At 49.3% G+C, this 115,343-nt stretch carries 96 protein-coding genes, 2 tRNA genes and 1 pseudogene; 31 read left to right on the top strand and 68 right to left on the bottom strand.

The window, feature by feature from the left end; translation table 11 throughout:
- Window positions 1-30: 30 nt before the first annotated feature.
- The 9 genes from Q0418_RS02305 to Q0418_RS02265 all read right to left on the bottom strand — a co-directional run bounded on the left by Q0418_RS02305 (window position 31) and on the right by Q0418_RS02265 (window position 7,120).
- Window positions 31-1,122 (bottom strand): DUF3810 domain-containing protein, encoded by a 1,092-nt coding sequence (locus Q0418_RS02305; protein WP_298481929.1) that lies wholly within the window; start codon window positions 1,120-1,122, stop codon window positions 31-33.
- Between the two features lie 92 nt (window positions 1,123-1,214).
- Window positions 1,215-1,592, bottom strand: coding sequence for an EF-Tu/IF-2/RF-3 family GTPase (locus Q0418_RS02300; protein ID WP_298481928.1), 378 nt, complete (start codon window positions 1,590-1,592; stop codon window positions 1,215-1,217).
- Between the two features lie 11 nt (window positions 1,593-1,603).
- On the bottom strand, window positions 1,604-2,377 hold the full coding sequence (locus tag Q0418_RS02295; RefSeq protein ID WP_298481927.1) for a hypothetical protein: 774 nt from the start codon (window positions 2,375-2,377) through the stop codon (window positions 1,604-1,606).
- An 8-nt stretch (window positions 2,378-2,385) separates the two neighbouring features.
- The gene (locus tag Q0418_RS02290) at window positions 2,386-2,595 is read right to left on the bottom strand and encodes a hypothetical protein (RefSeq protein ID WP_298481926.1); all 210 of its coding nucleotides are present in this window, start codon (window positions 2,593-2,595) and stop codon (window positions 2,386-2,388) included.
- A gap of 86 nt (window positions 2,596-2,681) precedes the next feature.
- Window positions 2,682-4,085, bottom strand: a complete 1,404-nt coding sequence (locus Q0418_RS02285) for an aminopeptidase (RefSeq protein WP_298481925.1) — start codon at window positions 4,083-4,085, stop codon at window positions 2,682-2,684.
- Between the two features lie 49 nt (window positions 4,086-4,134).
- Entirely contained in the window at window positions 4,135-4,776 is a 642-nt protein-coding gene (gene coaE / locus Q0418_RS02280; protein ID WP_298481924.1) for a dephospho-CoA kinase, read from the bottom strand.
- Window positions 4,773-5,786: an L-threonylcarbamoyladenylate synthase gene (locus Q0418_RS02275; protein WP_298481923.1), complete on the bottom strand. Its 1,014-nt coding sequence runs from the start codon at window positions 5,784-5,786 to the stop codon at window positions 4,773-4,775. The genes coaE and Q0418_RS02275 overlap by 4 nt, the downstream gene beginning before the upstream one ends.
- Before the next feature lie 4 nt (window positions 5,787-5,790).
- Window positions 5,791-6,867 (bottom strand): peptide chain release factor 1, encoded by a 1,077-nt coding sequence (prfA, locus tag Q0418_RS02270; protein ID WP_298481922.1) that lies wholly within the window; start codon window positions 6,865-6,867, stop codon window positions 5,791-5,793.
- Between the two features lie 61 nt (window positions 6,868-6,928).
- The gene (locus tag Q0418_RS02265) at window positions 6,929-7,120 is read right to left on the bottom strand and encodes a DUF951 domain-containing protein (protein ID WP_298481921.1); all 192 of its coding nucleotides are present in this window, start codon (window positions 7,118-7,120) and stop codon (window positions 6,929-6,931) included.
- A 354-nt stretch (window positions 7,121-7,474) separates the two neighbouring features.
- Between Q0418_RS02265 and Q0418_RS02260 the strand changes: the two genes are divergently transcribed.
- From Q0418_RS02260 to Q0418_RS02250, 3 genes are all read left to right on the top strand, one after another.
- Entirely contained in the window at window positions 7,475-8,404 is a 930-nt protein-coding gene (locus Q0418_RS02260; protein WP_298481920.1) for a S1 RNA-binding domain-containing protein, read from the top strand.
- Window positions 8,405-8,506: 102 nt separating this feature from the next.
- A complete protein-coding gene (locus Q0418_RS02255; protein ID WP_298481919.1) occupies window positions 8,507-9,244 on the top strand; it encodes an N-acetylmuramoyl-L-alanine amidase in 738 nt (245 codons plus the stop codon).
- Window positions 9,245-9,511: 267 nt separating this feature from the next.
- Window positions 9,512-11,455: an NAD(+) synthase gene (locus Q0418_RS02250; RefSeq protein WP_298481918.1), complete on the top strand. Its 1,944-nt coding sequence runs from the start codon at window positions 9,512-9,514 to the stop codon at window positions 11,453-11,455.
- Window positions 11,456-11,529: 74 nt separating this feature from the next.
- Here Q0418_RS02250 and Q0418_RS02245 read toward each other — a convergent pair whose 3' ends face one another.
- Window positions 11,530-12,135: a phosphatase PAP2 family protein gene (locus Q0418_RS02245; protein WP_298481917.1), complete on the bottom strand. Its 606-nt coding sequence runs from the start codon at window positions 12,133-12,135 to the stop codon at window positions 11,530-11,532.
- Between the two features lie 410 nt (window positions 12,136-12,545).
- Between Q0418_RS02245 and Q0418_RS02240 the strand changes: the two genes are divergently transcribed.
- Window positions 12,546-15,431: a glycosyl hydrolase gene (locus tag Q0418_RS02240; RefSeq protein ID WP_298481916.1), complete on the top strand. Its 2,886-nt coding sequence runs from the start codon at window positions 12,546-12,548 to the stop codon at window positions 15,429-15,431.
- A 125-nt stretch (window positions 15,432-15,556) separates the two neighbouring features.
- Here the strand turns inward: Q0418_RS02240 and Q0418_RS02235 are convergent, their stop codons facing one another.
- The 20 genes from Q0418_RS02235 to Q0418_RS02140 form a co-directional block, all read right to left on the bottom strand.
- Window positions 15,557-16,432 (bottom strand): AraC family transcriptional regulator, encoded by an 876-nt coding sequence (locus Q0418_RS02235; RefSeq protein WP_298481915.1) that lies wholly within the window; start codon window positions 16,430-16,432, stop codon window positions 15,557-15,559.
- A gap of 171 nt (window positions 16,433-16,603) precedes the next feature.
- Window positions 16,604-17,059, bottom strand: a complete 456-nt coding sequence (locus Q0418_RS02230; RefSeq protein WP_298481914.1) for a VanZ family protein — start codon at window positions 17,057-17,059, stop codon at window positions 16,604-16,606.
- A gap of 80 nt (window positions 17,060-17,139) precedes the next feature.
- Window positions 17,140-18,009, bottom strand: a complete 870-nt coding sequence (hslO, locus tag Q0418_RS02225; RefSeq protein ID WP_298481913.1) for an Hsp33 family molecular chaperone HslO — start codon at window positions 18,007-18,009, stop codon at window positions 17,140-17,142.
- A 1-nt stretch (window position 18,010) separates the two neighbouring features.
- Window positions 18,011-18,769, bottom strand: a complete 759-nt coding sequence (locus tag Q0418_RS02220; RefSeq protein WP_298481912.1) for a class I SAM-dependent methyltransferase — start codon at window positions 18,767-18,769, stop codon at window positions 18,011-18,013.
- 74 nt (window positions 18,770-18,843) lie between these two features.
- Window positions 18,844-21,528: a preprotein translocase subunit SecA gene (gene secA / locus Q0418_RS02215; protein ID WP_298481911.1), complete on the bottom strand. Its 2,685-nt coding sequence runs from the start codon at window positions 21,526-21,528 to the stop codon at window positions 18,844-18,846.
- A gap of 91 nt (window positions 21,529-21,619) precedes the next feature.
- The gene (nth, locus tag Q0418_RS02210) at window positions 21,620-22,255 is read right to left on the bottom strand and encodes an endonuclease III (protein WP_298481910.1); all 636 of its coding nucleotides are present in this window, start codon (window positions 22,253-22,255) and stop codon (window positions 21,620-21,622) included.
- A gap of 320 nt (window positions 22,256-22,575) precedes the next feature.
- Entirely contained in the window at window positions 22,576-24,063 is a 1,488-nt protein-coding gene (locus Q0418_RS02205; protein WP_298481909.1) for a glutamate synthase subunit beta, read from the bottom strand.
- Window positions 24,064-24,077: 14 nt separating this feature from the next.
- On the bottom strand, window positions 24,078-28,646 hold the full coding sequence (gene gltB, locus Q0418_RS02200) for a glutamate synthase large subunit (RefSeq protein WP_298481908.1): 4,569 nt from the start codon (window positions 28,644-28,646) through the stop codon (window positions 24,078-24,080).
- A 364-nt stretch (window positions 28,647-29,010) separates the two neighbouring features.
- On the bottom strand, window positions 29,011-29,571 hold the full coding sequence (locus Q0418_RS02195; RefSeq protein ID WP_298481907.1) for an RNA 2'-phosphotransferase: 561 nt from the start codon (window positions 29,569-29,571) through the stop codon (window positions 29,011-29,013).
- A gap of 217 nt (window positions 29,572-29,788) precedes the next feature.
- Window positions 29,789-29,880, bottom strand: a tRNA-Ser gene (locus Q0418_RS02190).
- 28 nt (window positions 29,881-29,908) lie between these two features.
- Window positions 29,909-29,991, bottom strand: a tRNA-Leu gene (locus tag Q0418_RS02185).
- A gap of 198 nt (window positions 29,992-30,189) precedes the next feature.
- On the bottom strand, window positions 30,190-31,605 hold the full coding sequence (locus tag Q0418_RS02180; protein WP_298481906.1) for a sodium:alanine symporter family protein: 1,416 nt from the start codon (window positions 31,603-31,605) through the stop codon (window positions 30,190-30,192).
- 217 nt (window positions 31,606-31,822) lie between these two features.
- Entirely contained in the window at window positions 31,823-32,320 is a 498-nt protein-coding gene (queF, locus tag Q0418_RS02175; RefSeq protein WP_298481905.1) for a preQ(1) synthase, read from the bottom strand.
- Complete coding sequence (queC, locus tag Q0418_RS02170; protein WP_298481904.1) at window positions 32,304-33,008, bottom strand: 7-cyano-7-deazaguanine synthase QueC; 705 nt, start codon at window positions 33,006-33,008, stop codon at window positions 32,304-32,306. The genes queF and queC overlap by 17 nt, the downstream gene beginning before the upstream one ends.
- Before the next feature lie 11 nt (window positions 33,009-33,019).
- Window positions 33,020-33,580 (bottom strand): GTP cyclohydrolase I FolE, encoded by a 561-nt coding sequence (gene folE / locus Q0418_RS02165; protein WP_298481903.1) that lies wholly within the window; start codon window positions 33,578-33,580, stop codon window positions 33,020-33,022.
- A 16-nt stretch (window positions 33,581-33,596) separates the two neighbouring features.
- Window positions 33,597-34,262, bottom strand: a complete 666-nt coding sequence (queE, locus tag Q0418_RS02160; protein WP_298481902.1) for a putative 7-carboxy-7-deazaguanine synthase QueE — start codon at window positions 34,260-34,262, stop codon at window positions 33,597-33,599.
- A gap of 2 nt (window positions 34,263-34,264) precedes the next feature.
- Window positions 34,265-34,684, bottom strand: a complete 420-nt coding sequence (queD, locus tag Q0418_RS02155; protein ID WP_298481901.1) for a 6-carboxytetrahydropterin synthase QueD — start codon at window positions 34,682-34,684, stop codon at window positions 34,265-34,267.
- A 559-nt stretch (window positions 34,685-35,243) separates the two neighbouring features.
- The gene (locus Q0418_RS02150) at window positions 35,244-35,756 is read right to left on the bottom strand and encodes a flavin reductase family protein (protein ID WP_298481900.1); all 513 of its coding nucleotides are present in this window, start codon (window positions 35,754-35,756) and stop codon (window positions 35,244-35,246) included.
- A gap of 17 nt (window positions 35,757-35,773) precedes the next feature.
- Complete coding sequence (locus Q0418_RS02145) at window positions 35,774-38,128, bottom strand: glycoside hydrolase family 9 protein (protein WP_298481899.1); 2,355 nt, start codon at window positions 38,126-38,128, stop codon at window positions 35,774-35,776.
- 196 nt (window positions 38,129-38,324) lie between these two features.
- The gene (locus Q0418_RS02140) at window positions 38,325-38,621 is read right to left on the bottom strand and encodes a DUF2325 domain-containing protein (protein WP_298481898.1); all 297 of its coding nucleotides are present in this window, start codon (window positions 38,619-38,621) and stop codon (window positions 38,325-38,327) included.
- A gap of 608 nt (window positions 38,622-39,229) precedes the next feature.
- Between Q0418_RS02140 and Q0418_RS02135 the strand changes: the two genes are divergently transcribed.
- The 3 genes from Q0418_RS02135 (at window position 39,230) to Q0418_RS02125 (ending at window position 43,361) form a co-directional block, all read left to right on the top strand.
- The gene (locus Q0418_RS02135) at window positions 39,230-40,819 is read left to right on the top strand and encodes a sodium:solute symporter (protein ID WP_298481897.1); all 1,590 of its coding nucleotides are present in this window, start codon (window positions 39,230-39,232) and stop codon (window positions 40,817-40,819) included.
- Window positions 40,820-41,015: 196 nt separating this feature from the next.
- On the top strand, window positions 41,016-42,422 hold the full coding sequence (locus Q0418_RS02130; protein WP_298481896.1) for an MBOAT family protein: 1,407 nt from the start codon (window positions 41,016-41,018) through the stop codon (window positions 42,420-42,422).
- A 21-nt stretch (window positions 42,423-42,443) separates the two neighbouring features.
- Entirely contained in the window at window positions 42,444-43,361 is a 918-nt protein-coding gene (locus Q0418_RS02125; RefSeq protein WP_298481895.1) for a GDSL-type esterase/lipase family protein, read from the top strand.
- Window positions 43,362-43,440: 79 nt separating this feature from the next.
- Here Q0418_RS02125 and Q0418_RS02120 read toward each other — a convergent pair whose 3' ends face one another.
- Window positions 43,441-44,301: an undecaprenyl-diphosphate phosphatase gene (locus Q0418_RS02120; RefSeq protein WP_298481894.1), complete on the bottom strand. Its 861-nt coding sequence runs from the start codon at window positions 44,299-44,301 to the stop codon at window positions 43,441-43,443.
- Window positions 44,302-44,550: 249 nt separating this feature from the next.
- Between Q0418_RS02120 and Q0418_RS02115 the strand changes: the two genes are divergently transcribed.
- A complete protein-coding gene (locus tag Q0418_RS02115) occupies window positions 44,551-44,841 on the top strand; it encodes a sporulation transcriptional regulator SpoIIID (RefSeq protein WP_298481893.1) in 291 nt (96 codons plus the stop codon).
- Between the two features lie 68 nt (window positions 44,842-44,909).
- On the opposite strand, the gene Q0418_RS02110 is transcribed toward Q0418_RS02115, so the two are convergent.
- Window positions 44,910-46,793: a glycosyl hydrolase gene (locus Q0418_RS02110; RefSeq protein WP_298481892.1), complete on the bottom strand. Its 1,884-nt coding sequence runs from the start codon at window positions 46,791-46,793 to the stop codon at window positions 44,910-44,912.
- Window positions 46,794-47,262: 469 nt separating this feature from the next.
- Here Q0418_RS02110 and hydG point away from each other — a divergent pair, with 469 nt between their 5' ends.
- From hydG to hydF, 3 genes are read left to right on the top strand one after another with little or no spacing between them, the layout of a single operon-like run.
- Window positions 47,263-48,681, top strand: coding sequence for a [FeFe] hydrogenase H-cluster radical SAM maturase HydG (gene hydG, locus Q0418_RS02105; RefSeq protein WP_298481891.1), 1,419 nt, complete (start codon window positions 47,263-47,265; stop codon window positions 48,679-48,681).
- A gap of 18 nt (window positions 48,682-48,699) precedes the next feature.
- On the top strand, window positions 48,700-49,485 hold the full coding sequence (locus Q0418_RS02100) for a PhzF family phenazine biosynthesis protein (RefSeq protein ID WP_298481890.1): 786 nt from the start codon (window positions 48,700-48,702) through the stop codon (window positions 49,483-49,485).
- A gap of 2 nt (window positions 49,486-49,487) precedes the next feature.
- On the top strand, window positions 49,488-50,690 hold the full coding sequence (gene hydF, locus Q0418_RS02095; protein WP_298481889.1) for a [FeFe] hydrogenase H-cluster maturation GTPase HydF: 1,203 nt from the start codon (window positions 49,488-49,490) through the stop codon (window positions 50,688-50,690).
- Window positions 50,691-50,921: 231 nt separating this feature from the next.
- On the opposite strand, the gene Q0418_RS02090 is transcribed toward hydF, so the two are convergent.
- Entirely contained in the window at window positions 50,922-53,531 is a 2,610-nt protein-coding gene (locus tag Q0418_RS02090; RefSeq protein ID WP_298481888.1) for a cation-translocating P-type ATPase, read from the bottom strand.
- Window positions 53,532-53,917: 386 nt separating this feature from the next.
- On the opposite strand from Q0418_RS02090, the gene Q0418_RS02085 reads away from it, so the two are divergent.
- On the top strand, window positions 53,918-55,597 hold the full coding sequence (locus Q0418_RS02085) for a glycosyltransferase family 39 protein (protein ID WP_298481887.1): 1,680 nt from the start codon (window positions 53,918-53,920) through the stop codon (window positions 55,595-55,597).
- A gap of 100 nt (window positions 55,598-55,697) precedes the next feature.
- Here the strand turns inward: Q0418_RS02085 and Q0418_RS02080 are convergent, their stop codons facing one another.
- From Q0418_RS02080 to fumC, 10 genes are read right to left on the bottom strand one after another with little or no spacing between them, the layout of a single operon-like run.
- On the bottom strand, window positions 55,698-57,296 hold the full coding sequence (locus tag Q0418_RS02080; RefSeq protein WP_298481886.1) for an FAD-dependent oxidoreductase: 1,599 nt from the start codon (window positions 57,294-57,296) through the stop codon (window positions 55,698-55,700).
- Between the two features lie 15 nt (window positions 57,297-57,311).
- A complete protein-coding gene (locus Q0418_RS02075) occupies window positions 57,312-57,986 on the bottom strand; it encodes a 4Fe-4S dicluster domain-containing protein (protein WP_298481885.1) in 675 nt (224 codons plus the stop codon).
- Window positions 57,987-58,004: 18 nt separating this feature from the next.
- Window positions 58,005-58,838, bottom strand: coding sequence for an FAD/NAD(P)-binding protein (locus tag Q0418_RS02070; RefSeq protein WP_298481884.1), 834 nt, complete (start codon window positions 58,836-58,838; stop codon window positions 58,005-58,007).
- Entirely contained in the window at window positions 58,835-59,869 is a 1,035-nt protein-coding gene (locus tag Q0418_RS02065; protein WP_298481883.1) for a 4Fe-4S dicluster domain-containing protein, read from the bottom strand. The genes Q0418_RS02070 and Q0418_RS02065 overlap by 4 nt, the downstream gene beginning before the upstream one ends.
- Window positions 59,869-60,843, bottom strand: a complete 975-nt coding sequence (locus tag Q0418_RS02060; protein ID WP_298481882.1) for a 4Fe-4S dicluster domain-containing protein — start codon at window positions 60,841-60,843, stop codon at window positions 59,869-59,871. The genes Q0418_RS02065 and Q0418_RS02060 overlap by 1 nt, the downstream gene beginning before the upstream one ends.
- Complete coding sequence (locus Q0418_RS02055) at window positions 60,828-61,268, bottom strand: hydrogenase iron-sulfur subunit (protein WP_298481881.1); 441 nt, start codon at window positions 61,266-61,268, stop codon at window positions 60,828-60,830. Before Q0418_RS02055 ends, Q0418_RS02060 begins: the two co-directional genes overlap by 16 nt.
- Window positions 61,259-63,259 carry a CoB--CoM heterodisulfide reductase iron-sulfur subunit A family protein gene (locus Q0418_RS02050; RefSeq protein WP_298481880.1) on the bottom strand — a complete coding sequence of 667 codons (2,001 nt, stop codon included), beginning with the start codon at window positions 63,257-63,259 and terminating at the stop codon, window positions 61,259-61,261. The genes Q0418_RS02055 and Q0418_RS02050 overlap by 10 nt, the downstream gene beginning before the upstream one ends.
- Before the next feature lie 12 nt (window positions 63,260-63,271).
- Window positions 63,272-63,652: a 4Fe-4S dicluster domain-containing protein gene (locus tag Q0418_RS02045; RefSeq protein WP_295215957.1), complete on the bottom strand. Its 381-nt coding sequence runs from the start codon at window positions 63,650-63,652 to the stop codon at window positions 63,272-63,274.
- Between the two features lie 12 nt (window positions 63,653-63,664).
- Entirely contained in the window at window positions 63,665-64,447 is a 783-nt protein-coding gene (locus Q0418_RS02040; RefSeq protein WP_298481879.1) for a CoB--CoM heterodisulfide reductase iron-sulfur subunit B family protein, read from the bottom strand.
- A 46-nt stretch (window positions 64,448-64,493) separates the two neighbouring features.
- Window positions 64,494-65,870, bottom strand: a complete 1,377-nt coding sequence (fumC, locus tag Q0418_RS02035) for a class II fumarate hydratase (protein ID WP_298481878.1) — start codon at window positions 65,868-65,870, stop codon at window positions 64,494-64,496.
- Window positions 65,871-66,430: 560 nt separating this feature from the next.
- On the opposite strand from fumC, the gene Q0418_RS02030 reads away from it, so the two are divergent.
- Window positions 66,431-67,069, top strand: coding sequence for a LexA family transcriptional regulator (locus Q0418_RS02030; protein WP_298481877.1), 639 nt, complete (start codon window positions 66,431-66,433; stop codon window positions 67,067-67,069).
- A gap of 82 nt (window positions 67,070-67,151) precedes the next feature.
- On the opposite strand, the gene cls is transcribed toward Q0418_RS02030, so the two are convergent.
- Window positions 67,152-68,681 (bottom strand): cardiolipin synthase, encoded by a 1,530-nt coding sequence (cls, locus tag Q0418_RS02025; RefSeq protein ID WP_298481876.1) that lies wholly within the window; start codon window positions 68,679-68,681, stop codon window positions 67,152-67,154.
- 413 nt (window positions 68,682-69,094) lie between these two features.
- Here cls and Q0418_RS02020 point away from each other — a divergent pair, with 413 nt between their 5' ends.
- Together Q0418_RS02020 and Q0418_RS02015 are read left to right on the top strand one after the other, a co-directional pair.
- Window positions 69,095-69,817 carry an ABC transporter ATP-binding protein gene (locus Q0418_RS02020; protein ID WP_298481875.1) on the top strand — a complete coding sequence of 241 codons (723 nt, stop codon included), beginning with the start codon at window positions 69,095-69,097 and terminating at the stop codon, window positions 69,815-69,817.
- The gene (locus Q0418_RS02015) at window positions 69,817-70,734 is read left to right on the top strand and encodes a SufD family Fe-S cluster assembly protein (RefSeq protein WP_298481874.1); all 918 of its coding nucleotides are present in this window, start codon (window positions 69,817-69,819) and stop codon (window positions 70,732-70,734) included. The genes Q0418_RS02020 and Q0418_RS02015 overlap by 1 nt, the downstream gene beginning before the upstream one ends.
- 234 nt (window positions 70,735-70,968) lie before the next feature.
- Here Q0418_RS02015 and Q0418_RS02010 read toward each other — a convergent pair whose 3' ends face one another.
- The 3 genes from Q0418_RS02010 to Q0418_RS02000 all read right to left on the bottom strand — a co-directional run bounded on the left by Q0418_RS02010 (window position 70,969) and on the right by Q0418_RS02000 (window position 74,240).
- Window positions 70,969-72,375: an MATE family efflux transporter gene (locus Q0418_RS02010; protein WP_298481873.1), complete on the bottom strand. Its 1,407-nt coding sequence runs from the start codon at window positions 72,373-72,375 to the stop codon at window positions 70,969-70,971.
- Window positions 72,376-72,545: 170 nt separating this feature from the next.
- Window positions 72,546-73,775, bottom strand: a complete 1,230-nt coding sequence (locus tag Q0418_RS02005) for a homoserine dehydrogenase (protein WP_298481872.1) — start codon at window positions 73,773-73,775, stop codon at window positions 72,546-72,548.
- A 21-nt stretch (window positions 73,776-73,796) separates the two neighbouring features.
- Complete coding sequence (locus tag Q0418_RS02000; RefSeq protein WP_298481871.1) at window positions 73,797-74,240, bottom strand: ACT domain-containing protein; 444 nt, start codon at window positions 74,238-74,240, stop codon at window positions 73,797-73,799.
- A gap of 563 nt (window positions 74,241-74,803) precedes the next feature.
- On the opposite strand from Q0418_RS02000, the gene Q0418_RS01995 reads away from it, so the two are divergent.
- The 5 genes from Q0418_RS01995 (at window position 74,804) to Q0418_RS01975 (ending at window position 80,992) form a co-directional block, all read left to right on the top strand.
- Window positions 74,804-76,897 (top strand): glutamine synthetase III, encoded by a 2,094-nt coding sequence (locus Q0418_RS01995; protein ID WP_298481870.1) that lies wholly within the window; start codon window positions 74,804-74,806, stop codon window positions 76,895-76,897.
- Between the two features lie 175 nt (window positions 76,898-77,072).
- Window positions 77,073-77,384, top strand: a complete 312-nt coding sequence (locus tag Q0418_RS01990; protein ID WP_298481869.1) for a hypothetical protein — start codon at window positions 77,073-77,075, stop codon at window positions 77,382-77,384.
- Window positions 77,385-77,393: 9 nt separating this feature from the next.
- Entirely contained in the window at window positions 77,394-77,828 is a 435-nt protein-coding gene (locus Q0418_RS01985) for a hypothetical protein (protein ID WP_298481868.1), read from the top strand.
- Window positions 77,812-80,469 carry a YfhO family protein gene (locus Q0418_RS01980; protein WP_298481867.1) on the top strand — a complete coding sequence of 886 codons (2,658 nt, stop codon included), beginning with the start codon at window positions 77,812-77,814 and terminating at the stop codon, window positions 80,467-80,469. Before Q0418_RS01985 ends, Q0418_RS01980 begins: the two co-directional genes overlap by 17 nt.
- 13 nt (window positions 80,470-80,482) lie before the next feature.
- Entirely contained in the window at window positions 80,483-80,992 is a 510-nt protein-coding gene (locus tag Q0418_RS01975) for a ferritin (RefSeq protein ID WP_298481866.1), read from the top strand.
- A gap of 62 nt (window positions 80,993-81,054) precedes the next feature.
- Here the strand turns inward: Q0418_RS01975 and Q0418_RS01970 are convergent, their stop codons facing one another.
- The gene (locus Q0418_RS01970) at window positions 81,055-81,270 is read right to left on the bottom strand and encodes a helix-turn-helix domain-containing protein (RefSeq protein WP_298481865.1); all 216 of its coding nucleotides are present in this window, start codon (window positions 81,268-81,270) and stop codon (window positions 81,055-81,057) included.
- Between the two features lie 114 nt (window positions 81,271-81,384).
- Between Q0418_RS01970 and Q0418_RS01965 the strand changes: the two genes are divergently transcribed.
- Window positions 81,385-81,819, top strand: coding sequence for a TM2 domain-containing protein (locus Q0418_RS01965; protein ID WP_298481864.1), 435 nt, complete (start codon window positions 81,385-81,387; stop codon window positions 81,817-81,819).
- Window positions 81,820-81,923: 104 nt separating this feature from the next.
- Here the strand turns inward: Q0418_RS01965 and Q0418_RS01960 are convergent, their stop codons facing one another.
- The 13 genes from Q0418_RS01960 to rpe form a co-directional block, all read right to left on the bottom strand.
- Entirely contained in the window at window positions 81,924-84,044 is a 2,121-nt protein-coding gene (locus Q0418_RS01960) for a polyribonucleotide nucleotidyltransferase (protein WP_298481863.1), read from the bottom strand.
- 214 nt (window positions 84,045-84,258) lie between these two features.
- Window positions 84,259-84,525 (bottom strand): 30S ribosomal protein S15, encoded by a 267-nt coding sequence (gene rpsO / locus Q0418_RS01955; RefSeq protein WP_298481862.1) that lies wholly within the window; start codon window positions 84,523-84,525, stop codon window positions 84,259-84,261.
- Between the two features lie 144 nt (window positions 84,526-84,669).
- On the bottom strand, window positions 84,670-85,641 hold the full coding sequence (locus Q0418_RS01950) for a hypothetical protein (RefSeq protein WP_298481861.1): 972 nt from the start codon (window positions 85,639-85,641) through the stop codon (window positions 84,670-84,672).
- Between the two features lie 66 nt (window positions 85,642-85,707).
- Entirely contained in the window at window positions 85,708-86,310 is a 603-nt protein-coding gene (locus Q0418_RS01945) for a hypothetical protein (RefSeq protein WP_298481860.1), read from the bottom strand.
- A 76-nt stretch (window positions 86,311-86,386) separates the two neighbouring features.
- Window positions 86,387-87,187 (bottom strand): pyrroline-5-carboxylate reductase, encoded by an 801-nt coding sequence (proC, locus tag Q0418_RS01940; RefSeq protein WP_298481859.1) that lies wholly within the window; start codon window positions 87,185-87,187, stop codon window positions 86,387-86,389.
- A 132-nt stretch (window positions 87,188-87,319) separates the two neighbouring features.
- The gene (pfkA, locus tag Q0418_RS01935) at window positions 87,320-88,282 is read right to left on the bottom strand and encodes a 6-phosphofructokinase (RefSeq protein ID WP_298481858.1); all 963 of its coding nucleotides are present in this window, start codon (window positions 88,280-88,282) and stop codon (window positions 87,320-87,322) included.
- A gap of 248 nt (window positions 88,283-88,530) precedes the next feature.
- Entirely contained in the window at window positions 88,531-92,001 is a 3,471-nt protein-coding gene (locus tag Q0418_RS01930) for a DNA polymerase III subunit alpha (protein WP_298481857.1), read from the bottom strand.
- The gene (gene whiA, locus Q0418_RS01925) at window positions 91,982-92,902 is read right to left on the bottom strand and encodes a DNA-binding protein WhiA (protein WP_298481856.1); all 921 of its coding nucleotides are present in this window, start codon (window positions 92,900-92,902) and stop codon (window positions 91,982-91,984) included. Before whiA ends, Q0418_RS01930 begins: the two co-directional genes overlap by 20 nt.
- A 14-nt stretch (window positions 92,903-92,916) precedes the next feature.
- On the bottom strand, window positions 92,917-93,804 hold the full coding sequence (gene rapZ / locus Q0418_RS01920; protein WP_298481855.1) for an RNase adapter RapZ: 888 nt from the start codon (window positions 93,802-93,804) through the stop codon (window positions 92,917-92,919).
- A 34-nt stretch (window positions 93,805-93,838) separates the two neighbouring features.
- Complete coding sequence (gene murB, locus Q0418_RS01915) at window positions 93,839-94,759, bottom strand: UDP-N-acetylmuramate dehydrogenase (RefSeq protein WP_298481854.1); 921 nt, start codon at window positions 94,757-94,759, stop codon at window positions 93,839-93,841.
- Between the two features lie 276 nt (window positions 94,760-95,035).
- Window positions 95,036-95,995, bottom strand: a complete 960-nt coding sequence (gene hprK / locus Q0418_RS01910; protein WP_298481853.1) for an HPr(Ser) kinase/phosphatase — start codon at window positions 95,993-95,995, stop codon at window positions 95,036-95,038.
- A gap of 19 nt (window positions 95,996-96,014) precedes the next feature.
- Window positions 96,015-97,166: a putative glycoside hydrolase gene (locus tag Q0418_RS01905; protein WP_298481852.1), complete on the bottom strand. Its 1,152-nt coding sequence runs from the start codon at window positions 97,164-97,166 to the stop codon at window positions 96,015-96,017.
- A 69-nt stretch (window positions 97,167-97,235) separates the two neighbouring features.
- Window positions 97,236-97,910 carry a ribulose-phosphate 3-epimerase gene (gene rpe, locus Q0418_RS01900; RefSeq protein ID WP_367276213.1) on the bottom strand — a complete coding sequence of 225 codons (675 nt, stop codon included), beginning with the start codon at window positions 97,908-97,910 and terminating at the stop codon, window positions 97,236-97,238.
- 457 nt (window positions 97,911-98,367) lie between these two features.
- On the opposite strand from rpe, the gene Q0418_RS01895 reads away from it, so the two are divergent.
- The 5 genes from Q0418_RS01895 to Q0418_RS01875 all read left to right on the top strand — a co-directional run bounded on the left by Q0418_RS01895 (window position 98,368) and on the right by Q0418_RS01875 (window position 104,027).
- Window positions 98,368-99,057: a class II aldolase/adducin family protein gene (locus Q0418_RS01895; RefSeq protein ID WP_298481850.1), complete on the top strand. Its 690-nt coding sequence runs from the start codon at window positions 98,368-98,370 to the stop codon at window positions 99,055-99,057.
- 14 nt (window positions 99,058-99,071) lie between these two features.
- The gene (gene fucU / locus Q0418_RS01890; RefSeq protein WP_298481849.1) at window positions 99,072-99,512 is read left to right on the top strand and encodes an L-fucose mutarotase; all 441 of its coding nucleotides are present in this window, start codon (window positions 99,072-99,074) and stop codon (window positions 99,510-99,512) included.
- Window positions 99,512-100,966 (top strand): rhamnulokinase family protein, encoded by a 1,455-nt coding sequence (locus Q0418_RS01885; protein ID WP_298481848.1) that lies wholly within the window; start codon window positions 99,512-99,514, stop codon window positions 100,964-100,966. The genes fucU and Q0418_RS01885 overlap by 1 nt, the downstream gene beginning before the upstream one ends.
- An 8-nt stretch (window positions 100,967-100,974) precedes the next feature.
- Window positions 100,975-102,780, top strand: a complete 1,806-nt coding sequence (locus Q0418_RS01880; protein WP_367276212.1) for an L-fucose isomerase — start codon at window positions 100,975-100,977, stop codon at window positions 102,778-102,780.
- A 557-nt stretch (window positions 102,781-103,337) separates the two neighbouring features.
- Entirely contained in the window at window positions 103,338-104,027 is a 690-nt protein-coding gene (locus Q0418_RS01875) for a polysaccharide deacetylase family protein (RefSeq protein ID WP_298481847.1), read from the top strand.
- 31 nt (window positions 104,028-104,058) lie between these two features.
- Here Q0418_RS01875 and Q0418_RS01870 read toward each other — a convergent pair whose 3' ends face one another.
- A complete protein-coding gene (locus Q0418_RS01870) occupies window positions 104,059-104,931 on the bottom strand; it encodes a patatin family protein (RefSeq protein WP_298481846.1) in 873 nt (290 codons plus the stop codon).
- A 331-nt stretch (window positions 104,932-105,262) separates the two neighbouring features.
- Here Q0418_RS01870 and Q0418_RS01865 point away from each other — a divergent pair, with 331 nt between their 5' ends.
- A complete protein-coding gene (locus tag Q0418_RS01865; RefSeq protein WP_298481845.1) occupies window positions 105,263-106,066 on the top strand; it encodes an SDR family NAD(P)-dependent oxidoreductase in 804 nt (267 codons plus the stop codon).
- 96 nt (window positions 106,067-106,162) lie between these two features.
- On the opposite strand, the gene Q0418_RS01860 is transcribed toward Q0418_RS01865, so the two are convergent.
- The 5 genes from Q0418_RS01860 to Q0418_RS01840 form a co-directional block, all read right to left on the bottom strand.
- On the bottom strand, window positions 106,163-108,817 hold the full coding sequence (locus Q0418_RS01860) for a glycoside hydrolase family 9 protein (RefSeq protein ID WP_298481844.1): 2,655 nt from the start codon (window positions 108,815-108,817) through the stop codon (window positions 106,163-106,165).
- A 39-nt stretch (window positions 108,818-108,856) separates the two neighbouring features.
- A complete protein-coding gene (locus Q0418_RS01855) occupies window positions 108,857-109,288 on the bottom strand; it encodes a GNAT family N-acetyltransferase (RefSeq protein WP_298481843.1) in 432 nt (143 codons plus the stop codon).
- 1 nt (window position 109,289) lies between these two features.
- Window positions 109,290-110,015, bottom strand: coding sequence for an amino acid ABC transporter ATP-binding protein (locus Q0418_RS01850; RefSeq protein WP_298481842.1), 726 nt, complete (start codon window positions 110,013-110,015; stop codon window positions 109,290-109,292).
- Window positions 110,002-110,703: an amino acid ABC transporter permease gene (locus Q0418_RS01845; RefSeq protein ID WP_298481841.1), complete on the bottom strand. Its 702-nt coding sequence runs from the start codon at window positions 110,701-110,703 to the stop codon at window positions 110,002-110,004. Before Q0418_RS01845 ends, Q0418_RS01850 begins: the two co-directional genes overlap by 14 nt.
- A 78-nt stretch (window positions 110,704-110,781) precedes the next feature.
- A complete protein-coding gene (locus Q0418_RS01840) occupies window positions 110,782-111,573 on the bottom strand; it encodes a transporter substrate-binding domain-containing protein (RefSeq protein WP_367276209.1) in 792 nt (263 codons plus the stop codon).
- A 423-nt stretch (window positions 111,574-111,996) separates the two neighbouring features.
- On the opposite strand from Q0418_RS01840, the gene Q0418_RS01835 reads away from it, so the two are divergent.
- From Q0418_RS01835 to Q0418_RS01825, 3 genes are read left to right on the top strand one after another with little or no spacing between them, the layout of a single operon-like run.
- Entirely contained in the window at window positions 111,997-112,743 is a 747-nt protein-coding gene (locus Q0418_RS01835) for an amino acid ABC transporter substrate-binding protein (RefSeq protein WP_367276211.1), read from the top strand.
- Window positions 112,744-112,764: 21 nt separating this feature from the next.
- A complete protein-coding gene (locus tag Q0418_RS01830; RefSeq protein ID WP_298481840.1) occupies window positions 112,765-113,418 on the top strand; it encodes an amino acid ABC transporter permease in 654 nt (217 codons plus the stop codon).
- A gap of 10 nt (window positions 113,419-113,428) precedes the next feature.
- Window positions 113,429-114,187 carry an amino acid ABC transporter ATP-binding protein gene (locus Q0418_RS01825; RefSeq protein ID WP_298481839.1) on the top strand — a complete coding sequence of 253 codons (759 nt, stop codon included), beginning with the start codon at window positions 113,429-113,431 and terminating at the stop codon, window positions 114,185-114,187.
- A 169-nt stretch (window positions 114,188-114,356) separates the two neighbouring features.
- On the opposite strand, the gene Q0418_RS01820 is transcribed toward Q0418_RS01825, so the two are convergent.
- Window positions 114,357-114,875, bottom strand: coding sequence for a hypothetical protein (locus tag Q0418_RS01820; RefSeq protein WP_298481838.1), 519 nt, complete (start codon window positions 114,873-114,875; stop codon window positions 114,357-114,359).
- A gap of 215 nt (window positions 114,876-115,090) precedes the next feature.
- Between Q0418_RS01820 and Q0418_RS01815 the strand changes: the two are divergent.
- Window positions 115,091-115,343 (top strand): annotated as a pseudogene (locus Q0418_RS01815) (IS1380 family transposase); the annotation flags it as partial.

Genomic DNA, 115,343 nt, shown 5'->3' with positions numbered 1-115,343 from the left:
CCACAAAAATGGAGATAAGTCAAGGATATCTCAGGAAAGTTTCCCCTGACTATCCCAGTACGCCAGCAGTAGCGTTACCATACGGGAATAGCTCTGTTTGCCGTCGTCCACACCATTGAGTTTCAAGGAAGTATCCATGGCTGCGGAAGAGGTTTCCCGGACAGTCTGGGTCGCCACCACTGCTGGTAAGGTTTCCTGCTTTGTCTCCCAGTAGTCCTCCGGCAGAAAGACAAACATATCCTGCTGTACCTCATCACAAAGGGTATCCAGCACCGCATCTTTCCCGGTGATATCCCTGGAAACCACTGCATTCTGGACATATTCCAGTGCAGCAATGGTGCCGCTGTACTGAAAATCAATGCTGTCGCTGCCAGTACATGCAAGGTATGCCAGAAAACCGGCTTCGTCCTCCTGGATTCTGCCGCGCAGATGGGACAGTTCATGACAAACAGTATTGGGCTTGTTGATATCCAGCATATCGCCGTTATAATTTGCTTCCAGTGTAAATGGAAAATAAATCCCAGCCAGATTCATCTGACTCATGATATAGGATGCGCCGATCTCCTTTGGTTGCGGATAATTTCCCTGAAACTGAGAATAAGTCTCCCCTAGCTTCTGCATGGCGGCATTGGCTGTCTCATAGAGATCGTCCTGCAACACAAAGCTGCCGTTTTCATTCCGCTGCACCTGAGGTGCCAGTTCGTTCGCCGTTTCCACCAGGTCGCTGTACAATATCAGCAATTCCTGCCCGGTATAGTCACGCATCTGGAAATATTGTTCTCCGAAAGGCGTGGCGTGGTACAGAATAAAGCAATTGCATGTTTCTGTGACCAGTATGTACGTCAAAATCCAACCCACCGCACGCCCGAAGCCGCAACTGATCTTCCAGCGTTTTCCTCTGGCAAAAATCATGCACAGTACAAACGCCAGCGGCAGGGCAATAACCAGAAACAGGGCAATGGCGATCAGCACTTCTCCCACGGAAAAAGGAATCCAGCCGCAGAACCTTGAGAAAATACGGCTCAGCTGTGGGAAAACAGTTTCAGCATACCAGTTAGAAAAAGATGTGCTGCACCATGCCAGCAGATTCAATAATACCATGAGCACAATGACAGCGATCATGCAGCATGTGCTTTTTCGTAGGGAAGGATGTTTCCGTGTTTTGCATTTTGCACTGTCTTTCGAAGGTGAAGTTATCACAAGTCAAACACTCCTCACTTTATCAGAATATCCTTTTCCCCGACTTGATTTTTCCTGATTTCACCTAGGAGAATCCCCACGTTGTCCCCGGCAGAGGCTGTGTTTACCATTTTGCGAAAAAATGCAATCCCCATTACAGAAACCTCCCGGCTGGTTCCGTCGATGCGCTGTAATGTTAGGATATCGCCTACTTTAACAGTACCGCATTCCACATTTCCAGTAACGACAGTTCCCCTGCCGGAAATGGAGAAAACATCCTGAACAGTGAAACGAAAAGTTACGTTTTCCCCGAAATTGCAAAACAAGGATGCAGTCTTTTCCTGCTTCTCTCGTTCTTCATAGTATAATTCAACGTCAGTTTTCGGCTTTTTCAAGAAATCAAAAAATCCCATTCCGTTCACCTCTAAAGATCCATTTCTAAGGAAGTTCCATACAGTTCTGCCAGACGCAGTGCACAGTCCAGAACAGGTGCCTGAACACCGGATCGTTCCACGATCACCCGGCACTGTTCCAGATGTTCTGCCGGGATAGATTCTGATTCAAACTCGTCAATTTGCAGATGACAAAATCGATTCCACTTTGGAAAAACGTTTTCCCACAACTGTAGGAACTCCTCTTCCGGAAGAATAGCTGTCAAACAATTGGGTTTTTCTTCAGTATCAAAACTGTACTCTTGCACACCTTGAGCATTTTTCGGAATAGTCAAAAAGTGCTGATGATGCCCGGACTTCATATCTGTCGGAAATGATTTTGCCGCGGGATAATGCCGCTTCTGCTTTGTGAAAATATACCGTGTGGGAACGAAATATGTTTTCAACACTTCAAAATATTGCCTGCCATATTTTTTTCGAAACCAGCAGAGATAGATTTTCCAGAACTCTCTCCGGTTCCATTCCGGATGTTGCAGCATTTCCGGCACATTATGTACTGCATCGAAGAAATCTGCAATCTTCTGCCCGATATTTTCCTGAAAAAGCTGTTCCAGTGTCAAAAGGCAGTACAAAAGGATCACCTGATGCTCTGACAAAGGCTGATGTTCCAGATATGCCCGAAGTTCTGAGATACGCTGCTGTCGCTGTTCCGATTCTTCGGTGACAGTTCCTGAAAACCCACCCCAGGACAAGCATCGAAAAAACACAAAATGCTCCTGTAATTCCTGATAAAGAAACGTTTTCATACATTCTCTCACTGCCGTTCCAGCCCATACTTCGCATAAAATGCATCCACATCATCTTCATTGCGCACCAATTCCGCAAAACACAGCCGTTTTTCCGCCGTACTGTAAAAGCCGATGGTGGTTTCGCCTGTGCAGGTACTGGATTCCATGCGAATGGATTCCGGCGTAAAGCCGTCCGGAATGGGAAGCGGTTTTGATTTTTTGTGGAAAAGACTCATAGTAATCCCCCTTATTCCAGATAATCGTTTGAAAAACAAAGAGTGCCGGCAAACCAAACTCCACCGACACCCCATATTTTCTCTGATTACGAAGCAATAAATGCGCTGAACGCACGATAAGTCATATACACATCCAGCTTGGAGACCACCTCAAAAGGTGCGTGCATAGACAGCACCGGCACGCCAACATCAATGGTGTCGATGTCCAGATTTGCAATATATGCCGCAACGGTTCCGCCGCCGCCTGCATCGACCTTGCCAAGCTCTCCTGTCTGCCATACAACACCATCGGCATCCAGTACCCGGCGGATCGTACCCACAAATTCCGCCGAAGCATCTGACGTGCCGGACTTACCACGTGCGCCGGTGAACTTTGTCACGCAGACACCGTGATTCAGATAAGCGCAGTTCTTCTGCTCCATGACATCTGGGAAGGTCGGGTCAAATGCCGCATTGACATCTGCCGACAGACACTGGGATGCATGCATGACATGGCGTCCCTTTTCGCCGAAGCAATCCGCCAGATCTTCCAGGAAGTAAGGGAGATAGGAGGAACACAAACCTGTATTACCGTCGCTGCCCGTTTCCTCCTTGTCTGTCAGAATCGTCACAGCTGTGTGCACCGGTATTTTGCAGTCCAGCAGTGCACGCAGTGCCGGATAAGCGCAAACACGGTCATCGTGTCCATATCCGCCGATCATGCTGCGGTCAAATCCCAGTTCCCGCACCGGAAACGCCGGAACTGCTTCCAGCTCTGCCGACAGGAAATCGGTCTCAGTCATGCCGTACTTTTCATTTAAAATGCTGAGAATGTTCAGCTTCACCTGTTCGCTCTCCTCGTCCTGATTAAAGGGCATAGAGCCAACGAGAATGTTCAGTTCCTCGCCCCGGACGATCTCATTTGCCGGGCGTTTCATCTGCTGAGGTGCCAGATGAGGCAGAAGATCTGTAACACAGAATACCGGATCGCCGGCATCCTCGCCGATATTTACTTCAACCGAAGTGCCATCTGCCTTTACCACAACGCCGTGCAGAGACAGCGGAATGGTCGTCCACTGGTATTTCTTAATACCGCCGTAATAGTGGGTCTTGAACATTGCCAGCTCGTGATCTTCGTACAGTGGGTTCTGCTTCAGATCCAAGCGGGGTGAATCAATGTGCGCTGCGCAAAGACGCACACCCTCACGGATGGGGGCAGTACCGATAACGGCGGCAATCACAGCCTTGCCCCGGTTGTTTACATAGATCTTGTCGCCGGCTTTCAAGGACATACCCGGTGCAAAAGGCTTGAACCCGTCCTGTTCCAGCAGTGTCACAGCATTCTTGACTGCCTCACGCTCTGTCTTGGATGCATTCAGAAAAGCCATGTAATCCGCTGCAAACGCCATGCTTGCTGCAAGCTCTTCCCCGGAGATCCGGTTTGCGCCGTGTTTCGCCGCTGCAAACAGCTGTTCTTTCTTTTCCTTTGCTGCTGATGTTTTTTCTTCCATCTGAAATTCCTCCATTCTCAATGCTTTTTGGTACTCTTATGAAGAAAAGTCATACGAGTACGCCGAACTTGGTCTCATAATACCGGATGAGCTTTGCAGACAATTCCTGCGCTGCTTCTTCCAGTTCTGAAAAGGTTGTATTATTTTCAAGCACAGTGTCCGAATGCTCCCGGAAAAAGGATTCGCTGTGCTGCATCTGCATCCGCTTCTGTGCCGCTTCTTCAGAAATGTGATCCCGGTTCATGATCCGATGTTTCCGCAGTTCCGGCTCTGCCACCACGGAAATAATGAGATCGCAGAAATCATCTGCCCGGCTTTCGAACAGTGTAGGCGCATCCAGCAGGATCAGCTTGTGATTCTGCTGGGAAAAGCGGTGAATCATCCGCAGGATCTCTCCCATGATATAGGGATACATAATGGTATTGAGCATTTCGAGTTTATGATGATCTGAAAAAGCAATGGCAGCCATTGCCTTGCGATCCAGTTCGCCGTCTGCTGTCAGAATCACATCCGAGAAGCACTCCCGGAGATCCGCCAGACAATGGGAACCACGCTTTACCACCAGACGGGAAATCGCATCTGCATCAATGAGCCGGAAGCCGTTCTGCACAAATACTTTGGACACTGTGCTTTTTCCGGCACCCGTCTGCCCGGTCAGACCGATTACCATAACTCCGTCGAGACTGTTCATACCTGTATCACCTCAAATCCTGCCGCACGAATGAGACGATTATAGACGGCCAGACCGATCCCTTCCGGCTTCGGCGCACGGACATAGACCTTCTGTGCACCCATATCGTCAAATTCACGCAATTTTGAAAAAATCTGCTGTGCCTGCTCCTGTCCGTCTGAACCATATGTCAGGCACGGCACGGAAAGCTCCTTCCCTTCGCCGTCAAACACAAGGGCGCAGATACCTGTCTCCGACTGCTGCTGAACCAGATCTGCAAATGCATTCCATGTACCTTCCACAAGAACCACATGGGCATTTGGTGAATAATGCTGATACTTCATCCCCGGCGACCGCACAGTCTGCCCTTCCTGCAGCTGATGCAGAATGGCAGGATCCAACGTCACGTGGGGAACGACTGCTTCCAGCATTTCCGCAGTCACAAATCCAGGCCGCAGAATCCGCACAGTATCCGCATTTTCCAGCGCAATGACCGTGGATTCAACGCCCACGGAACAGGCACCGCCGTCCACTACCGCTGCGATTTTCCCCTGCATATCCCGCATCACATGCTCTGCTGTGGTAGGACTGGGATAGCCGGAAATATTGGCAGAAGGCGCCGCAATGGGTACGCCGGACAGCAAAATCAGCGCACGTGCCACCGGATGAGAGGGCATACGAATCCCCACAGTATCCAGACCGCCGGAGGTGATTTCCGGAATCTGCGCCTGCTTCGGCAAAATCATCGTCAGAGGCCCCGGCCAGAACCGCTCTGCCAGCTTTTCTGCCAGAGGCGGCACTTCCGCAGCAATCTCCCCCAGCTGACGCATATCCGCAAGATGAACGATCAGGGGATTGTCTGCCGGTCTGCCCTTTGCAGCGAAAATCTGCCGCACTGCCTGAGGATTTCTGGCATCTGCGGCAAGACCATATACCGTTTCTGTAGGAATGCCCACAACCTGGCCATTTTTGAGTAACTCGGCAGCCTCCAGCAAATCAGAAGCACAATCCGAAAGTCGTTTCGTTTCCACGTTATTACGCCTCTTCCTGCTGCCCTGCCAGCCGTTCCAGTTCGTCTGCTGTGGCGAGAGCGTCAAATACTTCGTCTAAATTTCCATTCATGATATCCTCCAGCCGGTACAATGTCAGACCGATCCGATGATCTGTCATGCGTCCCTGGGGGAAATTATAGGTACGGATCCGCTCGGAACGATCTCCAGTACCCACCTGCATTTTACGTTCCGATGCAATTTTGTCATTCTGTTCCCGGAGCATTTGCTCATACAGACGGGAACGAAGGATCTTCATTGCCTTATCCTTATTTTTATACTGACTTCTCTCGTCCTGGCATTCCACCACAAGCCCTGTGGGCAGATGGGTGATCCGCACTGCCGATTCCGTCTTATTGATATGCTGTCCGCCGGCACCGCTGGCACGGAACACATCGATCCGCAGATCGGTGGGCTGGATCTCTACAGCCACCTCATCTGCCTCAACCAGGACAGCAACTGTTACCGTGGAAGTATGGATACGTCCCTGGGATTCCGTCTCAGGTACACGCTGTACCCGATGGACACCGCTCTCGTATTTTAGCCGGGAATAGGCCCCCTCTCCCTCAATGGAAAAACTGATCTCCTTATAGCCTCCCAGTTCTGTCTCATTGGCATTCAGCACTTCCTGTTTCCAGCCCTGTGTTTCGGCATACATGGTATACATCCGGTACAAGGATGCTGCAAACAGGGATGCTTCGTCACCTCCGGCGCCGCCCCGGATCTCAATGACTACATTCCGGTCATCATCAGGATCTTTCGGCAAAAGAAGCCGCTTCAGTTCTTCCTGAAGCGTATCCATTTCCGCCTTGCTGCTCTCCAGTTCTGCCTGTGCCATTTCTCGAAGCTCTGCATCGGTCTCGGCATCCAGCAGTTCCTTTGCCTCATTATAATTATTCTGCGCACACAGATAAGCATGATACTTTTCCATAATGGACTGCATATGTTTATATTCCCGCATTAGCTGCGCATACTGCTGATTGTCCGACATCACATCCGGATCCATCATTTTTTCCTGCATGAGATGATAGTTTTCTTCCATCTGCCGAAGCTTTTCAAGCATGCCGCTTTCCTGCCTTTCTTCTGTTTTCTGCGTACACATTTTTTCGTGAATGATTATATTGTCAGTTCCCTGATGTCTCACGCTGAATCTGCTTGATCCGGCGTTCGATCTTATTTCTCGGCACCATGAATTCTCTGCCGCATCCGGTACAGCGAAGCTTGAAATCCATTCCTGCACGGATCACATACATGGTATTACTGCCGCAGGGATGCGGTTTTTTCATCACCAGAATATCCGCCGGCCGCACGTCCACTGCCGATCCCTCCTTGCCTGCACTGCGTTCGAATCACATAAGTACTCTCTATTATACCCCATTTCTTCAAATAAGGCAATATCTTCGGAAGATATTTTTTTGTCTTTGTATAAAAATAATAAAAGCGCACGTGAAAATCCGGTGAAGTTTCATAAAATCAAAGAGTGTTTTTCCACAATTTACAAGTATTATTCTTGTTTTGCACTACAGTTTTTCTTTCCTGCGACATTTCTGCCCCATTGCATAATCTGTGTTGTCTGAACATACACTAAACCAATCCGACTATCGCCGGAAGTTCCGCCGACAGTCACAACTTCACAAATTTGTTGACAATATATTTTCAGGGAGGTCAAAATGAACAACTATTTACCGGAAGGAAGCCGGCTCCACACAGCCGAAAATCAGGCTGCATTACATAGCGTTGCAGCTATGGAACACGCCATGTATGCCGGAACCATCTTAGAAGCCAGAGCCATTCTCTGCGACAATTCCCACGATCTGACTGTACAGCTGCCCTGTATGAAAGGGCGCATTCCCCGGGAAGAAGGCGCTATGGGCATTGCTGAGGGAACCACAAGGGATATCGCACTCATTGCCCGTGCCGGAAAGCCGGTCTGTTTCCGCATCCTGCGTATGGAGACGGACGAAACCGGCGAACCCATTGCCATACTCTCCCGCCGTTCGGTACAGGAAGAATGCTGGGCGAAGTATTTATCCCAGTGCAGACCGGGAGACATTATTCCGGCGAGGGTGACTCATCTGGAACGCTTTGGCGCATTTGTGGATATCGGCTGCGGTATTCCGTCCCTCCTTCCCATTGATACGATCTCTGTGTCCCGTATCGCACATCCAAGAGATCGGTTTACCGTGGGACAATCCATTCGTGCTATTGTACGCCAGGTAGAACCCAACCGTATTCACCTGACCCACCGGGAACTGCTGGGCACATGGGAAGAAAATGCCGCACAGTTTTCCGCCGGGCAGACAGTCGCAGGCATCATTCGTTCCGTAGAATCCTACGGTATTTTTGTGGAACTGACACCCAATCTCGCCGGACTGGCAGAGCCGCACGAAGGTGTTTCCACCGGACAGTGCGCCAGCGTCTATATCAAAGCCATTCTGCCAGAAAAAATGAAGGTGAAGCTGATCCTCATCGACGCCTTTGAGCATACGGATCCCCCGGCGCCTATGCAATATTTCATCCAGGATGACCATATCGACCGTTGGCAGTACACCCCGGAGAAGTCCGGCAGGCTCATTGAAACTGTTTTTACAGAACAATAAAAGTAATTCTGCAACACTATCACACCATTTTCCATTGCATTGCATAAATTGAAAGAGAAGCAGAATGCTTCCCAATCTTTCCATGGAAAAGAGGTCAATGAAATGCCAAAGGTTTTTTTGAGTCCATCCACACAGGAGTGGAATGAATACGTAGGCGGCGGAAACGAAGAACAATATATGAATCTCATTGCAGACCGCATGGAGCCATATCTGCGTTCCAGCGGTATTGCATTTGTCCGGAACGACCCTGACCGGAATGTCGCTGGTGCCATTGCTGATTCCAATGCCGGCTATTTCGATGTGCATCTGGCACTTCACAGCAATGCGGCACCGGAAAGTCTCGCCGGAAAGCTCCGGGGCATTGACATTTACTATTCTCCCTATGACAAATATAGCGAAACGCTGGCAGTCATTACGGCAAACAATTTCATGAGTATCTATCCCCTGCCGGATAAGGTCACATCACGTCCTACCACAACTCTGGGCGAAGTGACTCAGACAAAAGCGCCGGCAATTCTCTGCGAGATCGGCTATCATGACAACGAAGAGGATGCCAACTGGATTCGCAACAATCTGACTACCATTGCCATCAATCTGGTGCAGTCTCTGTGCGACTATTTCGGCATCCCTCTCATTGAAGCCGGCCCCGTTTTCCGGGGAACAGTCGTCACAGACGGCAGCGGTCTGAATATCCGCAGCTTTCCGTCCGTGCAAGGACAGATCATCGGTTCCATTCCCAACGGCGGTATCGTGACAGTATACAGCCGCACCAACGGATGGGATGTTGTCTCCTATCAGGGCATTATCGGTTATGCCAGCAGTGAATTTATTGTTATCTGAGCAACGTATCAGATACTTGTTTCTATCCGGCAATTTGCGTAAGACGGTCTGCTCCCACTTATAGAGTTATGGGCATCTCTAAAAACCCCGAATCCGTCAGATGTGGCGTAAAGATGCACCACAGATGACGGGTGTGCGGATTTTTAGAGGTGCCTTTATGCTATGACATGAAAACCAATCTGTAAAAACATGATGCGCTCAGCCTTGCATTTTTCTCCTGTTTCGGGTATAATAAAAGAAAACCATTGAACGGGAGTGTGTATGTCCATGAAAGACGGATTCATTAAAATCGCCTGTGTCACGCCGCCGCTTCGGGTGGCGGATTGTACCTATAACGTGCAACAGATCATTGCCCACGCCAAGGAAGCCGCTTCTGCCGGCGCAAAACTCATTGTATTTCCGGAGCTTTGCATTACCGGATACACCTGCGGTGACCTGTTCCTGCAAAATACCCTCATCCAGGGGGCACTGGATGCACTGCTGACAATTTTGCAAGAGACGAAAGATCTGCCTGCCATTGTCATCGTAGGACTGCCCTATGCCCACGGCAACGGACTGTATAACTGCGCCGCTGTCTGCTATGAGGGCGATATTCTGGGCATGGTGCCCAAGCAGAATATTCCCAATTACAGCGAATTCTATGAAATACGGCATTTTGCATCCGGGCCGGATGCATCCTGGAACTGTCCCCAGTCCTATCTTCGCATTCGGGATGCCCATGGACTCGGTACGGTGAAATTCGGCGCAAAACAGCTTTTCACCTGTACGGAACTGCCGGATTTTGTATTCGGCGTGGAGATATGCGAGGATGTCTGGGTCGGCGATACCCCTTCCGTCTATATGGCAAAGGCTGGAGCAACTATTATTGTCAACCTCTCATGCAGCGATGAAATCATCGGCAAGGAGGACTATCGCCGCACCATACTCAAAGCAAAATCCGGCAGTCTCCTGTGCGCCTATGCCTATGCAGATGCCGGCTTCGGGGAATCTACCCAGGATATGGTCTTTGCCGGGCACAACCTGATCCTGGAAAACGGCTCACTTCTGGCGGAATCCCAGCTGTTTACCCTGGGGATCCTCTATGCCGATGTGGATGTCCAGCGGCTTGCCGGAGAACGCCGCCGTTCCAACACATTCCAGCAGCTGGTAAATGAAAATATCGTTGCCACCGCTTTTTCTATGGCTCTAGAGGAAACCAAGCTGACACGCTGGATCGACCCGTCTCCTTTTGTACCCAAGGTTGACAAAGAGCTTTCCCAGCGCTGCGAAAAAATCCTTACCCTACAGGCAACGGGACTTGCCACACGTCTGAAGCACATCGGCTGCAAAACCGCTGTGGTTGGTTTGTCCGGCGGACTGGACTCCACCCTGGCATTGATCGTTATGGTACACGCCTTCCGCATCTGCGGACTGGATCCCTCCGGCATGATTGCCGTGACCATGCCCTGCTTTGGTACGACTGACCGCACCTATCAGAACGCCTGCCGTCTGGCAAAGGCATATGGCGCAACGCTGCGGGAAATCCCCATCCAGGACAGTGTCCGGCAGCACTTTGCAGATATCGGACATGACGAAGTTGTCCACGATGTGACCTATGAAAATTCCCAGGCACGGGAACGTACCCAGGTGCTCATGGATCTGGCAAACCAGACTGGCGGTATCGTTATCGGTACAGGCGATCTGTCCGAGCTGGCACTGGGCTGGGCAACGTACAACGGCGATCATATGAGCATGTATGCGGTGAATGCCTCTATCCCCAAAACCCTGGTGCGGTATCTGGTAGCATATGAGGCATCCCAGACAGAGGATACCCTTTCTGCCGTGCTGCGGGATGTACTGGACACCCCGGTCAGCCCGGAACTTCTGCCGCCGGAACAGGATGGCACCATTGCCCAGAAGACCGAAGATATTGTGGGACCATATGCACTCCATGACTTTTTCCTGTATTATGTCCTGCGTCTGGGCTTTGCGCCCCACAAAATCTACCGGCTGGCGCAAATTGCATTCAAAGGCACCTACGATGATACCACCATCCTGAAATGGCTGAAAAAATTCTACTGGCGGTTCTTCTCCCAGCAGTTCAAACGGAGTTGTCTCCCGGACGGTCCCAAAGTGGGCAGCGTGACCCTGTCTCCCAGAGGCGACTGGCGTATGCCCAGCGATGCTTGCGTAACATTGTGGCAGAAGGATCTGGAATCTCTGGAAGCATAAAAAAAGCGCATAGAACGGATCAACATCACCGTCTATGCGCTTTCTTTTTATCGTGAAAAAACGAAATTCAATTTTCAACTGTAAAATCGTGCCATTTTCAAGACATCCAGATCAAACCAGGTGCGCACCGAGTCCGGCAACCACGAGCTTTTCAGCAGCAGCGGCGTGAGATACAATGCAGCAAGCCCGAAAAGCACGCCCAGAACAGCACCGCATACCACGTCGGAGGGATAATGTGCACCCAGATACAGTCTGGAAAAGGCGATCAGCACCGCCAGGGTCATTGCCGTCAGACCAATCCAGAGAGGCAACATACTCAGAAATACAGTCGCCACCGCAAAGGAACTGGAAGTATGTCCGGACGGAAAGGAAAAATCCCTTGGTCTCCGGATCAGCACGATCAGATTCTGGATCCTGTCATGAGGACGTGCACGCGCCACCAGATGTTTCAGCATAGCATTGTTGATCAAAATGGAAAACAGCAGTGACAGCAGTGCGGTCACAGATGCACGCCGGGTCTCAGGACGAAGCAGCAGACAGGCGCATGCTGTCAGCCAGATAATGCCGCCGTTCCCCAGAAATGTCGCAATTTTCATAGTCAGCGTCAGCCCGGCACGCCGAAAATGCTCCTGGAGCCATAAGAGCGCCCGGCGATCCCAGTTTCGTAGATTTTGCAGCATACTGTCCACCTTCTTTCTGTTCCGATCCGTACAGACCATGCAAATACGCTTGTATCTATTTTTTATTAGTATACCACAGCTATGATGAAAATGCAAGGCTGGAGCCAAATTATTCTTAGACTTTATGATTTTTTAACGTATGTTTCCTATGCATTTAAAAATAGTAAAATTTAGATATTACGATCTATAGCCAATCCAGCAAAGGCAATACCATACGAAGTCGCCAGGCGCTCTTTGTGCGGTGTTGCCTTATAAGTTATGCAGTATCCCACGAAATTCCAAGATACATTAAAGTTGCAAATACCCAGCAAAAAATTGTACATTTATACTGCGCATGTAAAAAAGTATTGACATAGCAAAAAAAATATGGTACAATAAGTACAAAATTTAAATCCTTGGAGGAGGATATCATGAGAAGAATTGCGAAAAAATTGCTGACAGTCCTGACTGCCGGCGCAATGACCGTAAACGGCATAATGATGAGCTCATTGACATCTCTTGCTGCTGACGGCACGAAATACGAACTGGAATCCGGTACAGTTACCGGCACCGTCAAGGATGACGCGAGTGCTTCCGGCGGAAGCTATGTTTTCTTTGAAAACAGCGGCGAAAAAGCAACGGTTACTGTTCCTATTCAGACAACTGGTATGTATGACATCATTGTTGGTTATTCCTCACCCTATGGTGATAAAATCGAATTTGTCACAGTGAACGGTGTGAATTCCGGCTCTTTCAGCTGTTCTAGCACCGATGAAGGCGAATGGGTAGAAGCAAATACAGGTACTGTTAAGCTGACTGCCGGTGACAATGAAATCGGTGTGGAATGCAGCTGGGGATGGGTCAACATCGACTATATCCGTGTGGAGGCAGCAACTCTGCCGGAAGTGGTCGCAACAGACACTGCTTGCTGCGATCCGGAAGCAACTGCGGAAACCCAGAAGCTCATGGAATACCTTTCTACTGTATACGGCAAAAATGTTCTCTCTGGTCAGCAGGAATTTTACGGCGAATCCAGAGATGACGAATTCAATTATATCCAGGAAATGACCGGTGAGCTTCCGGTAATCCGTGGTTTCGACTTTGGTGAGACCTGCCCGCTGTATGCATGGGATGCCGGCACATCCGGTCGTATCATCAGCTGGGTCAAGGATTCCGGCGGTATCGCAACGGCAAGCTGGCACATCAATGTTCCTACCAGCATGAGCGACTACACAGTAGGCAGTACGTTGGCTTTTGATAAGACAACCTATTCTGAAAAGACTGATTTTGTCACTGCAAACTGCATGGTTGAAGGTACAAAAGAATATGAGTATTTCCTCCTTGCTGTAGATAATCTTGCAACACAACTGAAAAAAGTAGCAGATGCAGACGTTCCGCTTCTGTTCCGCCCGTTCCACGAAGCAGAGGGTAACGGCGGTGCTGACGGCAGCGGCGCATGGTTCTGGTGGTCGAAGGAAGGCGCAGATGTCTATGTTCAGTTGTATCAATACCTGTACGACATACTGACAAAGGAATATGGTCTGCACAACCTCATCTGGGAATTCAACAGCTACACCTACAGCGATGATTCTGCACTGTTCTATCCGGGTGCTGACTATGTTGATATCATCGGCTACGACAAGTACAATGCTAAGAACTGGACTACTGGTGTGACCACACCGAATGAAAGTGCAATTTCTTCCACCTTCTATGGTCTGATCAAGATGTATAACAATACAAAAATGATCGCTATGATGGAGAATGACACAATTCCGTCTGTTGAGAACATGATCTCCGAGAGCGCATACTGGCTGTACTTTATGCCCTGGTATGGCGAGCATCTGATGGATTCCAATTACAACAATCCTACTACATTGACAGAAGTTTATCAGAGCGATCTGGTAATCACACTGGACGAATTCAAAGAAGCATATGCAGCATTCAAGCCGTCGGGTACGACCGTCAGCCGTGAGACAACTGCAAGCACCTCCAGAACAACAACTACAACTAAAACAACACCCGCACCGGATCCCAGCAAGGGTGACCCGGGCAGCATTGCTGTTAAGGCTGGCAACTATAATGTTACTTTCGACAGAGCGATTGGTGATACTGTGATCCTGGACTTCACCTGCCCGGATTCTGTCACCTATGCAAACGGCTGTGTTGGCATTTCTGTCAATGTAGACGGCACAGACTATTGGGTATCCTATAAATGGGAAATTGACGGTGCAGGCGACATCGCATTCAAGCTGGATGAACCCTTTGAGATTTCCTACAATGCAGGCGCTGACAAGGTCGAGGATGCAGACCAGATTGCAAAGATCAGTGCAGTTGCACAGGAACAGAACACCGCACAGGTTCAGGTATGGTGGGCGAATGATGGCGATGAGAATTCTGTAAAGACCTCTGAAATCGTTCTGATCGGCGCATATCTGCCGAAATCCGACACATCGGATACAACCGCATCTTCCGGCAGCGAAACCACAACTACAACTACAACAACAACAACAACAACAACTAGTGCAAATCCGGCAGCTACCGTTCCGGCTGACGTAACAGAAAACAACGGTAACTATGACATCACATTTGACAGAGCCATCGGCGATACGGTGATTCTGGACTTTATCATAGCACCTGGAGGCTCCGTTTCTTATGCAAACGGCTGTGTTGGTATTTCTGTAACGGTAGACGGCACAGAATACTGGGTATCCTACAAGTGGGAAATGGATCAGGTCGGCGAGATCACTGTAACATTGGATAAGCCCTTTGAAGTTTCCTACAATGACGGCGCAGATAAGGTAAAAGATGCAGACAAGATCGCTGCCATCAGCGCTGCTGCACAGAAGCAGAACACCGCACAGGTTCAGGTATGGTGGGCAAATAACACCGGCGGCGACTCTGTTCCCACTGATCAGATTGCTCTGAACGGTGCTTATCTCCCGCTTTCCAACAGCGACAGCTCAGATACCACAACAGAGTCCGCTGCTACTACCACCACTACGACAGAAACTACCACTGTTTCTTCCGGTGATACAACCCTGGCTTCTGAATCTGAAACAACTACAACAACTACCCAGTCAAGCAGCAACAACGGTGATGTAGAGCCTACACTGTACGGTGACATCAATGTAGACGGCAGAGTTGACATTACAGACGCTGTCCTGCTGAACAAGGCTGTTGCTGGTCAGGTGAAGCTGTCCGATCAGGCTGCTGCAAATGCAGACTGCTTTAAAAACAACGAAGTGAACGGTGATGACAGCATCACCCTGCTGAAATTCCTGGTTCACCTGGTAGACTCTATTCCTGTAAACGGATAACAAGCATACCGCATAAATACAATCTATACTTATTCAAAAAAGACTGTTCCGTACTGGAGCAGTCTTTTTTCTATGGCAATACCGCATAAAAAAGAGCCATTGCAAGAACGGCTCTTTCTGTGTAATTAATTTCTCCATTGCTTCCGATAGGAACCGGCAGAGATTCCTTCTGTTGTACGGAAAATCCGATTAAAATAGCTGGAATCGTGAATGCCGCACCTTTCAGCAATTTCATCCACTTGCAAATCCGTAAAGCGCAGCAGCTTTTTCGCATAATTCATGCGGCACTGATTGATAAACTGAACAATGGTTACACCATATTTTTTCTTAAATCCACGAAGCATATAAAATTTGCTGATCTCAAATTTCTGGCTCAATTCTTCCAGCGTAATTTTATCTGCAAAATGTTCCTCCAGATATCGGTGAATCTGTCCCCACTTTTCTGACATTTCACCGACAGAACGGCGAAATTCACCTGTATTTGCCGTCACCAGCTGCGTTACGATCTGAGTAAGATACTGAGATACAAACAATTCAAAATCCGGCGGCTGTTTCAGAACAGATTCTTTGATCTGTTCAAACTTTGGCAGAAAATGTGCGGCTGCCCTGGGAATCACAATTGAAGAATGTCGCTGGCGAAACATTTCGTACAGCGCTGGCATGGCATAGCCGTTCCAGTGAACCCAAGAAAATTGCCATGGATCGGATTCGCTGCTGCAATGGGAATACGGCTGATGACAATCGAGGAAAACAATATCACCCTGCCGTACAGTATAGGATTCATTGCCTACTGTAAACACACCACTGCCTTTTTGTATCAGCACCAGAAGATAGGAATCCAGCGAATCACGAGCATTCCGGTGAGACTGCTTGCATGTTAAGGTGCCGATTTCCTGCACATAGAATAACGCTTTTCGCGCAAGTCCGGAAGGCGTGCAAAGAATTCGTTCTGATCTTGTCCACGCATTCTCCACAGTCTCTATGTATTCCTGCGTATCCATTTAGCAATCACATCTCCCCAAAATGTTATACTATCATATTACCAAATTTTTGAGAAAAAGTCAAGTACATTATGAGAACTTTCACAATGCAATTAGAAATCTCTTTATTAGAATTGTCAGATATGTACAAAAAGCATCACAGGCTTCTGTTTCCTGTGATGCTCAGATGCATTATAATGAAGTTTCCTGTTTTCGATCATTTTTGGTGCAGATCCAGACGCAAAAATAAAAAATCAGGATTACTGCCAGGGCACTTCCTGCGTTCAGAAAAGATTCCGAACAGGAGAAATGTCTCCCTGCGATCGGAATTTTTTGCAGTTCGTCCAAAAATGCCACTGCTATACAACACAATATCGGTGGCAGCATCCGTTTCCACATGGCATATCGTTCCAGAAGCAGCTGCCAAAGCATTGCAAAAATGCAGCCGAGGACGGCATAGAGAAACACATGCGCCATTTTTCGCAGAAACAGATTCAGATGGTTCAACTGTTCCGCCGTCGGTGTATCGTAGATCCAGCCGCCAATTTTCCGGGCAAAGACCATGCTGTCACGCAGAGTCTCCGTGCCATTTGCAGTGGAAAGCTTCCACATGAGCAACAGCCAGGCAGCCATCACAATAAGTAGCATAAAAACTTTTTTCTGATTGCGCACCCATTCTCACATCCTTTGCATTGCATTTTTCACTTTGTTGAAAACAATTTTTATAGTCAGCTGCGCAGTGCAAGCAGTTCTTCCGGTGTAAAGGTATACTGTTTTTTACAGAAATGGCAGTTGACATCCACTGATTTGCCTTCTGCCGCAAGCTTTGTCAGTTCCTCATTGCCCAGAGCAGTCAGCACACGCTCTGTCCGTTCCCGGCTGCAATCGCAGTGATAGTGCACCTCTGCCTCATCCAACAGGTTGGGCTCCAGACCATCCAGCAGACGGAGTGCAATCTGTTCTGTGGTCATGCCCTGTTCCATCATAACTGTCACCGGCGGCAGGGTTTTCAGATTCTGTTCAATGGTGTCAATGCAGGCGTCACTGGCAAAAGGCAGCACCTGGATCAGAAATCCTCCTGCAACTTTCACTGTCAGATCCGGATTCACCAGCACACCCAATCCGCAGACCGTAGGTGTCTGCTCACTGGTGGCAAAATACTGCGCTATATCCTCGGCAATTTCCCCGGAAACCAGGGGTACCATACCTACATACGGCTCTTTCAGCCCCAGATCTTTCACCACAGAAAGAGTACCATCTGTACCGACTGCACCGCCTACATCCAGTTTCCCCTGGGCATTCAGCGGCAGTTCCACGATAGGCTGATCCACATCTGCTTTGACATTGCCGTGACTATCTGCCACAGCAACCAGCATTCCTGCCGGACCGCCACCCTTGACACGAAGTGTCACGCTGTCGCTTTCACTTTTCAGACCATAGCCCATCATACTCGCTGCAATGGACAGCCGTCCCAATGCCGCTGTCATCACCGCAGACGTCTCGTGGATCTGCTCCATTTCTGAGATCATATCTGTTGCATCCACTGCACATGCCACAACAGAGGCATCCTTTGCAATAACACGTTTCAAAATTCCCATATTATGCTTCCTTTCTTGCAACCACTACCATGCGTTCGCTGTCATCCCGCAGAGGTTCCTTGGTGTCCGCATGATATACACCAACAACAGAAAAACCAACCTCCAACAAAGCCGCTGTCACCTGTTCCGGCGCATAGGCACGCTCTGTCAGCGTTTCCTCCTGGCGACAATAGCGTCCATCCTCGCACAACTGGAACAATTCCAGTGTAATCTCGACAGTACAGCCATCCTCTTGCAGGGCATTTTCCCAGACACAGTATACCTCGTCTGTCTCATAGATATACACCTGATTCCCCAGCAATTCCCGGTGTTTGTACAGCGTATTCATATCGAATACGAACAAACCGCCCGGTTCCGTAACATCAGCCACACGCTGGAACACCTTCTGCACATCAGAAAGATCCGGCAGATGGTTTAAGCTATCCAGGGTGCAGATGGTCACATCTACTGTACCGTACAGTTCCAACTCACGCATATCCTGCTGCACATACTGGATAGGCAGTCCGTGAGTGATTTTCTTCTCCATTGCCTGGCTCAGCATTCCAGCAGAATAATCCACGCCAATCATGTCATAGCCACGCTTTGCCATTTCCTCCGTCATGGTACCCGTGCCGCACGCCAAATCCAGCATAACATTTCCCTCTGAGCGAAGATTTTCCCGGATCAGAGCGTCCAGATATGCCGCACGTGCCGGATAGTCTACGTTTTCCGTCAGAGTGTCATAGTAAAAGGAAAACGTCTCATAACCTGTTTCCGCCATAAGTCCTCCATCCAAAACAGGGGAGCACAGCGAAAGCCGTGTCCCCTGTTTTTTCTTCATACAGTTTTGGTCACTCAGCGCTTTTTATTCGGATTGCGGCGCTGACCGCCGAAGCTGCCATCATCTGCACCTGCATTAGGTGCATCCGGCTTGGAAACCTGTTCCCGCTCCGGTGCCTGATTCTTCTGGAGCTTCACTGTCAGAAGCATACGAATAGTATCCTCACGGATGGAGTCTACCATTGCATCGAACATTTCGAAGCCCTCATAACGATACTCGACAACCGGATTCTGCTGACCATATGCACGCAGACCGATACCCTTCTTCAGTTCGTTCATATCGTCGATGTGCGCCATCCACTTGGTATCAACAACCTTCAGCAGAACCACACGCTCCAGTTCACGCATGATCTCATCGCCGTATTCGTCTTCCTTTGTCTGATAGATTTCCTTCGCCTTTTCTGTCAGTGCTTCGATAATGTCCGTAGTGGAAAGGCCGGCAAGGTCTGTCTCGTTGTAGCTCAGATCGTCCTCTTCGGTGATCCAGCCCAGGAAGTGATCCCGAAGTCCAACAAGATTCCACTGATTGTGATCTGTTTCCTCTTCGTTGATATACTGCTTTACAGTACCTTCTACCAGTTCCTCCATCATCTTGATGATGCTGTCGTGAATATCCTCACCATCCAGAACCTGTGCACGCTGTTTGTAGATGATCTCACGCTGGGTATTCATAACATCATCGTAGTTCAGGACGTTCTTACGGATATTGAAGTTCCGTCCCTCTACCTTGCGTTGAGAGGATTCAATGATCTTTGTGAGCGCCTTGCTCTCAATGGGCGTATCTTCGTCCACGTTCAGTGTACGCATCATATTTTCCAGACGATCGCCGGCAAAGATGCGCATCAAATCATCTTCCACAGACAGGAAGAAGCGGCTTTCACCCTCGTCACCCTGACGGCCGGAACGACCACGCAGCTGGTTATCAATACGGCGGGATTCGTGACGTTCTGTACCCAGAATATACAGACCGCCGGCTTCCTTTACGGCAACTGCCTTTTCCTTGACTTCCTCGCCGAACTTCTTGTACAGTTCCTGATATACGGCTCTGGCATCCAGGATCTCCTGGTCATCTGTATCGGCAAATCCAATGGCTTCAGTGATGATCTCTTCCGGATAGTCACGCTTACGCATTTCTGCCTTTGCCAGGAATTCCGCATTACCGCCCAGCATAATATCGGTACCACGACCTGCCATATTGGTGGCAATGGTAACTGCACCCAGCTTACCTGCCTGTGCAACGATTTCTGCTTCCTTTGCGTGATACTTCGCATTGAGGACCTCGTGCTTGATGCCCTTGCGTTTCAGCATAGAAGAGAGCAATTCCGACTTTTCGATGGAAATGGTACCCACCAAAACCGGCTGTCCCTTTTCGTGGCACTCTGCGATCTGTTCGATAATTGCCTTATATTTACCCTTTTCAGTACGGTAGATCAGGTCTGTATGGTCAATACGCTGTACCGGACGGTTTGTCGGCACGGCGATAACATCCAGCTTATAGATCTCACGGAATTCATCTTCCTCTGTCATTGCAGTACCGGTCATACCGGACAGCTTGTTGTACAGACGGAAATAATTCTGGAATGTAATGGTTGCCAGAGTCTTGGATTCCTGAGCGACCTTGACATCTTCCTTGGCTTCGATTGCCTGGTGGAGACCGTCATTGAAACGGCGTCCCAGCATCTTACGACCGGTGAATTCATCAATGATGATAACCTCGCCGTCTTCCACGATATAGTCGATATCCTTGCGCATAACACCATTTGCTTTCAGCGCCTGGTTGATGTGATGCAGCAATGTCATATTGTCCGGATCCATGAGGTTCTCTACAGCAAAATATTCCTCTGCCTTCTTGACGCCGCGGCGTGTGATGGTAGCGGTCTTTGCCTTTTCGTCCACGATGTAATCGGCGTTTTCGTTTACCTCTTCCTGATCCTGCTTATCGTCCATTTCTACGACAGTTGCGGGAACCAAGGTCTTGGCAAACTTGTCCACAACGCCGTACAATGCAGTGGACTTATCGCCTTTACCGGAGATGATCAGCGGCGTTCTCGCTTCGTCGATGAGGATGGAGTCCACCTCGTCCACGATGGCGAAGTTATGTTCCCGCTGTACCTTGTCCTTCTTATAGATAACCATGTTATCACGCAGATAGTCAAAGCCCAGCTCGTTATTGGTACCGTATGTAACATCGCAGTTATAGGCGGCACGGCGCTGGTCGTTATTCAGACCGTGGAGAATACAGCCAACTGTCAGACCCAGGAATCGCAGTACCTTGCCCATTTCGTCAGACTGTGTCTTTGCCAGATAGTCATTGACGGTGACAACGTGTACGCCCTTGCCCGGCAGTGCATTCAGATAAGCAGCCACGCAGGCAACGAGAGTCTTACCTTCACCAGTCTTCATCTCGGCAATACGGCCCTGATGCAGTACGATCGCACCGATGATCTGTACCGGGAACGGGCGCTTGCCCAGAACACGGTCAGCCGCTTCACGCACAGTTGCCAGAGCTTCTGCCTCCATGCTCTCCAGAGACTCGCCGTCCTCCAGACGATCCCGGAATTCGTTGGTCTTTTCTTTCAGTTCTGCATCCGAAAGTGCCTTATATTCTTCTTCCAGGTCCAATACTTTGTTCTTTAACGGTTCAATACGTGCAAGCTCACGGGTGCTGTAGGAACCGAATACTTTACTAAAAATGCCCATGGATTTACCGCCTTTTATTCAAATTATACAGTTACTAGTATATCACGATCGTGACAGTTTGTCAATAGGATTTGATGGGTTCTGCACAAATTTACACTTTTTCTTCGCAGGAAGGACAAAATTCTGCCATAGGGCATCCCTTGCACTGAGGTTTCCGGGCACGGCAGGTATCCCGTCCGAACCAGACGATACGGTGACAGAAGTCCGAGGATCGTTCTGGCGGCACGAGAGGTCTCAAGTCACGTTCCACCTGTACCGGATCCTTGCTCTTGGTCAATCCCAGTCTGCCAGTAATGCGGATAAAATGGGTATCCGCCACAATTGCCGGCTTTCCGTAGACATCTCCCAGGATGAGATTTGCCGTCTTACGTCCCACGCCGGACAGGGTGAGCAATTCCTCCATGGTATCCGGGACAACGCCGTTGTAGTTTTCCAGCAGCTGCCCTGCCATTTCCTTGATGCTTTTGGCTTTCATGTGGTAAAATCCACAGGGACGCACAATTTCCTCCAGATCGGCAATGTCCGCTGCCGCAAAGTCTTCCAGGGTGGGATATGCTGCAAATAGCTTCGGCGTCACGAGATTCACCCGGGCATCGGTGCATTGGGCAGACAGCCGCACAGCAATGAGCAGCTCGTATGGTTTTTCGTATTTCAAAGCGCAGGTTGCCTCGGGATAGACCTGTTCCAGCGTCTCGCAGGCACGGAGGGCACGTTCTTTTTTGGTCATGTTGAATTCTTTCCTTTCTGAATAGATTCTATTTTTCAAAAATTGTTACTCCAGTTTAATCTGTCTAAGACGGATTCACAATAACCTACTAAATGGTGCGGAGCCTGGGAGTCGAACCCGTGTGCCTCTGTTAACAAATAAGGGCACTCCATCCGATGAGCCATCTCCGCTTTCTTATTGTAAATCCTGGTTTTTGGTTTTTCGCATTTTCCTGATACACCTTCATTATACCACACTTTCCGCCAAATTGCAAAGGAAAAGCAGACCGCATTTTTTGTGCAGTCTGCCTGTCTTCTGTTATATATGTTTCTGTTCCGCAATCAGTGCAGATTGGTATAGCCCATGAGGAACTCATCCACTTCCCGTGCGGCTTCTCTGCCCTCACGAATCGCCCATACCACCAGGGACTGCCCACGGTGCATATCGCCGGCTGTGAATACCTTTTCCACATTGGTCTTGTAATGACCAGCTTCTGTTGCAACATTGGTGCGGGGCGTCAGTTCTACGCCGAAAGCGTCTGTAACATATGCCTGTGATCCCAGGAATCCAGCTGCGATCAGTACCAGATCTGCATCCAGGATCTGCTCACTGCCTGCGATCTCTTCCATGCGCATCCGTCCGGTTTTCGGATCGTGCATCGACTGGAGCTTAATGGTCTCCACCGCACGGACATGGTTCTTGTCATCCTTGATGAAACGCTTTACTGTGGTCTGATAGATCCGGGGATCATGACCAAAGACAGCGATTGCTTCTTCCTGACCATAGTCTGTCTTGCAGACACGTGGCCACTCCGGCCAGGGATTGTTTTCTGCACGGCTGTCCGGCAGCTTCGGCATCATTTCCAGCTGTACCACGGATTTGCAGCCGTGACGGATGGCTGTGCCGACGCAGTCATTACCCGTATCACCGCCACCGATGACAATGACATTCTTATACTTAGCGCTGATATAGTAACCGTCTGACAGGTTGGAATTGATCAGGCTCTTTGTAGTCGCTTTCAGGAAATCTACTGCATAGTAGATACCATCTGCATCCCGTCCCTCTGCTGTGATATTCCGGGGATTGGAAGAACCGCACGCCAGGACAACTGCATCATATTCTTTCAGCAGCTGCGCAGCGGTGATATCCTTTCCCACATCCACACCTGTGCGGAACTCCACGCCTTCGGCTTCCATCATATCCACACGGCGCTGTACCACTGTCTTTTCCAGCTTCATATTGGGGATACCGTACATCAGCAGGCCGCCCACACGGTCTTCCCGCTCAAATACGGTGACATGATGTCCACGCTTATTCAGCTGCAATGCAGCCGCCAGACCTGACGGACCAGAGCCGACAATTGCAACACGCTTTCCTGTGCGTACCTTGGGCGGATTGGGCTTGATGTGTCCACTGGCAAATGCCTTTTCAATAATGGCATATTCATTTTCCTTGACTGTCACCGGATCGTCATAGAGACCGCAGGTACATGCTTTTTCGCAAAGTGCCGGGCAGACACGGGAGGTGAATTCCGGGAAACAGTTTGTCAGCAGCAGACGATCTGCTGCTTCATCCCAGAAGCCCTTGTATACCAAATCATTCCACTCCGGGCACAGATTGTTCAGCGGACATCCAGAAACCATGCCAAAAATCGGCTTTCCTGCCTGACAGAACGGAACGCCGCATTCCATACAACGTGCACCCTGCTTCTGACGCTCTTCGTCCGAAAGGGGCGTGTGGAATTCACGATAGGTCTTGATTCGTTCCAGCGGCTCCTGTCCCGCATTTTCGACTCTCTCATATTCGAGAAATCCAGTTGATTTTCCCATGATCGTTCCTCCTGTTAATTTCTCGTATTGGCATAGAATGCCTCGATCTGTGCTTCTTCCCGGCTCATGCCCTCCGCCTGGAACACTGCAATGCTGTCCAACATCTTTGCATAATCATGCGGTACAATCTTCTTGAACTGGGGCAGATAACCCTCGAAGTCCGCCAGAATCTCCTTGCCAAGTGCCGAATCTGTCCATGCCACATGCTCTTCAATGAGACCACGAAGCTGTGCGATATCCTCCGGTCTTGTGACGCTGCTGAAACCAACGAGTGACTTGTTCAGCTTGGTGTACAGATCATTTTCCCGATCCAGCACGTAGGCAATACCGCCGCTCATACCAGCTGCAAAGTTCTTGCCCACTTCGCCCAGGATCACTGCACAGCCGCCGGTCATATATTCGCAGCCATGCTCGCCCACTCCTTCTACAACAACGGATGCACCGGAATTTCTGACGCAGAAGCGCTCACCGGCAACGCCGTTGATGAACGCCTTACCGCTGGTTGCACCGAAGAGTGCCACGTTACCAATAATAATATTTTCATCTTCCTTGAACTGGGAACCCTTGGGCGGGAACACTGCCAGCTTACCGCCGGAAAGTCCCTTTCCGAAGTAGTCATTGCTGTCACCTTCCAGTGCAAGAGTCAGACCCTTCGGAATAAATGCACCGAAGCTCTGTCCGCCTGCACCGGTACAATGTACCACATAGGTATCATCGTCCAGGGTGTTATAATATTTCCGGGTGATCTCTGCACCAAACAGCGTACCCAGTGCACGGTTCAGGTTGCTGACATTGATGCTGATCTCCTTGTGCTTTTTCTTTGCCAGTGCTTCCTTCATCTCCGGAATGATCACGGTTTCATCAATGGTCTCGCCCAACTTGAAATCGAATACATCTTCCGGTACAAAGTGCATCTTGACATCGCTCTCCGGCTTTGCATAGGGATTGGTCAGGATGCGGGACATGTCGATCTTGCTCTCACGGCTGCCTGCCGGGTACTGCTTCTGTACCAGCAGATCAGAACGACCGATGAGTTCATCTACGGTATGAATGCCCAACTTTGCCATGTATTCCCGCATTTCCTGGGCAATGAACCGCATGAAGTTGATAACATACTCCGGCTTTCCGCGGAAACGCTTCCGCAGCTCCGGATTCTGTGTGGCAACACCTGCCGGACAGGTATCCAGATTGCAGACACGCATCATAACGCAGCCCATGGTTACCAGGGGTGCTGTGGCAAAGCCGTATTCCTCTGCACCCAGCAGTGCGGCAATAACAACGTCACGTCCGGTCATCATCTTACCGTCTGTTTCGATTACAACCTTTGAACGTAGATTGTTCTGGATCAGTGTCTGGTGTGTCTCTGCCAATCCCAGTTCCCAGGGAAGACCTGCATTGTGAATGGAACTGCTGGGCGCTGCACCGGTACCGCCGTCATAACCGGAGATCAGGATGACGCCTGCGCCTGCCTTTGCAACACCGGCAGCAATGGTGCCGACACCTGCTTCAGATACCAGCTTTACGGAAATTCTCGCCTTTTTATTGGCATTTTTCAAATCATAGATCAGCTGCGCCAGATCCTCGATGGAGTAGATATCATGGTGCGGCGGCGGAGAGATCAGGGCAACACCCGGTGTGGAATGTCTTGTCTTTGCGATCCAGGGATAAACCTTCTTTGCCGGCAGATGGCCGCCCTCGCCGGGCTTTGCACCCTGTGCCATCTTGATCTGAATCTCCTTTGCAGAGGTCAGATACTTGGACGTTACGCCGAACCGTCCGGATGCCACCTGCTTGATGGCAGAGCACTTATCGACTGCGCTGCCGGAAGTGACGATACGTTCCAGATCTTCGCCGCCCTCACCGCTGTTGGACTTGCCGCCGATACGGTTCATGGCAATCGCCATACACTCGTGTGCCTCCTGAGAAATGGAGCCGTAGGACATAGCACCTGTCTTGAAGCGACGCATAATAGACTCGACACTCTCTACCTCTTCCATAGGGATACCGCCGTCCTCTGCAAACCGGAAGTCCAGGGTGCTGCGGAGCGTCACATGCCGATCCTCTGCGTTGACACATGCAGAATACTGTTTGAACAGATTATAATCATCTCGCCAGGTTGCCTGCTGGAGCAGATGGATGGTCTCCGGATTGTACAGGTGATCCTCCTGGTTGCTGCGCGCTTTATGCCAGCCCACACTGCGCAATCCCTCATCCATACCCAGATCGTTGGGATCAAATGCGTTCTCGTGCATTTCCATACTGCGCTTTGCAATATCATCCAGATCAATACCGCCGACACGGCTGACAGTATCCGGGAAGAATTCATGCATTACGCTTTCGCTGATACCCAGTGCCTCAAAGATCTTGGAACCCTGATAGGACTGGATGGTGGAAATACCCATTTTCGAAGCGATCTTGACAATACCGGAAACAACTGCGTCGATATACGCCTTGCTTGCCTGAGAATAGTCCTTATCCACCAGACCACGGTTGATCATATCGTACAAGGAATCCAGTGCCAAATAGGGATTGACCGCGCTTGCACCGAAACCAAGAAGTGTTGCAAAATGGTGTACTTCGCAGGGCTCTGCTGTTTCGATAATAAGGGAGATCGCTGTATTCTTTCTGGTCTTTACCAGATAGGTCTCCAGTGCTGCAACTGCCAGCAAAGACGGAATTGCCAGGTGATCACGGTCTACGCCACGGTCTGTGAGGATCAGGATCGTTGCACCGTCTGCATGGGCTGCTTCTGCCTGCTCATACAGATGCTCAATGGCATCGTGCAGAGGTACATCCTTAGTATACAGCATGGAGATATCAGCGGTTTTCAGACCTTCGATCTTCATATCACGAATCTTCATGAGATCCAGATTGGTCAGAATTGGATTGTTCACCTTCAGAACACGGCAGTTGCGCTCATCCTCTTCCAGGATATTGCCAGCAACACCCAGATATACTGTCGTGTCCGTGATAACCGATTCCCGGATGGAATCGATGGGCGGATTGGTTACCTGTGCGAACAGCTGCTTGAAATAATCGAACAGAGGCGGATTCTTTCTGGACATTGCTGGAATGGGCGTATCGGTACCCATTGCGGAAGTCGGTTCGCCGCCGTTCAGTGCCATAGGCACCATGACATGATACAGGGAGTCATAATCATAGCCGAACGCACGCTGGAGGCACAGCAGTTCCTTGCCGCCATGACGGAAGGGACGCTTGTTGGGGATGGTCAGCTCCCGCAGTTCAAACAGATTATGATCAAGCCATTCGCCGTAGGGTTGACGCTTTGCGTAGTAATTTTTCAGAGTATCATCATCAATAAGCTTGCCCTGCACGGTATCTACCAGGAGCATTTTACCCGGATGGAGACGTTCTTTCTTGATGATCTTCTCTGCCGGGATATCATCCAGTGCACCGACCTCAGAGGAGAGGATCAGATAGCCATCGTCTGTGACATAATACCGGGACGGACGCAGACCATTCCGGTCGAGGACTGCACCCATAACATCACCGTCTGTAAAGATAATGGAAGCAGGACCGTCCCAAGGTTCCATCATAGTTGCGTAATACTGATAAAATGCACGCTTTTCACGGCTCATAGTGGGAATATGCTGCCACGGCTCAGGAATGGTCATCATGACCGCCAGAGGCAAATCCATACCGGACATGGTCATGAATTCCAGAGTATTATCCAGACGTGCCGAGTCGGAACCAGTTACGTCCAGCATGGGCAGAATATCCTTCATGCGTTCGTCCAGGGCTTTGCAGTGGAGAATGGATTCTCGGCTGAGCATCTTATCCACGTTACCGGTAATGGTATTGATCTCACCGTTGTGTACCATCATGCGGTTCGGATGAGAACGCTGCCAGCTGGGATTGGTATTGGTGCTGAAACGGGAGTGAACAATACCGATAGCAGAATGATAATCCGGGCTGTTCAGATCATCATAGAACAGACGGAGCTGATTTACCAGGAACATACCTTTATATACAATGGTACGGCTGGAGCAGGAAACCACATAGGTCTCCTTATTCCGCTTTTCAAAGACCATCCGGGCAATATAGAGCTTCCGGTCGAATTCCAGACCCTTGGCGCAATCCTCCGGCTTTTTGATGAATGCCTGCATAATATGGGGCATACTATCCAGTGCCTTTGTGCCTAGTACGTCCGGATTTACCGGTACTTCACGCCAGCCGAGGAATTCCAGCTTTTCTTCTTTCAATACATCCTCAAAGGTCTGCATTGCATTCTGATATTTTTCCTCCGACTGGGGGAAGAAAAACATACCGATACCATATTCCCGCTTATCGCCGATGGGAATACCAGCCTCTTTTGCAACCTTTGAAAAATAGGTGTGCGAGATCTGGAGCAGAATACCGACGCCATCACCGGTCTTACCCTCGGCATCCTTACCGGCTCTGTGCTCCAGCGTTTCGACAATGCGCAGTGCGCTGTCAACTACCTTGCGGTCAGTCTCGCCACTCATGTTGACAACGGCACCGATACCGCAGTTTTCATGTTCAAAACGTGGATCATACAGACCATTCTTTGCAAATGGCTCCTGTGTTCTGTAATTATCCATGGTCACTTCTCCCTTGCTTTGATTTCGTGCATCCTGCAGTCGGCAGGATATCACAGCCGCAAAAAAACAAAAAAGTGCTTACAGAACAGAAACTGAACAGTTCCATTCTGTAAGCACCATTGCTTCCTTCTATGACAGGCTCACATTATGAACCCTTTGATTATTTTTATTATAGCGCATCCTGACGGGTTTGTCAATAGGAAAATCTGATTTTTGCCGAAAAAAATAAGATTATCTGCAATTTTATTTTTTATAAAAAAGAATTTGACGTGGATTTTTTTGATAATGTCAGTATAGGGATGCTTTTGAAAGTTTCCGTGCGAGAAACTGAAGATAAATAAGGCGTGTGTTTTTATCATGGCTTTCAATCTTGCAATCTGTTCTTTCCCTGTAATTGGATAAACTCCACTGGCACAGATTTTGTCAGCCATACCCCATTCACGGACAAGTAGAAACGATATCCTTTTCGATGCATTTTCCCTGATGCAACGGTGAAAACAACTGGTTTTCCATGTCTGCTCCCAACATTCGCCGCTGTTTCGATATCCTTGGACAAATGTACATACAGTCTGCTTTTCGGCTGCAATCCTTCTGCACAAATGGAACAAACAGATTTCTCCCCAGTGCCATGATACAATATTTCAGGCGGAATGGCTTCTTGCAGTTCCACATCCACATTGATCGAATGACCCTGATTGGCTCTGATTTTTGTTTTATCCGAATTGAAGCTATACCGCTGCTTATTATCGTTCATTACAATTTCTTCCAGCATAGGCATGTCTATATGGTATTTGCCTGTATCATTGATTCCAGTAATCAGCTCACCAACTTTTGCCCAGCCATGATGGTCAAGAGAAATTCCGATCGTCTCCGGATGATGGCGTAGAATCAGACTGATAAACCTACTTATTTTCTTGTAATCCAAACGACACGCCTCATTTCTCATTTTCTTTGATTTCTTTCTATGCTGGCAACAGTCATGTCATTTATACTTTTGCAGTTATTATCCAAAACATGGGCATCTCTAAAAACCTCGAATCCGTCAGATGTGGTGCAGATGACGGGTGAGCGGTTTTTTAGAAGTAACCACATGTTTATATTGCAGAAAAAACTCCCGAAACCTAAATTGTTTCGGGAGTTTTTGGCGGACAGGGAGGGATTCGAACCCTCGATACGCTATTAACGTATACACGAGTTCCAGTCGTGCGCCTTAGACCAGCTCAGCCACCTGTCCATCATATAAAGCTTCCAGCGTTAGGAAGTGGTGCGAGTGACGGGACTTGAACCCGTACGCCGAAGCACACGCCCCTCAAACGTGCCTGTCTGCCAATTCCAGCACACTCGCATTCATTTGTCGCATTCAGCTTTATTATTATATCAAAAAAAGCGGTGCTTGTCAACACTCATTTGTAAGTTATTGTGTTTATTTTTTGTAAACATAAATCGTTTATCAGACAATTTGTGTTAATTTCAGTTTAAAGCGTCTATTAAACGCAAAAAAGAGCACCTCCCACCGGGAAGTGCTCCACATTCCTTCGATCAATTATCTCAGGTGCCGTTTTTCTGAAAAATACTGTTTGGTATCCATTGCTACGATTCCCGACAGTGCCAACAATGCAATGACATTCGGGAACGCCATCAGTCCGTTAAAGATATCTGCGATATCCCAGACAGCCTCAACTGTCAGATACGGTCCGATGAATACAGCTGCAATATACAGCCAGCGGAATGCCAGGGTCAATGTATGACTTGCCCTGCCGCGCAGGTAGGTCAGGCATCGCTCCGAGTAATAACTCCAACCCAGAATCGTAGTAAACGCAAAGAAGATCAGGCATACCATCAGCAGGAAAGAAGAAACCTGACTGGGAAATGGAAGACCATGCTGGAATGCTGCGTCTGTAATCTCCACGCCTTCCAGATCCGGATTGCTCCATGCACCGGAAATAACAATGGACAGACCGGTCATAGTGCAGATCACGATGGTATCAATAAAGGTGCCTGTCATCGTTACCAGACCCTGGCGCACCGGCTCCTTGGTACGTGCTGCGGCGGCTGCAATCGGTGCAGAGCCCAAACCAGCTTCATTGGAGAAAATACCGCGTGCAACACCCTTCTGCATTGCAACGATCATAGCGCCCAGTGCACCACCGGCAACTGCATCTATGCCAAAGGCACTGCGGACTATTTCAACAACAGCGCTGGGAATTGCAGTAACATTGCAAACCATAATAATCAGGCAGCAAACTACATAGGCAATCGCCATAAACGGTACAACCACCTGTGAGATCTGGGAAATACGCTTGATACCGCCGATAATCACCAGCGCCACACAAATTGTCACGATCAGACCTACGATCACGGTTGTCCAGGTATATTCATTGCCAAACAGAGTGAAAGCCACGCAGGATTTGTCTGGGTCAAAGAAATTATTTGATGCCGATGTGATACCATTGATCTGTGTAATGGTACCGATTCCCATCAGACCAGCCAGAGTACCGAACAAAGCGAACAGTTTTGCCAGCCACTTCCAGCGGGAACCCATTCCTTTTTCAATGTAATAAAACGGGCCGCCCAGATAGTGTCCATCCTTGTCCACTGTCCGGTATTTGATTGCCAAAAAACCCTCAGAATATTTCGTCGCCATACCAAACAGCGCTGCAATCTCCATCCAGAACAATGCACCGGGACCGCCAGCAGCGATAGCAGTTGCAACACCTACGATATTACCAGTACCGATGGTAGCAGACAGTGCAGTACAAAGAGCACCGAAGCTGGTAACTTCACCGTCTCCGTTATCTTCATTTTTTACCATAAATTTGAGCGCTTTGCCCAGATGGCGGATCTGAAGTCCACGAACGCGGAGCGTCAGCCAGATGCCGCACAGCAGGATCAGTACGATCAGCGGAATACCCCAGACCCAGCTGTCGATTTGTTTGATGACGGATGTAAATGTTTCCATACAGAATACACTCCTTTTGATATTTTCCTATTTCCGACAAAATCAGAAAAAATACGCTTTATTATATCACATTTTTCCGTTTTTTTCAAGCAAAATGCTTTGATATTATCTAAAAAGTTACAATTTTTTTCGTATTTTTACGAAAATAAAAAATGTCCGACCAGACTGAATGAAACTTCCATTCAGCCTGACCGGACGCCTTTGTCCACATTTTGTTTTAACGGTTATTCACCGATTCCGGATACAGATCGTGATGAGTTAAACGCTCCCACGCCACCTGTTCCCATTTTGTCCCTGGTTTTCCATAATTGCAATAGGGATCAATGGAAATACCGCCCCGGGGCAAAAATTTTCCCCAGACTTCAATATACGCCGGATCCATAAGCCGGATCAAGTCATTCATGATGATATTGACGCAGTCCTCATGAAAATCACCGTGATTACGGAAGCTGAAGAGATACAGCTTCAAGGATTTGCTCTCCACCATGCGCTCTCTCGGCACATAGGAGATATACAGTGTTGCGAAATCCGGCTGTCCCGTAATGGGACAGAGACTGGTAAATTCCGGACAATTGAACTTGACAAAATAGTCTCGTCCCGGATGCTTATTCGGAAAGGTCTCCAGCACTTCCGGTGCATAATCACTTGCATACTGGGTATTCTGGTTGCCCAGCAGCGTGATATTGCCCTTTTCTTCCTCACTTCGTCCTGCCAAATGATTCACCTCCCAATGCCGGATCTGCCACACCGTTTGCCGCAAAAGCTGCTGCACGATCACGACAGGTACCGCAAGTGCCGCAAGGGGTCTCACCACCCTCATAGCAGCTCCAGGTCAGCCCATAGGGCACACCAAGCTCCAGTCCTTTTTTCACCACCTGTGCCTTTGTCCAGTTGACAAAGGGTGCCTCAATGTGCAATTGGTTTCCGCTGCCCAGATAAATTGCCTGGTTCATGGCATCATTGAATGCACTGCTGCAATCCGGATAGGCATTCCCGGCTGCATCATCGCTGTGTGCACCATAATAGATCACTTCGCAGCCGTGAGACAATGCAATACTTGCCGCCGACGAAAGGAACAGACCATTCCGGAAAGGCACATAGGTAGAAACAGGACTGCCGCCTGTATGCTCCAGCTGCTGCGCATAGCTTTCCTTAGGAATTTCCTCCGTAGAGCCGGACAGCAGAGAGCAATTGGAATCCGCAAAGATCAGTGCCAGATCCAGCTGCTTCCAGAGGACGCCGTAATGCTTTGCAATCTTCTCCGCCGCTTCCATTTCTTTCTTGTGCTTCTGTCCATAATACACCGACAGTGCCAATACCTGATCTGCGCCGTATTTTTCCACCGCCAGACCCAGACAAGTGGTACTATCCACACCGCCGCTGAAAAGAACCAATGCTTTCATGCCCTTGCCTCCTATAGCAATTCCTGCAATGTACGCTCCGTCTGGAACGCACCGCAGAAAGTATTTGTTGTTGTCCGGGAAGAAACATTCCGGATGCCCCGGGCTGTCATGCAGCTGTGAGAACCGGTAATGACCACGCCCACATCCGGCGTATCCGCCGCTTCCATGAGGATTTCCGCAATATCTCTCCCCAAACGCTCCTGCAATTGTAACCGTCTTGCTGCCATATCACAGATACGTGCGATCTTACTCAGCCCAATCACCCGTTCCCGGGGTACATATGCCACATTGACTTTCATATCGTACATCAATGCGAGATGATGCTCACAATAACTGAACACGCTGATATCCTTTACCACCACAGCCGTCTGGGACTGATTCGGGTCAGGCGCTTCAAAAGTCTTACCGAACATCTGCGCAATTTCATGATTGGAGTATGCAATGCCAGCAAAAATCTCCTCATACATCCGTGCCACACGCTGCGGCGTTTCCCGGAGACCTTCCCGATCCGGGTCTTCTCCAATTGCCTCCAAGATCCCACGAATATGCTGTTCAATTGCCTTGGTATCCACTGTATCACTTCCTTTTTCAGACACCGCGTGCCTGCGGATCCCAGATATATTTGTGCAGCTGCAACTGGAGCCGCACGCCATTCAGGGTATGTTCTTTCAAAAAATCCACGATTTCTGCCGGTTCGATAGAGCCGAATACCGGACTGAGAAAGACCGCACACCGTGCCGTTAGGGCATACTGCCGGATTACTTCTCTGGCACGTTCCAGATCATCCTTATCCCCTACCACGAATTTCACTGTATCCTTGTTGTTCAGCAGCGGGAAATTATCCATCAGCATATAGGACTCCATACCACTGCCCGGCAATTTATAGTCCATAGTGAAGCTGGGACGAAAAGAAAGGGACGCAAAAGGTTCCAGCGGAACACTGCCGTTTGTCTCAATCTCCACCCGATAACCCAGCGCACTCAGTGCCGTGATTAGTTCTTCGATTCCCGGCTGCAAAAGGGGTTCACCACCAGTCAGGGTCACCCGATGAATACCGGTACTCTGTACATATTGCACCAGCTGTTCTGCGGTCATGTTCTTCGCCGGCGTATCCTCCTGATTCGCCCACTTGGTATCACAGAAGCTGCAAGAAAGATTGCAGCCGCAGAACCGGATAAAAACTGCCAGTGCTCCGGCGTTGACGCCTTCTCCGTTGATGCTGACAAACGTTTCCGCAACAGTAAACTGATTCATACTCACACCCCATAAATCGCACAATTTTCCGGCGTTTCATAGACAGCCACACGCCGCACCGGCAGACCTTCTGCCTGGAATTTTTCAAAGAAACACCGCGCAAAATGTTCCGCAGTCGGACGAAATGGCACTGCGATCAGACGAAATCCCTCTGCAAGCAGCGCCTCAATGGTCGTGCTCTGCAAGGATCCCTCCTCATAGATCAGCGCATGGTCATAGCTGTCCGCCAGTGTGCGCACAGCTTTTTTCACATCGCCGAAATCCAGAACCATGCCTCGCTGTACGCCCTCTTCCTGCAAGGTCTCTGCGCCCACGGTCATCTCTATACACCAGTGATGTCCATGGAGATTGGAGCACTTTCCCTCATACCCTGCCAGGAAATGCGCACTGTCAAACGAAGCCGATGTTTTCAACTCATACATAGGAATGTCCTCCCATATTTAAGGCAATACCGCACAAAGATTGTGCGTCAGATGCGCCGTCAGATTTTTCGTCAGATGAAGCAAAAAGCGCAGTGAATACTTTGTGTATTCACGAGCATTTTTGTGAAATATGACAGAAAATATGCAAGCATATGACGTGCGAAGCCGTCAGGCGCTCTTTGTGCGGTGTTGCCTTAATACTAATCCCATATCAACCTGTTGAAGAATTTGCCGCTATCATTTCGTCACTCTGCGTTGCCCGCCCTTGCCAGGCGACAGCCTGGCTGCGGTTGGGCGCCATGACCCACAAAATGCTAACTGGCAACTTCTTCAACAGAACGATAAGTGATTAGAATAACTGCTGCACCTGCATCCTGCCATAAAAAATGCAGCCGTCCTTACAACGGCTGCATCCGGTTTCACATATACATCAAACGATGTTTCGGATGCCCTGGTTTTGTTTAACGACAGGATGGCGCAAACGAACTGTCGTATCTCATGAAAAGAATGTTTTCTTTTCATAGTATAACACAGGGACAAACGAATGTCAAGGCTTAATTTACGATTCCTCCGGCGGAACGTAAGTCGGCGCGTTCTTAGGACTGCTTCCCTTTATCACAGCGTGATAATAAGAATAGGTCATGGGAATAGCTTCTGCACGTACCAGTTCGCAATCTTTCACTTCGCCCAGGAAAATGGTATGGGTTCCGGCATCCATGGTCTGTACGACCTGACAGGTCATCCATGCCATTGCGCCGCCCGGCACAGGCATACCCTCCTGCATGGTATAGGACACCTCCGCAAACTTATCCGCATCCCGGCTGGAGCGATAGCCAAAACCGCCGATGAGGGACGGTTCCGTATCTGTAGCAAGAACAGAAAGGGCGAACTTTCCGCTTTCCACGATCTGGTCGTGAGTTGCGTTATCATGGTTGATGCTGACTGCGATCTGTGCCGGCGAAGAGGTGATCTGCATGGCACTGTTTGCTACACAGCCGTACAGTTTCTCTCCATTTGCCGTTGTCACAATGTATACGCCATAGGACAATTTCTGCAATGCTTTACGATTCATAATCAATTCCTCCTAAATTATTCTGCACCGACGCCGATAGAGGTGACAATGTGCACCAAGAACTTCAGCAGTAAAATAGCATCATCGCCGTTTACTTCATTATCCACGTTGCAGTCTGCATTTTTCATGGCTGCATCGTTCAGGGTCACAGCCCCGGAAACCTTTTTGTTCAGCAGAACAGCGTCCGTGATATCAATGCGTCCGTCCAGATTAACATCGCCGTAGAGAACAGAATCTCCGTGATTGCCGGAAGTCTCTGTGGTGGTTTCTGTCGTTGTTACCGTTGTTGTTGTCTGCTCTGTTGATTCTGTGGTCACTGTTCCGCCAGAAACCGTGATCATCAAAGATGCCATGCCTGCATATATCATGGCACTACCTTCACTCTTTGCCAAAATTTCTGCCGTATTACCATCAACGGAGATAATCTCAAGAATATTTGAATCAGAGGAAGACCATTCCGCACTGTGCTCAAAAACTGTATTAAACTGTAATTCCGCTGTTTCACCCACATTCATACTCGAAGGACCACTGATAGAATCTACCGGATCTACAAGGATATCTTGTGTAGTTTCAGTGGTATCCTCTGTCGTGGAAGTGGTGATTTCCTCGGTGGTGGTAGTTGTCTCTTCTTCTGTCGTCACACTGGTTTCTGTTGTAACAGTCCCGCCAGTCACCGTAATATCATGGCTAAGGATGTGTCCAGCACTGCAAGCTGCCGTAATAGTCACAGTTCCTTCCTTGTGTCCGACGATCACAGCAGTCTTTCCGCCGTCACTTGTGATCTCCAGTATTTCCGGATCAGAGGATCTCCATATGAAGCTGTTTGAGAAAGCCGATTCTACGCTGATCTCTACTCCTTCGCCCACTGCAATGGTATCCGGTACTTTGACCCATGCATCTACAGGTTCCACAATAATCTCTCCCTTTGCAGCTGCAACCTCAGACGGATACACTGTGACCTCATCACCGATCTCTGCGACAACCTCACCTGTGCCATATACAGCGTACAATCCAGCAGCAGCACCCACCAGACCGACCTGATAGTCCAGTGCAACTTCATTGGAAGTCGCATCCTTTGCAGAATGATTGTATGTGGTAAAGTCAGAACTTGTGGGACCGCCCACCAGTGCGCCATACAATGTATGACCGTCTGTGGACGCATAATTTCCATCCCAGGAATTCCACTCATGCCAGTCAGAGCTTACTGTCAGATTCGAAGCGGCACGATGGTGGGGAGAAGTTGCGGACAGAGAATTATAGCCCACAACCAAGCAGACATTGGCATTGTTGTCGCCCAGGATATAATTCATCTGCTTCTTACACCATTCGGAATAATCCTTTCCCGATTCTGCACTGTGCTTTGTGCAGACCATAGCGCAGAGCTGCATCAAGGTATTATGTCTTGCGCTGCCCCAACTATTCATCACATAGAACTGGTTCTGATTCGCATTTACCTTGGAATCGATATAGTTGACAGCATTGCTCCAGTTTCCGGTGATCTCCGCATTAATAATCGCAGCACCAAGCCATGCGTTGGCATAACAATAGTCATTCGTCCAATCGTTTTTACTGCTTGTATATTTGCTATTTTCTGTCAGATATGCATCTTCGCCCGTTGCAAGATACATCCAACCGGCAGCCCAGGAAATGTCATCCTGTACATCCTTGTCGGAATAGGTGCTTTCGTCATAGGTCATAGTGCGATACTTCGCAGCAAAATTATAGAGCGCTGTTGCATAGGTCAGATCCTCCTCATTGCCGGAGATCATATAATTCTGCGCCAGTGCAGCGGCATACTGTGCAGCAACGTTGCTGGCACCATTTGTAGTAGAATAGGTTTCGCTAGTGCCGCGATCCCACATGGTTTCCGGTGCACACCATGTAGAATGGTCTGAACCATCATTTCCCATTTCATAAACAAAAGAAGTTACTTCTCCGTTCGAGAGCGTTGTGGACGCCTTAAAGAAATCGCAGAAATAATCCATGATGACCTGATAGTGCTCTGCTGTACCTGTCTTTTCAAACTGATCCTGATACTCATAATAAGTCCATCCCAGTGAAGAAGCAGTAAATCCAGCAGTCAAACCGCACTTGATGGCATCTCCGGCATCATGAAAACCGCCTTCTACCGCATCACCAGTATGGCAGTCATCCCGCCAGGAGAAGGCATTTGTTTCCCCAACCTGGCTGCCGCACATGTTGGCATCAAAAAAGTACAGCGAATACTGAAGCAGCTTTGCATAGTTGTCCAGTCCCAGGTCCTCAGCAGTTGCTGTGAATCCCGTTGTGGCAGACATCGTCCCCGTCACCGCAAGTACACCTGCGGACAAAGCTGCCATTACTCGATTTTTCCATTTCGATCCAATCTTCATTTGTCATATCACTCCTATTTCAGCTTCGCAGCGCTGTGCAATTCACACAAGATACCGCAAAATATTGTGGATAGTTTTATCATACCATGATTTTTCAAATTTGTCAAGATAATCTAATGTTGTTTTTTTCAATTTTCCACATGAAAATGCAAAAAAATGACGCCGCAAACGCAGAATCAACCAAATCGTACAGAGTCTATTCCTCCATCGGTTCCATTCCATGTTCTCCCAACAGGGAGCGCAGTGCTGAAATGCTGCTGCTCTGTACCCTTGCAATGGGGATGTCATTCTTTTTCGCCGCCTTTACAGCACCCTGCACCATCTTGTGGGAAACTGTCCGGGTAAACAGAATCATCAGATCCGGCGATCCGATTTTCTTTTCGATGGGACCCGTCTCCTTTGGAAACACCTTCGCTGTACAGCCGTGGGCAGTGCAAACGTCAGCATACTGCCGGCTCATCCGTTCATTTCCGCCAATGATTACAACGCTCATACCTTCACATCTCAACCTTTCTCAAGGCAATACCGCGCAAAGCCGTCAGGCGCTCTTTGTGCGGTGTTGCCTCAAACAAATTTCTGGAAGCCAAGCTATCCTCTTTCACAGAAACTGCATGCACAGCCGGGGATCTCTGTTATTTTGGTTAGCTTAAGCTAACCAAAGATTATCATAGAATCCGGAATTTGTCAAGTACTTTTTTCAAGTTTTTTGCCCACAAGTTGAAAAATCATGCATTCTGCATAAGAAGTCTACCCATTTTATGACAATATATCCGAATTTCATCAAAAAGGGTTGACAAAGTTCGACAGTGCAATTATAATGAATAGCGTGCCTTCTAACGCAGCAAGCTTCGTCAGATCTGCATAAAGGCAACACCACACAAAAAGCGCCTGCCGGCTTTGCATGTCATATGCTTGCATGTTTTGCGTCATATTTCACAAAAATGCTCGTGAATACACAAAGTATTCACTGCGCTTTTTGTTTCATCTGACGAAAAATCTGACGGCGCATCTGACGCACAATCTTTGTGCAGTATTGCCTAAAATTTACCACATGCGTTCCGACAGATATTTTCCCTGTCCATACGCCGTAAGGAGAAGAATATGACAACCGCAATTACAATTGGAATGATCATCATCTATGTTGCAATCATGATGGGGATCGGCGTCTACACCGCCAAACAGACACGTTCTGTAAACGATTTCGTTCTGGGCGGCCGCAATGTCGGCTCATGGCTCACAGCATTTGCCTACGGCACATCGTATTTTTCCGCCGTGGTGTTCATCGGCTACGCCGGACAGTTCGGCTGGACATACGGCATTTCCGCCGCATGGATCGGCGTGGGCAATGCAATTCTGGGCAGTCTGCTGGCGTGGATCGTCCTGGGACGACGCACACGCATTATGACCCAGTCTCTGGGCGCAAAGACTATGCCGGAATATTTTGAGCGCCGCTGGAACTCCAAGGCACTGAAAATTGCCGCAGCCATCATCGTTTTTATTTTCCTGATCCCGTATACAGCCTCTGTATACAACGGACTTTCCCGTCTATTCAACATGGCATTTCAGATCGAATCCGAAAGTGCCTATAAGATCATTATCGTGGTAATGGCACTGCTAACCGCCATTTACGTTATTCTCGGCGGCTATGCAGCCACTGCAATCAACGACTTTATCCAGGGCATCGTTATGCTCATCGGCATTGCAGCCGTGGTCCTCTGCACTATCCAGAACCAGGGCGGAATGACAGAGGCACTGGCTTCTCTGGGTGAGATCGAAGTCAACGGCAAGACCAACATGCTCAATTCCGTCTTTGGACCAGATCCTCTGAACCTGTTGGGTGTCGTCATTCTGACATCTCTGGGCACCTGGGGACTGCCTCAGATGGTACACAAATTCTACGCCATCAAGAGCGAAAACGCCATCAAAAAAGGCGCTGTGATCTCCACGCTGTTTGCTCTGGTGGTTGCCGGCGGTTCTTATCTCCTGGGCGGATTCGACCGTCTGTTCTGCACTCTGGACAGCAATGAAAGCGGCAAGACCTTTATTTCCACACTTTCCAACGGTAAGCCCGAATTTGATGCCATGATCCCGGCGCTCCTGAACACAGCGCTGCCGGATTTCCTCATCGGACTTGTGGTCGTTCTGGTTTTGTCTGCATCCATGTCCACCCTTTCATCCCTTGTACTGACATCCAGTTCCACCCTCACCATTGACCTGATCCGCCCGAACATGAAAAAATGCTCGGAGAAAAAGGAAATGATCATCATGCGTTTCCTGATCGCCGTATTCCTGATCGTTTCGGTACTGATCGCATTCAACAAAAATGCTTCTATTTCCACCCTCATGTCTTATTCCTGGGGTGCACTTGCCGGCGCGTTCCTGGGACCGTTCATGTATGGTCTGTTCAGCAAAAAGGTCACAAAGCCGGCTGTCTGGACAAGCTTTATCACTGGCGTAGGACTGACACTGGTGCACATGTTCCTGTTCGGCTTCGGCTGGTTCCCGGAACTCTCCAAAGCAGCCGCAAGCTTCCCACTGAATCTGGCATCTCCCATTAACGCCGGTGCAGCTGCCATGATTCTCTCCCTGATCCTGGTGCCCTTGGTCAGCGTCTGCACAAAGGTAAAAGACACTTCCTATGTGGAAGAAGTGTTCCAGTGCTATGAGATGAAGCCGGAAAAGGCAGAGTAATACTACATTTATTATGCTGTCATTAAATTGTAACCTATTTGTTATGACAAAGTTCTTGAAAATTCGACCAGATTCTTTTATGATATAATGTGAGACACCCCGCTTGTCGGGGTGTTATTATTATGGCAACACCACACAAAGACCTCTTGACGGATTTATACGGTATTGCCTTATGATACAACGGGAGAGTCAGCCTATGGTTTTCAGTACGATCGAATTTTTATTTCAGTTCCTGCCCCTTTTTCTGCTGGGGTATTACCTCACGCCAACCAGATACCGCAATATCACCCTGATTATTGGCAGTCTAATTTTTTACGCCATCGGCAGCGGCTGGTATACCCTGCTGCTTTTGCTGTCGCTCTTTGTAAATTACGGACTATCTCGGTTTCTCAGCGGCTCCCACTCCAGAGATCCGCAGCAAGCCAAACGCTTTTTTATCATTGGTCTTGTATATAATTTTGGAATGCTGGTCTTTTTTAAATACACCAACTTCCTCATCGAAAACCTCAATGCGCTGCTCTCTGTTTTCCACGTGGTGATACCAGAAGTCAATCTGATAATGCCTCTGGGCATCAGCTTTTACACCTTCCAGATCACCTCGTATCTCATTGACGTCTATACCGGAAAAATCAAACCCGCACGGAATATTCTGGATCTGGGCACATATATGTGCATGTTCCCCCAGCTGATCTCCGGTCCCATCTGCTGCTACAATGAAATTTCTCCGCAGCTGCGAAACCGCCACGTGGATGTACGGCTTCTGGAAGAAGGTATGGAAACTTTCGTCCTGGGTCTTGGTGCAAAAACACTTCTCGCCAACCCGATGGGCGGACTTTGGAATAATTTAACCGTCATTGGCTTTGACAGTATTTCCACACCATATGCATGGCTGGGTGCATTTGCTTATAGTTTCCAGATCTACTTCGACTTTTCCGGCTATTCCATGATGGCAATCGGAGTTGGAAAAATGCTGGGCTTCGATCTGCCCCAGAACTTCAATCTGCCCTATATGTCCGGCTCTGCTTCGGAATTCTGGCGCAGATGGCATATTACACTGGGGCGCTGGTTCCGCAATTACATTTACATTCCCCTTGGCGGCAACCGGCAAGGCAAGTGGAAAACCATACGCAATATGCTGGCGGTCTGGGCATTTACGGGATTGTGGCACGGCGCAAGCTGGAACTACGTCCTCTGGGGATTGATTTTCTTCGTACTTCTGACCCTGGAAAAGAATGTCTACGGCAAGTTCCTGGAACGCACCTATGTCCTGAAACACCTCTACATTATCTTTCTGATTCCCCTCACCTGGATGGTCTTTGCCATTCCGGACATGCACCAGCTGGGCATCTATTTCACCCGGCTCTTCCCCTTCCTTTCCTCCGGGGAGATTCAGTCCAATACACGTGATGTCATGCTGGCGCTGAGCAGTTATTGGAAGATCCTGATTCCCTGTGTTTTGTTCTGCACACCGATTCCCCTGCACTATTATAAAAAATACCACAAAAGCGGCTTCTGCATCCTGGTTCTCCTTCTCATCTTTATTTTTGCCATCCGTGCCATGATGACGCAGACCAACAATCCGTTTTTGTATTTCCAGTTTTAACAAGAAGAAAGGAGCATTTTGATGAAGTATAAAATTGCATTGGCATCTTTTCTTGCAAATTTTCTGAAATTTCTCAAACAGTATCCTTTGATTCTTGCATTTGTCGTATCCATTGCCGTGGCAAATGTCTGGAAACTGGTACAAAGCACTAACAAGATTGAAAATCCCGCAGCAACCCCAGCAGTTACTACAACACTGCCACAGGAAACCGATGATGTCATTTCCCTGGCAACGTCGGCTGTCACCACAGAACCCACACCTGTTTTTCAGACAGTGGACACCTCTTATTTTGACGATGCCCTGTTCATCGGTGACTCCCGTTCAGAGGGACTGGCACTGTACGGCAATCTGAGCAATGCAGACTATTTCACAAGTGTGGGCATGTCCATTTTCAAAGTCACGGAAAAATCTGCGGGCAACCCGAACCTGGGTGAAAGCTGTACCCTGTCTCAAAAGCTGGCGCAAAAGCAGTATGGAAAAGTATATATCATGCTGGGTTTGAACGAACTGGGCACCGGCACCACCGAAAGCTGGGCACAAGCTTATGCCGATGTCATCTCACAGATCCGCCAGGCACAGCCAGATGCCATTATTTATCTGCAAAGTATTCTGGTGGTCTCTGCTTCTCAGGACAATCCTGGCGGTGCCATCAACAACAATGCAGTCAACACCCGAAACGCAGCATTGGAAGCCCTCGCCGATCCCCAGAACAACATCTACTACCTCAATGTCAACGAAGCCGTCATGGACGCCAACGGCTGTCTGGATGCTTCCTTGACATCAGACGGCATTCACTTGCTAGGCAATTCCCTCTCCCTCTGGGAGGATTATCTGAAACAGCACGCCATTGTCCCCGGCGGTACAACTGGAATGCTTCTCACGCCCACTTCACCCACAACCTATACAACAGCAGTCACCACTGCACTGCTTCCGGAATAAGCACACCTATAGTTACTACAAAAAGACGTGTATCCCCATGAACAGGATACACGTCTTTCATTTTGCTATCATTTCCGAATCAGCCGATCACACCAGTAATACCGCAGATCAGTACCAGAATACCAATGACGATCCGGTACCATCCGAACACCGTAAAGTCATGCTTCTTGATATAGGACATCAGGAATCGGATAACGATCACCGACACGAGAAAAGCGGAGACCATACCCACCAGCAAAATTGCCGTCTCCATACCTGTGGCAGGCAGTCCGCACTTCACCAGTTTCAGCAGGCTTGCGCCGAACATAACCGGTACCGCCAGGAAAAAGGTGAATTCCGCTGCTGCGGTTCGGGATACCCCCAGCAGTAATGCACCAACAATGGTCGCACCGGAACGGGATGTCCCCGGAAATACTGCTGCAATGACCTGAAATACACCGATCATCAGCACGGTACTGTATTTCAGCGAAGCAATGCTGTTTATTTTCGGCGTTTTCGTCTTGTTCCATCGTTCGATCCAGATAAACGCTACGCCAAATAAAATCAGCATGATCGCCACAGTCCATGCATTATACAAGTGCTCGTTGCACCAGTCATCCAAAAGCAAACCGATCACTGCTGCCGGCAGACAGGCTGTAATAACTTTACACCACATTTGTAGCACATCTTTTTTCACACATGCCCCAAAGCCGCTCTGCGCCATAGGCTTCGGATTCTTCTGTTTTCCAAAGGGCCACAGGCTCTTCCAGTAGATCACCACGACTGCCATAATGGCACCCAGCTGGATCACCACATCGAACATTTCTTTGAATTTATCTGAAGCATCCAGAGAGAGAAATTCGTCCAGCAGGATCAGGTGACCAGTACTGCTGATGGGCAGCCATTCCGTGATGCCTTCCACGATACCAAAAATCAGTGCTTTGATCAATTCCCAAATCATAAGTATTGTATCCTTTCATCAGTTCAGTCGTCATAAATATATGCCGCTGTTTTCTATTGTAACACAATTTCTCGCATCCGTCAATGATTTCCGAGGAATTTATCATGGGCACCTCTAAATGTAAGATGCGCTACAGATGATGGGAAACGGGTTTTTAGAGGTAACCTCATGCATTCCCCTTTCTGTCTGTTCTCATTTTCCCTCGCTCCGCATATGCTATATCAAATATTACAACTGGAGTGAGGTATCATGAAAGAGCAGCCCGAAACACGTGCCGTGATTCTCGGCGAATATATTGTCCGGCAGAAAGCCACCGTCCGAGCCGCAGCAGAATGGTTCGGCGTATCAAAGAGCACTGTACATAAGGATGTCAGCGAACGGCTGGAGCAGCTTCAGCCGGAATTATATACACAGGTCAAGGAAATTCTCGAACAGAACAAACAGGAACGGCACATTCGCGGCGGGCTTGCAACCAAACGGAAATACGAGCTGCGCCGGAAACAAGAGGAGGAATATCAGACAAAAAACCATGCCAGCTGATCTGAAAAGACCCTGTACCCGACTGCTGCCGGATACAGGGTCATTCGTTTTATTGATAATTCAAAGGTTTATTTTCCCAACAGGAAACGCAGCAATGCAACAATATCAGACAGGTTGTACTCCTCGTCACAATTGAAGTCACGTGTTTCCATTTCCGGAATGCTGTAGCTATCTGCCTCCACTAAAATATCCTGCCGTGCCAATGCCAGGTCAAAACCATTGACAACGCCATTCATATCAAAATCGCCCGGAATATTCGCTTCCCCGCCAATTTCTGTTGTCGTTGTTGTCGTTGTAACATCATCAGTTTCCTTGGTGGTCGTAGTTCCTGGCTGGATTCCGCCGGAATAGAGATCTGCCGGCAGTTCGTCCAGGGTAATGCAGTAATCGCTGTTGTAGGTTTCTTTCAGCTGTGCTGCATCGTTATACTGACTCGCCATCAGATGATCACCATACCACGGACAGAAGTATAGCCATCCGGCATTTTCGATCGTAAGGTTCTCAATGGATGGGATTGAGTCATTTTCTGCCATGGCAACCATCTTTCTGCCGTCTGTCAGTTCATACAAATAGTTATAAATTGCAGAGATAGCGCTCAGATTAGGCGTACCGCTGCTCAGACCGTCATCCCGATTAAAATCACAGTTATATTTGTCATATGCGACAATATCTACATATTCATCTCCAGGATACCAAGTCGGGGAATTTGAATAGTTATAGCTGTTATACTCCCAGATGAGGTTATGAAGTCCATATTTTTCCGTAAGCGTTGTATACAACAGTTTCCAAAGTTCTTTGTATACTTCCGGACCATCATCGCCCCACCAGAACCATGAGGTACCATCACTGTAATTGCCCTCATTGCCCTGCGCCTCATGCAGCGGACGGAAAATCAGCGGTACGCCGGCATCCTGCAAAATCAGCAGCTGTTCTGCGAGATCTTCCATTGCCGCCTGAAAATACTCATATTCTTTTGTACCCTCTATGACAGCATTTTTTGTGTCAAAGGTGCTATTAGAAGCCTGACTGTTTTTATAGGTACATTGTTTCCAGTCCACTTCATCCCCAAGCTGATAATTTTCAAAGTCAATGGGTACATTGATGTGCCAGCTGGCGGTTGCAATGCCAATACCGCTTTCTGAATAGGGATTGTTCTTTACCCATTGAATGACACGATCTGTTGTGCCGTCCTCCCATCCATAAAGGGGATTGTAGTTCATAAAATCAAATCCGCGGATCGCCGGATATTTTCCGGTTTTTTCCTTGATATACTCAAATTCCAGTTCCGAGTTGCCGTCATTGCCGCCGCCATAGATTTCTTGCTGTCCTGAAATAATATGAGAGCCATAAACACTCTTCAAATATTGCATCAGAGCCTGTGTTTCACTGGTTGCTTTGCTGTCAACCAGCGTATCTGTTGCCTTGGCATAGTCCGGCGGAGGCGTCTGTGTCAGAGACATGCTGTCATACAGACAATATCCCCAGCCGCCGCCAAATGTTACCGTATTTTCACCCTTTGTCAGCTTGATATCACCCCAATTAAAATCATTCCAGGTGTCAGTATGGGGAATTTTTACTGTCTTACTCCAGGTAGAACCGTCAGAACGTTCTACAGAGACCTGTCCTTCCCGGATTTCGCCGTCATTTCCCAGATACATCAGGCTTCTGGAGACAAGACGATACATGCCTGTTTCAGGAGCATCAACCGTAAATGACATAGTACCGGCGCTGGTGACCCAGACAAAACCTTCACCCGTATATCCCGGGTATTCGTCATTATACACCTTTGTTGCAACAGTCGCGTCATTGGCGAGTGTCAGATCTTCACATTCAGAAGTGAATGAAAAACCTTCTGCCGATACGCCTGTCATAGGCAGAGCCTGCATCATCAGTGCACACATAGATGCTGCAATGCCAGCACTTCCAACGCGTTTCCAAATTTTTCGCATCATGGAATCTTCCTTTCTTTTTGACACCACTACATATTGTATCCCGTTACAGATATGCAGTGTATATTTTGTATGATTTATAATTCTATTATACACCTGATAGATATTTTTGTCAATAGTTCCAAAGACTTTTTGCACAGCTTTTTGCATTCCACATATGTACATACATTTTTTCACTGGAAAACCTGCACATACTCCAAAAAAACGCGTTCTGAATTGACAAACATTCTGCTGCATGTTATAATCAACTTGAGGCAATACCGCACAAAGATTGTGCGTCAGATGTACTCTACGAGCATAAACTTTGTCAGATTTTTCGTCAGATGAAACAAAAAGCGCAGTGAATACTTTGTGTATTCACGAGCATTTTTGTGAAATATGACGGAAAAGATGCAAGCATATGACGTGCAAAGCCGGCAGGCGCTCTTTGTGCGGTGTTGCCTTGATATTATCAAGAACGAGGCGATCCATTGTGTATAATCCAAACTCTCTCCGTGCAGAGGAATTTATTGACCATGCCGAAGTCATGGACTCCCTGACATATGCTGCACAGCACAAAAACGACAAGACGCTGCTGGCTGAGATCCTGGCAAAGGCAGAACTGCGAAAGGGATTGAATCACCGGGAAGCGGCTGTGCTCCTGCTCTGTGAGGATGCCGCAGTCACCGAACAGATCAACCGACTGGCAAAACAGATCAAGCTGGATTATTACGGCAGCCGCATTGTGATATTCGCACCACTTTACCTATCCAATTACTGTGTAAACGGATGCGTTTACTGCCCGTATCACGCCAAAAATAAGCACATCGTCCGGAAAAAGCTGACCCAGGAGGACATTGTTCGGGAGGTCACTGCCTTACAGGATATGGGACACAAGCGCCTTGCCATTGAAGCCGGCGAGGATCCGGTGCACAATCCCATTTCCTATATTCTGGAGTGTATTGATACCATTTATCATATTCACCACAAAAATGGTGCCATCCGCCGGGTCAATGTGAACATTGCCGCAACCACCGAAGAGGAATACCACATGCTCAAAGAAGCAGGCATCGGCACCTATGTCTTATTCCAGGAAACATATCACAAGGAGAGTTATGAAAAGCTCCACCCCACCGGGCCGAAACACGATTATGCCTATCACACTGAAGCTATGGACCGTGCCATGGCGGGCGGTATTGATGATGTGGGACTGGGCGTTCTGTTTGGTCTGGAGAATTATCCCTACGAACTGGTAGCCTTGCTCATGCACGCAGAACATCTGGAGGCAGTACACGGCGTAGGACCGCACACCATCAGCGTGCCCAGAGTAAAGCGTGCAGAGGATATCGACCCGAACGATTTTGACAATGGCATTGACGATGATATCTTCGCAAAGATCTGCGCTCTGATTCGCATTTCCGTTCCGTACACTGGCATGATCATTTCCACACGGGAGAGCCAGGTTGTCCGGGAACGCGTCCTGCCCCTGGGCGTTTCCCAGATCAGCGGCGGTTCACGCACCAGTGTCGGCGGCTATGATATCCCGGAACCAAAGGAGGAAAACTCTGCCCAATTCGATGTCAGCGACCAGCGTTCCTTAGACGAAGTGGTGCACTGGCTCATGGAATTGGGTTATATCCCCAGCTTCTGCACTGCCTGCTACCGTGCCGGACGCACCGGTGACCGGTTTATGTCCCTGTGCAAAAGCGGACAGATCCAGAACTGCTGCCACCCCAACGCCCTGATCACCTTGCAGGAATATCTGGAGGACTATGCCTCACCGGAGACAAAACGGCTGGGACAGGCATTGATCCAGCAGCAGCTGGGGGATATTCCAAATGAAAAGACCCGTGCGAAAACAGAACAGTTCCTGCGTGAAATTGCAGCAGGAGCGAGAGATTTCCGGTTCTGATCAACAGGAGGTTATGCCATGAATTACTATGTTGTAGATGCTTTTGCAGACAAGCTCTTCCGGGGGAATCCAGCCGGCGTCTGCATTCTGGAGCATGAGATTCCTGATACGCTGATGCAGAAAATTGCAGCGGATAACAATCTCTCCGAGACTGCTTTTTTATACAAAAATCAGCAGCAGTACAATCTTCGCTGGTTCACGCCTACATTTGAAATTGACCTGTGCGGTCACGCCACATTGGCGACAGCATACGTCCTCTGTACTTGTCTGGAACCCCATTTGCAGGAAGTCTCCTTCCACACAGTCAGCGGCATTCTGCATGTTATCCGACATGGCGACCGCTTTGAAATGTCTTTTCCTCTGCGTACCCCTGAAAAAATCCCTGTCACCCAGGAAATGATCACTGCGCTTGGAACAAAGCCGCTGGAAGTATACGCTGCACGTGATCTCTATGTTCTCCTGGAGAACGAACAGGCAGTAAAGGACTTCGTGCCGGATTATCAGCGTTTGAGCAAGCTCAGCGACTGGATGGGAATCGCTGTGACAGCAAAGGGAACAGATACTGACTTTGTGTCCCGATTCTTCTGCCTGGAACTGAAGCTGGAAGACCCTGTCACGGATTCCTCCCACAGCAGTTTAGTCCCCCTCTGGCATGAAAAGCTGGGAAAAACCGATTTTCTGGCAAAACAATTGTCGGAACGAGGCGGCGTGTTATACTGTTCCATGGGAAAAGAGGACGTAAAAATATCTGGTAAAGCAAAACTGTATTTGCACGGGGAAATATTTGTACCGGAGGAAGCATGACCATGGAACAGGATCTCAACCAAACCCCGCGAGGAAACCGGATACACATCGGCTTTTTTGGGCGGCGCAACGCCGGAAAATCCAGCTTGGTGAATGCTGTCACCGGGCAGAATATCGCCATAGTTTCCGACATCCGTGGAACCACCACCGATCCGGTGGAAAAGGCAATGGAACTGCTTCCCATGGGTCCAGTTGTGGTGATTGACACCCCCGGGCTGGATGATGTGGGAGAATTGGGCGAAATGCGTATCGCACGAACCCGCCGCACACTGGAGCACACCGACCTGGCAGTGCTTGTCGTAGATGGTACTGTAGGCATGACCCCAGAGGATACGACACTGCTGGAACAACTGAAAGCCCGGCATATCCCCTATCTCATTGCTTGGAACAAGTCAGACACGGCGGTACTGCCGAAAATCCTGCCGCCTGATACAGTTCTAGTCAGCGCTGTCACCGGCGAGGGCATTCCAGCATTGAAAGAGCAGCTTGCCGCACGTTATCAAAGACAGGCTGTGCTTCGGGAAACACGTTCCATCTTCGGCAATTGGCTCAGCCCGGAAGATATTGTGGTACTTGTGACGCCCATCGACGAATCTGCACCCAAAGGGCGCATGATCCTGCCCCAGGTGCAGACGATCCGGGAGATACTGGACAAGACAGCAATCTGCCTTGTCACCCAGCCGGAACAGCTTGCCTTTTGCCTGAAAATGCTCCGGCATCCCCCGAAGCTGGTAGTCACAGACAGCCAGGCATTTGGTCAGGTCAAGGAAGTCGTCCCGGATTCAATACCGCTTACATCCTTTTCCATTATATTTGCCCACTACAAGGGTGTGCTAAAACCGGCTATGCAGGCGGCAAAAACATTGGAAACACTCCCGGAAAACAGCCGCATCCTGATCTCCGAGGGCTGTACGCATCACCGGCAGTGCAATGACATTGGTACCGTGAAGCTGCCGAAGTGGATTCAGGCGCATACAGGAAAGACCTTTCAGTTTGACTTCACTTCGGGAAATACCTTCCCGGAGGATTTGTCCGCCTATCAACTGGTGGTACACTGCGGCGGCTGTATGCTGAATCAGCGGGAAATGGAATCCCGTGCTGCACGAGCTACTGCCCAGGGCATGCCCTACACCAATTACGGAACACTGATTGCCTACCTCAATGGCATTCTGGAACGGAGTCTGACAGTTCTGGAACAATTATAATCCAAACACAAAAGAAAACCTTTCTGCCCATCCAAAAGCAGAAAGGTTTTTCTCATATCATACTAATCTCTGATCAGTTCCATGAAAAGATTCGCCGACAGGCATTCGCTGATCAAGGAAAACGTCCGCAGGCAGGCTGTCGCCTGGCAAGGGCGTTTGACGACGAGCAGCGAGTGGATGGCGGTGAAGATTTTCATGGGTTTGGTCAGAGATTAGTATCAAAACGAAAATTTATTTCGACTTCTTCACTGCCGCCACAATCGCTTTCACGATCTGCACCAGCACCATAGAACCAAAGCTGAATCCATACATTGCCGCAATGAGCACGCCCGGCAGGTCATTTTCGATCTGGAACAGACCGTGCAGACCCGGGATCCACAGTACTGCATTGATGAGGATCATACCCACTGCAAATGCCATGAGGGCAAACTTGTTGTTCCACAGACGCTTGGAGAAGATCACCGGTTCGTCTGCCTTACAGCTGAAGCCGTGGAACAGACGGGACATACACAGTGTTGCAAATGCCATCGTCATTGCTGCACTGGCATTGTGGGCACCATTGTAGAAATAGCCCAACAGGAATGCGCCAATGGTTGCCAGACTGATAATAACACCGGAATAGCCCACACGCATGAGGAAATCCTTTGTCAGAATGGACTCCCCTGCCGGTCTGGGTTTCTTCTTCATGACAGAATCTGTATGGGGTTCCAGTCCCAGAGCAATTGCCGGGAGCGAATCCGTCAGCAGATTGATGAACAGCAGGTGTATTGCCGCAAAAGGTACCGGCAGACCTGCCAACGAACAGAACAGCACGGCGATAATGCCGGCAAGATTGCCTGACAGCAGGAACAGAATGGCTTTTTTGATGTTCTCATAGATGTTTCGCCCATTCTTGACTGCCTTGACAATGGTAGCAAAATTGTCGTCTGTCAGGATCATAGCTGCCGCATCCTTGGAAACCTCCGTTCCCGTAATACCCATTGCCACGCCAACATCAGCCTGCTTCAATGCAGGTGCATCATTGACGCCGTCACCGGTCATAGCAACAATATTGCCCCGGGTCTGCCATGCACGGACGATACGGATCTTATGTTCCGGTGTCACACGGGCATAGACCGATTTGTCTGCCACAAAATCCACCAGCTGTTCGTCTGTGTATGCATCCAGAGCAGAACCCTCTACAGCCTCTTCCGGCTTCTCCAGAATGCCGATTTCCTTTGCAATGGCAGATGCCGTCACAATATGGTCGCCGGTGATCATAACCGGCTTAATGCCCGCAGACTTACACTCTGCAACCGCCTGCTTTGACTCCACACGAGGGGGATCCATCTCAGCAATCAGTCCCAGATAGGTCAGATCGTTTTCATCCTCAACCGACAGCGTATCGCCGGAAAATTCCTTCGCCGCAAAACACAGCACTCGCAGACCCTGTTCGGAAAGCTGTTCTACCTGATCCACAATCTCCTGCTTTTCCGCCTGAGAACATGTCATCCGATCCAGCAGAATATCTGTCGCACCCTTGGTGTACATTTTCCGCACACCGCCGCAATCGTTCAGAGTAGACATGAGCTTCCGGTCAGAATCAAAGGGAATTTCACTGATACGTACACATTCCTGACGCATGGTCTCATCTGAAAGTCCACGATCCTGGGCAAACCGCACCAGTGCCGTTTCCGTGGGATCGCCGATCTCCACGCCGTCCTTAAAGGTCGCATCATTACACAGTACCGAAGCCAGAATCAGCTCATGCTCTGCTTCATTTTCCGGATTCACATCGTCTGCGGTAATGATATGCTGCTGTGCCACGATCTTCCGGACAGTCATTTTATTCTGAGTCAGCGTTCCTGTCTTATCGGAACAAATGACCGATACCGAGCCTAAGCCCTCAACTGCCTGAAGCTTACGCATAATGGCATTTTCACGGGACATTTTCTGTGTACCGAAAGAGAGCACAATGGTAACAATGGAGCTGAGGGCTTCCGGAATCGCTGCAACTGCCAGCGCAATGGCGAACATCAGGGAGTCCATAATGGCATTAAAGTTGATACTGTCTGCACGCACCATGCTCAGCACAAATACTAGAGCGCAGATCACCAGAATTGCCATAGAAAGCCGCTTGCCAAACTGATCCAGCGTCTTTTGCAGGGGTGTTTTTCTTGCCTCCGCATTCTGGATCAGCGTTGCAATTTTGCCCACTTCCGTATTCATGCCAATGTCTGTTACCACACAAGTACCACGGCCGTAGGTAACGAATCCGCCGGAATACACCATGTTTTTCCGGTCAGCCAGCGGCACTTCATCAGTAATGGGGTCAAGGCTCTTTTCCACATTGGTACTCTCACCCGTGAGCGCACTCTCATTTGTTTGCAAGGATGCACAGTCAATGAGTCTGCCGTCCGCCGGGATCTGATCACCGGCTTCCAAAAGTACCACATCGCCCACAGTGATCTCCTCCGCCGGAAGCACCAGCTTTTCACCGCCGCGCAATACCTTTGCCGTCGGAGATGAAAGCTTTTTCAGATTGGACAAGGATTTCTCCGCCTTTACCGTCTGCACCGTTCCCAGAATGGCATTCATGGTGATTACTGCGATAATAACCAGAAAGCTCTCCAGATCTCCGGTAAATGCCGAGATCAGCGCAGCGATAATCAGGATAATGACCAGAAAATCCTTGAACTGCTCCAGGAAAATCAGCCAGGTAGGCTTCTTCTTTCCCTCCGCAATGGCATTTTTCCCGTACTGCTCCGCATGTCTGGCAGCCGTCTCCGGAGAAAGTCCCTCAGGAGTGGTTTCCAGTTCATGAAAAATCTCCTCTGGCTGCTGCCGATAGCGTTCGTTCATACACAACATTCCTTTCCTTTTTGTAGCATTTTTGCGGTTCGGTTGACAAGAGTGGACAAACAAAAACGGCAAGCCCTTACGGAACCGACACCTATCCTGTCTGCCATGCTCCGTAAAAGTCTCGCCGTTTAGATATGAAGCGGGCTGCTTTCACAGCCGTACTGACGCCGCATAAACAGGGTTCCCCCTGCCAGCTACTCTCTTTTACTCTATTATTATACCCAGATTCTTTCGTTTTGTCAAGAGTTTTTTTCATTTTTTTCAAAGAACAAAACAACTTTTTATAAAGAACATAATTTTTTTATGCTAATTGACATTTTTCTGCACTTATGCTATAATAATATGGAAATTATTTTTTAAGCAATTTCAGAAAGGAGATCTAACTTATGGTTCATCATCGTTTACCGATAATACCAGCGTTTTGTGACAAAATGAAAACACTGTCTTATTTTTGCCGCAAAGAAGCCGTTCCTTACTCTAAAAGGAAACAGCTTATCCTTTGGTACATTTTCGTCGCCATTCTATTCTGGGGATTATACCTCCGGTTCAAAGCATGTTACTGGGGTATGCCTTACCGTCTACATCCAGATGAAGGCACAATTGTAATACGTGCCATCGACATGCTTTCCCGTAATTCATGGGAGGCACATTCTTTTGAACGTCCAGATCAAATAGAAATCAAAATCTGCTCAATACTTTTTCAGATTGTATCCCATATCAGATATGGATGTGATGCGGAAGAAGCGTGGAATCAGGGTAATATTGATTTTTTCTATTTAACTGCCCGTCGTTTTACTGCGGTATGTGGCACACTTATGATTCCTCTTGGCTACTGCATTGTAGAAAAAGTGAAATCACACTCTGGTATCTTTGCAGCAGCAGGAATTGCATTTTTCCCAATCTTTGTAGAGCACTCCGCATATGCAACACCTGATATTCCTCTCACTCTTATCACTATGTTGATTAGTTATACTGCCATGCTGTATCTGGAACATCCTACACAAAAAAGATTCATATTTCTTTGTATAGAAATCGGTTGTGGCATTTTAATTAAATACACTTGTGCAATTTCATGCATCTTACTCGCTATTGTTTTTATTTATAACGAAGCTAAGCAGAAAAAGAAAAAGAAGATTATGCATATTGTTATCGCAGGATTATGTTCTGTTATCTGTATTTTAGCGACAATATTTTTCCTTGCGCCAAACCTCTTTACAAACTTTAATGAACTAATTTCTCACTTAAAAACAGAATCACGAAACAACCATCTAGGTGCCGACGGACTTGGCTTCTGGGGGAATTTATTGTTTTATTTGAAATGTTTTACAGAGCATGCCGGCTTTGAAACTTGGATATTTGTTATTTTAGGAATTATATGGCTTTTCTTCAAACGAACCAAGCATGTTATTCCTCTATCATTAGGTGGAATTTTCTGGATCTGTACAAGCATCCTTTCGCTTCATTGGGAACGCTGGGGCATGCCAATGTATGTCACACCTATTTTTTTCTTTGCAATTGGGATCTCTTTTATAATTGATGCTGTTTTCTCTCTGGTTTCTATAAAACAAAAGGTTTTATACGGAAGTATTCCAATTTCGCTTTGCCTCTTGATTTTTATGAACAATTTTATTACCGCTAATGTAGTCAGTCTTAGACAAAGCGGAAATCAAACCAGAATTGAGTCACTTTCTTATTGCAACGCCAATCAGATAACCAAGGAAAATTCACTTTCTGATGGATATACTCCACTTCGGCTATTTGAACCCGGAAGTATTGATATTCAACTTGATGAAAATGGAAAATTAATTATTCCAGAAAATATCGAATACCTTATTCTCAGCAGTGATATGTATGATCGATACTATGAAGAGACGAATATCTATCAGAATGTCATTGCAAAATATAATGCCATTCGTGAACAATGTGATCTGATTGCAGAATTTAACCCAGTCCCAGAAAAATCAAGTGTAATTAGTATCATTAATTTGCCTTATCAATGTCATGCATTGAAACAGCTTCTTGCAGGCGGAATAAATGGATGTACAATTGAAATTTATCATGTTTGATATCATCAAATAAATCAAAAAGCATCTGTGCAGAAATATTTCAGCACAGATGCTTTTTTATGATATAAATGAAAAATCAATTCTCACTTTTTATAAAAAGTCAATTGTTTACCTTGCGAGCATAATCCGGCAGGAGCATCGGAGAAACGGTATCTGCCTGAATGCCAGCGTCTGCCAGTTCCTTTTCGAACTTTGCAACGTGATCCAGCGTCAGCTTGCCCACAACAACATCCTTTGCCTTAGCAGCAGCGTACTTACCAGCGTTACGTCCGAATACGATAACATCCAGCAGAGAGTTACCCATCAGACGATTGCGACCGTGTACACCGCCAGCTGCCTCACCAGCAACGAACAGGTTTTCCACACAGGTCTGGCTGTCAGTGCCGACCTTTACGCCACCGTTCTGGTAGTGCAGTGTCGGATATACAATGATTGGCTGCTTGCGGATATCAATGCCATACTTGCCAAACATACGCAGCATAGCCGGAATGCGCTTTTCGATGGTACCCTCGCCATTTTTCAGTTCGATCATCGGTGTGTCGAGCCATACGCCCTGACCCTCCGGAGTCTTGACCTGATTGCCGCGCTTGCACTCACGAATGATAGACGCAGCAGCAACGTCACGAGTTTCCAGCGGATGCATGAATACTTCGCCGTTAACATTAACCAGCTTTGCGCCCAGAGAACGAACCTTTTCGGTAACCAGTGCGCCGAAGATCTGTTCCGGGAAAGCCGCACCAGTGGGGTGATACTGGAGAGTATCCTGATACAGCAACGGAGCGCCAACACGATATGCCAGTACCAGACCATCTGCGGTTGCGCCGTAGTGGTTGGAAGTCGGGAAACCCTGATAGTGCATTCTGCCTGCACCGCCGGTAGCGATGATAACAACCTTTGCCTTTGCAATCAGGATTTCGCCGGTTTCCATGTTCTGGAGAACAGCACCTGCGCAGTGACCCTTGTCGTCCATGATCAGTTCAATTGCAGAAGTGAAATCTACAACCGGAATCTCACGGTTCAGCACTTCGTCACGGAGTGTACGCATGATTTCTGCACCGGAATAGTCCTTTGCAGCGTGCATTCTCTTCCGGGAAGTACCGCCGCCGTGGGTGGTGATCATGTTGCCCTCAGCGTCCTTGTCGAACTCTACGCCCAGCTCGTTCAGCCACTGGATGCAGTCCGGAGCCTCAGTAACCAGCTTGTAAACCAGTTCCTTGTCAGCTGCGAAATGACCGCCACCGTAAGCGTCCAGGAAGTGCTGTGCCGGAGAATCGTTGGGCTTGTCCGCAGCCTGGATGCCGCCTTCTGCCATCATGGTGTTTGCATCACCGATACGCAGCTTGGTTACGATCATAACCTTAGCGCCTGCATTGTCAGCTTCGATTGCAGCAGAAGCACCTGCACCGCCGCCGCCGATGATCAGTACGTCAGTCTCATAGTCCGGGCAGGACAGATCCGGCAGATCGTCCTTGATACGGCTGTCTGCCTGAAGCAGGCGAACCAGTTCCTTCGGTGCCTTTTCACCCTTGTTCGGACCAACAGTAATGGTATCGAACTGGTCAGTACGATAGTCCGGGTGGTATGTTTTCAGCAGGGTGTCCTTTTCCTCCGCAGTCATTCTTCTCGGTTCCATTGCAGCATTTTCTGCTCTCGCAGCCTCTACCAGCTTAATGGATTCCAGCATTTCTTCAGTATACATTCTGCAGATCCTCCCTTACTTTTCGATTTCACGAGTGTTGTACATCTCACGGATAGCAGCGTCATCCAGTGCCATATTTGCACGGATTGCCTCTTCGCACTTGCCGCTTGCGATCTCTTCGACACGGTCAGCCAGATGCTGGCACTTCGGTGCAATGTACTTACCATTCAGGCGGCGAGCCAGCATTGCAACCTGGGGATGAGAGATACCAGCTGGGCAGCGGGAAGAGCAAACGCCGCACATAACGCAGTCAAAGGATTCCTCTGCGCACTTTGCATACTCTGCACGCTGTGCATATGCGATGTACTGCATCACATTCAGACCCTGCGTACATGCGTTGGTACATGCATTACAGCCGATACACGAATAAATTTCCGGATAGTTCTTCATCATAACTGTCTCATCCGGACGAACCTCGTTGATGTCGTAGATCTCCTTGATCAGCGGGAAGAACGGCAGCTGGGTGATGTACATGCCCTCTACCACCTGAGTGGAGCAAGCCAGGCAGGTGTGCAGTTCTCTGTCGCCCTTGATGCGGTAGATCGTAGCGCACGCACCGCAGAAGCCATTCCGGCAGCCGCAGCCGCGAACCAGTTTATAACCAGCATATTCCAAAGCCTTCATGATGGTCAGGCTGGCAGGTACCTCGTACTTCTTGCCCATCACGAACACATTAACCATCTGTTCCATGTGAATTCTCCTTTACCATTAATATTCATTCGGCAGTTCGGACAGCTCATCAAAGCGGAATACCGGACCGTCCTTGCAGACGTATTTGTCACCGATATTGCAGCGGCCGCACTTGCCGATACCGCACTTCATGCGCAGCTCCATTGTGGTATACACCTGTGTCTCCTGGAATCCCAGCTTTTTCAGACCATCCAGCGTGAACTTGATCATGATAGGCGGTCCGCAGATGAGAACTGTGCGGTTCAGATCCGGCTTCAGCTCTTCCACATAACTGGGGATGAAGCCAACGTGTCCATCCCAGCCTTCCTGAGGACGGTCGATGGTCAGATCCACTTTGCAGTCCTGCTTCCATTCGTCCAGAATTTCCTGATAGTCTACCAGATCATCTGCCGAACGGGAACCATAGATGATGTGCAACGAGCCATAAGCATTGGGATCTTCCTTCTTCTTGTCACGGCAATAGTTAATGACAGAGCGCAGCGGAGCCAGACCGATACCGCCGGCAATAAAGAGCAGATCCTTGCCCTTCAGATCCGTTTCTACAGGGAAATTCTTACCGTACGGTCCACGGATAGTCACCTGCTGACCCACTTCCATCATGTGCAGCCAGCTGGTCAGGCAACCGCACTTCTTGATGCTGAATTCCATAAATTCAGTATTTGTCGGCGAAGAGGTAATGGAGAACATACCCTCACCAACGCCCGGAATGGAGAGCATTGCGCACTGACCGGGCATATGTTCAAAGACTTTTTTTCCGTCAAGTCCAACCACACGGAAGGTCTTGACATCCGGAGTGTCCATACGAATGTCTGTGACAACGCCGACCTTCGGAATTAACGCTTCTTGTCTCATTCGTGATCCTCCCCCAGTGTCTTCATGACTTTTACGATGTTCATGGAAATCGGGCAGCTCTTCATGCAGCGGCCGCAGCCAACGCATCCAAAGGTACCCTCATTGTTTGCGGGATAGTAAACCAGCTTGTGCATGAATCGCTGACGGAAACGCTGCATCTGTGTAGTTCTGGTATTACCATGTGCACAGAGCGTAAAGTCAGAGTACATGCAGCTGTCCCAGCAGCGGAAGCGCTGGATGCCATGACCCGTGTCATAATCACGGATATCATAGCACTGGCAAGTCGGACAGACAAAAGTACAAGTACCGCATGCCAGACAGGACTGAGAAAGTCCTTCCCACTTGTCGGAATCAAACAATTCCATGAGCTTGTCTCCACCGAACTTGTCAGTAGACAAATTCTTCAGCGGCAGCTTATCCAGCACCTTGCGGATATCTTCCTTCGCCGCATCGGCAGCATTGTCGGCAGCATCCTCCAGCATAGGCAGAGATGCCAGCAGCGCCTCACCCTTTTCGGTGTTTGCCTGCATCAGGATCTCATCGCCGGATCTCCAGCAGCTGATATCCCCTGCCGGCTCTGCGGCATCGATGCCGAATACGGAGCAGAAGCAGGTCTCGCTGGGCTTTCCGCATGCCATGGTCATGATGACACCGTGCTCCCGGCGGTTCTGATAGAAGGTGTCTACCGGATCGGACAGATAAACGCTGTCCAGGATCTTGAAGCTTGCCGCATCGCAGGCACGTACACCAAAGATCACGAAATCTTCGCATTCCTCACGGATATCCTTGACCTCGATGGATTTTCCCTCCACCTTGAAGTTTGCCATGCGTTCTACCTGCGGGAAGAAGAAATCCTTCGCACTGCGGACGGTATTGACAGCATCTGCTGCATAGACCGTTTCCGGTGTCCAGGCAGCGTATTTTGCGCCGCGCTTTTCATCGGCACCGTCTGCTGTAGGCAGATAGAGCTTTTTTGCCTCTGCAATGGCAGCGAACAGCGCATCCAGATTCGAACATGAAACTTTTTTCATCACTTGCTGCCTCCTTTATATACAACATTCGGCTCGCAGTCCTCCTGGGTGAAGTTCACCAGCGGTGCACGGCTTCCCTCTTCTGCACCTGCCTGATATTCCCCATAATAGGTGTTGATATCCTTGATGAACTTGCGGTTCAGCAGGTGCAGCGGAATGTGCTGCGGACATACACGAGAGCACTCGCCGCAGTCTGTGCAGCGACCGGCAACGTGGAATGCACGGATGATGTGGAACATATTCTCTTCGAAAGAATCTGCCGCCGCCTTCTGGGATACGCCGGATGCCGGGTTGTCGAATACGCACTGCTCGCAGCTACATGCCGGGCACACATTGCGACAGGCATTGCAGCGGATGCAGCGGGAAAGCTCACCGCGCCAGAAAGCAAAACGCTCATCGGGTGTCATGGCTTCCAGCTTTGCCACTTCATCAAATCTGCCGCAATCCTCGTTTACACTGCCGTTTTCGCCCAGCATCTCGTCGAACACGACTACCTCGTGGCTCTTGCAGACCTTGCAGCGTTCCAGCAGACAGTCAGCCTTGTTCAAGGTCACATCACCGTACATGGTATCCACCTTTACGGTATCGCCCTCTGTGGAAACGCCCAGGATACCCTCTGCACCAGAAGCACGGACAGTGTCCGGATCCAGCTTTCCGTCACAGGGAATGCCGATGATATATACATTTTCACGCTTGATGCGGTGTTCTGTCAGCAGCTGGTTGAAGCTGTAGGAATCGCAGGGTTTCAGGAAAACCAGGGTTTTTCCCTCCAACTTGGACAGCTTGATCAGATACTTCGACAGGTTGCTGCCGCAAAAATCGTGATATACAAAATCCTGTTCCAGAGCTTCCGCAGAATCAAACACAGTCGGTGTGGGATCATATACGAATTCACCGTTTTTCCAGCCCAGAACACGTACCACTGTACCGTCTGCCAGAAGCGCGGAGGCTCTTTTCATCATTTCGCTTTGCATCTCAGATCCTCCAGTCTCTTGTTCTCGCCCAGTGCTGTTACAGTTGCCACGAATTCATTCATAGTAGCTGCAAACTTTGCACCTTCTGCGGCGGATACCCATTCTACACGGGTACGCTCTTTTTCGATACCCAGATAGTCGAGCATAGAGAAGAGCATGGTCATTCTGCGGCGTGCATAATAGTTACCGGTGGTGTAGTGACAGTCACCCGGATGGCATCCGCAGAGAATCACGCCGTCTGCGCCGCGCTGAAAGGCACGCAGAATAAAGAGCGGATTCACACGGCAGGAGCAAGGTACACGGATGATCTTGACATCTGCCGGATAGTTAGAGCGGTTGGTTCCCGCAAGGTCAGCACCTGCATACGAACACCAGTTACAGCAGAATGCGACGATTTTCGGTCTGAATTCCTGATTTACTTGCATATTGCATCTACCTCCGCCATAATCTGACTGGTTGCGAAGCCCTTCAGATCCATTGCACCGGACGGGCAGGCAACCGTACATGCACCGCATCCCTGACATACTGCCTCATTGACAGATGCCACGCGGCGAATCATTGTGCCATCCTTGCGGCGGCTGAAGTCCTTATCCATATAAGTGATCGCACCATAGGGACAAACGTTTGCACAAGACGAGCAGCCGTTACACTTGAGCTCGTCGGAATGTGCAACACAGGGATTGCAGGAGAGCTTATCCTTTGCCAGCAGACCAATTACCTTGGATGCGGCAGCGCCTGCCTGTGCAACAGTCTCCGGAATATCCTTCGGGCCCTGGCAGACACCGGACAGGAATACACCTGCTGTCGGGGATTCTACCGGACGCAGCTTTGCGTGTGCTTCGGTGAAGAAGTCATTGGTATCCATGCTGGCAGTGAGCATGGTTGCCAGAGGACGAGCTGTCTTGTCCGGCTCAATGGCTGCTGCCAGAACGACCATATCTGCCTTGATGTGCATCTGTTCATTGGAGATCAGGTCAGAAGCCTGGACATCCAGAGTACCATCTGCCTGCGGTGCGACCTTGCCCACCATACCTTTAATATAATGTACACCGTACTGTTCTACTGCACGGCGATAGAATTCGTCGTAATTCTTACCCGGTGTACGAACGTCAATGTAGAATACATAAACATCGGTATCCGGATATTTTTCACGGCAGAGCATGGCATGCTTTGCGGTATACATACAGCAGATCTTGGAGCAGTACTCCTTGCCGCAGCCATGGGTAGAACCGGATTCACGGCTGCCCACACACTGTACAAATACCAGTGTTTTCGGCTGCTTGCCGTCAGAAAGACGCTGCAGATGACCATCTGTAGGACCGTCTGCCTTGAGGATACGCTCGAACTCCAGAGAAGTCACAACATCCTTGCTCTGAGAATATGCGAATTCATCATAACCGTCGATGTTGATCGGATTATAACCTGTCGCAGCAACGATGGCACCGTACTTTTCCTCGACAATAGTTTCTTTCTGCTCATAGTCGATGGCTCCAGCAGAGCAAACTGTGGAGCAGAGACCGCACTTGCCCTTGGTGAGCTTGATGCAACGTTCGCTGTCCAGAACAGCCACATTCGGGATCGCCTGTGCAAAGGGAATGTAAGCTGCATGACGGTTGCTCAGACCCAGGTTATAGGCATCCGGTACATTCTTGACCGGGCACTTTTCGGTACATGCGCCGCATCCGGTACACTTGTCCTCGTCTACATAACGAGCCTTCCGGCGGATCTTCACGCTGAAATTGCCCACGAAACCAGTCACTGCCTCTACTTCACTGTAGGAGTAGATAGTGATGTTCTCATTCTGTGCACACTCTACCATTTTCGGGGTGAGGATACAGGACGAGCAGTCCAGTGTCGGGAATGTCTTGTCGATCTGTGTCATCTTGCCGCCGATGGTGGGTTCTTTTTCCACGATATCCACCGGATAGCCAGCCTCAGCAATATCCAGGGCTGTCTGGATACCGGCAATACCGCCGCCGATGACCAGTGCACGCTTCGTTACCGGGCTTTCGCCGGCAGTCAGCGGGGTGTTCAGCAGAACCTTTGCAATGGCTGCACGTCCCAGGACGATTGCCTTTGCAGTACCCTCTGCCATGTCCTTGTGGATCCATGAGCACTGCTCACGGATGTTTGCTACTTCCAGCAAATAAGGGTTCAGACCAGCAGCCTGAACTGCCTTCCGGAAGGTTGCCTCATGCATACGCGGCGAGCACGAACATACGACAACGCCTTCCAGCTTGTATTCCTTAATTGCATCCTTGATTATGTTTTGGCCTGCCTCTGAGCACATGTACGGATAATCTGTCGAGAAAACAACTGCCGGCTCTTTTCCAAGAGTTTCAGCAACGGTTTTTACATCGACAGTACCGGCAATGTTCGTACCGCAGTGGCATACAAAAACACCAATTCTCCGCATTTTTATGCCTCCTTACTTGCTGTATTTCCGGAATGCGCTGACGATCGCCTGCTGCGGCAGATCCTCATCTACCATTTCGGGGATCTGTTCCGATTTCAGGTGATTCTGTCCCTGCTGACGGATCACCGCCAGTCTGACTGCTTCCACCAGTTTTGCCGGCTCAACGTCACGAGGGCAGCGTTCTACGCAGGCAAAGCAGGAGAGACATGTATAGATGGACTTGGATGCCATGAGCTTTTCGATGTCACCTTTTTCCACCATATACACGAACTGATGCGGATGATATTCCATTGCATCATAAGACGGACAGGTACCGCTGCATTTGCCGCAGCGCATACACTTGAGCGGATTGACGCCGCTCGCTGTCAGAACGAGCTCTTTATAATCTGCCATTTCCGTTCCTCCTTATTTCAGACCGAGTGCTTCGGCGAGCAGTTCGGTAAAGTATACGACCGGCAGATCAGAAACGCCGGAATTTTTCTGGAGGTTGTACAGACAGAGCGGACATGCGGTGATAACCATCTCCGCACCGTTTTCCGCAGCGCTTGTCATCACCTTGTTGCTCCGGGACTCTGCCACAGACTTTTCATCCAGTGTCAGATAGCCGCCGCAGCACTCATTGCGCATCGGATAGAGCACCGGTGTCGCGCCGATGGCACGGATAAAATCCTCCAGGATCTTCGGGTTCTCCGGGTTGTCCATCTGCATGGTCTTTCCCGGACGAAGCAGGAGACATCCGTAATATGCCGCAATTTTCTTACCCTTCAGGGGATTGACGACCTTCTTTTTCAGCTCGTCAAAGCCCACCTTGTCACGCAGCACTTCCAGATAGTGAATTACTTCGGTTTCACCCTGGTACGGCTCATCCAGCTTCAGATAATTGTTTGCCTTCAGGACGATGTTGTCATCCGTCTGCATGTCATGGTTGACCTGCTTGATGACATTATGACAGGCGGAACAAAGGGTCACCAGCGGCTGTCCCAGTTCCTTTGCCTTTGCCAGTGCACGGATGGATGAGAGCTTTGTTGCGATCTCATTTTTCGCCATCGGATACACACCGCCGCAGCACTGCCAGTCCGGAAGTTCTTCCAGAGTAAATCCCAATGCTTCAGCAGAGATCCGGGCATAATGATCGAGGTCTTTCGCCTTGGTCTTTAAAGTACAGCCCGGAAAATAACTGTATGTCATAGCAAAACTACCTTTCTTTCTTATTTTTCAGCGCAGTGCGCAGGGTTCAGACCATCTGTTCCGGATGGAACACTTCGTCGAACCGTTCCGCTGTCAGGAATCCCAGCTCAACGCAGGCTTCCTTCAGGGAAATGTTGTCATGGAACGCCTTCTTTGCCGTCTTGGCAGCGTTCTCATAACCAATATAGGGGTTCAGTGCTGTTACCAGCATGAGAGAATTGTGCAGGTTGTGGTGCATCTTCTCACGGTTTGCGCAGATACCTACAGCACAGTTCTTGTTAAAGGAAACAATGGACTCTGCCAGCAGGCGTGCGGACTGGAGGAAGTTGTATGCACAAACCGGCATAAATACATTCAGCTCGAAGTTGCCCTGAGAAGCTGCCATGCCCACAGCCACATCGTTGCCCATTACCTGAACAGCAACCATAGTCACCTGTTCGCACTGGGTCGGATTTACCTTACCCGGCATAATGGAAGAGCCCGGCTCATTCTCAGGAATGGTGATCTCGCCGAGGCCGTCACGGGGACCGCTTGCCAGCCAGCGTACATCGTTTGCGATCTTCATCATATCCGCAGCCAGCGCCTTGAGGGCACCGTGTGCGAATACGATCTCATCCTTGCTGGTCAGTGCGTGGAACTTGTTCTCTGCGGTAACGAAGTCCTTGCCGGTCAGTTCAGAAACTGCCTTTGCAACTTCCACATCAAAACCCTTCGGCGCATTCAGACCAGTACCTACTGCGGTACCGCCCAGTGCCAGTGTTTTCAGATACGGCAGCGTAGAAACGAGCATCTCGCGATCACGCTCGAGCGAAGTACGCCATCCGCTGATTTCCTGGGAAAATTTGATGGGTGTTGCATCCTGAAGGTGCGTTCTTCCGCTCTTGACAATGCCTTCGTGCTCTTCTTCCAGGCGGCGGAAAGTTGCCACCAATTCGTCAATTGCCGGCAAAACCTTATCCTCCACTGCCAGAACAGCAGAAATGTGCATTGCAGTAGGGAATGTGTCGTTGGAGGACTGGCTCATATTCACATCATCATTGGGATGCAGGAGCTTCTTTCCAGCGATCTCGTTTCCACGGTTTGCAATGACCTCATTGGTGTTCATATTCGACTGTGTGCCGCTTCCTGTCTGCCATACCACAAGCGGAAAATGCTCGTTCAGGCTGCCGGAAATCACCTCATCACAAGCGGTAGAAATAGCAGCAAGCTTCTCATCCGTCATTTTTTCCGGACGGAGCTTGTGGTTAGCAATTGCGGCAGCCTTCTTGAGGATGCCGAAAGCATGTGTGATTTCCCGGGGCATCGTCTCAATGCCCACGCCGATCAGAAAGTTCTCGTGGCTGCGTTCTGTCTGTGCAGCCCAGTACTTGTCGGCAGGTACCTTGACCTCTCCCATCGAGTCATGCTCAATGCGATACTCCATGTTCATCTCTCCTATTTTGTAAATTTTCGGGGATCCGGTTTGCAGCCTGTCATTTCAGGGCAATACCGTACAAAACCGCTATGCGTTCTTTGTGAGGTGTTGCCTCAGGCAAAGAAATCCCCAATGTGTGTCCGGCAAAAAAGGCTGCATCGCCAGAGGCCGCAGTCCGCCGGTTCAGGCTGCTGTCCGCAGCCGGTTTTCGTTCCGACACGGATCACGGCACAGCAAAGCTGGAAAACACAGCCTTTCCTGCTGTCGACCCGTCCTGTCCGGACGCATTTCTTGACAGAAAAATCAATGCTTCAGCGCAAGATACCGTCGTATCTACGGCAGAATGACAACATGATATACTATCTTTTGTATTATAACATATTCCGACTCATTTTGCAAGATACATTCGCAAATTTTATATGAACAAGCGGCGGTGACTGCTGGAATTCTCTCCGGATGCTGCCGGATTTCATTGCAATAATTTCACATAGGCACTTGCCTTTTGACCTGTTCCATGGTATAATGCATTTGAGATTTTTATTCCAGCAGAATGCACCGGAGGTATCCATATGGAAGATTTCACCACACGTCTGATCCAGGCGATGCAGCAAAAGCAGATGACACAATCGGAATTGTGTGAAAAAACCGGCATATCCCGTTCTACTATGAGCCAATACTGCTCCGGCTCGTTCCGCCCCCGTGACAGCAAGCTGCGCCGTATTGCAAAGGTGCTGGGTGTAAAAGAGGCATGGCTCATGGGCTATGACAGTGAGGACGAACAGGAATTGTCTCTGGAGGATTATCCCAACCTGCGCCCTGTCCGTCTCAAGCGGTTCCCCCTGCTGGGAGAGATCGCCTGCGGCGAACCGATCTTTGCCCAGGAGGACCGGGAAAGCTTTATTATGGCAGACGCCGATATCCATGCAGATTTCTGTCTCCTGGCACGCGGCGACAGCATGATCGGTGCACGGATCTATGACGGCGACGCTGTTTTCATCCGCAGCCAGCCCATGGTGGACAATGGAGAAATTGCCGCTGTCATCATCGATGATGAAGCGACCCTGAAACGAGTTTATTACGACCGAAAACATGCAAGATTACAGCTGGTGGCAGAAAATCCGGCGTATTCTCCCCTGGTATATGTAGGAGAGGAACTGGAATATGTACGGATTCTGGGAAAAGCAGTGGGCTTTATGAGTCTGCTGTAAAAAAGCTCCCCTGACCATTCTATGTCCAAAAACAAATCGGCAGAACAGTGAGCGCTTCTGTTCTGCCGGTTCTCGTTTGTAATTATAAAAGCGGACTGATGGTCCGGAGGATCGCCTGCCACAGACGGCTTCTCCGGCGGTTTTTGCAGTCCTGCAAGGTCACACGGCGGCTTTTTTCCATGGTGACAATACAGTCCAGCTTCAGTTTCTCCAGGGCGCTGCACTCCACCATCAGAACGGCGCATTCCATATGCAGATACAGACTGCGATAGTCCATATTGATGGTTCCTACAATGCCAATGCGGTCATCTGCCAGATAGCTCTTTGCATGAATAAAGCCAGGCGTATACTCGTAGATCCGTACGCCTGCACGGATCAGCATCTCATAGTACGAACGTGTCAGGGAATAGACGATCCGCTTGTCCGGGATTCCCGGCGTCACGATCCGTACATCTACGCCGCGCTGCGCCGCCATACAAAGGGCGTGCTGCATTTCATCATCAATCGCCAGATATGGGGTGAAAATATAGACATAGCGTTCCGCCTGCGCCAGAAGATCCAGATAGACATCCTGCGCCAGAGTCTCGTTTTCAAAAGGCGAGTTATAATATGGCTGCACAAAGCCATCCGTGGGAAAAGATGACGAATGATAACGATAGGGCTTGTAATTTTTACAGGTATCCTCCGTATCGTGAAAGGCATTCCACAATTCCAGATGCATTAGTGTAAAACTATAAGCTGCCTCACCGCACAGGCGGATGCCTGTGTCCTTCCAATGACCGAATCGTTCGATTTCATTAATGTACTCATCTGCCAGATTAAATCCGCCGGTATATGCGATATATCCGTCAATAACTGTGATTTTCCGGTGGCTGCGGTTATTCATAACGGCAGACAGCGCCGGACGAAAGGGATTAAATGCCATGACATGGATCCCGGCTTCGGACAATTCCTTCCGGAAATGCTTCGGCAGACAGCCGATGCTGCCAAGATCATCGTATATGAACCGCACTTCTACTCCATTTGTTGCTTTTTCCTTCAGTACCTCCTTGATGGAATCCCACATGACGCCTTCCGTAATAATAAAATACTCCATAAAAATATAATGCTTCGCTTGTTTCAGATCTGCCAGGAGCTGTACATATGCCTCATCCGCAACGGAATAATAATCCACCTGTGTATTCTGGTACATGGGGAAACCGCAGCGTTCCAGATAAAATCCAATGGATGCCGTTCTGTCCGGCAGTTCTCCCAGAACGCTTTCTACAGGAACACGAGCGCCGATCACACGTTTTCCGTGATGAAGCTGTCTGCGCATCTTCCGGGACGGCCGCTTATCGCCGAACATCAGGTACATCAAGCCGCCCAATACCGGGAACGTGCCGATAAACAGCAGCCACAGAATCTTATAGGACGGATTGCCGGGCTTGCTGATAATATACAGTTCGATCAGAACGCTCAGCACAACAAATCCCACATTGATCCAGGAAGCGTATTGCGTCAGCCGCAAAAACAAAATCACAAACCATGCAAGCTGTATTGCAATCAAAAGACCAATGATAACCACCCGACTTGTGAGCAGACTGAACAGCTTTTTCAGCTTTCTTCTCATGGATGCGTACTCCTTTCCGCTTAATCGATTTGCAATTAACTTTTAGTATAACAGATATTTCAAAAAATAGCAAGCAGAAATTGAAAATTTTACGAAGGCAACACCGCACAAAGATTGTGCGTCAGATGCGCCGTCAGATTTTTCGTCAGATGAAACAAAAAGCGCAGTGAATACTTTGTGTATTCACGAGCATTTTTGTGAAATATGACGGAAAAGATGCAAGCATATGACGTGCAAAGCCGATAGGCGCTCTTTGTGCGGTGTTGCCCGAAGAGTAAAAGAATCACACACTGATTTCCTCGTACAAAAAGAATTCAAAAAAAATGTATACAATTCCTATCAAAATATGTTATACTATAAGAGCTTGTATAAAAAAAACACACTATTGAATTGATAGAACTGGAGGAGACACCATGCTGCAATTGGAACAAATCACATGGAATCTGCCGGACGGAACCTCTCTGATCCAGGGAATCGACCTTACCATTCCCGATGAAAAAATGGTGGTCATTACTGGTCCCAACGGCGGCGGAAAAACAACCCTTGCAAAACTGATCGCCGGCATTATCCCACCTACATCCGGGCGCATTTTGCTGAACGGCGAAGATATTACGAACTGCAGCGTCACAGAACGTGCCAGAAAAGGCATCTCTTATGCCTTTCAGCAGCCGGTACGGTTCAAGGGCATGACCGTACAGGATATGATGGAGCTTGCCGGCGGCGAGTCCATGTCCCCGGAGACCATGTGCACCCTGCTGGGCAAAGTCGGACTTTGCGCCGAGGAATATGCTGACCGTGAGATCAACACCGGACTTTCCGGCGGCGAAATGAAACGCATTGAGATCGCAAGCGTTCTGGCACACGGCGGCAGATTTATTATTTTTGACGAACCGGAAGCCGGCATCGACCTGTGGAGCTTCACCCGTCTGGTGGACACCTTCCGGGAAATGCAGAAACAGGAACAGACTCTGCTCATCATCTCCCACCAGGAACGCATTTTGTCCATCGCAGACGAAATCGTCGTTGTGGCAAACGGAAAAGTACGCACCAAGGGCTGCCGTGAGGAGATCCTGCCCACGCTGCTGGAGGACGAACGCACCGCACGCTGTCCTCTCGGAAAGGAGGAACGCCGATAATGGAATCGAAACTGAAAGAACTGCTGAAGCTTGTCTCCGATTACGAGGGCTCCTATGACGGCGCATACAACATCCGTTCCAACGGACAATGTGCCGAACGGAATTCCACGGAACATATCCAGATCGTCTCCAAAACAGACCAGCCGGGGCTGGATATCTTCATCCAGCCAGGCACCAAAGGTGAAAAGGTATTTATCCCCGCCTGCGTTACCCAGACCGGATTCCACGACCTGGTGTATAACGACTTCCACGTAGGCGAAGGCGCCGATGTCACCATTATCGCCGGCTGCGGCATCCATGCAGAGCACGGCGAAGAGACAGTGCACAACGGCATCCACCGCTTTTTCATGGGGAAGAATTCCCACGTGATCTATCAGGAAAAACACATCGGAACAGGCGCAGCAAAAGCCGACCGTGTTATCGACCCGGTAACAGAAGCATTTCTGGAGGAGGATGCTGTTCTGGAAATGGATACAGTCCAGCTGGGCGGCGTAGATCATTCCCGAAGAAAAACCAGAGCCGAACTGGAAGCACGTGCCAAGATCCTGATCCGGGAGCGTATTATGACAGACGGTGATGAAACGGCAGAGACAGATTTTTCTGTGGTGCTCCGGGGAGATGATTCCGGCGCAGACCTGATCTCCCGTTCTGTTGCACGAGGCAATTCCAAACAGCATTTCGTCTCCCAAATCCACGGCATGACACGCTGCACTGGTCACTCGGAATGCGATGCGATCCTGGCGGAAAACGGCTCTGTGACAGCAGCACCGGCGCTGGAAGCATCCTGCATTGACGCAGCACTGATTCATGAAGCTGCCATCGGCAAGATCGCCGGCGAACAGATTCTGAAGCTCTGCACCCTTGGACTGACAGAACAAGAGGCAGAGGAACGCATTATTGCCGGATTCCTGAAATAAACAGATATTGATATGAAGAAGTCCTTTCCTGTATGCGCAATCACACGCAGGAAAGGGTTTCTTGTTTATGGTCACCTCTAAAAACCCGCTCACTCTCCATCTGCGGCGCATCTTTGTGCCATCTTCACTTGCGGAAAAACTTGAAATACACCAAGTATTCCTGCATTTTTCCGCAAGTGAATCTGTCGCAAATCTGCACCACATCTGACGGATTCGGGGTATTTAAAGGTGCCCTTATGCTGCTTTCTCCGAGATCTGCCGCATTTTTTTCTGATACGTGCATTTCAGAACGATACAGGAAACAACAGCCGTCACAGTTTCTGCAATGCTGAACGACCACCAAACCAATTCAGAGGGATGCGAAGTTTGCAGAAACAAGAAGCTCAGCGGAATCGGCAGCAGAACCAATCGCAGCATTGCCAGTACCAGAGGCGAAAAGACACAGCGGAATGCCTGCAAAATACCCTGAATTGCCACTGTGATTCCCATAAACACATAACCGATGGTACAGATATGCATTGCACGGGTGCACAGCACCTGAATCTCCTTTCCGCCGTCGCTGTTGAACATGCTGGAAATGGGACTTGCAAACAACTGGAATAAAATCGTCACCACGACCATCAGTCCAATGGAATAGACCAAGCCATACTGCACGCACTGGCGGAGACGTACCCGTTCCTGCTTGCCGTAATTAAAGGCAACAACCGTGATGAGCGTATTGCTCAGACCGAATGCGGCAAACAATGCAAACTGCTGTATTTTATAGTAGATACCGTATGCAGCCTGCGACGCCCCTGCCTGGGCACCCTGCGTACCGAATACCAGATTCACCAGCAGCACCATGACAGACAACAGTCCCTGCATTACTGCCGCCGGAATACCCACTGTATAGATACCACGGATGAGCCCCCACTTGGGACGGATATGCTTCCAGTCGCCCCGGATCTCTTTGTCCCAGCGGTAGTGGAAAACCATAGCAGTTACCAGCGAAACGATCTGACCGACTACCGTTGCAAGTGCGGCACCTACAACACCCAGATCGAATCCAAAGATAAAAATAGGATCCAGGATAATGTTGAGCGCTGCACCGCTGATCTGCGCAATGGTGGAAAGATTGGTTCTGCCGGTTCCCTGCAAAAATCGCTCATACACAGTATAACCGATATTACCGAAAGAACCGATACAGCAGATAGTCAGATACTTTGTCCCCATTTCCTCCCGCAGGGCATTGCCGTTTGCCTGCATGGCAATAAAGCCGTGGGCACCAAATATGCCAAACAGCAAGAATATCACATAGATACAGATTCCAAGGAAAATACCATTTCCGGCAATTTCCGCCGCCTTTTCCCGGTTCTGCTCACCCAGGGTTTTGGAGAGCAACGCATTGATACCGATTCCCGTACCAACGCCGATGGCTACGATCAACAGTTGGATGGAATAGGAATCCGTCAGTGCCAGTACAGCTGCATCGCCGTTTTCCATATGGCTGACGAAAATGGTATCCACAATGTTATACACTGCCTGCAATACCATGGAAAGCGCCATGGGCATACCCATACTGAGGATCAGCGTCCGGATAGGCCAGTCCGCCAGCTTATTGCCCTTTCCTGCGGATGGATTCTGCGTTACACTTTTCTGCATGATTATGTCATACCTCCCGAAAAAAACGAAAAACGGCGCAAATCCAATCATAACAACTGGATTTACGCCGTTTTAGCTACACGTTATATCTTTATCATATCTGTTTTTTCATAGAAATGCAAGCACATTTTTCTGAAAAAAACATGAAAATTTTCCACCTGATGCTCTGATCAATCTGCCATAACCGGAATGCGGGACAGAATGGTAACGCCTTCCTGTGCCAGTTTCTGCTTGAATGCCTCAGCTGTTTTCTGGTCACAAGTGCTGATCATGCAGCCGTTTTCCACTGCACCCAGCAGCTTCACGCCGGTTTCTTCTGCAATTTTCGCAAAGACGCCGCTGCCGCAGGGAGATGTCCGATAGCACCGAGCCGCATAGAATGCATCGATAGGTGCCACAAAATCCGTATTTTCGTCTGCCGGTTCCCAGCTCTGGGACAGAACCGTATCTGTCTGCTTGACTTCGTCAATCAGGTCGCCCAGTACTGCACTTGCGGTAGGCAGCTTTCCGGCACCACGTCCATAGAACATGGTCTTATCCACGCCGTCACCCCATACCATGACAGCGTTGAATACACCGTTGACATGGGAGATCAGGCTGTCGTTCATAACAACCATAGGCATAACGGTGGGAAGGATTCTGCCGTCTTTCAGACGCTTCACTGCACCGATAAGCTTGACTGCGCCGCCAAATTCCTGTGCCAGCTGAACATCCTCCAGCTTGATGTCACGGATTCCCTTGGTATACACCTGATCGGGATACACATGCTTGCCGAATACCAGAGAGGACAGGATGCAGATCTTCCGGCATGCATCGCCGCCGTCGATATCCGCAGAGGGATCCCGTTCTGCATAGCCCAGTTTCTGTGCCAGTTCCAGAGCATCTGCAAAACGCATCTTATCACAGAACATTTTTTCCAAAATGAAGTTTGTAGTACCATTTAAGATACCAGCAACCGCAGAAATATCATTAGCTGCCAGACAGGTGTGCAGCGGACGGATGATAGGGATCGCACCGCCGACACTTGCTTCAAAGAAGAAGTTCACGTGGTGTGCCTTGGCTGTCTGAAGCAGGATATCACCTTTTTCTGCCACCAGCTGTTTATTGGAAGTGGCAACGCTCTTGCCTGCCTCCAGACAGCGGCGGACAAAGTCAAAGGCCGGATTCACACCGCCCATGCACTCTGCAACATAGCCTACCTCCGGGTCATCCAGAATGACCTGGATATCATGCACCACACGATCACCATAGGGATCATCTGGGAATTCCCGCAGATCCAGGATATAGCCGATTTCCAGCTCAGTACCGGTATTCTGCTCGATCTTCTTCTGATTCCGATAAAACAGCTCCACAACACCGGAGCCGACAACACCATAGCCCAAAACAGCAATCTTTTTCATATGACTCATATTCCTCCAAATTTATTCGCCGGAAAGCAGCCGGACCTCTACCACACCATTCAGTTCCGAGATCGCACGAGTGATCTCAATGGGATTCGCCGCACCTTCCCCCATCTTTAAAGAGAGAGAGACCAATGCAACGCCGTCTACCGGGATATTCTGATTCACCGTCAGGATATTGGCATGCATCCCATACAGCGTGGTCAGCACATTGGACAGAACCCCTGCCTGATCGCACAGAGTGACAGAAAAATTGACAATCTGCTGCGTCATTTTATCATCGTATGCGAATACACAGTCCCGGTACTTATAAAAAGCACTCCGTGAAATGCCCATCCGTTTGCACGCAGAGGAAAAACTGCGCTCAGTTCTGTCCGCAACAAGCTTTTTTACCTCCAGCACCTTTCCGAAGATCTCCGGCAGCACTGCGGTATCCACAACAATATATCGTGTTTCCTTGTCCATTTCTGTCTCACTCGCACCGAAAACAACATTCCGTATACGAGCCGTTCCTCCTTGTATGATCTCGGTGCAGTCACAGACTGCATTCTGCGATACGTCCGTGCACAAAAAACAATTGTACTTATCACAACTATATAACTATACCATGATTTCTGTCGTTTGTCAAGGGATTCCACCGCATTTTCTCCGGAGCCTGTGAATTTTTTCTTTTCTCAGCGGAACAGAGCAGAACAGAGGTACGTGTCCGCATCAAATGTGATTTTTTCAAAAATCGTCGTTTTTTTCTTTTTTTCATTAGAAAACATCACTTTTTCGTTTTAAAATCAAGGCAATTTGAAAAATAGCCGAAAACGACTTGACAAAACGGCAGAATTCCTGTATGATAATAATGTCAATTCAATCGGATCGCAGGTTTGGCCGTTCCCGTGGGACACTGCGTTCCTGGACAATTGTTGAGACGAGTGAGATTATACGTGAAACAAAGGCGTTTCCATGACTAAGCCGATACAGCAGTTTGTATTGTGTTAAACCATGAAAATGCTTTTTATTTTTAGGAGGTTATTATCATGTCCAAAAATGTTGCAGAATTCTTCGCATGCGACGTCTTCAATGACGAGGTCATGAAGGCAAGACTCCCGAAGCCGGTTTATAAGGCTATGACCAAGACCCGTAAAATGGGTACACCCCTGGATCCCACCTATGCGGATGTTGTGGCAAATGCCATTAAAGACTGGGCAATCGAGCACGGTGCAACACACTATACCCACTGGTTCCAGCCGATGACAGGTTCCACTGCGGAAAAGCATGATTCCTTCATCAGCCCCACAGACAACGGCATGGTAATTATGAACTTTTCCGGCAAAGAGCTGGTAAAAGGTGAACCGGATGCTTCATCTTTCCCGTCCGGCGGTCTGCGTGAGACCTGTTCCGCAAGAGGCTATACCGCATGGGATCCCACTTCCTACTGCTTTGTAAAGGAAGGTTCCCTGTATATTCCGACAGTATTCGTTTCCTACACCGGCGAAGCACTGGATAAGAAGACTCCCCTGCTGCGCTCCATGGATGCCCTGAGCACACAGGCAATCCGTATCCTGCGTCTGTTCGGCAACACCACCGCAACAAAGGTCACCTCTACCGTAGGTCCGGAACAGGAATACTTCCTCATCGACAAGAAGATGTACGATCAGCGTGAGGATCTGATCATGACCGGCAGAACCCTGTTCGGTGCAATGCCGCCGAAGGGGCAGGAACTGGAGGATCAGTATTTTGCAAACCTGAAGCCTCGTATTGCTGCTTTCATGGCTGATCTGGACGAAGCATTGTGGAGAGTCGGCGTATTCGCTACCACAAAGCACAACGAAGTTGCACCGGCACAGCACGAAATGGCACCGGTATTCTCCACAACCAATATTTCCACTGACCAGAACGAGCTGGCAATGGAAGTCATGGAAAAAATTGCCCTGAAGCATGGTCTGGTTTGCCTGCTGCACGAAAAGCCTTTCGATGGTGTAAACGGTTCCGGTAAGCACAACAACTGGTCTATGGGTACAAATGACGGTCAGAACCTGCTGGATCCCGGTTCCACACCTATGGAAAATATGCAGTTCCTGACATTCCTCTGTGCTGTCATCAAGGGCATTGATGAATATGCAGATCTGCTCCGTATCAGTGCTTCCTCCGCTGGTAATGACCATCGTCTGGGTGCCAACGAAGCACCGCCGGCAATTATCTCCATCTTTATGGGTGAAGAACTTCAGGGCGTTCTGGACGCACTGGAAGCTGGCACCTCTTATAAGAGTGAGTCCAAGGTATTCGAGATCGGCGTTGACTCCCTGCCGGCATTTCCGAAGGATTCCACTGACCGTAACCGTACTTCTCCGTTTGCCTTCACTGGTAACCGCTTTGAGTTCCGTATGGTTGGTTCTTCCGATAACATCGGCTGCCCGAATGCGCTGCTGAATGCCATTGTTGCCGGCGAACTGTGTGAGATTGCTGACAAGATGGAAGGCGTTTCGAAAGATCAGTTCGACGAAAAGCTGAAGGAACTGCTGGTTACTATCATCAAGGAACACAAGCGTGTTATCTTCAATGGCAACGGCTATTCTCAGGAATGGGTAGAAGAAGCTGAAAAGCGCGGTCTGCCGAACTATAAGTCCACTGTAGACTGCGTTCCGCACTATTCTGATTCGAAGAACGTGGCTCTGCTGGAGAAGTTCGGCGTACTCTCCAAGGCAGAAATTGATGCCCGTGTTGAGATCCTGCTGGAGAACTATGCAAAGACCATCAACATTGAAGCTCTGACCATGATCGATATGGCAAAGAAGAAATATGTTCCGACCTGTCTGGCATATTCCAAGGAACTGTGCGATATGATCAACGCCAAGAGCAGCCTGGATATCTGCGCCTGCGTAGAAAAGGATCTGGCTTCTAAGGTTAGCGAACTGACTAAGAAGGCTTATGATGCGACTGCAAAGCTGGAAGAAGTAACTGCTGCCGCTGCAGCAAAGGATTCTTGCATTCTGGATATGGCAAAGTCCTATCGCTATGACGTTATCCCGGTAATGGATGAACTTCGTGCTGCTGTAGATGCATTGGAAGTCATCACACCCTCTGAGAAGTGGCCTGTACCGGCATACAGCGATATTATCTTCAACGTATAACTCTGAGAAAGGTTTACCTCCAATCTCAAAGAAAGCATCACGGATTTTCTTATGGAATGTCCGGGATGCTTTTTTGCATTTTCTCTTGACAAACATCGGCTGCTATGCTATACTATTCCTAAACTGTTGTATGTATAATACAACAGATACCACAGCAAAGGAAGTATCGTTTTACATGAAGTGTCTCAGTCAGAATATCAAAAAATGGATTGCAGGCATTCTGGTTGTTTGCATGATCTTATGCAGCCTGTATGGTCTTTGGACAGGTATATGCAGTTGCCGTGCCTATTCCATCCCTCCTCTTACAGATACCGATCTTGCGGCACTGGATCTGTCTGATACAAAGCATCTGATGATCGTTGCCCACCCGGATGATGAAACCCTTTGGGGCGGTGCCCATTTGCTGGACAGCGGCTATCTGGTGGTCTGTATCACTAACGGCACTAATGAAACACGCGCCAAAGAATTCCAATCCGTCATGGCGTAAACCGGCAATGTGGGTCTGATCCTCTCCTACCCCGACAAAACTGCCGGGAAACGGGATAACTGGATGCATATCCGCACACAGCTGCAAGCGGATCTGGATAAAATCATTACCTATCAGCCATGGGATGATATTGTGACACACAACGCCGCCGGGGAATATGGACACATCCACCACAAAATGACCCATCAGCTGGTAACCGCTGTTTATGATGCCAACGGGCTGCAAATGCCGCTGTATGTCTTTGGGAAATACTATCGGGCCGCGGTTCTGCCGGATGTGCAGGATACGCTGACGCCCATTTCTGCGGAAGATTTACTGGGGAAAGAATCCCTTTTATCCCTCTACACATCCCAGACTGCAACAGCAGATGCACTTTCTCATATGAATCCCTATGAAATGTGGACAGAGATCCGAGGAGGCACAGAGCATGAATTTAAAACGTGAAAGAAAAGCCATTTTCGTGCACTGCGGCTGTCTGGCGTTGATTCTGTGTGCAGTCATAGGCTTGATTTTTCTGATACATCCGGACTGTGTTTACGGTGCGCAGACAGACTGGAGCAATCAACACTTTGCCATTCCGGAATATTTTCGCACTCGTTTCTATGCCACTGGGAATTGGTTTCCGAATTTTGCTATGCATCTGGGCGGCGGACAGAACATTTTCAATTTCGCCTATTATGGGCTGTACAGCCCTATTTTCCTGCTCTCCTATGCATTTCCGGGTATTTCCATGGCAGCATATATCCAAATCTCCAGCATCCTTCTGACGCTGCTCAGCAGCATTCTCTGTTATTTCTGGCTGAACAAATGGTTTCGCCGGAACACCGCCTTTCTGCTTGCAGTATTGTATCTTCTGGCTTCGCCTGTGATCTTCCACAGCCACCACCACATTATGTTTGTCATCTACTTTCCATTTCTCTTCTGGGGATTATTCGCCGTACACCGAGCGCTGGAAAAGCGATGCAGTCTCCAACTTGTCCTTGCGGCAGTCTGCATTCTGCTCACCAGTTTCTTTTTTAGCGTGGGTGCGTTTTTCACGCTGCTTCTCTACGCCCTGTTTCTGACCATTCATCAACACCAGGTACATGCCCTGCGGCAAGTATTGCGTACTTTTGGCATAATCACAGCACATCTGCTTCTGGCATCAGCCATTGCAGCTTTTTTTCTCCTACCGGTTGCCATGACCTTGCTCAGCGGACGAGATGCGGACAGCAGTACCTCCCTCTGGCAGATTCTTCTTCCGGGCATTCACCTGCGCTATCTGACCTACAGTCCCTTTTCCACCGGTATGACATCCATTTGCATTCTGGCAATAGCAGCCATACTCTGTTTTCCAAAAAGATCCTATCGCTTTCTTGCAGTTGCGTTTGCTGTTCTGCTTTGCCTTCCAATGATTCTCTATGTCATGAACGGTACCATGTACCTGGACCCCAAGGCATACATTCCCCTTCTTCCCCTGCTTCTGCTGCTGTGCGGATTCTTTTTCACAGAACTGCGTGCCCGGCAGATTGCCCGAAAACAAACGCTGATTCTCTTTGCATTGCTTTTGGGGCTGGGACTCCTGATGCATGACGGAACAGATTACGAGCGGATGGGAACCATGCTGGATGGCATGTGCATGCTTTTGGCATTCTTTTTGTATACCCGAAAACAGAAACAACTGTTAATCCTGATCCCCACCCTGGTTTTCAGCATCACCGCCTGTCTTACCGTAAATCTGGGAGATAGCTACATGAAAAAGCAAGATCTGGATGTGGTTTATTCGGAGGAAATGCAGGAACTGGTGGATACACTCACGAAAGACGACCCATCTTTTTACCGCATTTCCAACGAATATCACGCAGGCGATACCGTCAACCGCATCTGGGGTGCTGACTATTACCGCAGTTCTGTCTATTCCTCCATCCATAACAAGTCCTTTTCCGATTTTTACTTCAAGCAGACATGCAATGAAAACAGCATCCGGAACGCTGCGATGATTATCCAATCCAAAAATCCTGTATTTGGACTTCTCATGGGTGAAAAGTACATCATCACACAAAAACCCATCACCCGCTATGGCATGGAATTCCTTGCACAAAAAGGCGATTACCTTCTTTATAAAAACACGCTGGCATATTCTATCGGATTTGCCACGCCATACGTCATGACCCAAGAAACGCTGCGTTCCCTGGGATATCCCGACCAGCTGGAAGCTTTTCTGGAAAATGCGGTGGTCTCCGAGTCCGATCTATCCGATGCACCTCACTTAAATTCCAAACTGCCGGACGGAATCAAAAAAGTGTGTCCCACTTATGACGCGGAGGGCATTGACCCAGCGCAAATTACCGATGTGGGAGAAGGCTATTACATCCACAGCAAAGAGGCATTTACTATCACAGTCACACTGAAGAAACCCATGGACGCCATGCTTCTGCTCCAATTCCACGTCAACAACCACCTGGGAAACGGTTCTACCACCGGAGATGTCACAATTTCTGTCAACGGGATCCGCAACAAGCTGACCGATCCGTCATGGAAATATCAGAACCGGAACAACGATTTCCAGTACACACTATCTTCCGCCGATCCCATTCAGAAATTGACATTTGAATTTTCCGCAGGTGACTATGTGATCTCCGATTTCGCCATGTATGCCATGGACTATGATATTCTGGAACAGGCAGCAGAACGGACTGACCCGTGGGAACTAAAACATGATACCCTTGGGGACGACACCATGGAGGGAAATATACAGGTCAAAGAGGATGGCTGGTTCGTACTGTCCATGCCCTATGATACCGGCTTTCAGATCCTCGTTGACGGTACGAAAACAGCATATTATCCCACAGATACGGACTTCATCGGCTTTCCCATTTCTGCCGGCAGTCATCAGATCCGGCTCACTTATACTGCCCCTTGCTTTTCCATCGGAAAAAAAGTTTCTGCCGTTGGAATTGCCGTTACTCTGCTGTGGTTTCTGGGGAACTTGACAGTTTCCTGTCTGCACCGCCGGAATCGAAAAAAATTGCGGTATTGCCTTGACATTTCCGAAAAAAGTGCTATAATCAAAAATGGACAGATCCCCTGTCCGCAGAAAAAATAAAGGAGTGTTTCTTATGGATCAGAACGTATCTGCATTGATCAATGATCAGATCAACAAGGAATTTTATTCGGCATACCTCTACCTGGAGTTTGCAAATTATTATGCATCCGTTGGTCTGGACGGATTCGAAAATTGGTACAAAATCCAGGCACAGGAGGAACGGGATCACGCAATGCTGTTTTACCAGTACCTGCAAAACAATGGTGAAAAGGTCACACTGGAGGCAATTGCAAAACCGGACTGCGACCTGACGGACAATATGGCACCTCTGAAGGCAGGACTGAAGCACGAAAAGTATGTGACTTCCCTCATCAACAACATTTATGCAGCTGCCTTTGAGAAGAAGGATTTCCGCACCATGCAGCTGCTGGACTGGTTCGTCAAAGAACAGGGCGAAGAAGAGAAAAATGCCGCTGATCTGATCACAAAGATGGAACTGTTTGGCTCAGATGCCAAAGGTCTGTACATGCTGAACAGTGAACTCGGGGCACGTGTTTACTCTGCACCTTCATTGGTACTGTGATGGACATCCTACATTGATACTATTTTACCGCATCCGGTGAGACATTTCTCCCGGGTGCTTTTTTATCGGTTTACTGCCTTTTTATCCGTCCGCCCCAACAGATAATCCACGGAAACATCATAGAAATCCGCCAGCCGCACCAGAATTTCCGTGGGAATATCATGTCCCCCGGATTCATAATAGCTATAGGTGCGCTGGCTGATGAACAGCACCTTTGCCATGTCGGTCTGTGTCAAATCCATATCTTCCCTTAAATTTCGAATTCGTACATATTGCATAAAATACCACCCTTTCTATATGAGTATTATTTTATGCTAGCACGAATTATTCTATTGACATTTAGAACAAAACGTGCTATAATAAAGTATCATATGATAGAAAGGATGTTTTTCATGGAAGAAAACAACAATTCAACAAATACCGCTGTTTCGCAGCCTGCAACACAGCCGGAGCAAAAAATGAAGTTCTGCAAGCATTGCGGTGGAAAAATCCCGGAGGATGCTGTACTCTGCACACTATGCGGCAGACAGGTTGAGGACATCAGTAAAAACAACGCAGCTCAACCTCAAATTATTATCAATAACGATAATATCAACACAAATACAAACACTAATGTTAATAATAACGGCGGGCGCGGCGGCAAAGCAAAAAACAAGTGGGTTGCTTTGGCTCTTTGCTTTTTCCTCGGTGTGCTCGGAGGACACAAATTTTATGAGGGCAAAATCGGAATGGGCATCTTATACCTGTTCACAGCTGGTTTATTTGGCATTGGTGCACTGATCGATTTTATCGTCTTGCTGTTCAAACCAAACCCATATTATGTCTGATTCATTCTACATCTCTATATTTCTCCAAGCAAAAAGCGCTGTGCGAACTTCATCCGTTCACACAGCGCTTTTCTCAATGCATATTCTATTGGGGTTATATCTCTTTATTCCTGAGCCTGCTTCCGACGAGCCTCCAGCTCTTCCAGAGCATCCTTACGGGACAGGCTGATCTTTCCGTCCTTGATCTCCATGATCTTGACAATGATCTCATCGCCGACGGAAACAATATCCTCCACCTGTTCTACTCGTTCCTTGTCCAGCTTGGAAATATGTACCAAACCGTCACGGCCTGGCGCAATTTCTACAAACGCACCGAACGGCTTGATGGAAACCACCTTGCCCTTATAAATCGAGCCGACCTCCGGATCGATGGCAATCGTCTCAATGATCTGATATGCCTTCCGGCAGCCATCCTGGGAGATGCCGCTGATAAAGACATGTCCATCCTCGTTGACATCGATCTTGACATCACAGTCCGCAGAGATCTTCTGAATCACCTTGCCGCCCTGACCGATAACTTCCCGAATCTTATCCACAGGAATCTGAATCTGCATCATCTTCGGCGCATACTCACCAACAGATGCTCTCGGCTCCGGAATTGCCTTCAGCATGATCTCATCCAGAATGTACAGACGAGCCTTCCGTGTCTTTTCAAAGGCTTCCTGAATAATCGCCGGCGTCAGACCGTCTACCTTAATATCCACCTGAATGGCAGTGATACCCTTCTTGGTACCACCCACCTTGAAGTCCATGTCGCCGAAGAAATCTTCCAGTCCCTGGATATCCACCATGGTCATGAAATCATCGCTGTCGGGCAGTGTGATCAGTCCGCAGGAAATACCAGCAACCGGTGCCTTAATGGGCACGCCTGCGTCCATCAGTGCCAGCGTTGAGCCGCAGATGGATGCCTGAGACGTGGAACCGTTTGAGGAAAGCACCTCGGACACCAGACGCATGGCATAGGGGAATTCCTCGACTGACGGCAGAACCGGCACCAGAGCACGCTCTGCCAGAGCACCGTGACCGATCTCACGGCGTCCAGGTCCACGGCTGGGCTTTGTCTCGCCTACAGAATAGGACGGGAAATTATACTGGTGCATATACCGCTTGGATGTCTCTTCGTCCAGTCCGTCCAGCTTCTGGCTGTCGCTGACAGGACCCAGGGTTGCCACAGTGAGTACCTGCGTCTGACCACGGGTAAACAAACCTGTTCCGTGTACACGGGGCAGCAAGCCGACTTCTGCTGCCAGGGGACGGATCTCATCAATGCTGCGTCCGTCAACACGCTTGCCCTCATACAGCCATGCACGGACAATTTTCTTCTGGATCAGATACAGGCATTCATCGATCATGCCGATCTCTTCGCCGCATGCCTCGTCAAATGCTTCGTGTACAGCATCTTCAATGGGACGCAGACGAGCCTCACGGATATTCTTATCGTTGGTATCCAGCGCATATTCCACCTGTTCGTGCACCATAGCATCAATTTTCCCGAACAGCTCCGGATCAACCTCATGGGCTTCAAATGCAAACTTTTCCTTGCCGATCTTCGCCTGAATATCCGAAATAAAGGCAACGATCTTCTTGATCTCTTCATGGCCTGTGAGGATGGCATTCAGCATGGTATCCTCAGGTACTTCGTTGGCACCGGCTTCGATCATGACGATCTTGTCCTTGGTTCCCGCAACAGTCAGCTGCAAGTCATTGTGCTGGCGCTGTTCCAGAGTCGGGTTCAGAATGATCTCACCATCCACCAGACCTACGCTGATGCCGGCAATCGGACCGTTCCACGGAATATCTGAAATGGAAATGGCGATGGAAGTTGCAATCATACCGGTGATCTCCGGTGAGCAGTCCGGATCCACTGCCAGAACGGTCATAACAACGGAAACATCATTGCGCATGGACTTCGGAAACAGCGGACGGATGGGGCGATCCACCATACGAGAGGTCAGGATCGCCTTTTCCGAGGGCTTTCCCTCACGCTTGGTAAAAGAGCCAGGGATTCTGCCCACGGAGTACATCCGCTCTTCATAATCCACCGACAGCGGGAAGAAATCAATGCCTTCCCGGGGTTTTGCACTTGCAGTGACATTTGCCATCACAACAGTGTCGCCATACCGCACCCAGCACGAACCATTGGAGAGTTCGCAGGTCTTTCCGGTTTCTACCACAAGTGGTCTGCCGGCAAAGGTCGTTTCAAATTTCTGTACGTTTTCAAACATGATTTTCCAAATTCCTTTCCCGATTTCTGCATCTCAAAAGCTGCACCCAATGCCTAGAGATGCGCAGCAGCGTTAGCAAAAAGCCCTGAATTCCACAGCAATGAAAGCCACGGCTTCCTGCTAAAGCAACTGCTGCTGAAATCGATGTCATAACGATACACAGAAAGGCAGACAGAGGCCATCGCTCTGTACTGCCTTTTCCACTTTACAAATCTTACTTACGGATACCGAGCTTTTCGATGGTAGCACGATAACGGTTAACATCCTTCTTCTTCAGGTAGTTCAGAAGGTTTCTTCTGTGACCAACCATCTTCAGCAGACCTCTTCTGGAGTGATGGTCGTTCTTGTGTGTCTTCAGATGTGCAGTCAGGTCGTTGATTCTCTTGGTGAGAATGGCGATCTGCACTTCCGGAGAACCAGTGTCGTTCTCGTGGGTACGGTTATTTTCGATAATTTCGGTTTTTTCTTCCTTCAACAGCATGTTCTTTCACCTCATTAAATATTTCGTCATACACATAGAAAAAGGCAGGTGACTTCCCGTTCCGGGCTTACTCCAAAATCCAAGTACATGACAAAGAGTATTATACCACATTTTCAGCAGTTTGTAAAGTATTTTTTTTGTGAATTAGGAAATAATCTTCCCCTTATGTCCTCTGGACGAGCCTTTTCCACCGGATTTTCCACTCTTCGCCTTTTTTGCCGGTTCAATGGGCTTCTCCTTGCCGCCCATATCTTCGAAAACAGCCTCTTCCTCCGATGAAACAGACTGCATCAGTTCCGGATTCACTTCGCCGCGCTGCTCATAGTACGGATTGATGATGTACTTCTGGATCACCGGATAGCACTGCATCACAACGACCAATCCCAGCCAGGATGCCGGCATAAACGGCAGCAGGAACAGCAGGATCAGAGAATATTTGATATCGACAAAGACAAACACCAGCACGAAAACTGCCACAACAGCACCCACGATCAGCAGCGTGATCACATTCTTTTTCAGCGCTACCACTGCCAGGGCAAGAGAATTTTTCAGGACATTTTTCAATGACAGATTCGTGGAGATCATCATGAGAAAAATATAAAAATTCATCAGAAGTGCGATCAGACCGATGCTGAGGGTAATGGCAAAGAATACGTAATACACCTTGCTGCCTGTCTGTTCAATCAGCTGAGGGTATACATAAAATGCAGCGCTGATACAGCACACCAGCAGACAATCCAGCATCCCCACAACAACGGAATGCTTGAATTCCGAGCGCATGGTACGCAAAAAGTCATGCAGCAAAAATGTCGGCTTTTCCATAAAAAAGTTTTTCAATATTTTCGTATGCGCCGCTGTAGCCGGGCCGATGAGCACCACAAACGCCAACAAACAGATCACCGCCAACACCAATCCAAGTGTGGACCGCATGGTCAGATAGAGTGCAACAGCACCTAAAAGCGGCACAAAGCACAGAAAATAGATCACGTTCAGTTCGAGCAGTTTCCAGAACTTCTGCACGAAAATTTCCATAAAGCGAAAAAAGCCTTTTTTCTTCGGCGCATTTTTCGCAATTCCTGCGCCGGCACGCTCATAGTTCCCACCAAAAAGACCCATAGACAATAAATTCCTTTCCTTAAAAAGTCCTGCTGTAAACAAGCTATCCAACCTATCTACACATTTTTACTTCGTTTGTCCGGCAGTGGATATTCCATAGAACGCCAGACTATACAGTGCTGCGATCAGCAGCAGAAAAACCAGAAGCACAGTAAACCGTGCGCAATACATCCGGAACTGGTGGTACATCTGATCTGCCGGGTCATCCCGGAATCCGAATGCTGTGAACAATCCCGAAAACCGCAGGGATTCCCTGGTGGCGATGACCATCAGCACCGAAACCGGCACAAAATAGGGCAGCAGACATATACTGCGCAACACTGGATTCCCGGCGCTGCACTGGATGCTCAGAGCACCGCCCATGCAGAAGCCGTATGCCAGCAGAGTAATCATGGCGCCGGGCTGTCCAATGGCAGAAAAGCCCAGAAAGAACAGACACAGCAGGAAGATCACTGCACCGCCCACCGCTTGGGAACAAAGTGCAGGCACAGTCTGTTCCGCCTGAAAAAATGTCCCGGCAATGCGTGTCCAGCCGAAGGATGTCCCCTGCTGTTTCAGCAGCAGAAATAAAACGCCGCCGGCTGCTCCCAGCAAAATGACGCCGAAGAGCAATAAAAATAACCGCTGTTTCCTTTCGCTTGTGGTAAGTGTTGTCCGTTTTCGGATCATAGCAGACCGCTCCTTTGCTTTGCAGATTGGCTTGTATCTCTGCTAAAGCCTATGCGTTCTGCTATTGTATTAGAACTTATTTCGCCAGCTCGTAGGCACGCTTGGTGCAGTGTTCACAGGCATCCTCCACCACTTCCGTCAGCTTTCCGGCATAAAACCGATCCAGTCCAGCCAGTGTCGTACCACCCGGCGAGGACACCTGACGGATCAGCTCATCGATCGTGCTGCCAGACTCCGTGATCATTTTCGCCGAACCAATCAGGGACTGCACGAACAAATCCTTGGCTGATTCCTCGGGCAGACCGGCTTTTGCAGCATAGTCCAGAAACCCCTTTGCAAACAAATAGATAAACGCCGGGCTGCTGCCGTTAATGGCAATGATCTCCTTCATTTGTTCCGGTGCAACAACTGCCGTCATACCGCAGGAGTCAAAAATCTGACGCACGACGGCGAACTCCTCCTCCGTCACGGAATCGTCCTTCGCCAGGGCAGTCGCCCCGACGCCCAGCAAAAGCGGCGTGTTGGGCATTGCCAGAACCACCTTTGCAAAAGGCTTCGTCAACTTCCGGATATAGTCCGCCCCGATACCGGCAGCAATGGAGATGAGCACCGTTTTTTCCGTCACGGCATCTGCAATGCGAGGCAACACTTCTTCAAACTTCTGAGGTTTGATTGCCAGAAACAGGTATTGGCTAACCCCTGCGACCTCTGCTTCGTTGGTGCATTTTTTTACCCCATAAGCTGCCAGCGCATCCACCTTCGCCTCCGTAGGATTGTATGCAAAAAGCGTTGTTTCACCCCGGAGACTGCTCCCGGCAATGCCTTTTAAAATGGCACTGCCCATATTGCCAACGCCCAAAAAACCAATGGTTTTCATGGTATGTATCCTTCTTTCTTCAAAAAATATATAATATATTTATTATACTACAAATCCCCCAAAAAATCAAGCATCAAAAAAGGGCAGACTCACCTCAAGCGAGTCCACCCCTGGAATACATTATCGTATCAATCAGAATGCAACGTCTTCTGCGATATGGTGCAGCTTTTCGTCATAAGGCTTGGACATAGACAGTGCTTCCTGAATATCGAAGTCAACGACCTTGCCAGCCTGCATACCAACTACACGGTTGCCGATTCCCTGCTCCAGCAGTTCAACTGCATAGTAGGCCATTTCAGTTGCAGCCACACGGTCACGAACTGTAGGAGAACCGCCGCGCTGTACATGACCCAGAATGGTAGAACGTGATTCGATACCAGTCTTTTCCTGCAGCAGCTTTGCAATCTCATCTGCATGACCTACATTCTCCGCTACAACAATGATGAAGTTCTGCTTGCCTCTTGCCTTGAATTCCAGCATCTTCTTTGCGATCTTATCCAGATCATAAGGCATTTCCTTTGTAATGATCTCCAAAGCGCCGGAAGCAACACCAGTATTCACTGCAATATAGCCTGCGCCGCGACCCATAACTTCTACAACGGAGCAGCGATAATGCGACTGGCTGGTATCAGACAGCTTGTCCATCAGTTCCATTGCAGTATTCATTGCTGTATCATAGCCAATGGTATATTCTGTGCAGGCAATGTCGTTGTCAATGGTACCCGGCAGACCCACGCACGGAATACCATGTGCCGACAGATCCGCTGCACCGCGGAACGAACCGTCGCCGCCGATGACTACCAGACCCTCCAGACCATGCTTTTCACAAGTTTCCTTTGCCTTTAATACGCCCTCTTCTGTCCGGAATTCTGCGCTTCTTGCTGTATAGAGCATTGTACCGCCCTGTTTGATAATGCCTGCAACGCTCAGCTCGTCCATCTGCTCCAGATCATCATCGATCAGACCGCAGTAGCCGCGCTTTACGCCGTAAACTGTCATACCCTTCTTCAATGCAGTACGAACAACGGCACGCACTGCTGCATTCATGCCCGGCGCATCGCCGCCGCTTGTTAATACACCAATCGTTTTAATCATAACGTATACTCCATTCCGCCGCACGGCAAAAAATTGAAACGGCTGACCTACATTTCGCCGAAAACAGCTATTTTTCACGCAAGCCGGAAGCCATTCCATTCCTATTTCATTATACTGATATTTCTTCTTTTGTCAAGTGGTTTTCGAAAAAATTAACAAGTATTCTCCATCATCTCACAGAAAAAATCATGATTTTTCCCATATTTTGACGATCATCATATAAGATAAGCTTTCGATTCCCCATTTCATCAACACTTCTTCGACTGTGCCTGGATCATACCCACCTGCTCCGCCGAAAAAGTCTCACAAAAGCGTGCATACGAGGCTTCTGTGACAGCGACCGCCTGACCGCTGCGCGGAGAGATCATGCGCTTCTGATCCAGCAGATAAAAGCAAAGCGGGGTTTCCCCGGGAAATTCCGCCGCCAGTGCCAGAGCACGCTGCATCTGTTCCGGCTGCCGGGAATCCAGCTTGATGCACAGCCGTCCCTGGGGCAGCGTCCGCAGCAATTCCTCCTCCGTAAGAATACTGTCACAGAGGACACTGACAGTATCTTCCTTTTGGGCAATTTTTCCTCGGACACAGAGCACTGCATCCCGTTCCAGCTTGGCACGCACAGCCGGATACAAAGATGGGAATACCACGCAATCCGCCGTCCCGGTGCGGTCCTCACAGGTGAGAAAACACATAGTATCTCCCTGCTTTGTTACATGCCGTTTGACATTCTGCAAGGTCACGAACAGGATCACACGCATGCCGTCCTTTTGCTCGGACAAGGAAAAAGCATTCTGAGCATGAAACAGCCGGCTGAGCCATTGCACATGATCCAGAGGATGCCCTGACAGATAAAATCCCATGCTGTCATGCTCCATCCGCAGCAGATCCTCCGGCGAATATTCCGGCGCAGGTGCGATCACTCTCTCCTGCACCGGCGTCTGTTCTGCACCGCCGAAGAGATTCAGCTGACCGGTAACAATGCTGTTCCGTTCCTCCCGGCATTCCGCCAGAATTTGCTCCCGATTTTCAAACATCTGTCGGCGGTTCAGTCCCAGCCCATCCAGCGCACCGCAGAGAATCAGACTTTCCAGTGCCTGTTTGTTCAGTCCGAAAGGCAGTACCCGGCGGCAGAAGTCCGAAATGCCGGTAAAGTTTCCCTCTTTCTGCCGCTGCGCCACAATGGCATCAATGAGACCTCGTCCCAGATTTTTCACCGCCAGCAGCCCGAAACGGATATGCTCCCCATAGCGTGCAAACACCGCTGTGCTTTCATTGACATGGGGCGGCAGCACACGCACGCCGGCACTCTGGCACGCTGTCAGATATTCCATAAGCTTTCCCGTTTCGCCCATGACGCTGGTGAGAAGCGCCGCCATATCATCTGCAAAATAGTGATATTTCAGATATGCCGTCTGATATGCCAGCAGCGCATAGGCAACCGCATGGGACTTGTTAAATGCATAGGATGCAAATCCGGCAATCTCATCAAAAATGGCATTTGCCGTTTCTGCCGGAACGCCGTTTGCCACAGCGCCGCAGCAGGGCGTGCTGCCATCAGAGCCATCACTGCCATAGAGGAATACCTGCCGTTCCTGCTCCATGGCAGCTTGTTTTTTCTTTGCCATGGCACGCCGCACAATGTCTGCCCGTCCATAGGAATATCCCGAAAGCGTCCGGCATATCTCCATGACCTGTTCCTGATAGATCATACAGCCATAGGTAGGTTTCAGGATCGGTTCCAGCAACGGATGGACATAGGTGATCTTCTCCGGATGGCGGCGGTTTTCCAGATATTTGTCAATGGACATGCGGGGTCCCGGACGATACAGGGACAGAGCAACCGTCAGATCTTCCAGACAAGTGGGACGAAGCCGCATGAGCACATGGCGCATCCCGGCGCTTTCAAACTGGAACACGCCTGTGGTATCCCCACGAGACATCATGGCATACACATCCGGGTCGTCCAGCGGAATTTTGTCAATCTCAAATGCCGGTTCATACTGGTGGACTGTCCGGATGCAGTCCCGGATAATCGTCAGGTTTCGCAGACCGAGAAAATCGAACTTCAGAAGTCCCATGGATTCCAGCACCTGCATGGGATACTGGGTCACCACAGTCTCATCATTTTTCTGCAAAGGCACCAGATCTGTAATAGGCACTGCGGAAATGAGTACCCCTGCCGCATGGGTAGAGGCGTGACGAGGCATTCCCTCCAGACGCATTGCCATATCCATCAATTTTTTTGCATTGGCGTCTGATTCATACAGCTTTCGCAGTTCTTCCCCATCGCTGCCCTGCATTGCCTGGGCAATGGTACTTCTGGAATCAATGGACTTGGCAATCTTATCGCACAGACCATAGGATATCCCCATGGCACGGCCTGTATCCCGGACAGCACCACGTGCTTTCATCAGGTCGAACGTAATGATCTCCGACACATGGTCTGTCCCATATCGGGAAATGACGTATTCCTTGACCCTCTGTCTTCCCTCAACGCAAAAATCCACGTCAAAATCCGGCATACTCACACGTTCCGGATTGAGAAAGCGTTCAAACAGCAGATGATAGCGGATGGGGTCAACCTGGGTAATGCCCATACAATAGGCGCAGAGGCTCCCTGCACCGGAACCACGTCCGGGACCTACGGGGATCCCGGCATTTCTGGCATAATGGATATAATCCCACACAATGAGGAAATAATCCACATAGCCCATCTGGGTAATGACAGAGATCTCCATCCGCATCCGCTGGAGCACCTCCTGAGACGGATGATCGCCGTAATGCCGCCGCAGTCCGTCCCGGCAGAGCTGTACAAAAAACGCCTGACAATCCGTCACACCCTCCATGGTGAATTTCGGGAGATAAATATGCCCCGTTTTAAATTCCACCTGACAGCGTGCCGCAATGGCAGCCGTATTGGTCACCGCCTGCGGCACAGCAGAAAACAGCGATGCCATTTCCTCTGTGGATTTCAGATAGAACTCATCTGTCTCAAAATGCATACCATCGGGATCATCCACCGTTTTGCCGGTCTGGACACACAGCAACACATGCTGCATTTCCGCATCCTCTTTCCGGATATAATGAGCATCATTGGTTGCCGCCAGAGGAATTCCCGTTTCCCGGGAAAGACGCAGCAAAAGAGGCAGATTCCGGCGTTCTTCGGCAATATCGTGATCCTGTATCTCTAGATAGTAATTCCCTGCCCCGAACAGCTGCTGATAGCGCAGCGCTGTCGATTTCGCACCGTCATAATTCCCCTCTGACAGCATTCTTGGGATTTCCCCGGCAAGGCATCCGGACAGACAAATCAGACCCTCATGGTACCGGGACAGCAGTTCCCAGTCCACACGGGGTCTGTGATAAAAGCCTTCCAGACTGGCAAGCGACACCAGCTTCACCAGATTCTGATAACCCCGCAAGTTTTCGCAGAGCAAGATCAGGTGATAGCTTTTGCCGTCCAGACGATGTTCCCGGTCGTGCCGCGTCCGCTGTGCCACATAGACCTCACAGCCAATGACCGGATGAATCCCGGCAGCCTTTGCCGCATGGTAAAAGGGCATCACGCCGTACATGACGCCATGATCCGTCAGCGCCACTGCCGTCTGTCCAAGCGACTTCACATGTTCCACCAGCTGCTGGATACGGCAGGCACCGTCCAGCAGACTGTACTCACTGTGCACATGCAAATGCACAAATGCATCATTTGGTATGGACGGCACGGCTTCTCAACTCCTCTGCAATGGCGGCTATTTTCTGAAAACGATGGTTTACGCCGGATCTGCCGATGGGAACAGACAGCAGTTCCCCCAGTTCTTTCAGGCTCAGCTCCGGGTTTTCCAGGCGCAGCTCCGCCAGCTCCCGCAGTTCCGGAGAAAGGGTATCCATCTGACCGCATTTCACGATCCAACGGATATCCTCCGTCTGCCGCATGGCAGCGCTGACCACTTTATTGATATTGGCTTCGTCGCAGTTGCGGACACGATTCGCCTTGTTGCGCATATCCTTGCGGATCTTGATATTCATCAATTCAATGGTGCACTGCTGTGCACCCATATAGGTCAACGTATCCTCAATGTGCTCACTGTCCTTGATGTACAGCACATACATCTGTTTCCGCAGGATCCGGCCGCCACTGACACCGATGCTGCCCAGAAGCTTTTGCAGATCTGTGCAGAGCAATTCTGATGGCGTGTTGAATTCCAGATGGTATTCCTTATTGGGATCCATCACACTGCCGCAGCCAAAAAATACTCCGGCAAGAAAGGCACTGAGACTATTGTTGACCAGATTGGAAAGCCGTATCTCCCGTTTTTCCGGGTGAATATGATACGTTTCACAGATCTTGGCGATCTGCCTGGGCTCCGTGATTGTGAAGCTGACCATGGACTGTGCGCCGCCTCGTGCGACTGTGCGGACATCCGGCTGGAGCACCGTCCGGAACACAGAATGAAACAGCGTAGGCATCAGCCGTGCAAATACTGGACTTTCGCTTTGCAACACAATCTGTTTTTCCGTAAACGTCCGGCAATAGAGCAGTACACCGTAGAGACAGGCAAACTGCCGATCCCGGTCGGTAATACTTCTTGCAATTTCCTCCCGGACATCATTTGAAAACGACATGGGTGATTCCCTCCTCAGGGACGATCCTTTCCGATATCACGATGCTGCTTTACAACGTGCATTCCCTTGGAGATCAGATATTCCCCGATCAATTCTGTAAAGGTAATGGAGCGGTGCTTTCCTCCGGTACAACCGAAGGCAATGACAAGGCGGCTCTTTCCCTCCTGAATATAGAGCGGAATGAGAAAATCCAGCAGATCCTTGATCTTTGCCATAAGCGTCTGGGACTGTTCAAAGGACATGACATATTCCTGCACGCACTTTTCACAACCGGTATGAGCACGCAGTTCCTCGATATAATAGGGATTCGGGAGACAGCGCACGTCAAACACCAGGTCGGATTCCGTAGAAACACCGTATTTGAATCCAAAAGAAGTCACCTTGATGGACAGAGAATCTGTGGAATTGTCCAGAAAAATCTCCCGAATCTGTTTTTTCAACTGGGAAGCGGAAAAATAGGATGTCTCCAGATAGTAGTCAGCAAGCCCCTTCACACGCAGAAGCTGTTCCCGTTCATAGGCAATGGCATTGTGCAGACAGCCCCCGAAACGTTCGTCCAGGGGATGCTTCCGGCGTGTCTCCTTATAGCGCTTGATGATGACCTCATCTTCTGCCTCAATGTAGAGAATCTTCACATCCAGATCTGCCTGGCGTTCCAGTTCCAGCAGCACACGATAGGCATCCGTGAACATATCGCCGGAGCGCAGATCGGCCGCAATGGCAAGCTTCCGGAAATGATTCTCCGACTCCCGGCAGATCTCCACAAATTTTCCTATGAGCTGCGGCGGCAGATTGTCAATACAATAATACCCGATATCCTCTAAAACATCCATGACGACCGATTTCCCCGAGCCGGACATACCGGTCACTACCACCACATGCATCTTTGTATCTTCCTGCATTTTTCCACATCCCTTTCTATTTCAGAATTGATTTTCACCCTTTCGCCTGGTCGCCCAGCAGCACCGGTTCCAATTCCAACTGATATCCAGTCTTCTCCAACACAGTCTGCTTGACAAAATCGCACAGCTCCAGCACATCCTGACAGGTGGCTTTTCCGGTATTGACTACAAATCCGGCGTGCTTGACACTGACCTGTGCATCCCCCACGCTGGCACCCTTCAGACCGCACTGATCGATCAGAAAGGACGCATAGTTTCCCACCGGACGCTGAAATGTACTGCCGGCGCTAGGCAGCTCCAGAGGCTGCTTTGCACGGCGCTGTCCCATGAGGGAATCCATCTCGTCTTTGATCTCGCCGTATTTCCCCGGACGCAGTTCCAGTGTGACGCCCACGATAATGCCGTCATTGCCCCGGAAAACGCTCTTCCGGTAGCCCAGCTCCATTTCTTCTCGTGACATGACAACAACCGTTCCGTCCGGCTGCATATATTCTGCCGAAACGACCACATCTGCCATTTCGCCGCCATAGGCACCGGCGTTCATATACAGTGCGCCGCCTATGGTCCCCGGAATCCCTGCCAGGCATTCCATACCGGTGAGGGATTCCTCCAGGGCAAACTTTCCGATCTTTGCCAGAGTCGCACCTGCCTGGCAATGCAGCTGTGTGCCGTCCAGGGTGATCTCTGAGAAATCCTTTCCCAGATGGAGTACTACGCCTGCATAGCCGCTGTCCGCAGCCAGAATGTTGCTGCCGTTTCCCATGACGGTATAGGAATAGTTCCGGTCACGGCAGAGACCGAGCACCCGGCGCAGCGTTTCTGTACTGTTTACGTTCACAAACGCACCGCAGGCGCCGCCGATCCGAAATGTCGTGTGATTCCGGAGCGGTTCTGCATACTGAACACTGCAGCCGCAAGTCTCGCAAAGCGCAGTGAGTTCATGCCAATTATTCATGATTTTGTCTCCAACTCCTATAGACTCCCGCCGCATGTCCGCTGGCACAGAGTCTTTGGGTTTATCGTATGAAATCAGAGCATGTTCAGAGCTCTAAAATTTAAGGAATCACTGATTCAATCACGCCTTGCGGCTTGGCACGCATCTTGCTTGCATATTTTCCGTCATATTTCACAAAAATGCTCGTGAATACACAAAGTATTCACTGCGCTTTTTGTTTCATCCGACGAAAAATCTGACCGCGCAATCTGCGCACCAGATTCAATCAGTGTTTCCTTAAAATGCGTCATAGTCCTTAACGACTTCCTTGGACTCCATATCCAGTCCCAGCTGATCCAGCAGTTCCGTAGCGGCATTGTATCCCATCTTCTTCTGACGGTTATTCATGGCTGCAACTTCCAGGATCACGGCAAGGTTTCTGCCGGGCTTTACCGGAATGGTGAGCATTGGCACCTTAACACCCAGAATGGTGGCAAACTGGGTATCCACACCCATGCGGTCATAAATCTTCTCTGGATTCCACTGTTCCATTTCTACGATCAGTTCGATCTTTTCTGTATTTTTGACGGCACCGATACCGAACAGGCGGCGTGCATTGATGATGCCAATACCACGCAGTTCCAAAAAGTGACGGATATTATCCGGCGAGCTACCTACCAAACTGATATTGGATACCTTGCGGATCTCCACCGCATCGTCTGCCACCAGGCGGTGACCTCGCTTTACCAGCTCAATGGCAGTTTCGCTCTTACCTACGCCGCTTTCACCGGTAATAAACACGCCCTCGCCGTAGATCTCAATGAGTACTCCGTGCCGTGTAATTCTTGGCGCCAGATTCAGATTCAGGAATGCGATCAGACCGGAAATAAAGTTGGAAGTACTCTCCTTGCTCCGCAGCAGCGGCACGCTGTACTTTTCCGCCAGATCCAGCATTTCTGAGAAATACGGCAGTTCCCGGGCAATGATCAGTGCCGGGATGTGCCGGGACATCAGAGCATCCAGACGCTGGGTTCTGGTCTCTTCGTCAATGGTGGAAAGATATGCAAACTCCATCTTGCCGATGATCTGCATCCGTTCCGGGTTGAAATACTCATAAAACCCCATGAGCTGCAATCCCGGACGAGTGACATCGTTCTCATCGATCAGGATCTCTGCCGGGTCTTTCGGCATGTAAATGGTCTCCAAATGAAATTCCTTAATAATCTCGGCTAATGATACCGTAAATTTTCCGGCCATACCGATCACTCCTTTTCTGTTATTCAGTCATTTCTGCATAAAGTACACACCCGGAAAGGGAAAAATCCGAAACCAGCTGTTCCATTTCCCCGGAAACCCCCACCGCTTCTGCAGTAATCCACAGAGACATCTCCTGTGCAGCCCGGGTTACCTTTTGCAGAACATCCTCTCCCTGCTGTACATCTGTCCCCAGATCCAGCACAACCCCGGAAACCTCCAGAGCATCCGGGTCAAATACTTCTTCCGTTCCTGCCGCCGCACCGGCAGCATCCACTTCCACCAGTACCGGGACAGTACCAGCAGTATCCGCCAGCTGATTGACCAGCTGCACCAGGGCATCCTTCCGGTCGGCGCTCTGTACCGATTCCCCAATATAGTTCAGGTCTGACTGCCGGAACTGGGGAAAGATCACGTCAGTACACCAGATCTGTGCAAAGCCTGCTCCGGCAATTTCCTGTGTCAGTTCCTTCAGATAACCTAAAGTCACTTCGCTGAAAGGACTTGCCCAAGCCTTACCGCCGTTTTCCTTTTTGTTGTCCAGCCAGCGGCTGCCGTCTGTCACCAGATAGCCTGCCTGTGCATCTGCATCCGGCAATAAATTGTCATACAGCAGACTGCACTCCGCCACCGGTGTCCAGCCCTGTTCCTCTGCCGCAGCGACAATTTCCGACAACGTCAGCGCACCCTGCGCCGCACCGCATTGCTTTGCCAGTCCGGACTGTGTCTCGTACAGGACAGCGCCGCCCTGGAGCTTCAAGGGAATGACCAGAATCTTTCCCTCCGGCATTTCTTCCCTCGCCTGCTCCAATGCCTGTGTCAATGCTGCCTTGCTTTTTAGCGCAGATGCCGAAAGTCGAACGCCTTCGCCGCCCTGGACAGCTTGTGCCAACGTTTCTGCCGCCGTTGCAGACGTAGTTCCGGCAGCGGCAAATTCCGTCACAGAAGTCGTTGTATCGACAGCAGAAAGCGTTGTCTCCGCCGCACTCGTCTGGGACGTATCACCGCCGGCATACTGCAAAATAGGCTTTGCAATGCTGTACCCCACTACGCCCACTGCACCAGCAATGAGAAATGTAAACCCGATAGAAAGCAGAGTTCTGCCGGGGCCCGTTGCAGAGCGCCGGCGCTTTCTGGAATATTTATGCACCCTGGGCTGTTTTCTGGACTGCATATTTGTTCCCCCTCAAACCTTTGTACAGGTAAAATGTGAATTGGAATCAAAAATAATATGCAAAAATCCCTATGCATATGTCTCGTTATACAGCCGATCTGCCTCAGCACGGATATCCTCCATAGCAGCACGTGGGTCTGCCTGGCGGAACAAATAGCTGCCGATCACCAGAATTTCTGCGCCGGCACGCAGTACATGAGGTGCTGTCTCGGCGTTGATACCCCCATCCACCTCGATCTGATAGTTCAGCTGGTGCACACGAGCATAATTCCGCAGTGCTTCAACCTTTTTCACCATATCCCAGAGGAATGACTGTCCGCCGAAGCCCGGTTCAACTGTCATGACCAGAACGACTTCCACCATTTCCAGATACGGAATTGCCTCCTCCCAGGGCGTGCCGGGTTTCAGGACAATACCTGCCTTTGCACCAGCTTCATGAATGGCTTCAATGGTCAGTACCGGGTCGCTATCGCTCTCCAGGTGAAATGTCACCAGATCTGCGCCTGCTTTTACGAACTGTTCTGCATAGCGCAGCGGATCCTTAATCATCAGATGCACATCCATAAAAAGATTGGTGCACTGATCAATTGCCGCCAAAACCGGCATTCCAAAGGTAATATTCGGCACGAATTGTCCATCCATAACATCAAAATGCAGCATATCCAGTCCGGTGCGTTCCAGACCGACAGTTACTGCCGCCAAATTTGCCACATCTGCGCTCAGAATCGACGCAGAGATCTGCACATGTTTCAAAGTGCCGTATCGCTCCTCTCGTCAAAAGTGAATTTTTCCTGTAAAAACGTTGTCCCATTTTCTCAGCAAAATCGTTTCCTATGAACATTATATAATAAATCCGGTATTTCGTCAATAGCGTTTTTTCCGGAACAAAGGATTTTTTTCAGACTTCCAGCCGATTCTCTGTGATTCCGGCGCATTCTTTGTTTCTATCTCCTGGTAGATAAAAAAAGCTGATATTGTCCGTAAAACTGTGCATCTGAAGTAGTTATGTCCCTATTTTTCGGGACTTTTATGTCTGAAAGTTCATACTTTCCCCGTTCCATCAGATGAAATGTAAATTTCTGCTGAAAAAGCTGGACAATTCCATCAAAAAATTGTATAATAAATATGGCATGCCAAAACGCTGCGGCAATGCCCGAAATCTCAGAACCGGCTCACCGGTTCTTACGCCAGGAGGTTGTATATGAACGAACAGGAAATCAAAGAACAGCTTTGTGATATCTGCCATAAAATGTGGCAGCTTGGCTGGGTCGCCGCAAATGACGGCAACGTTTCTGTCAAGCTGGAGGACAGCACCTTTTTCGCCACTCCCACTGGCATGAGCAAAAGCTTCATTACCCCGGACAAGCTGGTCAGGATCAACGACAAGGGTGAGGTCCTGGAGGGTGCATCGGGTCTGCGTCCCTCTTCGGAAATCAAAATGCACCTGTGCTGCTATCGGGAGCGTCCCGATGTCGGCGCAGTGCTCCATGCCCATCCGCCGACTGCCACCGGATATGCCGTGGCTAACAAGGCGCTGGATGAATACACCATGATCGAATCCGTCATTGCCATCGGTTCTGTACCGGTGACGCCCTACGGCACACCTTCCACAGACGAAGTACCCGAGGCAATCAAGCCGTATTTGCAGGAACACGATGTCATGTTACTCCAAAATCACGGTGCACTGACTGTGGGCGCAGATCTGATCACGGCTTACTACCGCATGGAAACCCTGGAACTGTTTGCAAAGATTTCTCTGAACGCACACCTCCTGGGCGGTGCCCAGGAGATTTCCAGGGAAAATATCGACCGCCTGTGCAATATGCGTGCACAATACGGCGTCACCGGCAAGCATCCGGGTTATAAAAAATACCCCAACGGTCAAAACTGACAGGAGGATCTTTCATGCTGAAACATATTCCTGCCATTCTCACGCCGGATCTGCTGAAGATCCTCATGGAAATGGGGCATGGTGATGAGATCGTTATTGCAGACGGCAACTTCCCCGGCGCAGCCATTGCAAAACGGCTGGTGCGTCTGGACGGTCACGGCGTACCGGAAATCCTGCGCGCTGTCATGCAGTTTTTCCCGCTGGATGCCTACACCGAAAAGCCCGTGGGACTCATGGAAGTCGTTCCCGGTGACCCAGTGGTGCCTACCATCTGGGACACCTACAAGGATATCATTTCCGCTGAAGAACCGGAACGATGCAAGATCGAATACATCGAACGTTTCGCATTCTACGAGCGCGCCCGGAATGCTTATGCAGTCATTGCCACAGGAGAAACCGCAATTTATGCCAATATTCTTCTGAAAAAGGGCGTCGTGATACCGGAGGAAGCCTGATGAAACATTATGTACTGGCATTGGACTTCGGTGCTTCTTCCGGTCGTGCCATGCTGGCAGCCTATGATGGCAAAACCATACAGCTTCAGGAAGTTCACCGCTTTGTCAATGAGCCGATTTCCAAAGACGGAATGCTGTACTGGAATGTACCGCAGCTGATGCAAGAACTGGAAACAGGCCTTCAGAAAGCGTACCAGATCGCACCCTATGAAAGCATCGGCATCGACACCTGGGGCGTGGACTATGGGCTATTGAATAAAGATGGTAACCTCATAGACAATCCCCGGCACTACCGTGACAGCCGGAGCTGCGGTTATGCTGCAAAGCTGACGCAGGAACTGCCGCCGGAAGAACTCTACCGCCGCACTGGCACCCAGATCATGGACATCAACACCCTTTTTCAGCTCATGAGCCAGCGGGATATTGAGGGCTTTGACGGATGTGAAAAGCTGCTGCCTATGCCGGATCTGTTTGCCTATCTGCTGACAGGAACGATCTCCGCAGAGCGTTCCATCGCCAGCACCACCCAGATGCTTTCTGCACAGACAGGCACATGGGATACCGCATTGCTGGAACAGCTGCACATCCCTGTGACGCTTCTGCCGGATATCGCTGAAAGCGGCAGCAGCAAGTGCGTTCTCTCGGAAGAAATCCAGAACCGTCTGGGATTGCCGCCCATTCCGGTGACAGCCGTCTGCGGTCACGATACCCAATGCGCTGCCTTTGCCGCACCGGCTAAGACAGACAAACATATTTTTCTGAGCTGCGGCACATGGTCGCTCTTTGGTACGGAATGCGATACGCCAATTCTGACGGAACAGGCGGCAGCACTGGGACTGTCCAACGAAGTGGGCTACGGCAAAAAAGTGACATTTCTGAAAAATATCATCGGTTTGTGGATGATCCAGGAGGCACGCCGGGAATATGCACGACAAGGACAGAATTACAGCTTTGCAGACATTGAAAAAATGGCTGTGGAAGCTCACGGTTCGGCTTGTTTTGTCGATCCGGACGATCCGGTATTTACACCGCCGGGTGATATTCCCGTACGAGTGCAGGACTACTGCCGGAAAACCGGTCAGCCTGTCCCGGAAACACCGGGAGCCGTATTCCGCTGCATCTACGAAAGCCTTGCCATGAAATACCGCAAGGCACTGGATGAACTGGAAGAATGCACCGGCGAACACTACCCGGTGATCCATCTGGTGGGAGGCGGTACAAAAGATCGCCTGCTTTGTCAATTGACGGCAGATTTCTGCCAGCGTCCGGTGATCGCAGGGCCCATTGAAGCCACAGTCTACGGCAATGCTGCCATTCAGCTGCTTGCTATGGGTGCCATTGCATCCCCGGAGGATGCCCGGAACTGCATTGCAGCATCCGAACAAATGCAGACCTATGAGCAGGAACAGTTTCCGGATCAACTCTATTCAAAATTTCTGACAATGATAAAATAAAGTGAGGGATCATCGTGTATCCAAGAATTGGAATTCGCCCCGTCATTGACGGGAGACAGTTCGGCGTTCGTGAAGATCTGGAAGTCCAGACCATGAACATGGCAAACGCCGCAAAAAATCTCATTGAATCGAACCTCCGCTATCCGGACGGCACACCGGTAGAATGTGTCATTTCACCCACCACCATCGGCGGCGGCGCAGAAGCATATGAATGTGAGACCTTTTTCCAGACGCAGAATGTCTGCGCAACCCTGTCGGTAACACCATGCTGGTGCTACGGCAGTGAGACCATGGATCTCAATCCTCTGACCATCAAGGCTGTCTGGGGCTTTAACGGCACAGAGCGTCCGGGTGCAGTATATCTGGCCGCCTGCATGGCAGCACATGCCCAGCGTGGTCTGCCGGCATTCTCTATCTACGGCCACGATGTCCAGGATAAGGATGACACCAGTGTTCCGGCAGATGTTCAGGAAAAGATCCTGCGCTTTGCAAAATGTGCCATTGCTGTCGGCGTTATGCGCAACAAGGCATATGTAGGGCTGGGCGGCGTATCTATGGGTATCGCTGGCTCCTACTGCAACTCTGACTTTTTCCAGAATTATCTGGGCATCCGTGCAGAGTGGGTGGATCTGACGGAAATTCTCCGCCGTATCCACCTGGAGATCTATGACCATGACGAATACGAAAAGGCATTGGCATGGGTCAAGGAGAACTGCCCGGAGGGATATGATGTTAATACCGAAGTCCCGGAGGACAAGGAGATCGACCCCTTTGGTATCAAAACACCTCGCACACCAGAGGAAAAGGCAAAGGAATGGGAGTTCATCGTCAAGTTTACTCTCATTGTCCAGGACATCTTCTTCGGCAATCCGAAGCTGGCAGAAATGGGCTGGAAGGAAGAAAGCCGCGGACGCAATGCCATTCTGGGCGGTTTCCAGGGACAGCGCATGTGGACAGACTGGCTCCCCAACGGTGATTTTACCGAAGCCATTCTCAACTCCAGCTTTGACTGGAACGGCAAGAAAGAGCCGACCATTCTTGCAACCGAAAACGATGGTCTTAATGGCACAGCAATGCTCTTCGGCAAGCTGCTGACAGGTACGGCAACGATTTTTGCAGATGTGCGTACCTACTGGAGTCCGGACGCTGTAAAGCGTGTTACAGGTGTTACGCCCACAGGCAAGGCTGCAGATGGTTTTATCCACCTGATCAACAGCGGTGCAGCCGCACTGGACGGCACAGGTGCTTCCAAGGATGCGGCTGGAAACGGCGTAATGAAGCCTTGGTGGAATGTTACCGATGAAGATATTCAGGCAATGCTGAAGGCAACTGACTGGGAGCCGGCAAATCTGGGATACTTCCGGGGCGGCGGTTTCTCATCTCATTTCCGCACCCGTGCAGAAATGCCGGTAACGATGATCCGTCTGAATATCCTCAACGGCACACAGCCCCTGCTGCAAATCGCAGAGGGTTACACCGTAGACCTGCCGGACGAGATTCACAAACCGCTGGATACACGTACCGACAAGACCTGGCCTACCACCTGGTTTGTGCCAAATCTGACCGGAGAGGGTGCATTTGCAGATGTATACCACGTCATGGCAAACTGGGGTGCAAACCACGGCTGTCTGGCATATGGTCACATCGGTGCTGACCTGATCACACTTGCAAGTATGCTGCGCATCCCGGTTTCCATGCACAATGTACCGGAAGAGCGGATCTATCGTCCGCACACCTGGAGTGCCTACGGCACAAAAGATCTGGAGGCTGCGGACTACCGTGCCTGCACAGAATACGGCCCCATCTATAAATAATTTTTCTTATGCTGGACACTGTGTCTGATCCCTGCGGATCGGCGCAGATTCCATAAAATTCAGTTGCGTAGCGAAAACCGTCTTTGGGATGCACCCTGAGGACGGTTTTCTTTTTGCCGTGCATTTTGCCGAAAAAAATATTCTTTGAACAAGCTTTGTCGAACATATTGCCAAGTCAAACATAATATGCTATAATGAACTGGTGAAACAGAAAGGAGTCCTGCCATCTGCAAAAGCAACACCAACTAAGACTTGCCGCCGCTGCGCTGACCTGTGTCTCCCTGCGGCAGGAGTCAACGTCCTACTACGAATTGCCGGAGCAGCGATTGATCTCTTGCGAATCAGAACCGAAATCGCTCCCGGATCTGTCCCTGCATTTTCTGCACAAGACATTCCCCCACAAAACCATAATTACATCTGCCACTGTCTGACCTGAAAAACAGCCGTAATCGGAAATATATCTGGTTGCGGCTGTTTTTTATTCTTTCTTGAAATAAAGTATCCATTGACAGAAGCCCACGCCGATGCTATAATAAAACCAAAACGGAGGATGAAGCATGAACTGGAAAAAGCACTATCGAAAAGCAATCACCTTCAGCTACGACGACGGCAACGAACAGGACTTACCGCTGCTGGACATTCTGAACACCTATGGTATGAAAGCCACCTTTAATGTCAACACAGGACTGGATCACGATCACGGTACATGGAAATATCGTGACACACTCTGGGTACACCGTCTGAACCTGGCGGAATGTCCCCAGATCTACCAGGGACATGAGATCGCCGTACACGGCAGCCGCCACTTGAATCTGACGGAACTGACCCGAGAGGAAATCCGACATGAGCTGGATTCGGACATCGCTGCGATTAACGAGATCTATGGCACCCGTCCTGTGGGAATGGCGTATGCCTACGGCGTATACAACGAAACTGTTATAGAGGAGATTTCCCGGGAAAATCTGCAATATGCGCGAAACACTGTCAGTTCTCACCAATTTGAAGAGCAAGCTGATCTCCTGCAATTCCAGCCTACCTGCCATCACGACGATCCTCAGTTATTTTCGCTGGCAGAACAATTTTTACAGCTGGAATCGGATACGCCGCAGATCTTCTATATCTGGGGACACAGCTATGAATTTGAAGGGAACCACAACTGGGATCGCCTGAAACAATTCTGTGAAATGGTTGCAGGAAAAGACGACATATTCTACGGCACGAATCGGGAAGTATTGCTCCCCGAATAATACGCAAAGAGTCCCTGACGCAGCTTTACTCTTACTGCATCAGGGACTTTTCACCATATTTCGGAGCGGTTTGCAGCCATGTGTAAATGGCACTCCAGGATTCTTTTACCAGATCACAGCCATGTTGATAATAGGCTCTGATTTTCTCTTCATTTTGCGTAAACAAGGGAATGGGCGGGATCTGCGGACGCAGAACAAAGACACGTTTTTCCTTCTTTGCCTGTTCCATATGACACATTTGCTGTTCATACCGTGCGATCCGATGTATTATCGCATAATACAAGTTGGGATACTTCTGATAATACAACCGCCGAAGCAGCAGACGCAGACGTGCATAATCCGTGGGATGCGCACCTTCACCTCCAGTGAGAACTACCAGTACCTTTTCGCATCCTGTTTCTAATAAATGTAAAAATGGAACAGGATCGGCAATACTGCCATCCACATAGTGTTTCCCATCCAGTTCCACAGGCTCACAAATGATCGGCAGCGCACAGGACGCTTTTATGGCAGTAAACATACGCCGTTTGCTGCCGGAATCGGTCAGATATGCCGGTTCACCATCCTCACAACAAGTAGCCACAAAATCCGTTTGCATAAACGACTTACAGCAGGCGTCCCAGTCCACCCGACTGGCATATTCATACGCCATACGATCCAGATTTAAAAAATGCCCCGAATGCACCATGTGCCGGATCCCGAAATAACGCTTTTTCCTTTCCATAATCATCATATCTAATGCAATGCCCTTCTGCCCAGAACGATAATTCAAAGCACACCCAGCGCCTGCTGAAGTGCCGGAGACAGCAGAGGCATAAAATCCCCGCTCCATAAGAGAATCCAATACGCCAGCAGTAAATGCGCTGCGTTCTGCACCACCCTCTAAGGCTATTCCCGTTTTCAATTTCTGACTCCTTTTCCGGTTGAGATAATGATACTATTATATAAAATTTTTCGGGTTCTGTCAAGTTTCACCCAAAATCGACAAATATACGCGGAGCATTCTGATGCGTATTACGGGATTCGTACAAAAAAGCTTGACATTTTCATTTGGATGATTTATAATAAATACAGATGAGAAAATACGAGAAAAATCGTGATTTTGCACAACGTCTTTTCAAAATCGCCAAATTACACTAAACACAGACATCATGTATCTTTCGTTGTGCATATGTCACTTTGCTCATGAAATTTCATCAAGAATAAAAAGATATGTAAAAACGCAGGAGGTTATTATGGACAGATTAAAGGGAAAAGTTGCCATTGTTACTGGCTCCACCAGCGGCATCGGCATCGGTATTGCAAGATTGTTTGCAGCGGAAGGCGCTAAAGTTGTTATCTGCGGCCGCCGTGAGGCAAAAGGTCAGGCAGTGGTAGATACCATCACAAAAGAAGGCGGAGAGGCATCCTATCATTTCATGGATATCACCATTACGGAAAGCATTGAGCAGCTGTTTGCGGATACTGCTGAAAAATACGGAAAGATTGATATTCTGGTAAATAACGCAGCAAATGTCAGTTTGAAAGATGGTCGTATTGATGAATTGACTCTGGAGATGTGGGACAACATTTTCCAGAGCGACCTGCGCGGTACGTTCTATGCCACAAAGTGTGCACTGCCCTATCTGCAAAACAATGAGAACGGCGGTTCTATCATCAACATCGGTTCCATGGCATCTTGCGGCGGCGATTTAAGCTCTACGGCATATGCTAGTGCAAAAGCCGGTGTAGATCTGCTGACCCAGTCCACCGCATTGCAGTACGGCAAGCAGAATATCCGCTGCAACTGTGTCAGACCCGGTCTCATTGTCACACCGGAAAACGAGGCACATGTACCGCAGGTCGTAAAGGACATCTTTACAAGCAATATCATGGTAAATCGCTACGGCTGCCCGGAGGATATCGGACACATGTGTGTATACCTCGCCTCGGACGAAAGCTGCTATGTGACCGGTCAGATCGTTAATGTAGACGGCGGACTGAATTCCCATGTACCGACTGTAGCACAGTTCAGACAAATGAATTCTCGTACATGGTAAACTTTTTCCAAAATAATAGAGCATAAAAACGGCGTATCAGAATTTCCCATCTGATGCGCCGTTTTGTGATATGCAATAAAGAGTAAAAATACTATCTTACTTCTTCTTCATTTTCACCATTTTGTAGACAAAGACTTCCACAATGATCAGTCCCAGCAGAACAGCGCCCAGCACAATGACCAGAGTCACTGGGAAACCGCCGCTTTCCCCATGGCTGTCTGTCCTGGAAGCCGTATCATTATGGCTTTTCTGGCTGTTGGAATCGCTTGCATTGCCGGAATTATCCGCATTGCGACTCTCCGGATCACCAGTTGCCTCCAGCTGTTCCATCGCCTGAGACTTTGCACCGGCAACAATGCCGCCGTTGCTGTCGCAGACAAATGCCGTCAGCCACGCCAAAGGCTCATTCCAGTTGATGGTACACTCATTGACAGACCATGCTTCAATGTGATCCTGATAGCACTTTGCCGGTGCGATCTCGCCTTTCTGCCAGCCGCTGCCCTGTACCCATGGATCTTGCATACCGGAATTGGGTCCACCTACCAGCACGCCGGCCGGTGCAAGAGGATATTCCTCTGCAATCTGGTTCGCCCAGTAACGATGATGGGGATACATGACCGCATGGGTGCCATAGCCTGTAACATAGGAAACGTCCATGGGATTGCACCCAAGGAGATAGTTCATGGCGCTGACAACGCCGTCCAGATATTTCTGCTCCCCGGTCAGGTCATAGGCGCAGGCAATGACCACCGCATTGTCCGCCACAAAGGAGTTGGAGCCCCAGACATAGCCAGTGTCATCGTCAGAATAGCTCAGCTTGCTCTGGGCGTACGGCTGACCGTATCCCTGCTTCTCTTCCCGCTTCAGATGGGCATCCGCCGCATCTGCTACAGCATCTCCAGCATTTTCCGCAATTTTCTTGTCCTGCAAATCGCCGCTCAGTGCCAGGGACAATGTTCCCAAGGCAGCAGTATTGCCCCAGTCAAAGCTGCCGGCAGTATCAACATCCTCACCGCCGGAAAGCGTTGTGGGAACAGAAAGATAATGCTCCGAATCTTTCAGGTCGTTCAGATATTCTTTTTCACCTGTGGTTAGATACAGTTCACACGCTGCCCAGTAAAACTCGTCTGTGGCGTCGTCATCTCCATAGGGACCGCCGCCAATAGACTGATCCAAAGGCGCATAGAGATCCGGATGCTCCTTTGCAGCTTCATAGGCATCCTCAGCGGCATCCAGACATTCCTCTGCAAATTTCTTGTCATATGGCTCCCAGAGCCGTGCCGCCTGTGCAGCACATGCAGCCAGATTCAGCGTAGCGCAGGTCGTAGGCGGCTTGATGATCCGTTCTTCGGTATCATCAGCCGGTGCTATTCCCAACGCCGTCCACTTGATATCATGTACCTTATGGTAAACCATATCCTCATACTCGCCGTCCTGGACGATCATTTTCAGCATCCATTCCATTTCCCAGCGAGCTTCGTCCAGCAGATCGGGATAATCATTTCCCTGCTCCGGCAGCTGCATCGTACCGTCTGCATAGGCATTCTCTGTTCCCTTTGCTGTAGCACGTTCATACTGATTCTGCATCATCCAAAGTGCAATGCCGCCATTTACCACATATTTTCCGTGGTCGCCTGCATCATACCAGCCGCCGGACACATCCTGCGTGCCGCCGCTGCTCTGCAAATCGTCCCAGTCCGTGGTAATTCTCGCCACATCACTGCTGTGACCTGCTGCATGTGCCAATCCATCTGCATCCCCGGAAGTGATATACTGACTCTCCACCTCAATACCGCTGCGATTCTGATAGAAATAGTTCAGGGCATCGTAGAGCATTCCGGAATAAGTTTCCGTGCCACCAATGGTGAATTCCCGGCTGACAGCATCTCCAGCTTTCAGTGTATATGTCCCCTCGTCCGTCACCTCAGAGAAGTCCAGGATATGAACGGAATCGTCAGAATCTGCATCCTCTCCCATAGGTTCCGATTTGCCGGAATATACTTCCTTACCAGAAGCGTCCAGCAGAGAGAATTCCACTGCCTTTTTCTCATCGGAGATGAGTGTTGCACGCTTGGCGCAGTCTGGAAAATATCCCACCTGGTTGGTGACGATATTTGCACGCTCCCAAGTATTTGCCGGAATATAATCATGGGCATCGCTGTTTGTGCAGATCAGGGACATGTTGTCAAAGGTAAACACCGTCCCTGCCGGCACTGTATCGCCGCCGATATGGAATGCCCATTCCACTTCGGCAGTACGCTTTGCCGTAAACGTTCCCTTTACCGTGGCTGTCTGGTTTGCCGTCAGGTTCTGCACATTCCAGTAGGCGTCGTACTGGCTGTCATCGGGATTGCCGTGCCAGTCCTCTGCAAATGGCTCTGCCATATCGCCGATTTTAGTATAATAAGTACAATTATTGCTGGCAGTAATGTCATAGGATACTTCATAGGTGCAACCGGACTCCAAAGTCAGCCCACGGTGCCGGAACTGACAGTCCCAGCGATCCTCGCCGCCGTTAGATGCACCGCCGGGATTCACAATGGTGATGCGATATTCTCCGTCAGTGATCTCAAATTCCATTTCGCCTGGTGCAGATTCACAGACATGCCAGGGCAGTCCCACTCCGTCTTCAAAATCCGTCTGTCCCAGCTGTTGCCCGGCAAAAACCGGCAGCGACAGCGGCACTGATGTGAGGATTCCGGCGACAACGACTGCAGCCGTCACCGCACAGAATACACGGTTTTGTTTCATAAATAATGCCTCCTTAAACTGTCTGCGAAAGATCGACATTCACTTAGCCTGTCCGATCTGCTTCACCATGGTCACATGGGGACAAAACTCGTCCATATGCAGATCCTCCGTCCGGGCATATCCCAGTTTCTCATAGAATCCAGCCACACGGCACTGTGCCGAAAGAGAGATCTCCTTGCCGCCGCACATCGCCGCCTGCGCTTCCAGTGCAGAAACCACAAGTTTTCCCAGCTGCTTTCCACGGTATGCCGGAAGCACTGCAACTCGTCCGATGTGATAGCACTCGCCGTCATCCGTATACAATCTGCCCGTTGCCGCCGCAGTTTCGCCGTCATAGACCAATATATGCCATGCATTGGAATCGATTTCATCAAATTCCTGCTGAAAGCCCTGTTCTTCCACAAAAACCGCAGTGCGGATGGCAACGCAGGCATCCTCCAGCTTCTGATACATTCGTACCGTATATGTCATCTTAAAGCACCTTGGACAAAAATTCCTGGAGACGTGGATTTTTCGGGTGGGAGAAAAATTCCTGCGGTGCATTTTCCTCTACGATCTGTCCCCCATCCATGAACATCACACGGGATGCCACCTCTCTGGCAAATCCCATTTCATGAGTGACAACGACCATGGTCATGCCTTCAGCGGCAAGTTCCCGCATGAGTTCCAGTACTTCGCCTACCATTTCCGGGTCAAGCGCCGAAGTCGGCTCGTCAAACAGTATCACATCGGGATTCATCGCCAGCGTCCGTGCAATGGCAATACGCTGTTTCTGACCGCCGGAAAGCTGGCTGGGATACTGATTTGCCTTATCGGAAAGCCCCACCTTTTTCAGCAGCACAGCGGCTTTTTCATCCGCCTCTGCCTGCGTCATGAGCTTCAGTTTCACCGGCGAAAGGGTAATATTCTTCTGAATGGTCAGATGGGGAAACAGGTGGAAGTGCTGGAACACCATGCCCATTTTTTCCCGCACAGCATACAGATGCTTTTCTGACATTGCCGTCAGATCCTGTCCCTCGAAGAAGATCTGACCGGCAGTCGGACGCTCTAGGAGATTCAGACAGCGGAGAAAGGTACTCTTTCCGGAACCGGACGGGCCGATGATAACCACTTTTTCGCCTTTCTCAATGGTGGTAGAAATCCCTTTCAGGATCTGCAGATCCGAAAAGGATTTTTTCAGGTCTTTAACCTCGATCACTCTTCGCCAGCCTCCTTTCCAGCTTCGACACCAGGGAACTCAGAATCATGACCATGATCAGATATATGGCTGCCACTGCGATCAGCGGCAGGAATGCCTCATAAGTCTGGCTGCGGATGATATCGCCGCCCTTGGTCAGATCAGTTATGGCAATGTATCCGGCAACAGAAGTTTCTTTCAGCAGTACGATACACTCATTTGCCAGTGCCGGCAGCACATTCTTGAATGCTTGAGGCAATATGATAAACCCAAGAGTTTTGGGATAATTCAGTCCCAGACTGGCTCCGGCTTCAAACTGACCGCTGTCAATGGACATAATACCGGAGCGGACAATTTCCGCCACATATGCCGCCGAATTTAGTCCAAAGGCAAGCACCGCCACGAAGGTTTTCCCCACGTTGACAGAGGCGAAAATGACAAAGTAAATGATCAGAAGCTGAACAACCACCGGCGTACCCCGGATCACAGTCAGGTAGATTCTCGCCAGAACATTGAGAAACTTCAGCTTTCCCGTCTTATCATGGGTAGAGCGGACAATGGCGATCAGAAATCCCAGCACCATGCCCAGGATCACGGCAAAAAACGTGATGATCAGCGTGGTTTTCAGTCCATCCAGCAGATACATCCAGCGATCTTTTTCGATAAAAGTAGTCTGTAATTTATGCGTGAATTCCTGCCAGAAATTCATGCAGCATTCCTCCGTTTCTTAGGCAGTCATTTTCAGGGCAGACAATATGCATCGCTGCCAGATCCGTACGGTACTCCATTAGTCTTTCCGTACAATGATCACCTGTGTAGAAGTTGCATAGCCTTGGGTAAAGGAAACGTTTTCTTCACGGTCAGGGGTAACAGACAGACCAGCCACGCCGACATCTGCCTTACCGGAGTCTACCGCTGCGATAATGGAATCGAACTCCATATTCTCCACTTCCAGCTCCATACCCAGTACATCGCAGACTGCCTGCATCATATCCACGTCAATGCCCACAATGGCATCGCCGTCCATACTCTCATAAGGCGGGAATTCCGCATTGGTCGCCATAACCAGTGTCCCCTGATCCCGTGTTACGCTCTCATCCGGTGTATAGGAAACCTGGTCTGCATCGTCACCGATCCAGTGGCTGACGATCTCATCCAGCGTACCGTCAGATTTCAGCTGTGTCAGCGCATTGTCCAGCTTCTGTCCCAGTTCATCATTGCCCTTCTTATAGGCAATGGCATATTCCTCTTCCACAAAGGGATCGTCCAGGATCCGCAGGGTATCATTCTTCTCCACGAAAACCTTCGCCGGTTCGCTGTCAATGATCACCGCATCGATCTTTCCCTGTTTCAATGCCTGTACCGCATCTGCACCCTTGTTGTACGGTTCAACGGTAGCACCATCCACTTCACTCTCTGCATAAATATAGCCTGTGGTACCAAGCTGTGCGCCAATGGTCTTGCCCTCCAGGTCGTCCACACTGAACACCGTATTTGCCGGTGTGCCGCAACCGGTCAGGGATGCAGCAAGCATTGCACCTGCTGCCAGGATCGCCATTGTCTGTTTCATACATTTCATACAAGATCTTCCTTTCTGTTTCTCATCGGTCAGACAACGTCCCGAGATACGCCGCAGAACCGATCACAAATTAACTACTATTATAATCGAAATCGAGAAAAAAAGCAAGTCATTTTTCCGAGTTTCCGAATATTTTGATATTTGTATACGAATCCCTGGAAATTTTTTTCTTTTCCATTGTGAAAGCTTCTGCATCAGTAAACAATTTGTAAAAAGCATTCTGATATATTTTGACGGAACAATATCGCTCGTCGACAAATATACTGCATTTGCATATTCCCTTCAATGCAGTTGACACATTGTTTTTTCCATGTTATAATAACATTGTTTTGAGACCATCATTTCCGAAATGAAAAAAGGAGTAATGTAACAATGAAAACCACTTTAATGAAACGCACCTTTGCAGCTGCGGCTGCCATGACAATGCTTCTCCCTCTTGCCGGATGCGGCAGCAAATCCGAATCCAACGGCGGCAAGGAAAAGTTTATTGTCGGCTTTGATGCCGCATTTCCGCCCTATGGCTACCAGGACGAAAACGGTGAGTATGTGGGCTTTGACCTGGATCTGGCGGCGGAAGTCTGCAAGCGCAACGACTGGGAACTGGTAAAGCAGCCTATCGACTGGAACGCCAAGGATATGGAACTGAATTCTGGCACCATCAGCTGCATCTGGAACGGCTTCACCATGAACGGTCGCGAGGACGATTATGCCTGGACTGAACCCTACGTGGACAACTCTCAGGTCTTTGTGGTAAAAGCAGACAGCGGTATTGCAACCTTTGACGATCTGGCAGGAAAAGGCGTTGCCGTACAGACAGACTCCTCCGCAGAGGACGCTCTGGAAGAGGATGAAAACAAGGCGCTTACCGATTCTTTCAAAGAACTGGTGGTAGTTTCCGACTATAACACTGCATTCATGAACCTGGATTCCAATGCCGTAGATGCCATAGCCATGGACATTGGCGTTGCAAACTATCAGATGGAATCCCGTGACGGCGACTATGTTATTCTGGACACCGTTCTCTCTGCGGAACAGTACGCCGTAGGATTTGCCAAGGATAACACTGAACTGCGGGACAAAGTGCAGAAAACCCTGGACGAAATGCGTGAGGACGGCACATTTGCAGAGATTGCCGAAAAGTGGGATCTGACTGATTCTATTATCCAGTAATCCAAAACGAAAGGAAACGCCATGTCTTTTTTTGAAATTGTCGCCCAGCTGGGTGACAGTATGCTCCGTTCCATCTGGATCTTCCTGCTGACGCTGCTCTTTTCCATGCCCTTGGGGCTTCTGATCTGCGTTACAAGAATGTATGCATGGAAACCCATTCAGTGGATCATGAAGTTTTACATCTCCGTGGTACGAGGCACACCGCTGATGCTCCAGCTTCTGGTAATTTACTTCGGCAAATATTTTGTGTTTGGTCTGCCTCTGACCACAAGCTACCGTTTCTGGGCAGTTATTATCGCATTTTCTCTGAACTATGCTGCCTATTTTGCGGAAATTTTTCGCAGCGGCATCCAATCCATTCCGGTGGGACAGCATGAAGCTGCCAAGATCCTGGGATACAACCGCTTTCAGACCTTCCTGCGAATCATTACGCCACAGATGGTCAAGCGTGTCCTCCCGGCAGTAACAAACGAATCCATTACACTGGTCAAGGACACTTCCCTTGCCTTCGCCATTTCCTACATTGAGCTGTTCACAGAGACATCCATGATTGCAGCATCGGAGACCTCCATGCTGCCCTATCTGGCAGCAGCCATTTTCTACTATGTTTTCAATCTGCTGGTTGCCGGTCTCATGTCGCTTCTGGAAAAACGGCTGAGCTACTACAAAATTTAGGAGGTGCCCTGTGAACTATTTAGAAGTCAGTCACCTGCAAAAACAATTTCAGGATGTACAGGTGCTCAAGGATATTTCATTTTCTGTACAGCCCGGTGAAGTACTCTCCATTATTGGTCCTTCCGGCTCGGGAAAATCCACATTGCTGCGCTGCTGCACCTTTTTAGAGACTCTTTCTGCCGGTTCCATTTCCTATATGGAGAAAACTGCCGTTACAGCGGAAATGGGAAAGAAACCAGTCTATGCACAGCGGGCAGATTTCCGGGAGATTCAGCACTATTTTGGTCTGGTATTTCAGAATTTCAACCTCTTCCCCCACTATTCCGTTCTGCGGAACATTACAGAAGCACCCCGAATCATTCTCAAAAAAAGCAAGGCAGAAGCTGAAAAAACCGCCATGGAACTTCTGGAAAAGGTAGGTTTGGCAAACAAAGCGAAATCCTATCCCTGTGAGCTTTCAGGCGGTCAGCAGCAGCGTGTGGCAATTGTCCGTGCCCTTGCCATGTCCCCATCCATTCTCTTTTTCGATGAGCCGACTTCAGCCCTTGACCCGGAATTGACCGGAGAGATCCTGGAAGTTATTCGGCTTTTGGCTGAAGATCATATGACCATGGTTATTGTGACTCACGAAATGAGCTTTGCAAAAGCCATTTCCAATCGGGTCATCTTTATGGCAGACGGTTATATTGTGGAAGAAGGCACTCCAGAACAAATATTCGATCACCCGGAACAAGAGCGCACACGTCAATTCCTGGCACATTATCAATAAACGCAATTCTTTTTTAAAAAGCTACCGCAGGCTGCAAAATTCAGATGGCTAATCAATCTGCCGTAATCATGAATTCTGCCGCCTGCGGCATTTTTATGTTATGATATTGAACTGTTCTAGTACATTTTCTGCCTCAAAATCTATAGGTGGCAAAGAACGTTACTAGCCGCTAATGCAAAAAGAACTGCCGCATCATTTTACTGACGCAGCAGTTCTCGCAAATTGGTGGACGAACCTTATCCAAAAACAAACCCTCCTCCGTTTGCTGAAAATGCTCCTCAATTTCAGACAAAAGAAGGTCATCAACAGTAACAGGTTCATCGCCTGAATTGAAGACAATTGTCATTTTATCATCATACAGATATATTGCATTTACAAACAACGTTATAAGTGCTTTTCGATATTTTATATCACTCGTATTCCCTTTTTTGAGTGAGTTCAGGAAAAATCGAATCTGAGGTTCTGATAATACAACTTGGTTTTTCATTTCTGTTTCCAAGCTTTCTTCAAGCCTCTTTATAATATTCTCAATCTCTTCGATTTTTACAAAAATAGATTTGCAGACACTTGGAATATCGCATTCCGCTACATTATTAAGCAGATTATTGTGCTTGCGTTCATACTCTTTTATCTGCTTTTTAAGTTCTGCTATTCTATGAGATTCAGCGGAGGTATTTGCTATTGCCATAAGCTCTTTTGTAATTTTTCTGATATTCTTATTGGTCAATTGCTGTCGGCAGACCTCGACAACCAAATCTTCTATATATTCTTTGCGTACTCTCTTTTTATTACAGCCTTAATCCGCAGACTTGAAATCCTGTTACTTTTAAAAGCCACAGAAATATGGTATAATAAAAGAAAAAGAATAGCTATGAGAACAGCACCCGGAAGGTGAAAAAAGAAATGCGGAAAATAGAAGTGGTATTAAGTGACGAACGGCTGATCACACCAAGCGGATTATGCATGGTAGGTCAGGCAATGGCAAAGTCTGACCTAATCAAAAAAGCGGCAAGAATGAAAACGGAGAAACGTTCCCAACCACAAATCAAAAACGGTGATATTCTGCTGACAGAAATCGGTATGCTGACGCTTGGCAAGACGGATTTTGATTACGTCAATGAATTTCACAAAGATGAAGAATACTACAAAATGTCCC

The sequence above is a fragment of the uncultured Ruminococcus sp. genome (genome assembly GCF_937915125.1).
Taxonomy (GTDB): Bacteria; Bacillota; Clostridia; order Oscillospirales; family Ruminococcaceae; genus Ruminococcus_C.
The sequence above is the reverse complement of the archived record's forward strand: the minus strand, read 5'-3'. Positions and strand labels throughout refer to the sequence as shown.

Bases quoted from the DNA above. Each gene is read 5' to 3' on its own strand.
- fumC (WP_298481878.1), bottom strand. From the start codon at position 65,870: ATGGAGTATCGCATTGAGCATGACTCGATGGGAGAGGTCAAGGTACCT.
- cls (WP_298481876.1), bottom strand. From the start codon at position 68,681: ATGAGAAGAAAGCTGAAAAAGCTGTTCAGTCTGCTCACAAGTCGGGTG.
- Q0418_RS02305 (WP_298481929.1), bottom strand. From the start codon at position 1,122: ATGATCGCTGTCATTGTGCTCATGGTATTATTGAATCTGCTGGCATGG.
- Q0418_RS01865 (WP_298481845.1), top strand. From the start codon at position 105,263: ATGGACAGATTAAAGGGAAAAGTTGCCATTGTTACTGGCTCCACCAGC.
- Q0418_RS02015 (WP_298481874.1), top strand. From the start codon at position 69,817: ATGGAATCGAAACTGAAAGAACTGCTGAAGCTTGTCTCCGATTACGAG.
- Q0418_RS02220 (WP_298481912.1), bottom strand. From the start codon at position 18,769: ATGGCGGAAACAGGTTATGAGACGTTTTCCTTTTACTATGACACTCTG.
- Q0418_RS02245 (WP_298481917.1), bottom strand. From the start codon at position 12,135: ATGCTGCAAAATCTACGAAACTGGGATCGCCGGGCGCTCTTATGGCTC.
- rapZ (WP_298481855.1), bottom strand. From the start codon at position 93,804: ATGCAGGAAGATACAAAGATGCATGTGGTGGTAGTGACCGGTATGTCC.
- Q0418_RS01860 (WP_298481844.1), bottom strand. From the start codon at position 108,817: ATGAAACAAAACCGTGTATTCTGTGCGGTGACGGCTGCAGTCGTTGTC.
- Q0418_RS02240 (WP_298481916.1), top strand. From the start codon at position 12,546: ATGAGAAGAATTGCGAAAAAATTGCTGACAGTCCTGACTGCCGGCGCA.
- Q0418_RS01975 (WP_298481866.1), top strand. From the start codon at position 80,483: ATGGATCAGAACGTATCTGCATTGATCAATGATCAGATCAACAAGGAA.
- Q0418_RS01855 (WP_298481843.1), bottom strand. From the start codon at position 109,288: ATGACATATACGGTACGAATGTATCAGAAGCTGGAGGATGCCTGCGTT.
- Q0418_RS02065 (WP_298481883.1), bottom strand. From the start codon at position 59,869: ATGAAAAAAGTTTCATGTTCGAATCTGGATGCGCTGTTCGCTGCCATT.
- Q0418_RS02085 (WP_298481887.1), top strand. From the start codon at position 53,918: ATGGTTCATCATCGTTTACCGATAATACCAGCGTTTTGTGACAAAATG.
- queD (WP_298481901.1), bottom strand. From the start codon at position 34,684: ATGTATGAGTTGAAAACATCGGCTTCGTTTGACAGTGCGCATTTCCTG.
- Q0418_RS01820 (WP_298481838.1), bottom strand. From the start codon at position 114,875: ATGGCAATAGCAAATACCTCCGCTGAATCTCATAGAATAGCAGAACTT.
- Q0418_RS02295 (WP_298481927.1), bottom strand. From the start codon at position 2,377: ATGAAAACGTTTCTTTATCAGGAATTACAGGAGCATTTTGTGTTTTTT.
- Q0418_RS02090 (WP_298481888.1), bottom strand. From the start codon at position 53,531: ATGAACGAACGCTATCGGCAGCAGCCAGAGGAGATTTTTCATGAACTG.
- secA (WP_298481911.1), bottom strand. From the start codon at position 21,528: ATGGGCATTTTTAGTAAAGTATTCGGTTCCTACAGCACCCGTGAGCTT.
- Q0418_RS01845 (WP_298481841.1), bottom strand. From the start codon at position 110,703: ATGAATTTCTGGCAGGAATTCACGCATAAATTACAGACTACTTTTATC.
- Q0418_RS02260 (WP_298481920.1), top strand. From the start codon at position 7,475: ATGAACAACTATTTACCGGAAGGAAGCCGGCTCCACACAGCCGAAAAT.
- proC (WP_298481859.1), bottom strand. From the start codon at position 87,187: ATGAAAACCATTGGTTTTTTGGGCGTTGGCAATATGGGCAGTGCCATT.
- Q0418_RS02100 (WP_298481890.1), top strand. From the start codon at position 48,700: ATGAATTACTATGTTGTAGATGCTTTTGCAGACAAGCTCTTCCGGGGG.
- Q0418_RS02070 (WP_298481884.1), bottom strand. From the start codon at position 58,838: ATGAGACAAGAAGCGTTAATTCCGAAGGTCGGCGTTGTCACAGACATT.
- Q0418_RS02230 (WP_298481914.1), bottom strand. From the start codon at position 17,059: ATGCTACTTATTGTGATGGCTGCCTGGCTGTTGCTCATGTGGAAGCTT.
- queE (WP_298481902.1), bottom strand. From the start codon at position 34,262: ATGAATCAGTTTACTGTTGCGGAAACGTTTGTCAGCATCAACGGAGAA.
- Q0418_RS02075 (WP_298481885.1), bottom strand. From the start codon at position 57,986: ATGGAACAGATGGTTAATGTGTTCGTGATGGGCAAGAAGTACGAGGTA.
- prfA (WP_298481922.1), bottom strand. From the start codon at position 6,867: ATGCTTGAAAAGCTTCGGCAGATGGAAGAAAACTATCATCTCATGCAG.
- Q0418_RS02205 (WP_298481909.1), bottom strand. From the start codon at position 24,063: ATGGGAAAATCAACTGGATTTCTCGAATATGAGAGAGTCGAAAATGCG.
- Q0418_RS01990 (WP_298481869.1), top strand. From the start codon at position 77,073: ATGAAGTGTCTCAGTCAGAATATCAAAAAATGGATTGCAGGCATTCTG.
- queC (WP_298481904.1), bottom strand. From the start codon at position 33,008: ATGAAAGCATTGGTTCTTTTCAGCGGCGGTGTGGATAGTACCACTTGT.
- Q0418_RS02060 (WP_298481882.1), bottom strand. From the start codon at position 60,843: ATGCAAAGCGAAATGATGAAAAGAGCCTCCGCGCTTCTGGCAGACGGT.
- Q0418_RS02235 (WP_298481915.1), bottom strand. From the start codon at position 16,432: ATGGATACGCAGGAATACATAGAGACTGTGGAGAATGCGTGGACAAGA.
- whiA (WP_298481856.1), bottom strand. From the start codon at position 92,902: ATGTCGTTTTCAAATGATGTCCGGGAGGAAATTGCAAGAAGTATTACC.
- rpsO (WP_298481862.1), bottom strand. From the start codon at position 84,525: ATGCTGTTGAAGGAAGAAAAAACCGAAATTATCGAAAATAACCGTACC.
- Q0418_RS02125 (WP_298481895.1), top strand. From the start codon at position 42,444: ATGAAGTATAAAATTGCATTGGCATCTTTTCTTGCAAATTTTCTGAAA.
- Q0418_RS02255 (WP_298481919.1), top strand. From the start codon at position 8,507: ATGCCAAAGGTTTTTTTGAGTCCATCCACACAGGAGTGGAATGAATAC.
- Q0418_RS02050 (WP_298481880.1), bottom strand. From the start codon at position 63,259: ATGCGGAGAATTGGTGTTTTTGTATGCCACTGCGGTACGAACATTGCC.
- murB (WP_298481854.1), bottom strand. From the start codon at position 94,759: ATGAATAATTGGCATGAACTCACTGCGCTTTGCGAGACTTGCGGCTGC.
- hprK (WP_298481853.1), bottom strand. From the start codon at position 95,995: ATGGCCGGAAAATTTACGGTATCATTAGCCGAGATTATTAAGGAATTT.
- hydF (WP_298481889.1), top strand. From the start codon at position 49,488: ATGGAACAGGATCTCAACCAAACCCCGCGAGGAAACCGGATACACATC.
- Q0418_RS02115 (WP_298481893.1), top strand. From the start codon at position 44,551: ATGAAAGAGCAGCCCGAAACACGTGCCGTGATTCTCGGCGAATATATT.
- Q0418_RS01950 (WP_298481861.1), bottom strand. From the start codon at position 85,641: ATGGGTCTTTTTGGTGGGAACTATGAGCGTGCCGGCGCAGGAATTGCG.
- Q0418_RS01980 (WP_298481867.1), top strand. From the start codon at position 77,812: ATGAATTTAAAACGTGAAAGAAAAGCCATTTTCGTGCACTGCGGCTGT.
- Q0418_RS02140 (WP_298481898.1), bottom strand. From the start codon at position 38,621: ATGAGCGTTGTAATCATTGGCGGAAATGAACGGATGAGCCGGCAGTAT.
- Q0418_RS01995 (WP_298481870.1), top strand. From the start codon at position 74,804: ATGTCCAAAAATGTTGCAGAATTCTTCGCATGCGACGTCTTCAATGAC.
- Q0418_RS02040 (WP_298481879.1), bottom strand. From the start codon at position 64,447: ATGACATACAGTTATTTTCCGGGCTGTACTTTAAAGACCAAGGCGAAA.
- Q0418_RS01965 (WP_298481864.1), top strand. From the start codon at position 81,385: ATGGAAGAAAACAACAATTCAACAAATACCGCTGTTTCGCAGCCTGCA.
- Q0418_RS01970 (WP_298481865.1), bottom strand. From the start codon at position 81,270: ATGCAATATGTACGAATTCGAAATTTAAGGGAAGATATGGATTTGACA.
- Q0418_RS02135 (WP_298481897.1), top strand. From the start codon at position 39,230: ATGACAACCGCAATTACAATTGGAATGATCATCATCTATGTTGCAATC.
- Q0418_RS02045 (WP_295215957.1), bottom strand. From the start codon at position 63,652: ATGGCAGATTATAAAGAGCTCGTTCTGACAGCGAGCGGCGTCAATCCG.
- Q0418_RS01885 (WP_298481848.1), top strand. From the start codon at position 99,512: ATGAAACATTATGTACTGGCATTGGACTTCGGTGCTTCTTCCGGTCGT.
- Q0418_RS01945 (WP_298481860.1), bottom strand. From the start codon at position 86,310: ATGATCCGAAAACGGACAACACTTACCACAAGCGAAAGGAAACAGCGG.
- Q0418_RS01960 (WP_298481863.1), bottom strand. From the start codon at position 84,044: ATGTTTGAAAACGTACAGAAATTTGAAACGACCTTTGCCGGCAGACCA.
- Q0418_RS02145 (WP_298481899.1), bottom strand. From the start codon at position 38,128: ATGAAGATTGGATCGAAATGGAAAAATCGAGTAATGGCAGCTTTGTCC.
- Q0418_RS02005 (WP_298481872.1), bottom strand. From the start codon at position 73,775: ATGAAAAAGATTGCTGTTTTGGGCTATGGTGTTGTCGGCTCCGGTGTT.
- Q0418_RS02000 (WP_298481871.1), bottom strand. From the start codon at position 74,240: ATGGACAAGGAAACACGATATATTGTTGTGGATACCGCAGTGCTGCCG.
- Q0418_RS02110 (WP_298481892.1), bottom strand. From the start codon at position 46,793: ATGATGCGAAAAATTTGGAAACGCGTTGGAAGTGCTGGCATTGCAGCA.
- Q0418_RS02150 (WP_298481900.1), bottom strand. From the start codon at position 35,756: ATGAATCGTAAAGCATTGCAGAAATTGTCCTATGGCGTATACATTGTG.
- Q0418_RS02055 (WP_298481881.1), bottom strand. From the start codon at position 61,268: ATGCAAGTAAATCAGGAATTCAGACCGAAAATCGTCGCATTCTGCTGT.
- Q0418_RS02180 (WP_298481906.1), bottom strand. From the start codon at position 31,605: ATGGAAACATTTACATCCGTCATCAAACAAATCGACAGCTGGGTCTGG.
- pfkA (WP_298481858.1), bottom strand. From the start codon at position 88,282: ATGATTAAAACGATTGGTGTATTAACAAGCGGCGGCGATGCGCCGGGC.
- Q0418_RS01895 (WP_298481850.1), top strand. From the start codon at position 98,368: ATGAACGAACAGGAAATCAAAGAACAGCTTTGTGATATCTGCCATAAA.
- Q0418_RS02300 (WP_298481928.1), bottom strand. From the start codon at position 1,592: ATGGGATTTTTTGATTTCTTGAAAAAGCCGAAAACTGACGTTGAATTA.
- hslO (WP_298481913.1), bottom strand. From the start codon at position 18,009: ATGGGAATTTTGAAACGTGTTATTGCAAAGGATGCCTCTGTTGTGGCA.
- Q0418_RS02010 (WP_298481873.1), bottom strand. From the start codon at position 72,375: ATGCAGAAAAGTGTAACGCAGAATCCATCCGCAGGAAAGGGCAATAAG.
- Q0418_RS02290 (WP_298481926.1), bottom strand. From the start codon at position 2,595: ATGAGTCTTTTCCACAAAAAATCAAAACCGCTTCCCATTCCGGACGGC.
- Q0418_RS01840 (WP_367276209.1), bottom strand. From the start codon at position 111,573: ATGAAATGTATGAAACAGACAATGGCGATCCTGGCAGCAGGTGCAATG.
- Q0418_RS02020 (WP_298481875.1), top strand. From the start codon at position 69,095: ATGCTGCAATTGGAACAAATCACATGGAATCTGCCGGACGGAACCTCT.
- nth (WP_298481910.1), bottom strand. From the start codon at position 22,255: ATGACCAAAAAAGAACGTGCCCTCCGTGCCTGCGAGACGCTGGAACAG.
- Q0418_RS02080 (WP_298481886.1), bottom strand. From the start codon at position 57,296: ATGTATACTGAAGAAATGCTGGAATCCATTAAGCTGGTAGAGGCTGCG.
- Q0418_RS01830 (WP_298481840.1), top strand. From the start codon at position 112,765: ATGTCTTTTTTTGAAATTGTCGCCCAGCTGGGTGACAGTATGCTCCGT.
- coaE (WP_298481924.1), bottom strand. From the start codon at position 4,776: ATGAACAGTCTCGACGGAGTTATGGTAATCGGTCTGACCGGGCAGACG.
- Q0418_RS02285 (WP_298481925.1), bottom strand. From the start codon at position 4,085: ATGGAAGAAAAAACATCAGCAGCAAAGGAAAAGAAAGAACAGCTGTTT.
- Q0418_RS01835 (WP_367276211.1), top strand. From the start codon at position 111,997: ATGCTTCTCCCTCTTGCCGGATGCGGCAGCAAATCCGAATCCAACGGC.
- Q0418_RS01875 (WP_298481847.1), top strand. From the start codon at position 103,338: ATGAACTGGAAAAAGCACTATCGAAAAGCAATCACCTTCAGCTACGAC.
- Q0418_RS01905 (WP_298481852.1), bottom strand. From the start codon at position 97,166: ATGCAGTCCAGAAAACAGCCCAGGGTGCATAAATATTCCAGAAAGCGC.
- gltB (WP_298481908.1), bottom strand. From the start codon at position 28,646: ATGGATAATTACAGAACACAGGAGCCATTTGCAAAGAATGGTCTGTAT.
- Q0418_RS02030 (WP_298481877.1), top strand. From the start codon at position 66,431: ATGGAAGATTTCACCACACGTCTGATCCAGGCGATGCAGCAAAAGCAG.
- Q0418_RS02130 (WP_298481896.1), top strand. From the start codon at position 41,016: ATGGTTTTCAGTACGATCGAATTTTTATTTCAGTTCCTGCCCCTTTTT.
- fucU (WP_298481849.1), top strand. From the start codon at position 99,072: ATGCTGAAACATATTCCTGCCATTCTCACGCCGGATCTGCTGAAGATC.
- Q0418_RS02250 (WP_298481918.1), top strand. From the start codon at position 9,512: ATGAAAGACGGATTCATTAAAATCGCCTGTGTCACGCCGCCGCTTCGG.
- Q0418_RS02120 (WP_298481894.1), bottom strand. From the start codon at position 44,301: ATGATTTGGGAATTGATCAAAGCACTGATTTTTGGTATCGTGGAAGGC.